Annotated in this window: 106 protein-coding genes, 8 tRNA genes and 2 riboswitches (2 of these 116 cut by a window edge); of the genes, 36 read left to right on the forward strand and 78 right to left on the reverse strand. The window is 31.9% G+C overall.

The window, feature by feature from the left end; genetic code table 11:
• Positions 1–75, reverse strand: the beginning of a protein-coding gene (locus KA830_RS11165) for a metal-dependent hydrolase (RefSeq protein WP_046206863.1). The gene continues 615 nt to the left of window position 1, outside the view; the window shows 75 of its 690 coding nt (coding positions 1–75); its start codon is at positions 73–75; the stop codon falls past the left edge of the window.
• 205 nt (positions 76–280) lie between these two features.
• On the opposite strand from KA830_RS11165, the gene KA830_RS11170 reads away from it, so the two are divergent.
• Positions 281–1333: a M24 family metallopeptidase gene (locus tag KA830_RS11170; RefSeq protein WP_210122864.1), complete on the forward strand. Its 1053-nt coding sequence runs from the start codon at positions 281–283 to the stop codon at positions 1331–1333.
• The gene (locus tag KA830_RS11175) at positions 1330–1959 is read left to right on the forward strand and encodes a copper homeostasis protein CutC (protein ID WP_103161636.1); all 630 of its coding nucleotides are present in this window, start codon (positions 1330–1332) and stop codon (positions 1957–1959) included. The genes KA830_RS11170 and KA830_RS11175 overlap by 4 nt, the downstream gene beginning before the upstream one ends.
• Positions 1960–2211: 252 nt before the next feature.
• Here the strand turns inward: KA830_RS11175 and ald are convergent, their stop codons facing one another.
• Positions 2212–3327, reverse strand: a complete 1116-nt coding sequence (gene ald, locus KA830_RS11180) for an alanine dehydrogenase (RefSeq protein WP_046206860.1) — start codon at positions 3325–3327, stop codon at positions 2212–2214.
• A 150-nt stretch (positions 3328–3477) separates the two neighbouring features.
• Between ald and KA830_RS11185 the strand changes: the two genes are divergently transcribed.
• Complete coding sequence (locus tag KA830_RS11185) at positions 3478–3981, forward strand: universal stress protein (RefSeq protein ID WP_046206859.1); 504 nt, start codon at positions 3478–3480, stop codon at positions 3979–3981.
• 208 nt (positions 3982–4189) lie between these two features.
• Positions 4190–5359 (forward strand): esterase-like activity of phytase family protein, encoded by a 1170-nt coding sequence (locus KA830_RS11190; RefSeq protein WP_046206858.1) that lies wholly within the window; start codon positions 4190–4192, stop codon positions 5357–5359.
• A gap of 244 nt (positions 5360–5603) precedes the next feature.
• Here the strand turns inward: KA830_RS11190 and KA830_RS11195 are convergent, their stop codons facing one another.
• The 9 genes from KA830_RS11195 to ezrA form a co-directional block, all read right to left on the reverse strand.
• Positions 5604–6803 carry an acetate kinase gene (locus KA830_RS11195; RefSeq protein ID WP_046206857.1) on the reverse strand — a complete coding sequence of 400 codons (1200 nt, stop codon included), beginning with the start codon at positions 6801–6803 and terminating at the stop codon, positions 5604–5606.
• 87 nt (positions 6804–6890) lie between these two features.
• A complete protein-coding gene (locus tag KA830_RS11200; RefSeq protein ID WP_204180441.1) occupies positions 6891–7838 on the reverse strand; it encodes a class I SAM-dependent methyltransferase in 948 nt (315 codons plus the stop codon).
• 158 nt (positions 7839–7996) lie between these two features.
• Entirely contained in the window at positions 7997–8491 is a 495-nt protein-coding gene (tpx, locus tag KA830_RS11205; protein WP_046206855.1) for a thiol peroxidase, read from the reverse strand.
• 89 nt (positions 8492–8580) lie between these two features.
• Positions 8581–9120, reverse strand: a complete 540-nt coding sequence (locus KA830_RS11210; protein WP_204180440.1) for an RDD family protein — start codon at positions 9118–9120, stop codon at positions 8581–8583.
• Between the two features lie 9 nt (positions 9121–9129).
• Positions 9130–10122 (reverse strand): signal peptide peptidase SppA, encoded by a 993-nt coding sequence (gene sppA / locus KA830_RS11215; protein WP_046206853.1) that lies wholly within the window; start codon positions 10120–10122, stop codon positions 9130–9132.
• A 224-nt stretch (positions 10123–10346) separates the two neighbouring features.
• Entirely contained in the window at positions 10347–11123 is a 777-nt protein-coding gene (locus KA830_RS11220; RefSeq protein ID WP_046206852.1) for a sulfite exporter TauE/SafE family protein, read from the reverse strand.
• A gap of 80 nt (positions 11124–11203) precedes the next feature.
• Entirely contained in the window at positions 11204–12427 is a 1224-nt protein-coding gene (gene thiI / locus KA830_RS11225; protein WP_204180439.1) for a tRNA uracil 4-sulfurtransferase ThiI, read from the reverse strand.
• Positions 12424–13560 carry a cysteine desulfurase family protein gene (locus tag KA830_RS11230; RefSeq protein WP_204180438.1) on the reverse strand — a complete coding sequence of 379 codons (1137 nt, stop codon included), beginning with the start codon at positions 13558–13560 and terminating at the stop codon, positions 12424–12426. Before KA830_RS11230 ends, thiI begins: the two co-directional genes overlap by 4 nt.
• A gap of 298 nt (positions 13561–13858) precedes the next feature.
• Positions 13859–15550 carry a septation ring formation regulator EzrA gene (gene ezrA / locus KA830_RS11235; protein WP_046206848.1) on the reverse strand — a complete coding sequence of 564 codons (1692 nt, stop codon included), beginning with the start codon at positions 15548–15550 and terminating at the stop codon, positions 13859–13861.
• Positions 15551–15774: 224 nt separating this feature from the next.
• Here ezrA and KA830_RS11240 point away from each other — a divergent pair, with 224 nt between their 5' ends.
• From KA830_RS11240 to KA830_RS11250, 3 genes are all read left to right on the forward strand, one after another.
• Positions 15775–16239 (forward strand): GAF domain-containing protein, encoded by a 465-nt coding sequence (locus tag KA830_RS11240; RefSeq protein ID WP_204180437.1) that lies wholly within the window; start codon positions 15775–15777, stop codon positions 16237–16239.
• 254 nt (positions 16240–16493) lie between these two features.
• Positions 16494–17096 (forward strand): 30S ribosomal protein S4, encoded by a 603-nt coding sequence (gene rpsD, locus KA830_RS11245; protein WP_019468598.1) that lies wholly within the window; start codon positions 16494–16496, stop codon positions 17094–17096.
• Positions 17097–17348: 252 nt separating this feature from the next.
• Positions 17349–17855 (forward strand): GNAT family N-acetyltransferase, encoded by a 507-nt coding sequence (locus tag KA830_RS11250; RefSeq protein ID WP_210134256.1) that lies wholly within the window; start codon positions 17349–17351, stop codon positions 17853–17855.
• A 73-nt stretch (positions 17856–17928) separates the two neighbouring features.
• On the opposite strand, the gene KA830_RS11255 is transcribed toward KA830_RS11250, so the two are convergent.
• Positions 17929–18672, reverse strand: a complete 744-nt coding sequence (locus KA830_RS11255) for a glycerophosphodiester phosphodiesterase (RefSeq protein WP_107526086.1) — start codon at positions 18670–18672, stop codon at positions 17929–17931.
• A gap of 78 nt (positions 18673–18750) precedes the next feature.
• Between KA830_RS11255 and KA830_RS11260 the strand changes: the two genes are divergently transcribed.
• From KA830_RS11260 to serA, 3 genes are all read left to right on the forward strand, one after another.
• A complete protein-coding gene (locus KA830_RS11260) occupies positions 18751–19191 on the forward strand; it encodes an SACOL1771 family peroxiredoxin (RefSeq protein WP_046206844.1) in 441 nt (146 codons plus the stop codon).
• A gap of 164 nt (positions 19192–19355) precedes the next feature.
• Positions 19356–20516 (forward strand): pyridoxal-phosphate-dependent aminotransferase family protein, encoded by a 1161-nt coding sequence (locus tag KA830_RS11265; RefSeq protein ID WP_046206843.1) that lies wholly within the window; start codon positions 19356–19358, stop codon positions 20514–20516.
• On the forward strand, positions 20509–22125 hold the full coding sequence (gene serA, locus KA830_RS11270) for a phosphoglycerate dehydrogenase (RefSeq protein ID WP_204180435.1): 1617 nt from the start codon (positions 20509–20511) through the stop codon (positions 22123–22125). Before KA830_RS11265 ends, serA begins: the two co-directional genes overlap by 8 nt.
• 536 nt (positions 22126–22661) lie before the next feature.
• On the opposite strand, the gene KA830_RS11275 is transcribed toward serA, so the two are convergent.
• The 3 genes from KA830_RS11275 to KA830_RS11285 all read right to left on the reverse strand — a co-directional run bounded on the left by KA830_RS11275 (position 22662) and on the right by KA830_RS11285 (position 26304).
• Positions 22662–23783, reverse strand: coding sequence for an HAD family hydrolase (locus KA830_RS11275; RefSeq protein ID WP_210122868.1), 1122 nt, complete (start codon positions 23781–23783; stop codon positions 22662–22664).
• A 239-nt stretch (positions 23784–24022) separates the two neighbouring features.
• Positions 24023–25519, reverse strand: a complete 1497-nt coding sequence (gene nagE, locus KA830_RS11280) for an N-acetylglucosamine-specific PTS transporter subunit IIBC (RefSeq protein WP_204180433.1) — start codon at positions 25517–25519, stop codon at positions 24023–24025.
• Between the two features lie 164 nt (positions 25520–25683).
• Positions 25684–26304 carry a lysophospholipid acyltransferase family protein gene (locus KA830_RS11285; protein ID WP_046206839.1) on the reverse strand — a complete coding sequence of 207 codons (621 nt, stop codon included), beginning with the start codon at positions 26302–26304 and terminating at the stop codon, positions 25684–25686.
• 166 nt (positions 26305–26470) lie between these two features.
• Between KA830_RS11285 and KA830_RS11290 the strand changes: the two genes are divergently transcribed.
• A complete protein-coding gene (locus KA830_RS11290) occupies positions 26471–27757 on the forward strand; it encodes a S1C family serine protease (RefSeq protein WP_204180432.1) in 1287 nt (428 codons plus the stop codon).
• A gap of 280 nt (positions 27758–28037) precedes the next feature.
• Here the strand turns inward: KA830_RS11290 and tyrS are convergent, their stop codons facing one another.
• Positions 28038–29300: a tyrosine--tRNA ligase gene (gene tyrS / locus KA830_RS11295; RefSeq protein ID WP_064208832.1), complete on the reverse strand. Its 1263-nt coding sequence runs from the start codon at positions 29298–29300 to the stop codon at positions 28038–28040.
• Positions 29301–29697: 397 nt separating this feature from the next.
• Here tyrS and KA830_RS11300 point away from each other — a divergent pair, with 397 nt between their 5' ends.
• Entirely contained in the window at positions 29698–30609 is a 912-nt protein-coding gene (locus KA830_RS11300) for a biosynthetic peptidoglycan transglycosylase (RefSeq protein WP_064208831.1), read from the forward strand.
• Positions 30610–30853: 244 nt separating this feature from the next.
• Here KA830_RS11300 and KA830_RS11305 read toward each other — a convergent pair whose 3' ends face one another.
• Positions 30854–32521: a formate--tetrahydrofolate ligase gene (locus tag KA830_RS11305; protein WP_046206835.1), complete on the reverse strand. Its 1668-nt coding sequence runs from the start codon at positions 32519–32521 to the stop codon at positions 30854–30856.
• A 303-nt stretch (positions 32522–32824) separates the two neighbouring features.
• The gene (gene acsA / locus KA830_RS11310) at positions 32825–34534 is read right to left on the reverse strand and encodes an acetate--CoA ligase (protein ID WP_204180431.1); all 1710 of its coding nucleotides are present in this window, start codon (positions 34532–34534) and stop codon (positions 32825–32827) included.
• Positions 34535–34715: 181 nt separating this feature from the next.
• On the opposite strand from acsA, the gene KA830_RS11315 reads away from it, so the two are divergent.
• Positions 34716–35348 carry a hypothetical protein gene (locus KA830_RS11315; RefSeq protein ID WP_046206833.1) on the forward strand — a complete coding sequence of 211 codons (633 nt, stop codon included), beginning with the start codon at positions 34716–34718 and terminating at the stop codon, positions 35346–35348.
• A gap of 17 nt (positions 35349–35365) precedes the next feature.
• Positions 35366–36520, forward strand: coding sequence for an acetoin utilization protein AcuC (locus tag KA830_RS11320; RefSeq protein ID WP_064208830.1), 1155 nt, complete (start codon positions 35366–35368; stop codon positions 36518–36520).
• A gap of 193 nt (positions 36521–36713) precedes the next feature.
• On the opposite strand, the gene ccpA is transcribed toward KA830_RS11320, so the two are convergent.
• From ccpA to KA830_RS11370, 10 genes are all read right to left on the reverse strand, one after another.
• Positions 36714–37703 carry a catabolite control protein A gene (gene ccpA, locus KA830_RS11325; RefSeq protein ID WP_192945927.1) on the reverse strand — a complete coding sequence of 330 codons (990 nt, stop codon included), beginning with the start codon at positions 37701–37703 and terminating at the stop codon, positions 36714–36716.
• 311 nt (positions 37704–38014) lie between these two features.
• On the reverse strand, positions 38015–39106 hold the full coding sequence (locus KA830_RS11330; RefSeq protein WP_046206831.1) for a bifunctional 3-deoxy-7-phosphoheptulonate synthase/chorismate mutase: 1092 nt from the start codon (positions 39104–39106) through the stop codon (positions 38015–38017).
• Positions 39107–39799: 693 nt separating this feature from the next.
• Entirely contained in the window at positions 39800–41017 is a 1218-nt protein-coding gene (locus KA830_RS11335; protein WP_204180430.1) for a hypothetical protein, read from the reverse strand.
• Positions 41018–41099: 82 nt separating this feature from the next.
• The gene (locus KA830_RS11340) at positions 41100–41591 is read right to left on the reverse strand and encodes a DUF948 domain-containing protein (protein WP_046206829.1); all 492 of its coding nucleotides are present in this window, start codon (positions 41589–41591) and stop codon (positions 41100–41102) included.
• Between the two features lie 71 nt (positions 41592–41662).
• Entirely contained in the window at positions 41663–42976 is a 1314-nt protein-coding gene (gene murC, locus KA830_RS11345) for a UDP-N-acetylmuramate--L-alanine ligase (RefSeq protein WP_046206828.1), read from the reverse strand.
• Positions 42977–42999: 23 nt separating this feature from the next.
• Complete coding sequence (locus tag KA830_RS11350; RefSeq protein WP_210122870.1) at positions 43000–46668, reverse strand: DNA translocase FtsK; 3669 nt, start codon at positions 46666–46668, stop codon at positions 43000–43002.
• Between the two features lie 17 nt (positions 46669–46685).
• A complete protein-coding gene (ytpR, locus tag KA830_RS11355; RefSeq protein WP_046206826.1) occupies positions 46686–47285 on the reverse strand; it encodes a YtpR family tRNA-binding protein in 600 nt (199 codons plus the stop codon).
• A gap of 12 nt (positions 47286–47297) precedes the next feature.
• Positions 47298–48161, reverse strand: a complete 864-nt coding sequence (locus tag KA830_RS11360; protein ID WP_204180428.1) for a DUF1444 domain-containing protein — start codon at positions 48159–48161, stop codon at positions 47298–47300.
• Positions 48162–48286: 125 nt separating this feature from the next.
• Positions 48287–48595, reverse strand: coding sequence for a thioredoxin family protein (locus tag KA830_RS11365; protein WP_046206824.1), 309 nt, complete (start codon positions 48593–48595; stop codon positions 48287–48289).
• Positions 48596–48612: 17 nt separating this feature from the next.
• The gene (locus KA830_RS11370) at positions 48613–49689 is read right to left on the reverse strand and encodes a M42 family metallopeptidase (RefSeq protein WP_204180427.1); all 1077 of its coding nucleotides are present in this window, start codon (positions 49687–49689) and stop codon (positions 48613–48615) included.
• Positions 49690–49771: 82 nt separating this feature from the next.
• Here KA830_RS11370 and KA830_RS11375 point away from each other — a divergent pair, with 82 nt between their 5' ends.
• Positions 49772–50089 carry a hypothetical protein gene (locus KA830_RS11375; RefSeq protein WP_046206822.1) on the forward strand — a complete coding sequence of 106 codons (318 nt, stop codon included), beginning with the start codon at positions 49772–49774 and terminating at the stop codon, positions 50087–50089.
• Positions 50090–50265: 176 nt separating this feature from the next.
• Here the strand turns inward: KA830_RS11375 and KA830_RS11380 are convergent, their stop codons facing one another.
• From KA830_RS11380 to KA830_RS11415, 8 genes are all read right to left on the reverse strand, one after another.
• Positions 50266–51093 (reverse strand): YtnP family quorum-quenching lactonase, encoded by an 828-nt coding sequence (locus KA830_RS11380; RefSeq protein WP_046206821.1) that lies wholly within the window; start codon positions 51091–51093, stop codon positions 50266–50268.
• A gap of 571 nt (positions 51094–51664) precedes the next feature.
• Positions 51665–52306, reverse strand: a complete 642-nt coding sequence (gene trmB / locus KA830_RS11385; protein ID WP_204179897.1) for a tRNA (guanosine(46)-N7)-methyltransferase TrmB — start codon at positions 52304–52306, stop codon at positions 51665–51667.
• 15 nt (positions 52307–52321) lie between these two features.
• A complete protein-coding gene (locus KA830_RS11390) occupies positions 52322–53113 on the reverse strand; it encodes a phosphotransferase family protein (protein ID WP_046208347.1) in 792 nt (263 codons plus the stop codon).
• Between the two features lie 459 nt (positions 53114–53572).
• Positions 53573–54418 (reverse strand): D-amino-acid transaminase, encoded by an 846-nt coding sequence (dat, locus tag KA830_RS11395; protein WP_204179896.1) that lies wholly within the window; start codon positions 54416–54418, stop codon positions 53573–53575.
• 2 nt (positions 54419–54420) lie between these two features.
• Positions 54421–55830, reverse strand: a complete 1410-nt coding sequence (gene pepV, locus KA830_RS11400; protein ID WP_073341659.1) for a dipeptidase PepV — start codon at positions 55828–55830, stop codon at positions 54421–54423.
• Between the two features lie 222 nt (positions 55831–56052).
• Positions 56053–56451 (reverse strand): YtxH domain-containing protein, encoded by a 399-nt coding sequence (locus KA830_RS11405; protein ID WP_073341656.1) that lies wholly within the window; start codon positions 56449–56451, stop codon positions 56053–56055.
• A gap of 15 nt (positions 56452–56466) precedes the next feature.
• Entirely contained in the window at positions 56467–57165 is a 699-nt protein-coding gene (locus KA830_RS11410; RefSeq protein WP_204179894.1) for a pseudouridine synthase, read from the reverse strand.
• The gene (locus KA830_RS11415) at positions 57162–58799 is read right to left on the reverse strand and encodes a putative polysaccharide biosynthesis protein (RefSeq protein ID WP_046208342.1); all 1638 of its coding nucleotides are present in this window, start codon (positions 58797–58799) and stop codon (positions 57162–57164) included. The genes KA830_RS11410 and KA830_RS11415 overlap by 4 nt, the downstream gene beginning before the upstream one ends.
• 129 nt (positions 58800–58928) lie before the next feature.
• Here KA830_RS11415 and KA830_RS11420 point away from each other — a divergent pair, with 129 nt between their 5' ends.
• Positions 58929–60188 carry a BaiN/RdsA family NAD(P)/FAD-dependent oxidoreductase gene (locus tag KA830_RS11420; protein ID WP_204179893.1) on the forward strand — a complete coding sequence of 420 codons (1260 nt, stop codon included), beginning with the start codon at positions 58929–58931 and terminating at the stop codon, positions 60186–60188.
• A gap of 156 nt (positions 60189–60344) precedes the next feature.
• Positions 60345–60440, forward strand: a complete 96-nt coding sequence (locus KA830_RS11425) for a type I toxin-antitoxin system Fst family toxin (RefSeq protein ID WP_107360307.1) — start codon at positions 60345–60347, stop codon at positions 60438–60440.
• A 155-nt stretch (positions 60441–60595) separates the two neighbouring features.
• On the opposite strand, the gene KA830_RS11430 is transcribed toward KA830_RS11425, so the two are convergent.
• The 3 genes from KA830_RS11430 to KA830_RS11440 form a co-directional block, all read right to left on the reverse strand.
• Positions 60596–60907, reverse strand: a complete 312-nt coding sequence (locus KA830_RS11430) for a rhodanese-like domain-containing protein (protein WP_046208340.1) — start codon at positions 60905–60907, stop codon at positions 60596–60598.
• 21 nt (positions 60908–60928) lie between these two features.
• On the reverse strand, positions 60929–63343 hold the full coding sequence (gene leuS / locus KA830_RS11435) for a leucine--tRNA ligase (protein WP_192945921.1): 2415 nt from the start codon (positions 63341–63343) through the stop codon (positions 60929–60931).
• A gap of 449 nt (positions 63344–63792) precedes the next feature.
• The gene (locus tag KA830_RS11440; RefSeq protein WP_046208338.1) at positions 63793–64962 is read right to left on the reverse strand and encodes an MDR family MFS transporter; all 1170 of its coding nucleotides are present in this window, start codon (positions 64960–64962) and stop codon (positions 63793–63795) included.
• 109 nt (positions 64963–65071) lie between these two features.
• On the opposite strand from KA830_RS11440, the gene mnmL reads away from it, so the two are divergent.
• Both mnmL and mnmM read left to right on the forward strand, forming a co-directional pair.
• Complete coding sequence (gene mnmL, locus KA830_RS11445) at positions 65072–66025, forward strand: tRNA modification radical SAM protein MnmL/YtqA (protein ID WP_204179892.1); 954 nt, start codon at positions 65072–65074, stop codon at positions 66023–66025.
• The gene (mnmM, locus tag KA830_RS11450; RefSeq protein ID WP_204179891.1) at positions 66022–66582 is read left to right on the forward strand and encodes a tRNA 5-(aminomethyl)-2-thiouridylate-methyltransferase MnmM; all 561 of its coding nucleotides are present in this window, start codon (positions 66022–66024) and stop codon (positions 66580–66582) included. The genes mnmL and mnmM overlap by 4 nt, the downstream gene beginning before the upstream one ends.
• A 122-nt stretch (positions 66583–66704) precedes the next feature.
• Here mnmM and KA830_RS11455 read toward each other — a convergent pair whose 3' ends face one another.
• The 3 genes from KA830_RS11455 to KA830_RS11465 all read right to left on the reverse strand — a co-directional run bounded on the left by KA830_RS11455 (position 66705) and on the right by KA830_RS11465 (position 69327).
• Complete coding sequence (locus KA830_RS11455) at positions 66705–67106, reverse strand: transcriptional regulator, SarA/Rot family (RefSeq protein ID WP_046208335.1); 402 nt, start codon at positions 67104–67106, stop codon at positions 66705–66707.
• Between the two features lie 148 nt (positions 67107–67254).
• Complete coding sequence (locus KA830_RS11460; RefSeq protein ID WP_064208814.1) at positions 67255–68211, reverse strand: L-lactate dehydrogenase; 957 nt, start codon at positions 68209–68211, stop codon at positions 67255–67257.
• Positions 68212–68502: 291 nt separating this feature from the next.
• Positions 68503–69327 carry an alpha/beta fold hydrolase gene (locus tag KA830_RS11465; RefSeq protein WP_046208333.1) on the reverse strand — a complete coding sequence of 275 codons (825 nt, stop codon included), beginning with the start codon at positions 69325–69327 and terminating at the stop codon, positions 68503–68505.
• Between the two features lie 267 nt (positions 69328–69594).
• Here KA830_RS11465 and KA830_RS11470 point away from each other — a divergent pair, with 267 nt between their 5' ends.
• Complete coding sequence (locus tag KA830_RS11470; protein ID WP_210134257.1) at positions 69595–70596, forward strand: proline dehydrogenase family protein; 1002 nt, start codon at positions 69595–69597, stop codon at positions 70594–70596.
• 477 nt (positions 70597–71073) lie between these two features.
• Here KA830_RS11470 and ribH read toward each other — a convergent pair whose 3' ends face one another.
• The 5 genes from ribH to KA830_RS11495 all read right to left on the reverse strand — a co-directional run bounded on the left by ribH (position 71074) and on the right by KA830_RS11495 (position 76577).
• Positions 71074–71532 (reverse strand): 6,7-dimethyl-8-ribityllumazine synthase, encoded by a 459-nt coding sequence (gene ribH, locus KA830_RS11475; protein WP_070658736.1) that lies wholly within the window; start codon positions 71530–71532, stop codon positions 71074–71076.
• Between the two features lie 11 nt (positions 71533–71543).
• The gene (ribB, locus tag KA830_RS11480) at positions 71544–72722 is read right to left on the reverse strand and encodes a 3,4-dihydroxy-2-butanone-4-phosphate synthase (protein ID WP_204179889.1); all 1179 of its coding nucleotides are present in this window, start codon (positions 72720–72722) and stop codon (positions 71544–71546) included.
• Positions 72723–72732: 10 nt separating this feature from the next.
• Complete coding sequence (gene ribE, locus KA830_RS11485; protein WP_046208329.1) at positions 72733–73365, reverse strand: riboflavin synthase; 633 nt, start codon at positions 73363–73365, stop codon at positions 72733–72735.
• Positions 73366–73371: 6 nt separating this feature from the next.
• Positions 73372–74415, reverse strand: coding sequence for a bifunctional diaminohydroxyphosphoribosylaminopyrimidine deaminase/5-amino-6-(5-phosphoribosylamino)uracil reductase RibD (gene ribD, locus KA830_RS11490; RefSeq protein WP_046208328.1), 1044 nt, complete (start codon positions 74413–74415; stop codon positions 73372–73374).
• A gap of 158 nt (positions 74416–74573) precedes the next feature.
• A riboswitch (FMN riboswitch) is annotated at positions 74574–74707 on the reverse strand.
• A gap of 394 nt (positions 74708–75101) precedes the next feature.
• The gene (locus KA830_RS11495; protein WP_204179888.1) at positions 75102–76577 is read right to left on the reverse strand and encodes an FAD/NAD(P)-binding protein; all 1476 of its coding nucleotides are present in this window, start codon (positions 76575–76577) and stop codon (positions 75102–75104) included.
• A 161-nt stretch (positions 76578–76738) separates the two neighbouring features.
• Between KA830_RS11495 and KA830_RS11500 the strand changes: the two genes are divergently transcribed.
• Positions 76739–77668 (forward strand): osmoprotectant ABC transporter substrate-binding protein, encoded by a 930-nt coding sequence (locus tag KA830_RS11500; RefSeq protein ID WP_046208326.1) that lies wholly within the window; start codon positions 76739–76741, stop codon positions 77666–77668.
• A gap of 395 nt (positions 77669–78063) precedes the next feature.
• Here KA830_RS11500 and sagB read toward each other — a convergent pair whose 3' ends face one another.
• Positions 78064–78918 (reverse strand): peptidoglycan release complex glucosaminidase SagB, encoded by an 855-nt coding sequence (sagB, locus tag KA830_RS11505; protein ID WP_046207596.1) that lies wholly within the window; start codon positions 78916–78918, stop codon positions 78064–78066.
• 164 nt (positions 78919–79082) lie between these two features.
• Positions 79083–79307, reverse strand: a complete 225-nt coding sequence (locus tag KA830_RS11510; protein ID WP_204179887.1) for a hypothetical protein — start codon at positions 79305–79307, stop codon at positions 79083–79085.
• 221 nt (positions 79308–79528) lie between these two features.
• Between KA830_RS11510 and KA830_RS11515 the strand changes: the two genes are divergently transcribed.
• Both KA830_RS11515 and KA830_RS11520 read left to right on the forward strand, forming a co-directional pair.
• Positions 79529–80008: a sigma-70 RNA polymerase sigma factor region 4 domain-containing protein gene (locus KA830_RS11515; protein ID WP_204179886.1), complete on the forward strand. Its 480-nt coding sequence runs from the start codon at positions 79529–79531 to the stop codon at positions 80006–80008.
• A 10-nt stretch (positions 80009–80018) separates the two neighbouring features.
• The gene (locus KA830_RS11520) at positions 80019–80441 is read left to right on the forward strand and encodes a competence protein ComK (RefSeq protein WP_070039579.1); all 423 of its coding nucleotides are present in this window, start codon (positions 80019–80021) and stop codon (positions 80439–80441) included.
• Positions 80442–80445: 4 nt separating this feature from the next.
• Here KA830_RS11520 and KA830_RS11525 read toward each other — a convergent pair whose 3' ends face one another.
• Together KA830_RS11525 and KA830_RS11530 are read right to left on the reverse strand one after the other, a co-directional pair.
• A complete protein-coding gene (locus KA830_RS11525) occupies positions 80446–80895 on the reverse strand; it encodes a hypothetical protein (protein ID WP_046207599.1) in 450 nt (149 codons plus the stop codon).
• Between the two features lie 500 nt (positions 80896–81395).
• A complete protein-coding gene (locus tag KA830_RS11530; protein WP_046207600.1) occupies positions 81396–82109 on the reverse strand; it encodes a transaldolase in 714 nt (237 codons plus the stop codon).
• A gap of 286 nt (positions 82110–82395) precedes the next feature.
• On the opposite strand from KA830_RS11530, the gene KA830_RS11535 reads away from it, so the two are divergent.
• Genes KA830_RS11535 through KA830_RS11545 form a run of 3 tightly spaced genes read left to right on the forward strand, consistent with a single transcriptional unit; the run spans position 82396 to position 83480 of the window.
• Positions 82396–82701 carry a hypothetical protein gene (locus KA830_RS11535; RefSeq protein WP_046207601.1) on the forward strand — a complete coding sequence of 102 codons (306 nt, stop codon included), beginning with the start codon at positions 82396–82398 and terminating at the stop codon, positions 82699–82701.
• Between the two features lie 60 nt (positions 82702–82761).
• Positions 82762–83127, forward strand: coding sequence for a fluoride efflux transporter CrcB (gene crcB / locus KA830_RS11540; RefSeq protein WP_046207602.1), 366 nt, complete (start codon positions 82762–82764; stop codon positions 83125–83127).
• A complete protein-coding gene (locus KA830_RS11545) occupies positions 83124–83480 on the forward strand; it encodes a fluoride efflux transporter FluC (RefSeq protein ID WP_046207603.1) in 357 nt (118 codons plus the stop codon). Before crcB ends, KA830_RS11545 begins: the two co-directional genes overlap by 4 nt.
• Before the next feature lie 78 nt (positions 83481–83558).
• Here KA830_RS11545 and KA830_RS11550 read toward each other — a convergent pair whose 3' ends face one another.
• The 3 genes from KA830_RS11550 to metK all read right to left on the reverse strand — a co-directional run bounded on the left by KA830_RS11550 (position 83559) and on the right by metK (position 87046).
• Positions 83559–84395 carry an aldo/keto reductase gene (locus KA830_RS11550; protein ID WP_204179885.1) on the reverse strand — a complete coding sequence of 279 codons (837 nt, stop codon included), beginning with the start codon at positions 84393–84395 and terminating at the stop codon, positions 83559–83561.
• 450 nt (positions 84396–84845) lie between these two features.
• On the reverse strand, positions 84846–85754 hold the full coding sequence (locus KA830_RS11555; protein WP_046207605.1) for a nuclease-related domain-containing protein: 909 nt from the start codon (positions 85752–85754) through the stop codon (positions 84846–84848).
• A gap of 95 nt (positions 85755–85849) precedes the next feature.
• Positions 85850–87046, reverse strand: a complete 1197-nt coding sequence (gene metK, locus KA830_RS11560) for a methionine adenosyltransferase (RefSeq protein ID WP_064208803.1) — start codon at positions 87044–87046, stop codon at positions 85850–85852.
• Positions 87047–87157: 111 nt separating this feature from the next.
• Positions 87158–87270: riboswitch (SAM riboswitch) on the reverse strand.
• A gap of 156 nt (positions 87271–87426) precedes the next feature.
• On the opposite strand from metK, the gene pckA reads away from it, so the two are divergent.
• Positions 87427–89016, forward strand: coding sequence for a phosphoenolpyruvate carboxykinase (ATP) (gene pckA / locus KA830_RS11565; protein ID WP_204179884.1), 1590 nt, complete (start codon positions 87427–87429; stop codon positions 89014–89016).
• 26 nt (positions 89017–89042) lie between these two features.
• On the opposite strand, the gene KA830_RS11570 is transcribed toward pckA, so the two are convergent.
• Together KA830_RS11570 and ytkD are read right to left on the reverse strand one after the other, a co-directional pair.
• Complete coding sequence (locus KA830_RS11570) at positions 89043–89846, reverse strand: alpha/beta hydrolase family protein (RefSeq protein WP_192945917.1); 804 nt, start codon at positions 89844–89846, stop codon at positions 89043–89045.
• Entirely contained in the window at positions 89803–90312 is a 510-nt protein-coding gene (gene ytkD, locus KA830_RS11575) for an RNA deprotection pyrophosphohydrolase (RefSeq protein ID WP_064208801.1), read from the reverse strand. Before ytkD ends, KA830_RS11570 begins: the two co-directional genes overlap by 44 nt.
• 61 nt (positions 90313–90373) lie before the next feature.
• Here ytkD and yidD point away from each other — a divergent pair, with 61 nt between their 5' ends.
• A complete protein-coding gene (gene yidD / locus KA830_RS11580; protein ID WP_064208800.1) occupies positions 90374–90610 on the forward strand; it encodes a membrane protein insertion efficiency factor YidD in 237 nt (78 codons plus the stop codon).
• Here yidD and menC read toward each other — a convergent pair.
• Both menC and menE read right to left on the reverse strand, forming a co-directional pair.
• Positions 90607–91611 carry an o-succinylbenzoate synthase gene (gene menC, locus KA830_RS11585; RefSeq protein WP_046207610.1) on the reverse strand — a complete coding sequence of 335 codons (1005 nt, stop codon included), beginning with the start codon at positions 91609–91611 and terminating at the stop codon, positions 90607–90609. The genes yidD and menC overlap by 4 nt on opposite strands.
• Before the next feature lie 12 nt (positions 91612–91623).
• Positions 91624–93012: an o-succinylbenzoate--CoA ligase gene (gene menE / locus KA830_RS11590; RefSeq protein WP_210134258.1), complete on the reverse strand. Its 1389-nt coding sequence runs from the start codon at positions 93010–93012 to the stop codon at positions 91624–91626.
• Positions 93013–93377: 365 nt separating this feature from the next.
• Here menE and KA830_RS11595 point away from each other — a divergent pair, with 365 nt between their 5' ends.
• Positions 93378–93548: a hypothetical protein gene (locus KA830_RS11595; protein WP_164987238.1), complete on the forward strand. Its 171-nt coding sequence runs from the start codon at positions 93378–93380 to the stop codon at positions 93546–93548.
• A gap of 263 nt (positions 93549–93811) precedes the next feature.
• Here the strand turns inward: KA830_RS11595 and KA830_RS11600 are convergent.
• The 12 genes from KA830_RS11600 to hemE form a co-directional block, all read right to left on the reverse strand.
• A tRNA-Ser gene (locus tag KA830_RS11600) sits at positions 93812–93900 on the reverse strand.
• Positions 93901–93946: 46 nt separating this feature from the next.
• A tRNA-Glu gene (locus KA830_RS11605) sits at positions 93947–94018 on the reverse strand.
• Position 94019: 1 nt separating this feature from the next.
• Positions 94020–94094, reverse strand: a tRNA-Asn gene (locus tag KA830_RS11610).
• Between the two features lie 10 nt (positions 94095–94104).
• Positions 94105–94178 (reverse strand) — tRNA-Gly (locus KA830_RS11615).
• A 13-nt stretch (positions 94179–94191) separates the two neighbouring features.
• A tRNA-His gene (locus tag KA830_RS11620) sits at positions 94192–94267 on the reverse strand.
• Between the two features lie 11 nt (positions 94268–94278).
• Positions 94279–94351 (reverse strand) — tRNA-Phe (locus KA830_RS11625).
• An 18-nt stretch (positions 94352–94369) separates the two neighbouring features.
• Positions 94370–94445: transfer RNA gene (locus KA830_RS11630), tRNA-Asp, on the reverse strand.
• Positions 94446–94456: 11 nt separating this feature from the next.
• Positions 94457–94530 (reverse strand) — tRNA-Met (locus KA830_RS11635).
• Positions 94531–94933: 403 nt separating this feature from the next.
• The gene (locus KA830_RS11640; protein ID WP_046207612.1) at positions 94934–95491 is read right to left on the reverse strand and encodes an alpha/beta hydrolase; all 558 of its coding nucleotides are present in this window, start codon (positions 95489–95491) and stop codon (positions 94934–94936) included.
• Positions 95492–95634: 143 nt separating this feature from the next.
• Positions 95635–97029, reverse strand: coding sequence for a protoporphyrinogen oxidase (gene hemY, locus KA830_RS11645; protein ID WP_204180385.1), 1395 nt, complete (start codon positions 97027–97029; stop codon positions 95635–95637).
• 17 nt (positions 97030–97046) lie between these two features.
• The gene (gene hemH / locus KA830_RS11650) at positions 97047–97970 is read right to left on the reverse strand and encodes a ferrochelatase (RefSeq protein WP_046207614.1); all 924 of its coding nucleotides are present in this window, start codon (positions 97968–97970) and stop codon (positions 97047–97049) included.
• 83 nt (positions 97971–98053) lie between these two features.
• On the reverse strand, positions 98054–99088 hold the full coding sequence (hemE, locus tag KA830_RS11655; protein ID WP_210134259.1) for a uroporphyrinogen decarboxylase: 1035 nt from the start codon (positions 99086–99088) through the stop codon (positions 98054–98056).
• Between the two features lie 260 nt (positions 99089–99348).
• Here hemE and KA830_RS11660 point away from each other — a divergent pair, with 260 nt between their 5' ends.
• Positions 99349–99852, forward strand: coding sequence for a hypothetical protein (locus KA830_RS11660; RefSeq protein WP_046207616.1), 504 nt, complete (start codon positions 99349–99351; stop codon positions 99850–99852).
• A gap of 53 nt (positions 99853–99905) precedes the next feature.
• Here KA830_RS11660 and ecsB read toward each other — a convergent pair whose 3' ends face one another.
• Positions 99906–101129, reverse strand: a complete 1224-nt coding sequence (gene ecsB / locus KA830_RS11665) for an ABC transporter permease EcsB (RefSeq protein WP_204180387.1) — start codon at positions 101127–101129, stop codon at positions 99906–99908.
• A complete protein-coding gene (gene ecsA, locus KA830_RS11670; protein ID WP_070039595.1) occupies positions 101126–101863 on the reverse strand; it encodes an ABC transporter ATP-binding protein EcsA in 738 nt (245 codons plus the stop codon). Before ecsA ends, ecsB begins: the two co-directional genes overlap by 4 nt.
• A 127-nt stretch (positions 101864–101990) precedes the next feature.
• On the opposite strand from ecsA, the gene KA830_RS11675 reads away from it, so the two are divergent.
• The 4 genes from KA830_RS11675 to prsA all read left to right on the forward strand — a co-directional run bounded on the left by KA830_RS11675 (position 101991) and on the right by prsA (position 104855).
• The gene (locus tag KA830_RS11675; RefSeq protein WP_046207619.1) at positions 101991–102416 is read left to right on the forward strand and encodes an HIT family protein; all 426 of its coding nucleotides are present in this window, start codon (positions 101991–101993) and stop codon (positions 102414–102416) included.
• A 77-nt stretch (positions 102417–102493) separates the two neighbouring features.
• On the forward strand, positions 102494–102865 hold the full coding sequence (locus tag KA830_RS11680) for a YtxH domain-containing protein (RefSeq protein WP_204180388.1): 372 nt from the start codon (positions 102494–102496) through the stop codon (positions 102863–102865).
• Positions 102866–103148: 283 nt separating this feature from the next.
• Entirely contained in the window at positions 103149–103715 is a 567-nt protein-coding gene (locus KA830_RS11685; protein WP_204180389.1) for a DUF3267 domain-containing protein, read from the forward strand.
• Between the two features lie 147 nt (positions 103716–103862).
• Positions 103863–104855, forward strand: coding sequence for a peptidylprolyl isomerase PrsA (prsA, locus tag KA830_RS11690; protein ID WP_046207622.1), 993 nt, complete (start codon positions 103863–103865; stop codon positions 104853–104855).
• Positions 104856–105308: 453 nt separating this feature from the next.
• Here prsA and yhaM read toward each other — a convergent pair whose 3' ends face one another.
• The 6 genes from yhaM to xdrA all read right to left on the reverse strand — a co-directional run bounded on the left by yhaM (position 105309) and on the right by xdrA (position 113225).
• Positions 105309–106250 (reverse strand): 3'-5' exoribonuclease YhaM, encoded by a 942-nt coding sequence (yhaM, locus tag KA830_RS11695; RefSeq protein ID WP_046207623.1) that lies wholly within the window; start codon positions 106248–106250, stop codon positions 105309–105311.
• A complete protein-coding gene (locus tag KA830_RS11700) occupies positions 106250–109183 on the reverse strand; it encodes an ATP-binding protein (protein WP_204180391.1) in 2934 nt (977 codons plus the stop codon). The genes yhaM and KA830_RS11700 overlap by 1 nt, the downstream gene beginning before the upstream one ends.
• Position 109184: 1 nt before the next feature.
• Positions 109185–110369, reverse strand: a complete 1185-nt coding sequence (locus KA830_RS11705) for a metallophosphoesterase family protein (RefSeq protein ID WP_046207625.1) — start codon at positions 110367–110369, stop codon at positions 109185–109187.
• 463 nt (positions 110370–110832) lie between these two features.
• On the reverse strand, positions 110833–111177 hold the full coding sequence (locus tag KA830_RS11710) for a YlbF/YmcA family competence regulator (RefSeq protein WP_210122892.1): 345 nt from the start codon (positions 111175–111177) through the stop codon (positions 110833–110835).
• Between the two features lie 69 nt (positions 111178–111246).
• A complete protein-coding gene (locus tag KA830_RS11715) occupies positions 111247–112377 on the reverse strand; it encodes a DUF445 domain-containing protein (protein WP_210122897.1) in 1131 nt (376 codons plus the stop codon).
• 383 nt (positions 112378–112760) lie between these two features.
• Complete coding sequence (xdrA, locus tag KA830_RS11720) at positions 112761–113225, reverse strand: XRE family transcriptional regulator XdrA (protein WP_019468125.1); 465 nt, start codon at positions 113223–113225, stop codon at positions 112761–112763.
• A 414-nt stretch (positions 113226–113639) separates the two neighbouring features.
• Here xdrA and purU point away from each other — a divergent pair, with 414 nt between their 5' ends.
• Positions 113640–114491 carry a formyltetrahydrofolate deformylase gene (gene purU, locus KA830_RS11725; RefSeq protein WP_204180394.1) on the forward strand — a complete coding sequence of 284 codons (852 nt, stop codon included), beginning with the start codon at positions 113640–113642 and terminating at the stop codon, positions 114489–114491.
• A 498-nt stretch (positions 114492–114989) separates the two neighbouring features.
• Positions 114990–115343: the start of a formate C-acetyltransferase gene (gene pflB / locus KA830_RS11730; RefSeq protein ID WP_204180395.1), read on the forward strand. It continues 1896 nt past the right edge of the window; 354 of the gene's 2250 nt are visible here — the first part of the coding sequence; its start codon is at positions 114990–114992; its stop codon lies off the right edge, out of view.

A 115343-nucleotide genomic window follows, 5' to 3' on the forward strand; every position in this document is an offset into this window, starting at 1 on the left:
AAATGGATCAACAATTACTTTTTTGCCATTTGCTTCAAAATAAATCGTTGATTGTCCATGAAAAGATAATTTCATATCGATAATTCCTCCCATAAAACTATTTATTTTATATATACCACAATGATTAATAGTTATAACACACTTTTACCAAAATACGTGTTTATGAACGATAAATTTTTTTATAATTTTAGCAATATACTTTATTTCAACATATTATTTTTGAATTCCTTACACAACTAACATAAAATTAATATAATCATATATATAGGAGGCAGTAAAAATGAAGTTACAACAAGTTATAAAATCATTAAAGTCACAACAAGCTGATGCAGCATGGATTACTACCCCATTGAACATCTTTTATTTCACCGGCTATTTAAGTGATCCTCATGAACGTTTACTAGCTTTATTAATCAAAGAAAATGGTGATCAAGTCCTATTTTGTCCACAATTAGAAGTCGAAGAAGTAAAGGCTTCACCATTTGATGGTGAAATCATTGGTTACCTTGATACAGAAAATGCATTAGATAAATATCCTTTTACTTTCAATAAAATGTTAGTTGAAGCGGCTCATTTAACTGTACAGCGTCAACGTGAATTAATCGAAGCTTTCAAAGTACAATCGTTCGGTGACATAGATCAAACGATAAAGTCGCTACGTAATGTTAAAAGTGAATCTGAAATCGCTAAAATTCGGAAAGCTTGTGAACTAGCAGATAAATGTATAGAAATTGGGGCAAGTTTCTTAAAAGAAGGTGTGACAGAACGACAAGTTGTTAATCACATTGAATATGAAATCAAAGCTTATGGAGTTAATGAAATGAGCTTTGATACAATGGTCCTTTTCGGTGATCACGCAGCATCACCACACGGTATACCTGGCGACCGTCAATTACAAAATAATGAATTTGTGTTATTTGATTTAGGCGTCATTTACGAAAATTATTGTAGTGATATGACCAGAACAATTAAATTTGGAAAGCCTAGTTCAGAAGCTCAAAACATTTACGATACCGTATTAAAAGCTGAACAAGCGGCGATTGCTGCAATTAAACCTGGTGTACAAATCAAAGATGTAGACGCTATTGCTCGAGATATTATCACAGATGCTGGTTATGGAGACTATTTCCCTCATCGATTAGGACATGGCCTAGGATTAGAAGAGCATGAATACCAAGATGTTTCTAGTACAAATACAAATGAATTCGTACCGGGTATGGTTGTAACAGTCGAACCTGGCATCTATGTTCCAGGAGTAGCTGGTGTGCGTATAGAAGATGATATTCTTGTTACTGAAAATGGAAACGAAAGCTTAACAGGTTACGAAAAATGATCAAAGAGGCCGTAGTCGAAACAATCCAACAAGTTGAATACGCAATTGAAAATGGTGCAGATCGTATTGAATTATGTGATAACTTACATGTCGGAGGTACCACACCTAGTATTGGAATGATTGAAATTGCTACTGAAATTTGTAAAGCAAATCACGTAGAAATTGCTGTCATGATACGCCCCCGTGGAGGCAACTTTGTATATAGCTTATACGACTTTGAAATTATGCAACGAGATATTAAAGCTATTAAATCATATGATATTGACTACTTTGTTTTCGGTTGTTTAACAGATGATAATACACTGAACGAATGGCAAATGAAAACTTTAAAACAACTCGCATCACCAATACCTGTTGTTTGTCATATGGCTTTCGACGAAATTCATTTAGAAGGACAGGTAAAAGCATTACACAAATTAATTGAACTAGGTTTTACCAGGTTACTGACTCATGGTGGTCCAGCAGAAACTGATATTTTTGATAATTTAAATCAACTTGGTAAATTGGTCGTGAATTCTGGTGGAAATATTGAAATCATGCCTGGTGGTGGTTTAACAAAATCTAATGTTCAAGAACTCATTAGTGCATTTCCTTTTCAAGAAGTACACGGTACAAAAATTGTATAGCAGTATCAAATGATCTTATATAACATTCAAATGCTTAACTGCAACACAAATTTCATCATATTGTTGACCATTAAGTTTATAATGCTATGAAATTAAACGATTGTTGTGTTCGTGTCTCAATATTTAGATTATATTTTACAATTATCATTATTTAAACACATTAAATTTCATAAATTATTTTAAAATCCAAATTAAAAACTGGTAACCTCTACTTTATAGAAGAGATTACCAGTTTTTGTTTGTTATTTTTTATTATTTAAGAGAACTTTCAACATTAGAATAAGGTAAATTCAAAGCTTCACCTACACCTTTATTTGTTAATACACCATTAATTGTATTTAAACCAAATGATAGAGGTTCGTTATCTTGTAATGCTTTTAAGTAACCTTTTCCCGCAATTTGTAATGCATATGGTAACGTTGCATTATTCAATGCAATGGTAGAAGTACGTGGTACTGCACCAGGCATATTAGCCACAGCATAATGTACAACACCATGTTTTTTATACGTTGGATCATCATGCGTTGAAATACGATCAGTTGTCTCGAAAATACCACCTTGGTCTATAGCAATATCCACGATTACCGAACCGTCTTTCATGGATTTTACCATGTCTTCAGTAACTAGATTTGGCGCTTTGGCACCTGGAATTAATACCGCACCGATAACTAAGTCGCTGTTTTTAACACATTGTTCAATATTTAATGGGTTAGACATAATTGTGTGCACACGACCATCAAATAAATCTTCAAGCTCTTGTAAACGCTTAGGATTAACATCCAAAATTGTTACATCGGCACCTAATCCTAATGCTATTTTAGCAGCATTTGTGCCAGCTTGACCTCCACCGATAATCGTTACGCGGCCTTTAGAGACGCCAGGCACACCGCCAAGTAAAATGCCCATGCCACCTTTATATTTTTGTAAAAATTCTGCCCCAATTTGAGCAGACATACGCCCTGCTACTTCACTCATTGGTGTTAATAGTGGTAATGATTTATCTGGCAATTGAACCGTTTCATAAGCAATACCTATTACTTTATTATCTAATAAAGCTTGTGTGAGTTTCTTTTCATTTGCTAAATGTAAATAAGTAAATAGTATGAGTCCTTCCTTAAAGTATTGGAACTCTTCTTCTAATGGCTCTTTGACTTTCATAACCATATCCACGTTCCATACTTCAGCTGGTCCATCACCAATTTTCGCCCCAGCCGTAACATAATCATCATCTTCAAAATATGAACCTAAACCAGCAGATTTTTCAACAATGACTGAGTGACCTTGTTCTACTAATGCATGTACACCACTTGGTGATAAACTCACCCTATTTTCATTGTTTTTAATCTCCTTCGGAATACCTATTCTCATTTTATCCACCTCCAAATTTATAGTAACGCGTATTATATGAAAGCGCAATCATAGTTTAGGGTATTTTTACAACATGTATTAAGGGGAATTATGTTAATATTCTGTAAATAGTGGTATAATATAAGCAAGAAGATGAAGGAGGTAATTGTGATGCTAACGTATAAAAATATTTTAATCGCTGTCGATGGATCACATGAAGCTGAATGGGCATTTAATAAAGCTGTAGAAGTAGCAAAACGTAATGACTCTAAACTAACAATCGTCAATGTTATTGATTCAAGAACTTACTCTTCTTATGAAGTTTATGATGCTCAATTTACTGAAAAATCAAAAAATTTCTCAGAAGATTTGTTAAAAGGTTATAAAGAAGTAGCAACAAATGCTGGTGTAACCGCGGTTGAAACAAGACTAGAATTTGGTTCACCTAAAGCAATCATACCTAAAAAGTTAGCAGCTGATGTAGAAGCAGATTTAATTATGTGTGGTACGTCAGGATTAAATGCAGTTGAAAGATTTATCGTAGGTTCTGTGTCTGAGGCAATTGTACGACACTCTCCGTGTGACGTGTTGGTGGTACGCACAGAAGAACTTCCAGAAGACTTCCAACCACAAGTAGCTACAGATGAATTTAGATCTAAGTATCAAGCACACTAACTTTAATATTCGACCTATTTAATAAAAGCATACAGATTTAAAAGAAGAGAGATAGTTTGCACGATATATAGTGTTAAACTATCTCTTTTTATTAATTTTCTTAACATCTATAATTTACTTGTTATCCAATTGTTATATTAAATTCAAATGCGCTTCATATCAGGTAAGTAAAATAAAATTAAGACATACCCCTAAAGGAGTCAATGATATGAAACAATTTAAGAGACTGATGATACTTAGTTTTGCCATTAATGCTTTTTTGATTTCTGCACCAACACATACATACGCATCTTCAACTGATGATATAAAAAGTGAAAAAACAGCTACTCGATTAAATTATATAGATACGGAAACAATTCCTTATAATAAATCATTTAATGATACAAAAGTAGGCGGTCTTTCTGGCATTTCCTATGATGCCAAATCCAAAAAATGGCTTATGATTAGCGATGACCGTTCAGAAGAAAATCCAGCCAGATTTTATGAAGCTCAAATTCATTATAATAAACACAAATTTAATAAAGTAAAATTCACTCGAATGCACTATTTAACACAAGCTAATGGAACAAAATACCCAAATAAAGCATCGTATAATCCCCATTCACAAGATGTTGTAGTTGACCCAGAATCAATTAGAATTGACCCTCTCAATCGTAACCATATACTTTATACAAGTGAAGGTGATCGAAATCTCGGTTTCAATCCCTTCATAAGAATAACTAGTAGAACTGGAACATTGATCAATGATTTGCAAATCAATAACCCTATCAAAAAGGATGATCAAAATAAATATGGATTTAGAAATAATCAGGCGCTAGAAGGGAGTACGTTTTCTGAAAATGGTAAGTATATCTGGACTTCTATGGAAGCACCTTTACTTCAAGATGATCAATTACCAACCACAGAATCAGGCGCCCTAACACGCTTAACAAAATATAATCGTCAAGGAGATGTTATAACAGAAAAAGCTTATTCTCTAGATCCAATTCCTAAAAAACCTGGAAAAAATAAAGATGCTGAAAATGGAATTGCTGAAATTTTAACCTTGAATCAAAAACAATTACTTGTACTTGAGCGTGCCACTGTTCAAGATAAAAATAGTAATTTCAAAAATTATATTCGCGTCTATAAAGTCGATATAGCCAGTGGAACAGATATTAAAAATATTAAATCTCTCCAAAAATCTCACGTCGCACCGGTAAAAAAACAACTGATCGCAAATCTTAATGAGCAAGACATTGGGCATATCGACAATATAGAAGGAATGTCATTTGGCCCGAAATTACCTAATGGTAACGATAGCTTGGTCTTTATTTCAGATAATAACTTCAATCAAAAACAACAAACGAACCTAACTGCATTCGAAATAAAACCTTAAAAATACAACAATCAGCTTATGTTTTTCAATTCAAGTATATTTTTTTAAAACTTAATAAGTAGTTAAAACATTAATAATAAAACAAAAGAAAACGTCAATTTCTATAAGCTTGCAATAGAAATTGACGTTTATTTATAAATCAAAATGCTTATATTCAAGATTTTGTTTTGAAACTTTTTAAGATTTTGAACTGAATCAAGTCTCTATACTTTGAAATTAAACAATCTCTAGTTTTGTTTCAAACTTATTCTAGATTACCAAATTTAACTACATCGCGTGCAATCATGACTTCTTCGTTTGTAGGAATAACAATGACTTTTACTGGTGAATGAGGATAGTTAATGAAACCTTCTTCTCCATGAATCGCTTCATTTTTCTTAGCATCCCAATAAACTCCCATAAATTCTAAACCTTCTAAAACTTTTGCTCTAACAGGATCAGAGTTCTCGCCTACACCTGCAGTAAAGATGATTACATCTACGCCGTGCATACGTGTCGCATAAGAACCAATATATTTGTGAATTCTTGATGCAAAGACATCTAATGCTAATTGAGCACGTTCTTTACCTGCTTTAGCTTCATCAATAATGTCTCTTAAATCACTTGAAGTACCAGAAATACCTAATAAACCTGATTCTTTATTTAATGTATTCAAAACTTCTTCTGCATTTTTTCCTGTTTTTTCCATAATAAATGGAATTAATGCAGGGTCAATATTTCCTGAACGCGTACCCATAGTAACACCAGCAAGTGGTGTGAATCCCATTGAAGTATCAACAGATTCTCCGCCATCTATTGCAGCAATTGATGCACCATTACCGATGTGACATGAAATCATGCGTAATTCTTCAATCGGTTTGCCCAAAATCTCAGCTGCGCGTTGAGATACATATTTATGACTTGTTCCGTGGAATCCATATTTACGAATACCATAATCTTCGTAATATTGGTATGGTAAGCTGTATAAATAAGATTTTTCTGGCATAGTTTGATGGAACGAAGTATCAAAAATAGCTACATGTGGAATTTCTGGTAACAATTTACGGAAAGCACGAATACCCATTAAGTTTGCAGGGTTGTGTAAAGGTGCTAATTCACTTAATGACTCAATTTGTTCTTCAACTTCATCCGTAACATATACTGAATTTGGGAATAACTCACCACCATGAACGACACGATGACCTGTTCCGTCAATGTCATAAATGCTATCAATCACACCATGTTTTTTGAAACTTTCTAACATGATATTAACCGCTTGTTCATGGTCTGCAATATCTAAAGTTTCCTTGTGTTTTTCTCCACCCACTTCAATGGTAAATACAGAATCTTTTAATCCAATACGTTCAATTAGTCCTTTAGTAACAATTTTTTCTTCCGGCATTTCAATAAGTTGAAATTTCAATGATGAACTACCAGCGTTAATAGCCAAAATTAATTTTGACATAGCATAATGCCTCCAATTTAAATTAAATTATTTTATATCCATATCTATTTAATCATTAATACAGTAAGAATTCAAGAATATTACAGTTTAATTTTCAGGATGATTTTCCATCATCCAAGCGTTTAAATCTTGTAAAAAGGCTTGAAATTGTTGAGGGCTTTTGAAATCAGGTATATTCGCTAACAGAACCTCTACTGGCTTTGTTACATTCGTTTCTTTCTTCTGCAGTATAAGTATGGATTTACGCGCTTTTTCATTTTTAAATAGTGTAGATGGCAAGTTTAAAAAAGCTTGCATTTCTGTTTCTGTTGCAATGAAATTTTGTAACTGTTTCACATTTGTACTTTCAAATAAATTACTAGGTACTACTAAAAATGCATATCCTGATGTTTTTAAGGTTGTTACTGCTTGTTCAATTAATAAATAGTGAGAGAAGCTATGCCCTTCTTCAAACCCTAATTGCATTTCTTTACTTCTTTCATCAACTGGATAATACCCTATCGGTAGATCACCGATAACAACATCTGCATCTTCAAAAGGAAGTGGCATGATAGCGTCTTGAGGATAAACATCAAATGGAATTTCTAAAAAGTTTGCCAAATGTACACTCACGCGTGATAATACAGGATCCACTTCAACCAGGTGATGCATAATCGTATGTTCAGTGAGTACTTCATGTACAGAAGCGCTCAAATGTCCAGCACCACTCGCAATATCCGCTACATGGAATTCATCTTTGTTTTTTAAAAAACGTTCGGCAAGGAATCCTAGAATCATTCCAATTGAATCAGGTGTAATTTGATGATTTGCTTGAACATCCTCTTTTTGCATTAAATTTAAATAAGCAAATTGAAATGCTTTACGTCTATCTTGTAGCGTGGCTTGTTCCAACAATGACCTTTGATTAGTATAAATATTTTCCATTGCAAGTCCTAAATTTTCTATGAAACTTTGACCATTCTCTTCATTTAAAGATTTGGTTTTTTCATCAAGTGCCTTAAATAATTGTTCCATTACTGTTTCTTCTTGTGCCATTTAAAAGTCCTTTCTAAAAAAACTGTCCATAATTTAATTGAAATTAAGTCAGTACCCTAACTTATATTACCAAATAATTATGGACAGTTTAATTTATAATGTCAACGATACTGTTTTGTGAGTTTTACTAGTTTAATCATATGACAATATTATATTATTTATAGATTACGATAAGCTTCTAAAGCAGCATCAAAGTCTGGGAAATTTGTACCTTCAGAAACAATTTCAGTATAAACTACTTTATTGTTTTTATCTAAGACAAAAACAGAACGTGCTAATAAACGCAATTCTTCCATAACAACGCCGTACGTTTTACCGAAAGATAAGTTTCTATGATCACTTAAAGTGATTACATTATCTAAACCATTTGAAGCACACCATCTTTTTTGTGCAAATGGCAAGTCTACAGAAATAGTTAAAACCACACCATCTTCCTTAGCAGCTTCTTCATTAAATTTACGTGTTTGTTGATCACAAACACCTGTATCTATAGACGGAATAACACTAATTAATTTCTTATGTCCGTCATAACTTTCTAAAGTTACTTCATTTAAATCATTGTCTAAGACAGTAAAATTTGGAGCATATTCTCCTTTTTTTACTTGTGAACCATATAGTGTTACTGGTTCTTGTTTAAATGTAATTTGTGCCATATTGCACGCCTCCTATTAAATAGTTCTTACAACCATAGTATACCTATCTATCGTATCAAAATAAACTCATAGCTCAGTAAAATTCACATTTATTTTTTTAAATAAAACAACTTTTCAAATTTATTTCTGATTACGACTGTATCAGCGAAGATATCATGGATACCCTTGTGTTTATTTGTAAACAAAACAACCAAGTAAGGTAAGTTAAATAAAACGCCACTTATAATACGACCAATCCATTCTCTAAACAACACATCTGCCCATGTAAGAGATTGACGATCTATCCGTTCTACTCGAATGTTACAAATCATTTTACCTATCGTTTGTTTGAAAAATTTAGTTAATAATACAAAATATAAATAAAATACAAGCGCATCTAAAACGTGACCTAAGCTAAAATAATCAATCCATAACTTAAGTTCATCAATTTGCGTAAAATGGTATATCGGTTTTAATAATAGTCCTTGAATGCCAAATATAATGAGTAAATCAATAATAAAACTCCAAAACCTTATACCAAAACTAGCATATACAGACTTTGTTAATTGTTCATGATACATTGCTTCTATATCAGATTTATCATTTTCTGAGGTTGACTGTAATGTTTGTTGATTTGTATACTGCTCCATTATATACACCTAACCTTTATATAGATACATAGGTTCAGCTTCTGTATCATTGCTTATAATTGATTTCAATTCACTTAATTCATTTTTGAATTGATGTAATGTTGTTTTAGTTGAATAAATAGAACTAAACCAACCTTCGTCTTCACTATATTTAAACACTTCAGCATCTTTTGCTTTTATGTCTTTCTTAAGTGCTTTTAACGCATTATCGTTATAACCAATTTCATCAATCAAACCATTCTTTTCGGCTTGTTGCGCACTATATATACGTCCATCAGCTAACTTTTTAACCTTTTTCTCTGGCATATCTCTACCTTTAGCAACAATACCAACAAATCTTTCATAACTATCATTTAATACTGATTGCATGATATCTTTCTCTTCATTAGTCATTTTTCGAGAACTACTCATAATATCTTTATGTTCACCAGATTTAATGACATTTTCCTTAACGCCTAATTTTTCTTGTAAACCAGAATAATCAACGTTTGACATAATAACGCCAATAGATCCAGTAGTCGTTTGTGGACCAGCATATATTTTATCAGCAGGGGCAGATATATAATATCCACCAGATGCAGCCATCGCATCCATATGTACATAAACCTTTTTATCTTTTTTCTTTATTTCTTTAATTTTTTTATAAATTTCATCACTTGGATATGTACCTCCGCCTGGTGTGTTAACGGTTAATAAAACACCTTTAATCGAGCTATCTTTTTTAACTTTATCCAACTGTTTAAGGAATGCTTCATGATTATAACCAGAGCTTCCAAACATTCCTTCACCAGTACCCTCACTAATTTCACCATTTAAAGTTAAGTGTACAATGCGTTTTGAAGTATCACCTTCTGATTCTACCGTTTCAGTAAATGGATCTATTTCTGACATACTATCTTCACTAAAAAGCGAAGAAATCACAGTAGATATCGAACTCATAACAATACCACCAAGCACGATAATTACGGCAAGTACTATTGCTATTATTCTCTTTTTCGACATAACGTATTCACTCCCAGAATATTTTTTCAATCGTTTCAAATACAATTTAAACATAATCAATTCAATAATGTATACCATTATACGAAAATAAAAAAGGATTAAGATAGCAATAGGCTAGTATGAGTGTCTATTTAAAATGAAAAGAAGCTGAGACAATTAATTGTCTCAGCCATGTTCACGTATCTGAATACCTTTGAAATATAGCAAATTCTTTTTCCAAATGATCAATTTATTAATTGCATTATGTAATCGTAAGCATTTTTAATAATCAATATGGCAGTTACAACAATAAATAAAGTTTTTACATAACTGACACCTTTTTTAATTGCAAAAGCTGCCCCAACATACGATCCACAAATCATACTTGCTGCCATAATTAAACCATAAAAATAGTCAACCTGATCTAATATCATAAACAAAATTAAAGCGCCTAAATTGGAAGCAAAATTTAATACTTTCGCGTTTCCGGCAGCACTTAAAAAATCAAAACCGAACATAAGTAAAATAAAAAGCATAAATGAGCCGGTACCACCACCTAAAAAACCATCATAAAATCCTATGAGTGACATAAGACTCATAAATAAGATTGCTTTACCAAGCGACAATTTTGTAAATGTACGCACATTTCCCCAATCTTTTTTAACTAACGTATAAATCATCACTAACGTCAAAATAATGATAACCAATGGTTTTAACAGTTCAGCGGGTAGAAATGTAGCAACGCTAGCACCACATATTGCTAAAATAAATACAAATGGAAATAACTTTCCTACTATCTTCAAATCGACATTACCCGACCTCAAGAAACGAAATGCACTTGTAAGTGAGCCAAATGAACTTGCTAATTTATTAGTACCCAATGCAATAGCGGGGGGCATACCAACAGCTAATAATGCCGGGATAGAAATTAAGCCGCCCCCACCTACAACTGCATCAATAAACGCCGCTAAAAATCCTAGAAGTATAATTATCAGTACGATTGAAATATCCCAATCTAGCATGATTCCATCCCCTATCTGTTTTATCCTTATGTCTAATTAACTCATGTTGTTCGTATGGAATTGAATACTCAAAGTAAATATTAAAATAAATGATCTGCCAATGCTTGCGTTTCAGTATCTTTTTCACTTTGATAGTCTGGCGTAATTGTTAAAGTTTCTATTTGTTCAAATGCTTCTTGTACAAGAGGTTCAAAATCATATACCGCTTCAAATTTTTCGACTTTTTCAATGTCTGGCTCCGTCGCAGGATTTTTAGGTGTAAAGATGGTACAACAATCTTCATATGGCTGAATAGACGTCTCAAATGTACCAATTTCTTTGGCTCTCTTCACGATGTCTTCCTTATCTAATGTTAAAAGTGGTCGTAAGATTGGTGTAGATGTCACATGATTGATAGCATACATACTTTTAAGGGTTTGACTAGCAACCTGTCCTAAATTTTCACCATTTACGATGGCATGTCCATCAATATCATGCACAAGCTTATCCGCTACCCTCATCATCATTCTACGTGTTGAAGTCATCGTATAGCGCTCATGTACGACTTTATTAATTTGTTTTTGTAAAGCAGTGAAGGGTACAATATGCAATTTAATAGGACCAACATGCGCAGCCATAATTCTTGTCAGTTCAATTACTTTATCTTTAGCCTTTTCACTCGTGAATGGTGGACTATGAAAATGAATGGCTTCTACAGTGACACCTCTTCTCATAACTTCAATACCAGCTACTGGAGAATCTATACCTCCGGATAACATAAGTAATGTCTTACCACCCGTACCAACTGGTAATCCACCAGATCCTGCAATGACTTGATCATAAACATAAATAGCGTCTAATCGAACCTCAACTTTAATCGTATGGTTCGGGTTGTGTACATCTACTGTTAGATCATCAGTTGCGTTTAATACGGTTCCACCGAGTTCTTTTTGCAATTGATATGTATCAAACGAAAAGTTTTTATCTGAGCGTTTGACATCAATCTTAAATGTATCTCCATGTGCATAACCTTGAGCAAATTTTACAGCTATATCACGTACTGCTTCTATTGTTTTATCAATTTTCAATACGGGACTGATAGAATAAATACCAAATACTTTTTCTAAGCGGCGACACATTTCTTCAATATCTGCACCTTCATCTAATTCAATGTACATTCTATCTCTATTGGCTTTGACTTTATATCCTTGCAGTGGCATTAATGCGCGTTTAACATTTGAACGTAATTTATTAACAAACATCTTACGGTTAGCACCTTTTAAGGTTAACTCTCCATATCTCACTAAAATGTGATCATAAATCATTTTAACAACTCCTTCACTTCTTCATATACAAGATTAAATTTCTCCTTAAAATTACGTATATCATCAGTAGTAGTATTGGCACCCATTGATATTCTGATACTGCCTTCTATTTGCGTTTTAGGGATATCCATTGCTAAAAGTACTTCGTTCAAGGATGCCTTTTTGGATGAACAAGCACTTGTAGTAGATAGCATAATATCATATTTTGAAAATGCATTTACTAATACTTCACCTTTCACGCCGGGAAAACCAACATTCAAAATATGTGGTGATGCGCCGCTAGGAGAATTAACCTTTACACCACTATATTCATTTAAAAATTGTATGATTTCCTGATTGAACTCACTTAATTTTTCATATAGTTGCGCGCTTTCTTTTACAGCGACTTTTAAAGCTTTCACGATGGCTATATCAATAGGAAGATTGACTGTGCCACTTCTAAGTCCGTATTCTTGACCACCGCCATGAACAATTGGCTCAATTTGATGTAAATTACGAACAAATAAAAGACCTTGGCCTTTTAAGCCATGAAATTTATGGCCACTTAAACTCATTGTGTCAGCAGATTTAAAATCTAACGCAATTTTACCTATTGCTTGTACTGCATCAACATGTAAGTGTGCTTTAGGGTATTGGTGAACAATTTTTGCCACCGCTTCGATAGGTTGAATTTGTCCCATGATATTATTGACTTGCATACACGTTACAAGAGCTACCTTATCTGACATCAACGATTTCAAATGTTCTAAATCAATTAGTCCATCTTTAGTCACGTTTACATATTTTATATCGAAACCTTCATTTTCTAATGAACGAACAACCTCTAAAACAGAGGGATGTTCTAAAACTGAAGTGATTATGACATTTGCAAATGCTCTTTTCTTGTAAGCAATCCCTTTGATAGCAATATTATTGGATTCAGTTGCGCCACTTGTAAAAACAATATCAAAATCCTTTTCTAATTTAAATAGTTCTTTAATTTGATCTTTTGATTGTTGTAATAACTGCTCTGCTTGTATACCTGCTTTATGTGGGCTGTTTGGATTAAAATATAGCGATTCATTTACTTTTAAAAAGGTATCTAATACGTCTTGTCGCGGTTTCGTTGTCGCTGCATTATCAAGATAAATCAATGTTTTCACTCCAATTCTATATCATTTTATATTTAAGGATTTTTCATATTTATTTTTTATATCAACATATCATTTCTTATTTTAAAGTTTCCCTTTTAGCATTATACTCGGTTTTATTAAAAAGAAAAGAGAGTAAGACAGAAAATGGTTTTTTAAATATAATTTCTTCATCAATGTCTATATGAATTTTTAAATAATCATTAAATATTAATAATTTGTTCATACAAACATCTAGCGCCAAAAAATTATTTGAGGCTGGAACAATTTTATGTTCCAGCCTCAAAAACATTACTATTATTTAGTTAATAACTTGTGATTCAATTTGTTTTGTAACACCTGGTTCTACACTCTCTAGCGCTTGTTCAGATATTTCAATTGAGCGTTTGTAACGATTATTTTTAAATAAACGCTCTGCTTCATTAAGACTTTTATCAATATTTGAACTTTCTTTACGATAGCGGTTCCCATATTCAATCAATTTTTCAGCATAGACTGCATTGACGAGAACATCTGTTGCTTCATCTTCAAATTTATTCATTTGTAGAACTACTTTAGAGACTTTATCTTTAAGTTGTTTTACATGGATGGGTCTCACACTAAATTTTTTGTTTACTTCACGCACTTCATAATCTATTTCATTTTTCATAATGATGAATCTTTCAGGTACACTCGGTAAATTTGAGGCCAAGAGTTTTCTATAAACTTCCTCTTTTTTACTTTGAACACGCAAGATATTTTCTTCTGCTTCTGCTTCATCTTCTCGAAGTTGAATTAAATGATTTTGTAGTTTTTCTTGTTTTTCATTGATGACATCAACATGTTCTTCGATATATTTCAAGTTATCTTGGACTTCGCTATATCTTACTGCTGATTTCGCCATTTCTTGTAATATTTCATCATATACTGAAATCATGCTCTGAATTTCATTTTCAAACTGTCTTACATTTTGAACATCACTTTCGTTTATATAATAATTTTCGCGCACATATTCAATTTCAGTTTGTAACGTATAATTCATTTCTTTAGCTCTAAATAGATTATCAGTGATAACTTCTTTTGTTTCTTCTACTTCATTTTTTGCTTTTACTTCATGTTCGATTAATTCATACATTTCATCAAGACGATCATTAATACTATTTAATTTATCATTTGCTTCGTCTAATTCTAATCTACTGATCATTGGTTCAACGAAACTCAATTCTGTTTTAAGCGTCTGTAATGAACTATCAATTTTGACATGATCTAAATCATAACCCTCGACTTTCAAGTCGCGACATCCATATTTTAAATCTTGGAATTGTCCTGGTAATTCTTTTTGTGCTTCTCTAATCAACTCAGGAATTTCATCCATATCTTTTTTAAGATAATTCATATCTTCATTAAGCGTTTTGATATGATTGTACGCTTGGTTATAATTACCGTCCTCTTTTAATGTTTCATATGTTTCCATTTCTGGAACAAATGATTCAATTTCTTGTTCCAATGGAGCAGCCGCTTCACCGAATTGATGTCTATTAGCTAACACATCACGTTTCATTTCACGATAATCCACCTTACACGCTTCATATAGGTGGTCACTTTCTTTATGTAGATTTAAAATATTTTCAACTTTTGAAGTAAGTTCATTGTAGTTTTCTTCATATTTATCCATCAATTCATGTGCTTCATCAATTTCAGTTTGAGCTTGTGAAAATTTAAATTTATCAAGCAATCCTTCTGCATCATGAATTTTTTCTTCTACTGGTAATAAATATTGATTTTTACTATCTAGTGCATTTTGTTTTAAACTGTTATAAGTTGTTTTTGTCTCCCCTGTTAAAGTTAGCTCAGACAATTGAGATAGACTTTCATCATAGGGTAATTGTTCTACTTTTACTTTACGCGTTTCAGCCTTTTCAATTATTTGGCTTTTGTTGGAACGCATATAGAATAATATACCGACAATAATCAGTATAATGACAATAATTGCTAAAATGACATACAATACCATATGTTTTCTCCTCCTATTTTATCACTATTCATTATAACGTAAGATACCTACCCATTAAAGAGAAAATGAGTGAATCATCTCAATTATTTAAAATTAGTCATTAAGTTCTTTCTTTCCTAATCATATGTATAACGATAATTTTATAATATCTTCTAAAATCAATTGATTGATTACTATTAAAACAGTCTTTATACTAAATGAAAAGTAAAAAGTGAGGTTTTTTTATGCTAGAGGTTAGTGAAACAAATTATGATTTATTACAAAAGCAAGTTTCAAGTTTAATTGAAGATGAGTCCAATATGATTGCCATCCTTAGTAACATATCTGCACTGTTAAATGATTCATTAGATCAAATTAACTGGGTAGGATTTTATTTAGTAGAAGATAACGAATTAATTCTTGGTCCATTTCAAGGACACCCTGCTTGTGTACATATCGCTATTGGTAAAGGCGTGTGTGGGACTGCTGTTGCCAAAGATGAATCACAATTAGTAGGAGACGTAAATGCATTTCCTGGACATATTGCTTGCGATGCTAACAGTAAATCTGAAATTGTAATACCTATTCATAAAGATAGCAATGTCATAGGTGTTTTAGATATAGATGCACCTATCACAAACCGTTTCAATAATGAAGATAAGCAAGGCTTAGAAAACATTGTAGCTATCATTGAAAATCAATTATCATAAACTAATCCTGTTCTATTACAAACAAACGCAAGGTAAACTATTGACAGATTAATATATCATGGTACAATGTTCTTTGTGTGAATAAACGAAATTAGCAGTTGTATATTAATTGGCGCTATGTTGTTCCCAAAGTGGGCGTGCCGTGTAACCGTAGCTATGAGGCGAGGACACATAAAACAATATATCCAATTAAGCATGCAACACTCTTTTTTGTTTTTTCATAACAACAAAAAAGAAAAAGGAGGAGTCTATTTATGGCTCGATTCAGAGGTTCAAACTGGAAAAAATCTCGTCGCTTAGGTATTTCTTTAAGTGGCACAGGTAAAGAATTAGAAAAACGTCCTTACGCACCAGGACAACATGGTCCTAACCAACGTAAAAAAATGTCAGAGTATGGTTTACAATTACGTGAGAAACAAAAATTACGTTATTTATATGGCATGACTGAAAGACAATTCCGTAACACATTCGAAATTGCTGGTAACCAACATGGTGTACATGGTGAAAACTTCATGCAATTACTTGCTGCACGTTTAGATGCAGTTGTATATTCATTAGGTTTAGCTCGTACACGTCGTCAAGCACGTCAAATCGTTAACCATGGTCATATCGAAGTTGACGGTAAACGTGTTGATATCCCATCATACACACTTAAACCAGGACAAGAAGTTTCAGTACGTGAAAAATCTGCTAAATTAGATATCATTGCTGAATCTGTTGAAATCAACAACTTTGTACCTGATTACTTAGAGTTTGATGCAGACAACTTAAAAGGTAAATTCATTCGCATTCCTGAACGTAGTGAATTACCAGCTGAAATCAATGAACAACTTATCGTTGAGTACTACTCAAGATAATAAGTTTTCTATTAAAACATCGACAAATTTTTTTGTCGGTGTTTTTTTGTATCCAAATTTGTAGATATTGACTCATTACGCAATCATTTCTAACCTAAAATAATAATAAACGTTAACATATTGAAAGGTTTCAAGATACCCCCATTGTATCCACTTAATGCTAAAGGAAATTAAAAGACCTTCCGCTGTACTTCTTTTCAATTTTACATTTTTCTTCACTTTGTTTATATTTAGTAAAAAGGAGTGTTAACATTGAAAATTAGAGCTTTAGAAGAAACAGATTTGGACTTTGTACATCATTTAAATAATGAATATTCCATTATGTCTTATTGGTTTGAAGAACCATATCAATCTTTAAGTGAGTTACAATCACTCTATAAAAAGCATCTATTAGATGAATCTGAAAGAAGATTTATTATCGAAAATGATTCTGAGCGTATCGGCGTGGTTGAATTGGTAGAAATTGATTTTATACATAGTAATTGCGAAATACAAATTATCGTAGATGAACAATATGATGGTAAAGGATATGCCTCACAAGCCTTTAAAATGGCCATAGATTATGCCTTTTTAGTGTTAAACCTTCATAAAATATATTTATTTGTAGATGTTACAAACGAGAAGGCTGTACATATCTACCAAAAACAAAACTTTAAAATTGAAGGTACCTTACAAGAACATTTCTATACGCGAGGTAAATATAATGATTGCCATGTAATGGGTCTTTTAAAAGATGATTGGATTAATCAACAAAAATAAATGTAACCCCCACTTCTCAACTTGTTGAGTTAGTGGGGGTTATGCATGAGCTTTTGCTCAGGTAGTTATTGAATTAACAAAATAAGCGATGTGGTTTGTCAGAAATAAGACCATCGACACCAATACGGATCAGTTTTATCGCTTGGCTTTTTTCATTAACAGTATAAGGCATTACTTTTAATCCATGATAATGTGCTTTTTTCATAAAGGTTTTCGTTACTAAGGAAAAGTGTGGATTCACGTAGTCAGCATATTCAGCTATTTTTTTAAAAGATGGCATTTTATACCAATATCGTTTTTTGCTAATTAAAACACCTAATCGATAACCATAATGCTTCAGATATAGTTGTTTTATAAAATTTTGATCAAAAGATTGAATGATCACTTGATTTTTATCTAGCTCATATTGCTTTAGTTTATCTATTAAATCATTTTCAATTCCGGGATAATTTTTAGGTTGTTTCATTTCTATTAATAATGCCTGAGACGATGCTTTGATTAATGTTAATACTTCATCAAATGTCAGCAATGTTTGTTTGGTATATCTTGGATTACTATTTATACCATAATCATATTGTCTTAAATCATTAAGTGTTTGTTCTCCAACCTTCCCCCTACCATTTGATGTTCTGTCAATAGTGTCATCATGTATCACAACTAACTGACCATCCCGCGTTTTATGTAGATCTATCTCTAAAATATCTGCATTGCTTTGAAGGGCAGCTTGAATAGCAATACTGGTGTTTTCTGGATAATCCATTGCCAAGCCACGATGCGCAACTAACATTATATGATGTTTTTCGTATTCAAATGACATAAAAAGTGCCCTCCCCTTTCATTATAAACTAGAATCCACTAAACTTAAGTTATCATAAAAACAATGGAGGTCAAAGCAATGGTCCAACATCAATTTAAAGTAACTACAAAATGGGAAGATGGACGAGAATCAGTCGGTAAACTTTCTGGTGATATTTTGAATGAACAAATATCTATCCCAGCAGGTCTAGGCGGAAATGGAACTGGTACGAATCCTGATGAGTTATTAGTATCCGCAGCATCATCTTGTTATATCATTTCCCTTGCGGCTGTATTAGAACGCTCAGGTTTTACCAATATTGATATACAACAATCAACTATTGGATTAGCTATATTTGAAAATGCCAAATTTAAAATGGATACCATTACACATTATCCTGAAATAAATGTAGATACAACACAGAAAGAACAATTAAAAAAGAAACTACCAAAGTTACTAAAGATTGCAGACAATAATTGCATGATTTCAAATTCTATAAGAGGCAATGTTGACGTCAAAATAGAACCTATATTAAAATAATTTTGCAATCATTTTATGTATGACGGAATATGATTATAATAACAATGTATGCCCTTACATATTATTAGAATTTTGAATATATTTAATTATTTTAAATTTTTACACTTTTATATTTTCTGAAAATTTGCTAAACTTGACAATCATAAGCATTGGGGGAATTACACATGAAATATTATCATCCTTTGTTACTTACACCAGGACCAACACCTGTACCAGAACATATATTACACGCTACACAATTACCAATGGTCGGACATCGATCAAGTGATTTTGAAGCAATCGCAGAACAAGCTTTTAAATCACTTAAACCTATCTTTGGTTCTAAAAATGAGGTTATGATACTTACTTCAAGTGGTACCAGCGTACTTGAAGCGAGTATGCTAAATATAGCAAATCCAGATGATGACATCGTTGTAATTGTTTCTGGTGCATTTGGCAATAGATTTAAACAAATTGCAGAAACTTATTACGATAATGTACATATATTTGAAGTTGAATGGGGACAAGCAGTCAATGTTCCTGACTTTATCGACTTTTTAAAATCTTTAAACACTGAAATCACAGCAGTCTTTAGTCAATATTGCGAGACTTCTACGGCTGTATTACATCCTGTTCATGAACTTGGCAAAGCATTAAACGACTTTGATTCATCGATATATTTTGTGGTTGATGGTGTTAGTTGTATTGGAGCTGTTGATGTAGATTTAGACCGGGATTATATCGATGTACTTGTTTCAGGTAGTCAAAAAGCAATTATGCTTCCACCCGGTCTCGGATTTGTAGCTTATAATAATCGTGCAAAAGAACGATTTAACGCAGTAGAAACCCCTAGATTTTATTTAGATTTAAATAAATATTTAAAATCATTGGCTGAACATTCAACACCTTTCACACCCAATGTATCTTTATTTAGAGGTGTAAACGCATACGCCGAACTAATCAATGCAGAAGGTTTAGATCAAGTTGTTGCTAGGCATTATGCGATAAGGGATGGATTAAGACAAGCATTGAAAGCATTAGATTTGGAATTATTGGTTCAAGATGTTTATGCGTCTCCTACTGTCACTGCGTTCACTCCAAAATCTAAAGATGAACTCAACTATATTAAGAGTGAATTAAAAAATAGATTTGCCATTACAATTGCTGGTGGCCAAGGTCATTTAAAAGGCCAAATATTACGTATTGGCCATATGGGGCAAATATCGCCTTTTGATATTTTACAAGTTGTATCAGCGTTAGAAATACTATTGTCAGAATTTAGAAATGAATCTTATGTTGGTAAAGCTATCACACAATATATGGAGGTCGTAAAAGCATATGTATAAAATTTTAGTTTCAGATCCAATTTCACCAGATGGTTTAAAAAATTTAACAGATCATAGCGATTTTAATGTCGACATTCAAACTGATTTGAATGAAACAGAATTAGCTGAAATCATTCCTAACTATGAGGGACTGATTGTACGTAGCCAAACCCAAGTCACATCTAATATCATTGCTGCTGCACCAAACTTAAAAGTCATCGCACGTGCAGGTGTTGGTGTGGATAATATTGATGTAGAAGCTGCTACTAAACATGGTGTTATCGTTATTAATGCACCTGATGGGAATACAATTTCAGCTACTGAACATTCGATGGCAATGATTTTATCCATGGCACGTAACGTCCCTCAAGCCCACCAATCATTAAAAAATGGTAAATGGGATCGTAAAGCTTATAGAGGCACTGAACTTTATAATAAAACATTAGGTGTTATTGGTGCTGGGAGAATTGGAATTGGTGTAGCAAAACGTGCACAAAGCTTTGGTATGAACATACTTGCTTTTGATCCTTATCTGTCAGAAGACAAAGCTAAAGAACTTAATGTGACACGTGCTACAGTTGATGAAATTGCTGAACAAGCAGATTTTGTAACAGTGCATACACCGCTGACTCCAAAAACAAAAGGTATTGTAGATAAAGTATTTTTTGAAAAAGCAAAACCGACCCTTCAAATTATCAATGTTGCGCGCGGAGGTATCATTGATGAAGATGCGCTTGTCGAAGCATTAGATACTAATCAAATTCAAGGTGCTGCAATTGATGTATTTGAAAGTGAACCAGCAACAGAATCACCTCTTGTTGCACATGATAAAATCATCGTCACACCACACCTTGGTGCATCTACTGTTGAAGCACAAGAAAAAGTTGCAGTCTCCGTTGCCAATGAAATCATAGACATATTTGAACACGGTAACGTCATTAATGCGATTAACGCACCAAAAATGTCCTTCAATGAAATTAATGATGAATTAAAGCCATATATTGAATTAAGTAAATTAACTGGTGAAGTAGGTATTCAATTATTGGAAAAAGCCCCTCGTGAGTTACAAATTAAATATAAAGGGGATATCGCACTGGATGATACAAGTTTACTTACTAGAACCCTTGTATCAGGTGTATTACGCCAAGATTTAGCAGAACGTGTCAACTTAATAAATGCCTTAGTATTACTAAATGAGCAAGGTGTATCATATAATATAGAAAAAGATACCAAACATCGTGGATTTAGCAATTATATTGAATTAACTTTAATTAATAAAGACACACAAATTAAAATTGGTGCAACTGTACTAAATGGCTATGGCCCAAGAATCGTACGTATTAATGAATACCCTGTTGATTTCAAACCTGAAAAACATCAATTGGTTATCAATCATAACGATAGACCAGGTATTGTAGGACGTACAGGTCAAATATTAGGTGAATACAATATCAATATCGCTTCTATGCATTTAGGGCGCACAAACCAAGGTGGTAATGCGTTGATGATTTTATCGATTGATCATCCTGTAACACAAGATGTAATCGATGCTTTATATGAAATTGAAGGATTTAATCTAATAAGAAGTGTAGAATTAGATGTTGCAGCAAATGAAAATTACAATATTTAACAATAATAAACTGACAGGACAACAAAATGATTGTCCTGTCAACTTTTTATCAAGATACATTTAATTTGAACTATTATTAACTGTCTTATTCATATGAAATACTATTTAAGCGTCTGGACATAAATAGCAGAAAAATAAAGGCTAGGACTTAAATCCCCATTCTCAAAATAAGAGGGGCAATCCTTAATATGGATTGCCCCTCTTTATATTTAAAATACTACGATTTTAATCGTACATGCTTGCCTGAGGATATGGCTCGAGCCTGTAGTCTCTCACTCATATCATTCCCCCTGGCGTCAACACATTACAAAATCTCTATAAGTAATGTATCACGACATGTAAATAAAATCGTTGAAACAATTCCTAAAAAGTATGCGATGCATTCAACATCATCGTGGAGCTACTCATATCATTCGAAATGTTTATATATGCGTTTTAGTTTAAGTAAACCCTGTAAGTCATTAATCGTAATCAGCTTTAACAAGGTGTAAATATATATTAATATCCCTTATATTCTTCAATCTTCAATATTTGTATTATAATAAGATATCTCGAATTTCACCTACATGATTGACAATATATTCAGCATCATAGCTTTCTAATTCCTCACGTGCATTTTGTCCTTTCAAACCGGTTAAAGGACCGATAAAAGTTGCACCTATCTTTTTCGCACTTAATAAATCAGCTAATGAATCACCCACAATAAATACTTCATTTGGGTTTACACGATTTTCTTGATTTGTTGCATATTTTTTATAATGTTGCAAATCATTACCATCTAGCGTTGCTAAATAGCTAAATGGATTGGGTTTCCCTAGCGGCTTTAAATCAGGAAAATGTTCTTCTGCAATCAATACATCACTAGCAGTCACAATATGTAAATCGTCAAACAATGATTTAATCCCTAATGTTTCAAATGGAACGATTGTCTCAGTACGTGGTCGGCCTGTAGCAATGGCAATTTGGTAACCAGCCTCTTTTAAATCTTCTAACAATTGCTTGATTTCACTAACAGGTCTAAGCACTACCTCTTGATATATATAGCCTTTTTTAAAGTCAGTGCGCTGTTGTTTCAGTTCTACTTCATGATATAATTCGCAACCTAAATACCATTCCTGATATATTTCTTGTGCTAGCATCCAGAAAGGACTTTTCAACTCAAATAATTCAGCATCTTTTGTATTTAACTGTACTTTTGCATGTTCAATTAATGCTTGATATATATTTGCTTTACCAGAACTTAAACCATCTAAAAATGAAAGTGGTAATTCAAAATTAAGCTCAATATCAGAAATATGATCACCGAGAAATTGTAGCGTTTTTTCACTAAAGCTTTTTGAATTCAATGCAATAGACAATTCCTCTTGAGTAAGTGATTTGCATAAGTCAATGTAATGTAATGCAATAACAATAAATAACATATCCCAGTTTGAATTCAACCCTAAAGATTTTAACTTTGTTAAGATCTCATCATGGTAAAAGACAATATCTCTTATTTCAGAAATTTGCTCGTCATCCAGTTCATGAAAATCTATAGATGGGTCAATAGCAATATAATCTTTACTCATTAACATTTCATAAACCGTTAATGCAGATACATCAAAGCACCTTTCTTCACTTAAAAACACACCATCAACATCAAATAATACCGACTTCATCTTAGTTCCTCTCCTTTAATCAGAAAATTCTGATACTAGTATATCGTACTATTTACATGTGAAAAGAGCAATGTATTTCCAAAAGATATATATAGAAATATATTATTAATTTCATGAAATTAATTTGAAAATAAAATCACGTTTGAAAATGAAACGATAACATGTACTTATCGCTAATTTCCAAACGTGATTGTATGAATTGCTACAACTTTATAATAAAACTTTCAAACGACGTCTATCTAACTATGATCTTCTAGTTGCGCTTCCATTTCGTCTGCTACTTGTTGTACTTGCGTCCCAATGATAACTTGGGTGTTGTGTTTACCGCTTGTAGTAACACCTACTGCACCAGCGCTTTTAATCTTAGTTTCATCAATAATACTATTATCATTGAGTTCCATACGTAAACGAGTAGCACAATTTGTTAAAGAAGTAATGTTTTCTTTGCCACCAAGACCTTCTACGATTTGACTTGCCGTTTTTGAATACTTATTTTTCTGTAACTCCCCTTCAGACTCAGCTGAATCTGCAGTGTCACCTGTTGTAGCTTCTTCTGATGTCGGGTCAGGTAGTAAGTTATCACCACGACCAGGTGTATTAAGTTTCAACCATTTTATTGCTAATCTAAATACAACATAATAAATCATAAAGAACACTACACCTTGAACCATTAACATCAGTGGATGATTTGCTACTGGATTAATCAAAGATAGTAAAAAGTCAATTAACCCCGCACTAAATGAGAACCCTGCCGTCCAGTGGAATAGCGCTGCAATAAACAGAGATAAACCAGTTAATAGTGCATGAATAACAAATAGTATTGGTGCTACAAACATAAATGAAAATTCGATTGGCTCAGTCACGCCAACGAAAAATGCTGAAATCGCTCCACCAAACATTAAGCCATAAACTCTTTTTTTCTGTTTTGTCTCAGCAGTATGATACATCGCTAATGCTGCTGCTGGAATCCCAAACATCATTACTGGGAAGAAACCAGCCATATAGCGTCCTGTAATACCTTTAACGGCACCATCACCTGTTTGGAATTTAGCGATATCATTAATACCTGCTAAATCAAACCAAAATACTGCATTCAATGCATGGTGTAATCCTGTCGGTATTAACAAACGGTTGAAAAAGCCATATAAAAATGCACCACCAGGACCTAAATCTAATATCCATGTTCCAAATGCAACAATTGCTGAGTACACAACTGGCCAAACAAACAACATAATAACCGCGATAAATATACTAAAGAATGCAGTTAAAATAGGTACCAAACGTTTACCACTAAAGAACGATAACGCTGTTGGCAGTTCTGTTTTACTAAATCTGTTATACGTATATGCAGCAACTAAACCGATAATCAAACCGATTAAGACGTTTTGATTATCCATTTGTTCGAACGCTTCATTTACTCCTGTTTCTTTTACACCCAATAATGGTGCTAGTTTTTCAGGACTAAGCACGACGGTTGTTAAGAAGAAACCAACAGCTGCAGCAAGCGCCACTGCTCCGTCATTTTTTTTCGCCATACCTAAAGCGACCCCAATTGCAAATAATATTCCCAGTTGCCCTAGTATCGTTGAGCCTGCTGTTGAAAAGAACGCAGCTATGGTTGGCAATATACCAAGTGCTGTTAATGCATTACCAATACCAACGATAATAGCAGCTGCTGGTAACACTGCAACTGGCAACATGAGCGATCTTCCCAAACGTTGAAAGAAACTATACATAATCATTCCCCATTTCCCAATAAATTACCTAAAAAATCACCACATGTACAAAATGTCCACGTGGTGAATGAAAGCGTTATACTTGTTGTCATTGTACAGTTCCATAATAACACAAGTCTTATAAATTTCGTATATAAAATAAGATTCAAAATGAGTAAAATGAATTATTTATGTGCTACAGACGCATTTAATTCATTTTGTAATTGAATTGTTCTTTTTTCCAATTCTTTTGTTAAATATTCTAATTTTTCATTTCGTTTCATATCTTTTGGTAAATTTTTAGTGTCGATAGGTTCACCAAATTTAATAATTGATTTGCCTGTGATTAAGCCCTGAATTTTTTTGGGACCAATATATGCCGCTGGTAAGATGGGTGCTTGCGCCATCATAGCAATTGTAACTGCACCTCGTTTCATCGGTGAACCTTCGTCATATTTCATACGATGGCCAGTTGGAAAAATACCAACTGTTTTATTTTCTTTTAATAATTTAATTGGCTTTTTCAACGTGCTTGGACCAGGATTTTCTCTGTCGACTGGAAAAGCATTAAGTGAACTTAAAAATCCACCGAACCACTTATTATTAAACAACTCTTTTTTGGCCATATAATGAATTTGATTTGGATAAATAGCCATACCTAACATAATGACTTCATTGTAACTTTCGTGAGTACAAGTGACGACATACCTATGTAATTGAGGAATATTTTCTTCTCCTTGCACTTCTAATGATTTACATATTTTACGTATAATTAAATTTAATATACTGCTAATAAATCTATACATTTTTCCACCTACTTTTTTCACCTTATATTACCTTATTGATTCTATCATTTAGTGCATTAATGAACAAGATAATTTATATTTCAGTCTAAAGTTGTATAGTGATATACTAGAAAAAGTTGGACAAAGCTTTCATAATAGGAGTTAAAGAATAAATCGGAGGTATAATATGTCAGATTTGAACAATGATCAAAATACAAACAATAAACAACCTGATGCGCAAACATCAAATTACAGCCGACCAACATTTAGTAAACGAACAAAACCAAAATTTCCATGGTTCAAAACTGTACTTGTTGCACTCATAGCTGGTATCATAGGTGCACTTATCGTCTTAGGTATTGGTAAAGTAATGGAAAATACAGTTTTGGAAGATAACGGTTCAACTGTTAAAGAAGCGAATAATAACAATAATGCTGGTAATTCATTAGATGGTAAAAGTGATAAGTATGATTCTGTGAATCAAATGATTACAGATGTGTCACCTGCAATTGTTGGTGTCATCAATATGCAAAAAGCTCAAAATTTAGATGACTTACTTAAAGGAAAATCTGCTAAATCAGAAGAAGCTGGCGTGGGTTCTGGTGTGATTTATCAAAAAAACAATGGGTCCGCATATATTGTTACAAATAATCACGTAATCGATGGTGCTAGTGAAATTAAAGTACAATTACATAACTCTAATCAAGTAGATGCCAAATTAATAGGTAAAGATGCACTTACTGATATTGCTGTATTAAAAATTGATGATACCAAAGGTACAAAAGCGATAGACTTTGCAAATTCTTCTAAAGTAAAAACTGGTGACAGCGTATTTGCAATGGGTAACCCACTAGGTTTAGAATTCGCAAATTCTGTAACATCAGGTATTATTTCAGCTAGCGAACGTACAATTGATACGCAAACATCAGCAGGTGCGAACAAAGTAAATGTACTACAAACAGATGCAGCCATTAACCCTGGTAATTCTGGTGGTGCATTAGTAGATTTAAATGGGAATTTAGTAGGTATAAATTCTATGAAAATAGCAAATGAACAAGTTGAAGGTATTGGTTTCGCAATACCTAGTAACGAAGTGAAAGTTACAATTAAAGAACTCGTTAAAAATGGAAAAATCGATCGCCCTTCTATTGGTATTGGTTTACTAAATTTAAGCGAAATTCCAGATGAATATAAAAAACAATTAAACACAGATAAAAAACATGGTATATATGTAGCCAAAGTATATGCTGATAGTGGATTAAAAGAAGGCGATATTATTACAAAAATTGATGATGAAAAAGTCAAAGAAGATACAGAACTTCGCTCTTATTTATATGAACATAAAAAACCGGGGGATAATGTTAATTTAACAATTGAAAGAAAAGGTAAAACACAAAGTGTTGATGTAAAATTAACAGAACAAAAGTCTAATACCACAGACTCATCTAAAGAGGAAGCCGTCCCTTTTAATTAATAAAATGTGGTAATATGTTAAGAAAACAAGACACAAAACTTAATCTTTAAAAAAAGGAGTTTGGGACATCAATAATGTCCAGACTCCTTTATATTGTCAGTAGATGATAAAGTCCCACTACTCAATAAATTGAGTAGTGGGACTTATGCATGAGCTTAAGTTCTAATTTTTTCAAATGTAGTCTTCACTATTAGTGGTGGAACGACAAAATCATTTTAATAAAATTAGATTTCAGTTTCACTCACCTTTTATCTTTCAACTCTTACGATTAAAAATGTCCTTATTTATAATTAATCATAAAGTATTTTTTCTTACCTCTACGCACAATTGTAAATGCATTATCGATCTTATCTTCATCTGACAATTCATAATTTACATCTTGTTGTCTTTCACCGTTTATATAAATCGCACCATTATTTATGTCTTCACGTGCTTGTCTTTTAGATGAAGATATGCCCGTTTCAACAATGGCTTCAACAATGTTCGAAGTCGTGTGGTTTAAGTCAACTTGTGGTACATCTTTAAATCCTTCTTTTAATTCTTTAGCTGAAAGTGATTTCAAATCACCTGAAAATAACGCTTGTGAAATTCTAATTGCATCATCTAATGCATCTTGGCCATGAATAAATCTAGTTACATTTTCAGCTAATGCTTTTTGTGCTTCTCGTAAATGCGGTGCTTCTTGCAATGATTTTTCTAAATCATTTATTTCTGCTTTACTTAAAAATGTGAAGTATTTTAAAAATTTAATAACATCTTCATCTGTTGAATTAATCCAAAATTGGTAGAATTCATAAGGACTTGTTTTGTCAGCATCTAACCATACTGCTCCACCTTCTGTTTTACCAAATTTTTTACCATCAGATTTAACTACTAGAGGAATCGTTAGACCAAATGCTTCATTTTCTCCATACATACGACGCATGAGTTCAATACCACTAGTGATATTGCCCCATTGGTCTGAACCACCCACTTGAATTTTACAATTGTATGTTTGATTAAGATGTCCGAAATCAATTGCTTGTAAAATTGTGTAAGTAAATTCTGTAAATGAAATACCGTGTTCTAAACGCGTTTGAATAGAATCTTTGCCTAGCATGTAATTTACACCGACATGTTTACCATAATCACGTAAAAATTCAATTAATGATATTTGTCCAAGCCAATCTTTATTATTAACTAGTTTTGCACCTTTATTTGTGTCAAATTCAAAAATTTTATGCATTTGTTTACTAATACCTTGTACATTGGTTTCAACTTGTTCCTCAGTTTGTAACTTTCTTTCTTCTGATTTACCAGATGGGTCACCTATCATTCCAGTACCGCCACCAATTAACACAAGTGGTCGATGACCATGCTCTTGAAAACGACGTAAAGTTAAGAACGGCAATAAATGACCAATGTGTAAACTATCTGCAGTTGGATCGGCACCACAGTATAACGTAACTTGTTCTTTATTTAATAAATTTTCAATACCTGTTTCATCCGTTTGTTGATAAATTAAGCCTCTCCATTTTAATTCTTCAATTAATGCATTTGTCATGATATCAACCTCCTAATTAAATATTGATAAAGTTTTGAATAGGCTTTATTTGCATCACTTCTATGATTCAAGAAAATAATCTCAGAAAATGCAAAAAAGCGCCCTTACATAATTATGTAAGGGCGCATATGCACGGTACCACCATACTTTAAGTCAAACAACTTTATTAATGATACGTTCATTAACTAAAACGTTTGGATAATTACGCTATAAAGGTGTATTCATATAAAGACCAACGTTAGTTCGCAGCAATCACTAACTCTCTGAAGATGATACAATATATTACTTCTCCTCTATCCAAAAACGATATCGAATTGATATTAATTATATTTAATTCTATTTTAAAAGTCAACACTCTGTATTATGTTATAATACTGTTTAGCTAAGGAGGACCACTATGGAAAAACAGACGTTTGATATAGACAATCATAAAAATAAACAACTTACTAGACTGGAACAGTTTGAATTTATTTATAAAAAAATCAAACACTTTTTCGTAGGTTTGTTTTTCATATTTAGCTGTTCTTTGGTTATCTTACTCGCAATATCTGTACTTTATTTTCAAAATTTAACAAAAGAAGCAACGCATATGTCAGATAATGAATTAAAACATAAATTATTAAATGTGTCTGGTAATGAAGATATTGATTATAAAAGTGATAACATTTTATCAGAATATAACAATTCTATTAATACACTTATCGTTGGTCCAAAACATGTTAATAGTAATGTGATCAAAGCATTAACCGCTTCAGAAGACAGCTTGTTCTTTCAACATAATGGTATTTTACCTAAAGCCGTTTTAAGGGCGATTGGTCAAGATATATTTAATTCGATGGATGCTACGGGCGGTAGTACAATTACACAACAACTTGTTAAAAATCAAGTTTTAACCAATAAAAAAACATATAACCGAAAAGCAAATGAACTAGTACTCTCAATGCGTGCTGAAAAAATACTGACTAAAGATGAAATTTTATATACATATTTAAATATTGTTCCTTTTGGTCGTGATTATAATGGCACAAATATTTCTGGGATAGGTTCAGCTGCTTATAGTATTTTTGGCAAACCTGCTGAGGATTTGAATATTGCTGAATCTGCTTATTTAGTTGGGTTATTACAAAGTCCCTACTATTACACACCCTATAATGAAGATGGCTCACTTAAACCTAGTGATCAAATCCAAGTCAGTTTAAATAGACAGCATTATGTATTAAAACGTATGTTAGTAGAAGATGAAATTACCCTTTATGATTATAGACGTGCAGAAAATTATGATATTAAATCTCATTTAATGACTAAATAAAATTATTCATTAATATATTTTACCAAAGTAAAGACTAATCCATACGTAAATGAGTTAGTTTTTATATCTCTAAGATAAACAACATTGCACATAGAAAAACACTTTCGAATGATTCATTTAAAACGAATCCAACGAAAGTGTTTTTATTTAGTCTCACTGATTGAGGTCAGTTTCGTTATAAATTGACCCCTATTTTAAAGTCAGAAATCGTTAGGCCTTTTTCTAAACTTTTTTAAACAAATATTTAGAATAAACCAACTGCATGTCCATCATCTGTAACATCCATTTTTAATGCGGCAGGTTGTTTAGGTAAACCAGGCATTGTCATTATTGCACCAGTCAGTGCGACAATAAACCCTGCACCTGTTTTCGCTTCTAATTCACGGATTGTAATTTCAAAACCTTCAGGTGCACCTAATAACGTTGCATCATCTGAAAATGAATATTGTGTTTTGGCCATACATACAGGATAATGATCCCAACCATTTTCTTTAAATTGTTTTAATTGTTTTTGAGCTTTACTACTAAATGTTACTTTGCTACCGCCGTAAATTTCTTTTACGATTGTTTCAATTTTATCTTCTAATGGTTGCTCTAGTTCATATAAATGTTTGAAATCTTGTGGTTGTTCGATCACTTCTAACACTTCGTTAGCTAAATCGATACCACCTTTACCACCTTTTTCCCAAACTTCTGTTAAAGCTAGTCGTACACCATTTTCTTTTGCCCATTCTTGAACAAATTTAGTTTCTGCATCTGTATCGTGAATAAATGCATTTAATGCAATCACTGGTTCTAACCCATATTTTTTCACGTTATTTACATGGCGTTCTAAGTTTACAATTCCTGCTTTTAATGCATCAACGTTTTCTTCTTTAAGGTTGTCTTTTGCAACGCCGCCATGCATTTTAATCGCGCGAATCGTAGCTACTACTACGACTGCTGATGGTTCAAATCCTGCTTCACGTGCCTTGATATTAATAAATTTCTCAGCACCTAAATCTGAGCCAAAGCCTGCTTCTGTTACGACAATATCAGCTAATTCTCTTGCTGTTTGAGTAGCAAGAATTGAGTTACAACCATGTGCAATATTTGCAAATGGGCCACCGTGTACTAATGCAGGTGTACCTTCAATCGTTTGGACTAAATTTGGTTTGATTGCGTCTTTAAGTATCATTGCTAATGCACCTTCAACTTTTAAATCCGCAACAGTGACAGGTTTACGATCTCTTGTATAACCTACTGTAATTTTGCTGATTTTAGATTTTAAATCTTGAATATCATTAGCTAAACATAAAATTGCCATAATTTCTGAAGCCACTGTAATATTGAAACCATCTTCACGTGGTACACCTTGCGTTGGCCCACCTAATCCTACGATCACATTTCTTAGTGCACGATCATTCATGTCTAAAACGCGTTTCCACTCAATTCTTCTTTGGTCAATGCCTAAGTCATTGCCTTGATGAATATGGTTATCAATAAATGCTGATAAAGCATTGTTCGCTGTAGTAATCGCATGGAAATCACCATTAAAATGCAAGTTAATATCTTCCATCGGTAACACTTGAGCGTATCCGCCACCTGTCGCTCCACCTTTAATACCAAACGTTGGTCCTAAAGCTGGTTCACGTAATGCAACCATTACATTTTTCTTTAATTGGTTAAATGCATCAGACAAACCAACAGTAACTGTTGATTTCCCCTCACCAGCTGGTGTTGGGCTCATAGCTGTTACTAATACGACTTTCCCTTTGTTATCTTTTTGTTTAACTTGGTTAATATCTATCTTAGCCTTATAGTGTCCATATGGTTCTAAAGCATCTGCTGGAATACCTACTTTTTCAGCTATGTCCCCTATAGGTTGTAATGTTGATTGATTAGCAATATCTAAGTCTGATAAATGTGCCAAATTCATTCGCCCCTTCTTTTATAAATTTTAATCACTTTTAAAAATCAAATTTCAATCAGTGAGTCAAAATTCCTTACATATTCATAATAACCAAATAATGTTGTGTTGTCGATTAATAGAGATAACGCTTTCAAAATAATAAGCTACTTTTGTAAAATTATGATATACATTTATACTCATATTGTTTTATTACACTAAAAACTCCTTTATTTCAAAATTTTAAGCAAAGTTAAAACCTATCAATAAAGGAGTGTTTTTAGCAAGTTTTGCATGTGAAATAAAACTTTAACACTTTGTATTTAATTAATCTTCCATCGTACTTAAGTCGCCTTCTGGCAAGTCAAGTTCCCATGCTTTTAGTACGCGACGCATAATTTTACCTGAACGTGTTTTCGGTAATTTTTCTTTAAATTCTATTTCACGTGGTGCAGCATGTGCAGCTAAACCTTCTTTAACAAACTTACGAATTTCTTCTTTCAACTCTTCACTTTCCTCAAATTCAGGGCGTAACGCAACAAATGCTTTAATAATTTCACCGCGTACAGGATCTGGTTTACCAATGACGCCTGCTTCTGCAACTGCTTCGTGCTCCACTAATTTCGATTCTACTTCAAATGGACCTACGCGTTCACCTGCAGTCATGATTACATCATCTACACGACCTTGGAACCAGAAATATCCATCTTCGTCTTTATAAGCTGAGTCTCCAGATACATACCAGTCACCAATGAAATACGATTCATATTTTTCGGGATTATTCCAAATAGAAATCATCATGGATGGCCAACCTTTTTTAATTGCCAAATTACCCATGCGATTAGGAGGTAATTCATTACCTTGATCATCTACAATTGATGCCTCAATACCTGGTAATGGTTTACCCATTGAACCTAATTTCACATCCATCGAAGGATAGTTTACAATCATATGGCCACCTGTTTCAGTCATCCACCAAGTATCTAGCACACGCAGTCCAAATACATCTTTTGCCCATTTAATGACTTCAGGGTTTAATGGTTCACCGACAGATAAAATACTCTTTAATGATGACAAGTCATATTTTTCAACAATATCATCACCAGCACTCATTAACATTCTTAATGCTGTTGGAGCCGTATACCATATAGTCACTTTAAATTCTTCTATCATACCATACCATGCTTCAGGAGAAAATCTACCTCCCGCAATACAATTCGTAACGCCGTTTAACCAAGGGCTAAATATACCATAAGATGTTCCAGTGACCCATCCTGGATCTGCTGTACACCAATACACATCATCATCTTTAAAATCAAGTACATATTTACCTGAAATATAATGTACTAACATCGCTTTTTGCGCATGTAATACACCTTTAGGTTGACCAGTTGAGCCTGATGTATAATGTAAAATCAAACCATCATCTAAATCTAACCATTCCGTTTCAAATTGATCACTCGCTTGTTCAAATTCACTATTGAAATCTACATATGCACCATCTACATCATTATCAACTACAATGATTGTTTCTAAATTTGGTAACTTATCTATAGGTATTCTTGGCAATAAACTGTTAGTAGTAACTATTACTTTTGCCTCACTATTTTCTAGTCTATCCCCAACAGCTTTTTCCATAAATGCTTCAAATAATGGGCCTACAATTGCACCTATTTTCAAAATACCAAATAACGCAAAATAAAGTTCAGGTGTTCTTGGCATAAAAATAAATACACGATCACCTTTTTCAACGTTGGCTTTATCTTTTAAAACATTTGCAGCTTTATTTGATTTTGATTTCATTTCACTGAAAGTATAACTTTCTTGTCGCTGATCATCTTTATAATGAAGTGCAACTTTTTCTCCTTTACCTTCATCCACATGGCGATCGATACATTCATGCGCCATATTCACTTTACCTGTGTCATACCATGAAAATGCTTTTTCGACCTCTTTCCAATCAAAGTTGTTGTATTGTTTCTCATAGTTTTGAAGGTTAAAATTTCCTTCTTCCCCTTTATATACTTCTACTTTCATTCTAAATCCCCCTCTTAATGAAATCGAATGCTTAATGCATATTATAACTAACAAATTCACAATTTTCAAAATAATTAGTGTAAACGGATACATTTTCGTGTTAATTTCCTCCGAAATCACTTATACTAAAAGTATTAAAGGGTGAATATGACATTCATCTACAGTCGTTTGGAGTGAAAAAATGGAACATATAAAAACGTATCAATTTCAAACATTTCATTTGGACGAAGGTACATTTATAATAGAAGGCCCTGTCTCTAGAGAAAATCTTGAACTTATGACTTTTGATGATGGACTTTCTGCTTTTCGACAACCTAACGATCAATTTATAGCTATAAAAGAAATTAGTGAATTAAAAGAAGGTAGAATTTTTGTGATTAGAAAGCATGACCATATTGTAGGTTATGTCACTTATCACTATCCTGATCCATTAGAACGTTGGTCTGATGGTAACCTTGAGTATTTAATTGAACTGGGTGCGATAGAAATCAGTTTACCTTATCGACATTTACATTTAGGCAGTAAACTCATTCGTTTAAGTTTGGCGGCTGATGAATATGAAGATTATATCGTTTTAACTACTGAGTATTATTGGCATTGGGATTTAAAAAATTCAGGTCTAGATGTTTTTGCTTATAAAAAATTAATGCAAAAATTAATGGGTTATGGGGGCCTAGAAATTTTTGCTACAGATGATCCTGAAATCACTAGTCATCCAGCAAATTGTTTAATGGCAAGAATAGGTGCACGCATTTCCATTGATCAATTACAAGCATTCGATGATTTAAGATACAAGAATCGCTTTTTCTTTTAAAGGGGAGTTAAATCAATATGAGCAATACCCAAAAAACTGGTTTTGTTTATTCAAACGAAATCTTACAATACCGTTTTAGTAATCAACATCCTTTCAATCAAATGAGATTGAAACTGACAACTGAACTATTAAGTGATTTAGGTTATTTAAAACCTGAACACATTGTTAAACCGCGAATCGCTACAGATGACGAATTAAATTTGATTCATAGCTATGATTATATACAATCTATTAGACGTGCATCACATGGCATTTTAAATGACAATGAAGCCAAGAAATATGGCTTAGATGGAAGCGATACACTACAGTTTAGAATGATGCATAAACACAGTGCACGCATTGTGGGTGGTGCCCTTAATTTAGCTGATAAAATTATGGACGGTACATTCACCAATGGTTGCCATTTAGGTGGTGGGTTACATCATAGTTTGCCAGGTCGTGCCAATGGTTTCTGCATATACAATGATGTGGCAATTACGATTGCTTATCTCATCAAGCATTATGATTTACGAGTAATGTGTATAGATACAGATGCACATCATGGGGATGGAACACAATGGAGCTTTTACACTAACAACGATGCATTAATTTATTCTATACATGAAACAGGCAAATTTTTATTCCCTGGTTCGGGAAACTATACAGAACGCGGCAATGAACAAGGCTTCGGTTATACCGTCAATATACCACTTGAACCCTACACAGAAGATGATTCTTATCTAGAAGTCTTAAATGAAACATTAGAACCTGTGGTTGCCTCTTTCAAACCTGATATCATTGTGAGTGTGCACGGTGTAGATATTCATTATTTAGACCCACTCACACATATGAGTTGTACATTAAATGCACTATATGAAATCCCCTATAAAATTAAAGCATTAGCAGATAAATATACTGATGGAAAAGTAATTATGTTTGGTGGCGGTGGTTACAATATTTGGAAAGTTGTACCTAGGGCATGGACGCATGTTTTTTTAGCATTAATTGGTGAACAACAACAGCAAGGCGAATTACCTGAAAAGTGGATCGCTAAGTGGACACCCTATGCTACTTGTGAATTACCTACAACTTGGAAAGACCAAAAACTAGATTATCAATTAATACCTAGACGTAAAGAAATTACAGAAATCAATATGAAACATGCAACTCAAGTATTAAGTTGGTTTAAATAACATTGGTATTCATTATTTTATTACATAAAAATACAGACATGATAAAGCCCCACTACTCAGTTCGTTGAGTTAGTGGGGCTATTGCACGAGTTGCAGCTCAAGTGACACTTAAATCCTGTTCATTCTTACTTAACTCTGACAACGAAATCATGTTACATAAAATTTATGTCCAAATTCTGCTGTTTTATTAACTTTATTTTGTAGTACCTCTGTATTCAATTCTATGTGGTAAAATCACATTAGGTTCATCAATTTCTTCTTCGTTCATATATTTGGTTAATAATCTCATTCCCACTGCACCAATGTCATACAACGGCTGAATCACACTTGATAATTGTGGTCTAACCATTTCAACTAAACGTGTGTTATTAAAACTAACAATTTGTAAATCATCTGGAACAGTTACACCTTCATCTTGTGCTGCATGAACTAAACCAATTGCTTGTTCATCACTAATTGATAAAATAGCATCTGGTTTAGTAGATTTTAATGCACCAAATGCACGTAAACCATCTTTATAGGTCTCATTGCCATTGAAAACTAATTGTTCATCTAATGTTAATTGATTTTCTGATAAAACCTCTTTTAATCCTTCTAACACATCTTCTTGTGCCTTTTTGGAATAGTCTCCGCCTACAAAAGCAAATCGTTTTGCTCCTTTTTCTATTAAGTGCGCTGTGATTTCTTTTGCAGCTGTTTGGAAATCGATATTGACAGATGAAATTCCTTCATCTTTACCGTTCGTACCTGACACGACTACTGGTACAGATGATTTATTAATCAATTCTTTAATTTCTTCTGATATCGTTCCACCTAAAAAGATAATACCATCTACTTGTTTACTTAATAAATTATTAAAAATTTCTTTCTCTTTGCCAGGGTCATTATCAGAATTCGATATGATTGAGTGATATTTGTACATTGTAGCAATATCTTCTAAACCACGTGCGAGTTGTGAATAATACACATTTGAAATATCTGGGATGATTACCCCAACAGTCGTCGTACGTTTACTTGCTAATCCTCTTGCTACTGCGTTGGGACGATAACTCAACTTTTTAATAACTTCGTTCACTTTGTCTCGTGTTTCCGGTTTTACATTTTGGTTACCATTTACGACACGCGAAACAGTAGCCATAGATACCCTTGCTTCTCTAGCTACATCATAAATTGTTACAGTCATAAACTTCCTCCTTGAAAGCGATTTCTTTATTATTATACTCTGTTTTCATAACATTTTCAAAGTTTACCATATTTTTCGCAAATGTAAAATCATTTTGATTTGAATGTCATAATAATGTCAATTTCATAATAATTTATTAAATCTTATTTAAGTATATGTTTTTATTTCTATTACAATCATTTTCAAAAATAGTAATTAATATTAGTATAAATTCGTATAAATTGCTATTAAAAAGAAATATAAAAACCTCTATATGCACCTAAATAATTAGTATGCAAAATAGAGGTTATAAAGTCATCGTATGATATAAATTATTTTAATTGTTTATTGTTATACATATCAGCTAATGGTTTTAATTCATTGTAGAATTTTTCAAATTCATTTAAATCCATTTGTTGACCGCTATCACTTAATGCAACAGAAGGATCTGGGTGAACTTCTGCCATAATACCATCAGCACCAACAGCTAAACCTGCTTTTGCAGTTGGTAACATGATATCTTTACGTCCAGTACTATGTGTAACATCTACTAAAACTGGTAAATGTGTCCCCTGTTTTAAAATCGGTACTGCTGAAATATCTAATGTATTTCTTGTAGCTTTTTCATATGTACGTATACCACGTTCACATAAAATTATATTTTCATTACCTTGCGATGCAATATATTCAGCTGCAAAGATAAATTCTTCGATTGTAGCGGCTAATCCACGTTTTAATAATACTGGCTTATTAGAACGTCCTGCTTCTTTTAATAATTCAAAATTTTGCATATTACGCGCACCAATTTGGAAAACGTCTAAATATTGATCAGCGATTTCAAAATCTGCTGGATTTACAATTTCACTTACAACATTTAAACCATATTTATCTTTTGTATTTTTAAGTATTTTTAGTCCTTCTTCACCTAAACCTTGGAAATCATAAGGTGATGTACGAGGTTTAAACGCTCCACCTCTAATGAACTTTTCACCTTTGGCTTGTAAATCTGCTGCAACTGTATCTACTTGTTCTTGTGATTCAACTGAGCATGGACCAAAAACAAAAGATTTATTACCGTCACCGATAATACCTTTATTATCAAACTGAACAATCGTATCTTCTGGTTTCAATTTTCTAGATACATATAAATGTTTTTCATTCTCTGATTTTTGCAAGTCAGTAGAGGCTTTAAATATTTCTTTAAATAGTTGTTTAATCACATTATCATTAAACGGACCTTCGTTTTTATCTAATAGTTGGTTAATCATTTCTTTTTCACGTTGAGGGTCATAAACCATTGTACCCTGCTTGCGCTTTTCTTCACCTATTTTTTGTGCAATCTTCCCTCTTTTAGATAAAAGGTCTAGTATTTGTTCATTAATTCCAACAATTTCATCTCTGTATTCTTGTAATTTGTCTGTCATTTTAGTCACCTCTATGAAAATTTTACAGCGATATTTTATTCTGCTTTAAAGCGATAAAATATTTGTTAAACGTAATTCTAACAATAACTGCATATAAGTTCAAGTCTCAAACGTAAAAAATCACTTTTAAAGTGAATACGTTTAATGATAACTGAATTTTCTGTTATTTTCTAGCCGTATTTTTACACTATTCCATAAATAATCAATTTATACCAACGCTCATCACAGCGTATGCAAGGATATTAAACCCCACTTAACATAAGTAACTATACTTATGTTATCTAATGCGGGTAGTTGATTCGTTAATTTTTAGTTTACTGATAATTGTAGGAATAAGTACTGAAGTGTCCATTGACAGTGTATGTTGAGTAAAGATATACATTTCACATATTAGGCATTTCGTTAATTTAGTTGAGTAATGTTTATTAAATTATACGTAAGTGCCTTATTTTTTGAATAACAAAATATCAATTATACTGATTTTGTAATGTGCTGACACCCAGGGGAATCTTATGAGTGAGAGACTACAGGCTCGAACCATATCCTAGCCAAGCATGGACAGTCAAAAACGTAAGATTTTAACTATAAAGAGGACCAATCCATATTATGCATTGGCCCTCTTATTTTGAGTATAGAATTTATGTCCGAGACTGCTTTTGATTATAGAATTTATTCTAAAATCACATAACAGTTTTAATCATTAAATGTTCTTTTATCTATTTTACTTTTTGCTTTTTCAGTCTTTTTGCTTTGCAATCTATTTTTTGAATATGTTGGCACCTCATTGTCAGAATTAGAGCCATCAGTACTATTATTAGAAGATTGCTTACTAATACCTTGTTCAGCATTATCATGTACAATTATACCGTCTTTAAACGACACACTTTTATGTGTTTGTTTAACACGTTGCTCTGCAGCCTGAGGTGTATTTTTAGTTGAAGATTGATCATGTTTATCAGCAGAATTTTCTACTTTATTATTATTTTCAACTGCATTATCTAATTTCTTTGTAACTAAATTAGGTACTTCTTGATTACCTTTGGCTGTTAAAGATTCAGGTTTTAATAAATTAACGGTTTTTTCAGCTACTTTTGAGTCTTTAGACATTGCATCACGTTTTTGACTCGCTGCTAATGCTAATCCCGAAGCAGTAATACCACCTGCAATTGTTGCTGAATTTATGCTATCTTTAGCTTCAGTCTTGTCATTTTTTGTAACTAAATTAGGTACTTCTTTTTTAGAATTAGATTTTACACTTTCTTCAGTTACAAGTTCAGTTGTATTTTTCTTAATTGTCGGGTCATTTGTTAAAGCTTTATTTTTTTCTTCAGCAGCATTGGCTAATTTCGTAGCCGATACTGTATCATTTTTTTGTGATTCGTTAGACGTTGAAGCAACTGTAGAATCAGCTAAATGATGTGTTTCTGACTCTTTCTTGATTGCATTTTTTTGAGCATTCTTTTCACTATCAGTTGGTTGTGCTTGTTCATCAATATTATTCAAGCCTTCTGATGTTTCATCCGATTGTTGTTCAGTTAATGTATCTTGTGCTTGTGGTGACGTATCAGATAAGTTGTGAGTAGCCGTCTCTTGTTGAATTGCAACTTTTTGCGCACCTAATTCATTGTTTGTAATTGCTTTTTCTTTAATATGCGCAACTTGACGTTCTGCTTCTAGTTTGTCATTTTCAGCTTCTTTAACTACATTTGATTTGAATGTTTTATTACTTTTAGGAACGGATTTCTCACTTTGACGTGATTTACTAATAGACACTAATCCTACAGCCGAACCTATCACAGCACCTACTATAAATCCATAAACAAACACATTTCTAGCACCGGATGTAAAATATTCTGGTACTTCATAACTTTCTAAATTTCTTTCGTAATCATCTCGATTATAGTACTTCATATTTGAATGCCTCCTATAACAAATGCACTTAAATAAGTTTATACCTCATTTAAGTGCATTTGTTTTTTAAGTATATAAATGATTAATGGTCAACACGTGTAGTATAGCTGTGATTTGCATCATTTGCTACGCTACTTGTTTTATAATTTGCACTTTCTCTACGATTTCTTCTGTTTTGCCATTTGTCAGCAACTTCCATTGCAACATTTGACCATTGTACAACTTGAGAAATTTTATCTTCATTTTGAGAAATATTGTGCGTGATTGAGTTTGTTACTCGATCAACAGAACCATTTAATGTTTGAACTGAATCACCGATACCTTTAACAGCATCAACGACAGAGTTTAAACGTTCTGATTTATCTTGAATATCTTCAGTTAAGCGATTCGCTTTATGAAGTAAGTCAGTAGACTCACGTGTAATCCCTTGAATTTGTCCTTCAACTCCATCAAGTGTTTTAGCAACGTGATCTAAATTTTTCTTAACTGAAAGTAATACAACAACGATTCCTATACATAACACTAAAAAAGCAATCGCTGCAATTATTCCAGCTATAGGTAAAATCCATTCCATTAAAAACGCCTCCTAAAAAAACATATGTTGTTATTTAATATAAATACCCACATCATTTTAACATAAACATATTAAAATGAGGTAGTTACACCGATATTTTCCATATATGCGCGCTGGATTTTTTGTATATCGCCTGCACCCATAAATAAGATAACCGCATCTTCATATTGTTCTAAAGTATTTACACTTTGCTCATCAATAAGTGTAGAACCATCTACCCTTTCAACCAAGTCTTGAATAGTTAGTTCGCCATTGTTTTCTCTTATTGAGCCGAAAATTTCGCATAAAAATGTTTTATCCGCAAGACTTAAACATTCAGCAAATTCTTCTAAAAAAGCTTGTGTTCTACTGAAAGTATGTGGTTGGAAAACAGCTATAACTTCTTTATTAGGATATTTTTTTCGTGCTGTCTCAATTGTAGCACTAATTTCTCTTGGATGGTGAGCATAATCATCTACTAATACTTGTTTACCTGCCTTAGTTTCATTAAATCTACGTTTTACACCACCAAATGTTTCTAACGCTTCTTTAATATTATCAACGTTCAATCCTTCTAAATAACTGATTGCTATTACAGCAAGTCCATTTAAGATATTATGGTCTCCAAATTGTGGAGATAAGAAGGTATCATAAAAATTATTATTAATATAAACATCAAATTGTGTACCCTTCTCACTAATTTGAATATTATCCGCATAAATATCGTCATTTTCAGAAAATCCATAATAATAAATAGGTACATCTGCTTTTAAATCACGAAGATATGGATCATCTCCCCATGCGATAATTGCTTTTTTTACATTTTGCGCCATTTCTTGAAAGGCATTAAAAACATCATGCACATCTTTAAAATAATCTGGATGATCAAAATCAATATTTGTCATAATTGTATAATCCGGATGATAACTTAAAAAATGTCTACGGTATTCGCATGCTTCAAAAGCAAAGTAATCACTAGCTGGAATACCTAATCCAGTACCGTCACCAATTAAAAAGGATGTTTTTTTATCTCCATTCATAACATGTGATAGTAAACCAGTTGTTGATGTTTTACCATGCGCACCTGTTACAGCAACTGAAGTATATTGGTTAATAACATGACCTAAGAAATCGTGATAACGAATCACTTCTAAATTTAAATCATGCGCGCGTACAACTTCTTCATGCGTATCAGGAAATGCATTACCTTGAACAATGACCATATCTTCCTTAATATTATCTGCATCAAAAGGGAGAATTTTTATACCTTTATTTTTTAATGCGACTTCTGTAAAAACATAATTCTTAATATCTGACCCTTGTACTTCATTTCCAAGATCATGCATGATTTGTGCTAATGAACTCATTCCGGCACCTTTAATGCCGACAAAATGGTAATGTGTCATTGTAACACTCCTTTATCTCTATATTAATTATCATTTAAATCAGATTCAGTGATATACACATCTCTGGGTTTAGAACCATTTGCTTCCGAAATATAACCTAACTGTTCTAATTGGTCTACAATTCTAGCAGCTCGATTATAACCGATTTGGAAATGTCTTTGTATCAGTGAAGTAGAAATATGTCCTTCTTGTACCATAAATCGACATACATCGTCGAATAAATCATCTTGCGGATGACTTTCTACTTTTTTCAACAATTCTTTTTCTTCAAAAAGATAATCAGGTTCACGTTGCTGTTTTATAAAATCAACGACATCATCAATTTCTTCATCAGAAACGAAAGTTCCTTGTACACGTATTGGTTTGTTCATTCCACTTCCTAGGTAGAGCATATCTCCATAACCTAATAAGCGTTCTGCTCCACCACTATCTAAAATTGTACGTGAATCTACGCTTGAAGATACCATAAAAGCAATACGTGTCGGTATGTTCGCTTTGATTAGCCCTGTAATTACATTTACAGATGGTCTTTGTGTTGCAACTAACATATGAATTCCACATGCGCGTGCTTTTTGTGCAATTCGTGCAATTGATTGTTCAACCTCTTGTGGCGCCATCATCATTAAATCAGCTAATTCATCTATTACTATAACAATTTTTGGCATTCTATCTTCATAATTTGCCTTTTTATTAAATGCAGTAATATTTCTAACATGATATTTAGCAAATACTTTATAACGACGTTCCATTTCTTCCACTGCCCATTTTAAACTTTGTGTAGCAGCTTTAACATCTGTAATAACAGGAGATACCAAATGTGGCAAACCATTATATGGTGCCAACTCAACCATCTTAGGATCGATAAGTAATAATCTTAGCTCCTCAGGATGATTTTTATACAATAATGACATTAAAATGCTGTTAATAGATACTGATTTACCTGAACCTGTAGCACCAGCAATTAATGCATGAGGCGTTTTTGCTATATCCATAACTAACGGCTCATTATTAATTCTAAGTCCCATAGCAACTGTTAATTTAGATTCAGCATTTTTAAAAGTATTATCTTCTATGATAGAACGTAAATTAACAGGTGTTGAAGACTGATTTGGCACCTCAATACCTACTAAACTTGTACCTGGAATAGGCGCTTCAATACGTATGTCTTTTGCTGCTAACGCCATTTTAATATCATCTTGTAAGTTAGTGATTCTTGATACTTTTACACCTTTTTCTACAGATAATTCAAAACGAGTCACACTTGGCCCTTCTGTAACAGTTTGAACTTCCGCAGGTACATTGAAATAGTAAAATGCTTCATTTAATTCTTGTTTCTTTTCTTCAATCCACTGATTATCTACTTCATGGACCTTAGGTTCATCCAGTAAATCAATACTCGGAAGTTTAATATTTGGACCTTTTCGTATAGTTGTTTTGCTTTCTTGGGATGCTTGCATGCTTTGGTTCTGCTGATTCACAGAATTTGATTTATGAGAAACGGTAGCATCTACAGAATGTTTATCCACATGATTGGTTTCTGCATTTTGTGGTTGTCCATTATACCTGTGACTTATAACTTCATTTTTGTCATCTATGCTGGATGCTACTTCTTCATCCTCAGTCAACGTTTCAGATTCCGTATTTATAAACGTATCTTTTGACTCATTAGCATTAGAATTATGTTCTTCCAGGTTAGTTTCAGTTTGCATTTGTTGATTAAATGCAGCAGTTGATTCATCTTTTTCACTTTGTGCCGTTTTATCTATTTTTTCATCTGATTGTTGTAATTCAGTATCATTTGAGTTCACAAAAGCATGTGTGTCGTTAAGATTTTTCTTGGCATCAAGCATTCTTTTTTTGTCAGATGGTGTCATTACTACATTGAAAGGTTTTGGTTTGCTTCCTTTCGAGTTGATTGTATTTTTATGTTGTTGTTTGTTTTGTTCATCGCTATTCGCTTTAGCGTTTGTTTTAACATGATCTTGTTGTGCTTCATTTTCGTTATTCTCTGACATTTGTACGTCATTAGCAACTGTTTCTTCACCATTTTCATCCGCTTCAGTTGAAGTTGATAAATCTTCTTCATTCCGTGATTCATTCTGGTTAATATCATTAGACTCATCTACATATTGCTCATCTTCTTTTTCAAAATGATGATTGGTATGCAATGATGTATTATCTAATACATCATCATTTTCACATTGTGACGTTTTTCGTTCATTGTTATTAGTTTGTTGAGTCAAATCAACTGTATTTTGTGTCGTATCTTTTTGATTATCTGAAATTTCTCTATAGGTAGCTTCCGAAATACCAGTATTATCAATAGTTCCATTTGAATTTTCGTCATGATGGTGCAAATGATTGTCTATATCTGCATAATCAATATCTTGAGAAAGATTTGTTTCATCGTTAGCATGATTCGTTGATGATTCTGTAAGATTTGATGCTGTTTCTACATTTTCTGTTTGATTTTCATTTGTATTTGAAACATCGTCAGAGTCATTAATGTTATGTACATTACTTATATTGTCTAAATTAATTTCTTGATAATTGTATTGTGACGTATCAATTTGGTCAGTTGTATCATGTTCATCCGTTGCATCTTCACCAGACGATTTTGTTGAATAGTCTGTATCACTAATTTTATTTTGTGCACCATCTAATGAACTTTCTCCAATATATTGTTTTGCTTGCTGTGCATACATTTCATCAATTGCTTTTTGAATTGTATCTTCATCATTTTGTTGATTTTCTTGACGCTTCTGTTGCAATGCTTTTTTAAATTGACGTTTTTGAAGCACTTTACGTTCACGTTCGCGACGAATTTCTTCAACAATTTGAGAAGCATAGATATTTTCTATATTGATGGTATTATTCTTTTTTGGAGTAGTAGTAGCTTGTGATACATTTTCTTGTTGTATCGACTTATCTTGTAGTTGTTCATTGCTCTTTTCAGCTGATGGTTGTTCGCTATCAACTTGAGAAGGTTGAGCAAACGTTGTTTCAGCAGTGTCATTATGGTCATTATTAGAATTTGATTTGCGTTCTTCTTGCACTTTATTTTCATTATCATCTTTAAAACGATGATTAGGTTTTATCACACCATTTTCTAAAGGGTGTGGTTTTTTAGTGCCAAAAATAGCTGACGGAACCTCGCTAGCTTTAAATTCACTTTTATGATATTGAGGGGTAATGGGCTCATGTCTTTTTGTACTATGACCATTTTCACGTCCAGTACCACCTAAAACGTCTGTTTGAATTCTTGTTCTTTTGCCTTTGTGTTGTCTCTTTTCTTTTTGAACTTCATTATCTAATGACGCATTTGTTTTACTACGAGATGTTGCATATGATTCTTTAGATGATTGAGTAAATTTATCTGTAGCATTTTCATTAGCCATTTGTCTTCTTCTTCTATGACTGTGATTCTCAGTATGGTGACTAGTTGATTTATGGTCAGAATTTTTAAATTCATTTTCTGATTTTCCATTAATAGCGTCCTCAGTTTCACTATTTTCTTCTAAAACACGCATTGGAAATCTAAATTTCCCTTTAGGTCTCTCATAAACATCGTTATTTTGAGGAAGTAATGTGTCTTGATGTTCTTGACTCTTTTGACGTCGTTGGTTTCTTTTATTTAGATAGTCTTTATTAGGATCATTTTCTTCTCCAAATAATTTGTCGAACCAGCTCATTCGGACATTACCCCCTTCTATTCTTCAAAAAATGCCTGTCCAACTTTGTATTCATCAGACAATACCATAATACCTTTTTCCTGTGGTGCATTTGGTAAATTTAATTCTTTCATAGAACAAATCATTCCACTTGAATCTACACCGCGTAAGGCTGCATCTTTAATAACCATTCCACTAGGCATTACTGCACCTACTTTTGCAACAACGACCTTTTGCCCTGCTTCAACATTCGGCGCACCACAAACAATTTGTAGCTTTTCTGTTGCTACATCTACATTCAATACACTTAATTTATCAGCATCTGGGTGTTTTTCTTTAGTTTCAACATAACCAACAACAAATTTTGGTGATAAATCTGCATTTAGTTCAAACGTGAAGCCAGCATTTTTAATTGCTTGTTGTAAGTCCTGAATTAACTTCTCATCCAACTTTATATGTCCATTTCCATCAATATCTGACACTTTTGATGCATTGAATATATTAAAACCTACAATCTTGTTATCTTGACGAATTGCTACTACATCATTCTTTGTCTCATACGTAAATTCGCCTGTTGCGGGCTCAATTTGTAAAAAAGCTACATCTCCTACAGCTTCTTTATTGTAAAATAAATTCATTTTTTTAACTCCTTATTCCTTATCTTTATTTTCATATTGTTTTCGAGTTGCTTCTAATCTTTGGATGACATTTGGGTTTCTTTTTTGTTTATTATTTTTGCCCAAAATAAATATTGGCTCAAAATGTCCATTATCATAAGCTAATGAAAGTGACGTAATTGGAACTAATCCTTTCGTGAAGAATTCCATCGTTAAGTGTGCCATAACATCGTAACCTGTTTTATTTCTAATATCAGCAATAATCAACACGTCTTGATGCGGTACTGCCACCAACATCTCACCTTCACATTGCGCTTGTATTTCATTTAAAAAGGTAGAATTTAAAATTCTACTGGCATCGTAACCATCATTTGAATTTACAAAATAGAAGATATTACCCTTAACTTCATCGGTTTTATATTTGTTTTCAAGTTTTCGAACATTAAATAAAGCCATTTCTTTCACTTGTTGTTTAGTAAGATTTAATTTTTCTAACATTTGCTCATCTATCAAGCGATAAGATTTTCCTAAATCTACTGCATAATAAATATTAGTTTCTGCAGTATGTTTATCTATAACAAATGAATTACCTTCTTTGTCTTTTTTATCAAAACTAGGCGATCTTAATACAGGCATTATCTCAATATTCTCTGTTTCTGATAACGCCTCCCCTTTCATTTGTTCAATCGCTTCTTCGACATAATATACAATTTCATCTACAATATTTTCTTTTTGTTCTTTATATTTCGCTACAATTGTTGAAAGTTTGACAGTGACACCTTTGCCATTATCATTTCTAGATACGCGCAGCGTTTCTTCATCACGATTAAAACTAAATTTGACATCTAAATGTTTTAATCTATCTTTTAATTTATCTCTCATTTGAAAGACATTCATCGTTAACACTCCTATTTACGTGTCTTTATACAGTTTACAATAAATATACCCTTAGGAACAGAAAAAAAGTAAGTTCTAAGGGTATATTTTTATCGTGCACTTAATAAGATTCATTCACTTTATGTTTATAAAGAAGCTAAAAAATTATCTATCTGTTCAATGGATTTACGTTCTTTTCCAATATAACTTCCAATTTGTTGTCCATTACTAAATACTAAAAAGCTAGGAATGCCCATAATACCATGTTCAATGCAAATATCTATAAATTTATCTCTATCCACTGATACAAATTTATAATTTGTATACTTCGCTTCAAGTTGTGGTAAGTCTGGTTCAATCACTTTACAATCTGGACACCAATCAGCAGTAAATAAAAATACAGTGTCCCCTCTTTTAAATTCTAAAAATTGTTGTTCATTTTCTAATTGTTCCATCTAATCACTCCAAAACATTATTTATACTGTAAAGTATTTATTATTTCGTCATCTAAATTTTTAACTGATTGTAATATTAAGTTTCTTGCAGCGTCATAATCACGAAAATCAAATACTGCATTTGTACTGTGAATATAGCGTGCACAAACACCAATAACTGCAGTTGGAATACCAATGTTTGCTTTGTGAATTTCTCCTCCATCTGTACCGCCTGGAGACATATAATATTGATATGGAATTTGAAATTTGTTTGCTAAATCTAATAGAAAATCTCTAAACGTTGGCTTTAGTATCATCGTACCATCTTTTATACGAATCAATGTCCCTTGACCCAATTCACCGGAAAGATTTTGCTTTCCATTCATATCATTTGCTGGCGAACAATCTACTACAAAAGCTACATCCGGATCGATTAATTCAGCAGAGGCTTTTGCACCTCTTAACCCTACCTCTTCCTGAACATTTGCACCAACATATAAATCAAAATCTAGCTCTACGTCTTTTAATAATTCTAATAATTCTATACCTAATAAACAACCATAACGATTGTCCCACGCTTTACTAGCAAACCTATGCTCTGATAACTGTGTGAACGGTGTGTCTGGAACAATAGTATCACCAATTTGAATGCCTCGATTGATAACATCTTGTTCACTTTCACAACCAATATCTAATAATAGGTCCTCAATTTTTGGTGCACCTTCGTTACCTGTCCTAAAATGTTTCGGTATATTCGCTACAACTCCTATGATTTCTTCATTGTTTCTTGTTTTAACTTTTAGTCTTTGACCTTGCCATATATCAGTCGCTACTCCACCTAAATTCGTGAATTGTAAGAGCCCATTATCTGTGATGTGCGTTATTAAAAAGCCCACTTCGTCCATATGAGCAGCAACCATTATTTTCTTTGAATTTTTAGATTTAGCTCTCTTAACTCCATAAAAGCCGCCCATTCGATTGTATACAAAGTCATCTACATACGGTGACATTTCAGATTTCAAATATGATTTAACATCATCTTCAAATCCTGGCGCTCCATGTAATTCTGTTAATATTTTCATTCTTGATAATGTTTTACTTTTGTCTATACTCAATGTCATTCACTCCTTAATATTTATTATATCATCTTCATTATGGTAAACTATATATATGAATTTATTGGGGGTAGATTGTAATATGTTGAATAAAAAAAGTTGGTTCTTCATCGGCTTAATTTCAATAACAACTATTGTTGGATCAATTTATTTTTATACGCGTCAAAAGCAACTACAAAATCGTAATCCAGAAGCTATTATTACAGATGTAAAAACTTATTTTATGAATGTTGTAGGTTCTTACATACTAAATGAAACGATAATGTATCAAAATGCTGGCGATCAATTAGAAGTCTTTCAAGGTGGTATCACTACCCTTCATAACGGCAAACGCACTTATTATGATTTTTATGCCGACGCTAAAACTGGTGAAGTGATAAACATCATTGAATGTAAATGATAAACGGTTAAAGTTATGAACACACTTGTATCATGTAGAAAATATTTGTCGACTACACTGAGATGATTACAATGAAAGAAATAAACTATATTACTGCTCAAACTATGAAGACATTGATTGTATTTTTAGTTAAGATATAGTGCTATTTCAAATGTTCAAAACTTTAACCTTTTATTTTATTCTCTTGTAATGTAATGCTCGATTTCAGATGGTTCCTTTTGATTAAATTTTACAGCAAAGTAATTTACATCATGATAATATAAAAACCAGTAATTTTCTAAAATGAATCTAGGTATCATGCGTTCTTTTTCTCTTATAGACTGCATTGGATAATCATCGTAAGCAGTTACCCACAGTGGATTTTTATGTGCGACTGTAGGAAAAATATCTCCCATATGTACTGCTTTTTCTCCTGCATTTTCTACTGTAATAATAGAATGACCGTAACTATGGCCACCAGTATGATACATATTAATCCCTTTGACGATTTCAATTTCTTTTTCAAACAGCAATAATTTATCGGTGAAATCACCATTATTTTTCTGCCAATAAGTTGATTTACTTCGTATATTTGGGCTAACAAACTCATGCCATTCATCTTGTTGAATAACATGAATCGCATTTTTAAAAACTGCACGCCCTTCACTATCAGTTAATCCTGACGCATGGTCAAAGTGTAAATGTGACATTAAAACATAATCAATATCATTCGTTGTCAAATTAAATAATTTTAAATCTTCTTCTATATTACTTTCATAATGCACACCAAATATTTTACGCTCTTTTTCGGTAAGCTTATGATTACCAATACCAGTATCAATAATAAAGTTAAATTCTTCCGTTTGTATTAAAATTGGATGTGTAGGTAATGGAATCCGATTTTCCTCACTTTGCTCATATTTTTTAGCCCATAAAACTTTCGGAACCACACCAAACATCGCTCCACCATCAATATTTGTAATGCCACCGTTCAAGTAATGTATCTTGAAATTTCCTAATTTCATAATCAGTCCCCATTTCTTGATTTAATTACTAATTAATTAATATAGTAATATAATACACAGTACACGTAAAATAACGAAATTTGTTAGTCTTCTGCTACAACAAAATTTCATGGTGATTTTGTTATGTACTGACGCCTAGTGAAATGATATGAACGAGAGACTACAAGCTCGAGTCATATCCCCAGGCAAGCATGTACGAGCAAAATCGTAGCACGCTTATATATAGAACTAACATATCATGTGACTTGATATGCTTTAGCATAATTAGAAATGTAGAGATAAATCATATTATAAATTTTATAAAATAAGACTTTTTAATTTATTAATATATCTACAAATGTAAATGAACTTTTCATTTCTTACAAGACCATTTCACTTAAAGTGATTTTGCATCGTGCTGACGCCTAGGGAAATGATATGAACGAGAGACTACAGGCTCGAGTCATATCCCCAGGCAAGCATGTACGAGCAAAATCGTAGCACAGTTATAATAAAAAGGACTAATCCGTCATTTTTGCGGATTAGTCCTTTGTTTTGAACGTGAGATTTTGGGCTGCGTCATTACAAATATTTAATTATTATGGAATTTTGCTTCCATTCTATAAATTCTTGAACCTCTGTCTGAAAACTTGCGCTCATATTCTGTTTCAATATTATTTTCTTTTTCTTCTTGATGCAAGTTCAAATTTATTTTTGTAAAATACATACCAAATTGGGACATACTTTCTAAGCTATAGGCAAATAATCCTCTATTATCTGTTTTAAAATGAATCTCACCATCTGTTTTTAACACTTGTTTATACAAAGATAAAAACGTGTGATACGTCAATCTACGCTTAGTATGTCTTCTTTTCGGCCAAGGATCAGAAAAATTTAAATAAATACGTGAAATTTCACCATCTTTAAAGTATTCATTTAGTTCTATCGCATCGTTACATATCAATTTAATATTCGTTAGATTTTGCTCTCTCACTTTATCTAACACTTTGACCATTACATTTTTTTCACGTTCCATAGATATAAAATTAATTTCAGGTCTTTGTGCAGCAAGTGTTGTTATAAATTGTCCCATGCCGGAACCAATTTCAATATAAATTGGTTGTTCTTTGTCAAACCACTCACTTATATGTCCTGAATGGCTGCCATCTGTGTCTACAATATCAGGATGCGATTTTAAATAATCTTCTGCCCATGGCTTGTAACGCATTCTCATTTTCTTGATAACTCCTTATATAAATGCATTGTTATTCATTACTTGGTTTAAGAACTTCAGCCACATATTCATATCTTTATAGCGTTTTTGTTCTTCATACCACTGAACCATACCAATAGATTGTACAGCAGTATACCATTTCATTCTTTTTTGCAAGTCTATAGAATCTTTCGTACCGTAATCATTTAACCACTGAGGCCATTTATTTTCAGGAACGTAATTGTATAGCAGCATGCCTAAATCAATTGCTGGATCTGCAATCATTGCACCTTCCCAATCCACTAAAAATAGTTCATCGTGGTCAGACAACAACCAATTATTATGATTGACATCTCCATGGACAACTGTAAAAAATCTAGGGTCAAGACTTGGCATATGATCTTCTAAATAAGTTAATGCCTTTCGCACCACATGGTGTGTTAACACTTCTCTAGATAATGAGGCGTTTATTTTATTCAACAAAATATCAGGCGTAATAGGATACATTTCCATACGCTTCAACATATTCAAAAGTGTTTTTGAACTATGTATTTTTTTCAATAAATTAGCTACTCGTTGTTCATACATCTCATCAAAAGTTAACTCTCTGCCATTTTTCCAATGCTGCGCCGTCACGACTTCCCCAGTCTCTATTCGTTTCGTCCATACGAGCTTAGGTACAATACCTTCAGCAGACAAGGCTGCAATAAATGGGTTTGAATTTCGTTTTAAAAACAATTTCTGCCCATCTTGTTCAGCCATATATGCTTCTCCAGATGCACCACCTGCTGAATCAAGTGTCCACCCTAATTGATAAAACTGCTCCAACACGTTCACCTCACTTTCAATTAGAAAATGGCTCCAGAAAACAGATTTCGAGAGCCAAATATAATCATTTTCTAATACACACACTTTTAAACTTAAAACTCTATATTACTGTCATTATATGATAACGACCATTTTGTCCCATAGAATCAAGTTTTTATATTTAAATATGAAATACTGTATCGAGATTGATAATAACTTTAACATCATATCATATATCCTCTCGTAACAGTATTTTTTTCGAAAAATTCCTTTAGTTTTTTTAAATGAAATTTCATGTCTCAATTTCAAGTCTCATAGAAGATTTTATAATGTTTAAGGATTTATTTCAACCAATAATGAGAAACAAAAAGTCACATTTTACTACAGTATTTTTCTATAATTTTTAAATCGGCTCAGTTAGCATTATAACATAATTTAGCTTTGGTAAAAGTTACATTTTATTTCCTTTTATGGAAAATATTAACTATCTGTGTCAATGTATCTATTAAATCCTTCTTGTAACGATTTCGTTATTGGTCCAACTTCTCCGTCTCCTACTTTTTCACCATCTAATTTTACGACTGGCATTACTTCAATAGATGTACTAGACACAATAATTTCATCTGCATTTCTTAAAAAATCTACAGTAAATGTACCTTCATTAAACGGTATACCTTTTTCTTGAGCAATATCTTTTATGACCATACGTGTAATACCATTCAATATATAATTATTTACTGGATGTGTATAGATTTCTCCAGCTTTAATAGCATAAACATTGCTTGATGATCCTTCAGTAACAATATCACCTCTATGTTGAATAGCCTCTTGAGCGTTATATTTAACTGCACGCTCTTTAGCCAACACATTGCCAAGTAAATTCAAGCTTTTAATATCACATCTTAACCAACGAATATCTTCAGTTGTAATCGCATTAATACCTTCTTCTAATAATTTATATGGACGATCGTAAGTTTTAGTAAATGCCATCACATTTGCTTCTACTGATGGCGTAGGAAATGCATGGTCACGAGGGGCTGCTCCACGTGTAACTTGTATATATACGCCACCATTAACGACACCATTCGCTGCTAATAATTCTTGGATTAATTCTGTAAGCTCTTCTACATTATATTTCAATTCTAAACCTATTTCTTTAGCACTTCTCAAAAGTCTTTCAAAATGTGGTTTGGCAGTAAAAATATTATTGTTGTATGTTCTAATATATTCATATATACCGTCACCAAATACATAACCACGATCATTGTATGGTACGCTTGCGTCTTTTTCGTCTACTAAATGTTCATTAATAAGTACTTTTGTCATCATCATTCCTCCACACATAGAGCATATAAAGCTTCTAAATAAATACTAGTTGCATTGAATAATTGTTTTTTCGTAATATACTCATTTTTTTGATGCATTAAATCTTCTGAATCATTAAACATAGCACCAAATGCGACACCTTTATCTAAATTTCGAGCGTAAGTTCCACCACCAATTGTGTATGGTTCAGTTTGGTCACCTGTTTGATTACGATATGTTTTCACTAAAGTTTGTACGAAAGGATCATTTTTATCCACATAGTGAGGTGTTTGATTTTTACCTAATGCTATAGAAAAACCAAGTTCCTGAATCTCACCTTTAAAACGAGTCATGGCTTCTTCAAATTCAAAACCTTGCGGATATCTTAAATTAATACCGAATTGACCACCATTTTGATTATCATATGAAATGATACCTATATTTGTAGTTACATCTCCCATAACATCTGTGTGGAATTTCATTCCCATTTTTTCACCGAAATGAGAGTTGAATAAATACTGTTCACTAAATTGAGTGAAATTTTCAGCAGTTTTGTCTAAACCTAATTGGGCTAAGAAATGTAATAAGTACAATCCAGCATTCACACCAATAGATGGATCCATACCATGTACAGCTTTACCGTATGCTTTAAGTACTAATACGCCACTATCAACGATACTTTCACCATTTAAATTATGCTCAGATAAAAATTGTTCGAATTTTTGAATGACGTCAGTCATATTTTCTTTAACCGCAAGTTTACCAATTGCTTCGTCAGGTACCATGTTATAACGTTGACCTGATGTAAAAGAAATAAGTTCGTATTCTGGTTCATCTTTATCTTCAGCTTTTTCATTTTGAACCACATCAAAAGTACTAATACCCTTTTCACCGTGTATTGCTGGGAATTCAGCATCAGGTGCAAACCCTAAAGTTGGCATTTCTTCAGTTTTAAAATAACGCTCTGTACATTTCCAATCTGACTCTTCATCAGTACCTATAATGATATGTATACGCTTTTTCCAATTAACTTTCATATCGTTCAATATTTTCACGGCATAATATGCGGCAATTGTTGGCCCTTTGTCATCTAGTGTGCCCCTTGCAATAATCTTATCTTCAGTTACAACCGGATCAAAAGGATTAGTATCCCAACCATCACCAGCTGGCACTACATCAACATGACATAAAATCCCCATAACATCTTCGCCTTCACCAGCTTCAATACGCCCTGCAATATGTTCAACATCGTGAGTATCAAATCCATCACGTTCAGCAATTTCGTACATATAATCTAATGCTTTACGTGGTCCAGGTCCGACTGGATTATCTGAAGAAATTTCATTATCATCTCTCACACTTTCAATAGATAATAAGCCTTTTAAATCATTTATAATATCTGTTTCGTATTCTTTCACTTTTTCTTTCCACATTTAGCATCAACTTCCTTTTTAATACTTATATATTTAATATTTTACATGAAGTAGTACAGAAACTACAGCGAGATGTGATTATTATTTTAAAAAATTCACTGTATAATTAAATGAAAAACAGTTTAAAACCTTTCATATACCTAACTTTCAATTTCTGTATTAATATATAAAAAAACCTAGTTCAAAACAATGAACTAGGTAAAAAATCAAATGTATAATTGCTTATTTATTTTTATTGTTTTTGAGCTCGTCTTCAGTAACGACGCGGAGATTATTTGAAGGGTCAGCAGCACCTTCATCTGTAAATCTTGCTTCCTCAACATGTTCTTCTTCTTCAGACTCACCCTTAAAACGTTCTTTTTGTTCGTTAATAAAACCTTTAGGATCTTGTTTTACTTTTGAAGCATAACCTTTAGGGTCTTGTTTTACTTCATTATAAGTTTCATTTGCTTTTGAGCTGATCTGACTAGCGATGTCTTTTGCATTTTGCTTATAAGATTCAGGATTTGATTTATATTTACTATATTCATCCTTTAATTTATCTCTATTCTCTTTTTTAGAAAGAACAACTGCAGCAGCTGCGCCTCCAACACCTAAAATTGCTTTTAATAATTTTGACATAATAACACCTCTTTATTATTTTAATCCTAATTGTTTAAAATCTATTTGAGTTAAATGGCGATACTCACCTGGCGCTAAAGATTCATCCAGTTTTAATTCACCAATGCTAATGCGTTTCAATTCTAAAACTTCATTATCTATAGCATGAAACATGCGTTTAACTTGATGATATCTTCCTTCATAAATTGTGACAAATGATTTAAATGCTTCATCACTTTTTACTAAAGTCGCAGGCTTTGCCAAACCCTCATTCAATTCAATACCCATTTTAAACGATTTTATATCATTATTTGTAATATTTTTTTGGGAAATCACCTCATAGGTTTTAGATACGTGTTTCGTTGGGCTCATTAGTTCATGGTTAAAAGTGCCATCATTCGTAATTAATAACAAACCCGAAGTATCTTTATCTAAGCGACCAACTGGAAACACATCTAAAAAACGGTACGGTTCAACTAAGTCCACAACTGTTTGCTGTTGCTCATCCTCTGTTGCAGATACGTAACCTTTAGGCTTATTTAACATTAGATAGACTTTATCAATATAGTGAATTGTTTCATTGTTTTTCTGTACTTCATCAGTTTCTGGATTTATTTGTTTTTTAGGAGATTTTTCTATTTTATTATTAACTGTAATAATACCTTTTTTCAATAATTGTTTAACTTCTGTACGTGTTCCTACACCCATATTAGCTAAAAATTTATCTAATCTCATTTTATAATCCCTAATTTACGTCTGAGTTTATTTGGAATATCTCCTAAAAATTGGTCAGCAAGTTTCGTCTTCATCGTAATACCACCGTAAACAATCATACCTACTATGACACTGATAATTAAAATTGCTAAAGCACCAAATTTAGTTTGCGGAGAAATAACCATTTGTAATAAAAACGATGATAATTCAACTACGACCATCATTAACAAGCCATATAAGAAAATTTTACCAAAATGTAACCACGTTTCTGAGAAGTCAAAACTCGCATATTTTTTAAGTATATAAAAATTACAGATAACAGCAAATAGTAACGCTATCGCCGTACTTAAAATTGCTCCAGCAGTATGGAATGCCATAATCAATGGCGTATTTAGTATTACTTTTAATACTACTGCCGCTAAAATTACAAAGACTGTCAACTTTTGTTTATCAATACCTTGCAGCATAGAAGCTGTTACACTTAACAATCCAATTAAAATAGCAACAGGTGCATAATAAAATAACAATTGACTTCCATCGACATTATAACTATAAAAGACAGTATACAATGGTAGCGCTAAAGCCATAATTCCCAGACTTGCAGGGACTGTAATATACATTAACACCCCTAATGATGTTCGAATCTGTCTGTGCATTTCTTTTAATTCACCAGATTCATACGTCTTAGTAATAAATGGAATTAAACTCACTGCAAAACCAGCAGATAATGACGTTGGAATCATTACTATTTTATTTGTAGTCATGTTTAAAATAGTAAAGAAATAGTCATGTAAACGACTTGGTACTCCAGCCAAATCTAAGGCACCATTATGTGTAAACTGATCTACTAAATTAAACAGTGGAAAATTTAAACTAACAATTACAAATGGAATACTATAAGAAATAATTTCTTTATACATTTTTCCATAAGATACAGAAATATCAGAAGTATCCGTTGCCACCATTTTTTCAATATTAGGCTTTCTCTTTCTCCAGTAATACCATAAGGTGAATATCCCTGCAATCGCACCTACTGCAGCAGCAAATGTTGCTATACCATTGGCCTGTAACACACTTCCACCAAAAACATTCAGAACTAGATAACTTCCTACTAAAATAAATAAAATACGTGCGATTTGTTCAATAACTTCTGATACAGCAGTTGGACCCATTGATTTATAACCTTGGAACACACCACGCCATGTAGCCAGTAATGGGATAAATATGACTACCATACTGATAATTCTAATAATCCATGTGATGTCAGCGACGGACCAGCCACCCTTAGCACCAGATTCATGGGCTAAAGTAATTGTGGCAATGCTCGGTGCTAATAAATATAAAATGAAAAATCCAATAAATCCTGTTATAGTCATAACTATAAAGCTAGATTTATATAATTTTTCACTGACTTTATACGCCCCTAAAGCATTATATTTAGACACATATTTAGACGCCGCTAATGGCACCCCAGCAGTTGCAACTGCAATGGCAATATTATACGGCGTATATGCATAGTTAAAAGGCGCCAATTTTTCTTCTCCACCAATTATGGAATAAAAAGGAATAATATATAAAACACCCAAGACTTTAGTAATCAATATACTAAGGGTGATTAAAAAGGTACCCCTAACTAATTCTTTACTTTCACTCATTCAGATCTTCCTATCTCAAATTTAATTTTTACAATCATAACTTTAATCATAACGTTATAAACACTTTTTTTCAAAACTATATTACTATAAACTATAAAATAACACTATTTAGTAAAGTGAGGCAATCAAATGTACCAAACAATTATAATTGGCGGTGGTCCTAGTGGTTTAATGGCTGCTGCCGCAGCAAGTCAACATAGTGATAAAGTCCTTCTCATTGAAAAGAAAAAAGGGCTCGGACGCAAATTAAAAATCTCAGGAGGTGGACGTTGTAACGTCACAAATCGTTTACCGTATGAAGAGATAATTAAAAATATACCAGGAAATGGAAAATTTTTATATAGTCCTTTTTCCGTATTTGACAATGAATCTATTATTCACTTTTTCGAATCACGTGGAGTTGCACTCAAAGAAGAAGATCATGGACGTATGTTTCCTGTTTCTAATAAAGCACAGGATGTTGTAGATGCGTTAATTCGTACGATTGAAAAAAATAATGTAACTGTAAAAGAGGAAACGTCAGTACACGCTATTGAACATACACCTCAACAGACATTCAAAGTCTTTTTAGGTAATCAACAAGCAATTGAAACGAATAGTTTGATTATCGCTACAGGTGGCACGAGTGTACCAAAGACCGGTTCGACTGGTGATGGTTATAAATTCGCTGAACACTTTGGACATACAATTACAGAACTTTTCCCAACTGAAGTACCAATTACGTCATCCGAGCAATTTATTAAAAACAAAAGATTAAAAGGATTAAGTTTAAAAAATGTTGCGTTATCTGTATTAAAGAAAAATGGTAAAAAGCGCGTCACACATCAAATGGACATGATATTTACTCATTTCGGAATCAGTGGCCCTGCCGCATTAAGATGCAGCCAATTTGTATATAAAGAACAAAAAAACCAAAAACGCGAAGATATCGAAATGCAATTAGATGCTTTTCCAGAACTCAGTTTTGCACAATTAGAAGACAAAGTACGTAAATTATTAAAAGATACGCCAGATAAATATGTAAAAAATAGCTTACACGGTTTAATTGAAGAACGTTATCTATTATATATGTTAGAGTTAGCAGATATTTCAGAAACATTAACAGCACATCATATCTCTAATGAACAATTTAATACATTGATTACTTTATTGAAAGGTTTTATTTTTAAAGTTAATGGAACACTATCAATTGAAAAAGCTTTCGTAACTGGCGGAGGGGTCTCACTTAAAGAAATCGAACCCAAAACGATGATGTCAAAATTAACGCCAGGATTATTTATGTGTGGTGAACTGCTCGATATCCATGGTTATACAGGTGGCTATAATATTACTAGCGCTTTAGTTACAGGTCATATATCAGGAACAAATGCAAGTAAATTTCAACATTAAACCTATCAATTTGTGATCTACTAGACCAACTACGCACTGTTAAAACAAATTCATTTTTAATGTTTTGTATTTTCTATGCGCTTGAGTCACCGAATATTATAATACTTAAGTCGCCTACTCTCAGGCGTCAATAGACGTAGAGAGGAGGTGTATTTTGTGATTGATATCTTTGTTCATTTCATGACTGCTGTTATCAGTGGTTGTATCGTTACGTTATTTGCGTACTGGCTGCGCAATCGTAATGACAAATAATACAGGCGACATTTAGCCAACACCAAAAAACCCCCTCACTACTCGCAATAGTGAGGGGGTTTGGTGTATCTGTATTGATATCTTTGTTAAATATATTATAACACTAAACTTGCATAAAATGCAAAATCATCGTTTGATTTTGCTCGATCAAAAGATTAAATACTTTTAATTTCTAAACCTTCATCGCCCCACGCATCCATGCCACCTTCAACATTGACTGCGTGAATGCCATTGCGTTCTAAATATTGGACGACTTGTGCACTTCTGCCACCAGCTTTACAAATAATATAATACGTTTCTTCTGAATTAAAGTGACTTAAATTATCAGGAATTTTATCCATAGGTATCGTTTCTGCATCTGGTATGACACCCATTGCTGTTTCTTCATCAGTTCTTACATCTACGACATGAACAGGATTAGAATTTAAAATTTTTGATTTCAATTCATCTATAGTAATTGTTTCCATAATATATACGCCCCTTTTGTGTTATTTGGCAACAATATTAACAAGTTTTTGAGGCACCGCAATCACTTTTTTAATATCCTTGCCTTCTATTTCAGCTTTGATATTTTCGTTACCTAATGCTACTGTTTCCATTTCTTCTTTTGAAAGATCTTTAGAAACTTTAATTTTGGCACGAACTTTACCATTTACTTGAACGACAATTTCCACTTCATCATCGACTAATAATGTTTCATCATAAGAAGGCCATGGTTGATAAGTAATCGTTTCTTCATGTCCTAAACGCGCCCATAATTCTTCACCTATATGAGGTGCGATTGGCGCTAACATTTTAATAAATCCTTCAATATATGGTTTATAAATCTCATCAACTTTATAGCAATCATTTATAAATACCATTAGCTGACTAATTGCCGTATTGAAATTTAATGTTTCAAAGTCTTCCGAAACTTTTTTCACTGTTTGGTGGTAACTTTTATCTAAAGCTTTATTATTAGTATTGACTACTTTATCTGTGATTAAACCGTCTTCTGTAATTAAAAGTCTCCAAATTCTGTCTAAGAAACGTCTTGAACCGTCTAATCCTTTATCACTCCATGCAATTGCAGCATCTAGTGGACCCATGAACATTTCATATAGACGTAACGTATCAGCACCATGTGATTTGATTATATCATCTGGATTAATAACATTACCCTTAGATTTGCTCATTTTTTCATTACCTTCACCTAAAATCATGCCTTGGTTAAATAATTTTTGGAATGGTTCTTTGGTAGGCACTACACCTAAATCATACAAGACCTTATGCCAAAATCTAGCGTACAATAAGTGTAACACTGCATGTTCAACACCACCAATATATAAATCCACAGGCAACCAATGTTTTAACTTTTCAGGATCAGCTAACATCTGTTCATTATCTGGGTCAATAAAGCGTAAATAATACCAACAACTACCTGCCCATTGTGGCATTGTATTTGTTTCACGACGTCCTTTCATCCCAGTTTCTTCATCAATAACATTAACAAATTCATCTATATTAGCTAATGGCGATTCACCTGTACCAGAAGGTTTAATTTCGTCTGTCTCAGGTAAAAGTAAAGGTAATTCATCTTCAGGAACCGTTGTCATCGTACCATCTTCCCAATGTATAACAGGAATAGGTTCGCCCCAATAACGTTGACGACTAAATAACCAATCTCTCAGTTTATAATTGACTTTTCTTGTACCAGCATTGTTTTGTTCTAAAAGTGTAATAGCTTTTTCAATCGCTTCATGATTATATAAACCATTTAATTCTTGTGAATTAATATGAGGCCCATCGCCATCATAAGCTGCTTCAGATAGGTCTCCACCTTCAATTATTGCTTTAATTGGTAAATCAAAAGCTTTTGCAAATTCATAGTCTCTTTGGTCTCCGCTAGGAACTGCCATAACAGCGCCTGTACCATATGAAGATAAAACATAATCAGCAATCCAAATCGGCGTTTTTTCTCCTGATAAAGGATTAAATGCATACGCTCCAGTAAACACACCAGATTTTTCTTTAGCTAATCCAGTACGTTCTAAGTCTGATTTCATTGCCGCTTCTTGTTGATATTTCTCAACACTGTCTTGATGTTCTGATGTAGTAATTTTATTTACGAGTTCATGTTCAGGACTTAACACTAAGAATGTTGCACCATAAATAGTGTCTGGGCGTGTTGTAAACACTTCAATTTGATCATTGAAATTTTCTACATTAAATCTTACAGATGCGCCTTCTGATCGTCCAATCCAATTACGTTGCATGTCTTTTAAAGATTCAGGCCAATCTAAATCATCTAAATCTTCAAGTAATCTGTCTGCATATTCAGTAATTCTAAGTACCCATTGTTTCATTGGTCTTCTATAAACAGGATGTCCGCCACGTTCAGAAACACCATCGATTACTTCTTCATTTGACAATACAGTACCTAACGCAGGACACCAGTTCACTGCTACTTCATCAACATAAGCAAGTCCCTTATTATATAATTGAATGAATATCCATTGTGTCCATTTATAATATTCTGGGTCTGTTGTATTAACTTCACGATCCCAATCATAACTAAATCCTAATTCCTTAATTTGTCGTTTGAAAGTTTGGATATTTTGTTTTGTGAATTCACGAGGATCATTACCTGTATCAAGTGCATATTGTTCAGCTGGTAAACCAAAAGCATCCCAACCCATTGGATGTAATACATTATATCCTTGCATTCGTTTGTATCTTGAAATAATATCAGTAGCTGTATAGCCTTCAGGATGGCCTACATGTAGCCCTGCACCTGATGGATAAGGGAACATATCAAGTGCATAAAATTTTTTCTGGCCTAAATTATCTTCAGTTTTGAACGTTTTATAGTTTTCCCAATAATTCTGCCATTTTCTTTCAATTTCATTATGATTGTAATTCACTTCATTTCCTCCTGTTCAATAATAAAAAGACACCTCAAACTATTATATAATAGGGACGATGATTTTCACCGCGGTACCACCCTGTTTCACTAAATGTGCGCTCATTTTAATTAATAGTTAGAGATGTCATTCATTCACTTTAAGTCCTGGTAAGTTCACTTGAGGCTTTACGCTAGGTTCCACCCACCCTAGCTCTCTGTCGAAAAGCTTTCAAATTACTACTCCTATACTCTTCTTATGATATTTGAAAAAGCCCTTTATTTCAAGTATAAAGTTGATTTACAAAACTCGCCTTTATGTTTATATAAAATTATTTAAACTATACATAAAATATTATTAATTCAATAACCATTTCTCGCTGAATCATTAATGCTTATTTTTAATCTCATGTACCATGATTGCTCTGTAACAAAAATAAATGAAATCTACATTTTGGGTTCAATATTATATTAAATATCCTTTGGTAATTTGCGATCATAAAATGTTAAAAATATAAGTGATAAAACTAACAATGAAATCATGCTTAAAAACATGATTTGCATGTTAAACATATCAACAACAACACCACCAATAAGAGGACCAAATGCTTTACCAACTGTAGCTGCAGAATTAACGTAACCTTGGAATGAACCTTCTTTCCCATTTGGTGCAAGTTGATTTGCAATTGTCGGAACTGCTGGCCAAACAAACATTTCACCCAATGTTAATATAACCATACCTACCATAAATACAGAAAATTGTTCAGCAAAACTTGTGACAAAGAAAGAGATAATAAAAATACCTATACCAACATACATTTGATGCTTTAAATTTCCTTTTAATAATCTGATTATTGGAATGATTAATGGTTGTGCAACTAATATCATAATACCGTTGACAGTCCACAATAAACTGTATTGGCCCATAGAGATATTTAGCTCTTGAGTAAATGAAGCAATCGTACTTTCCCATTGAATATAAGCAATCCAACAAATGCTAAACATGACACACAGCAAAGTTAATGCAATGAATTGTGGTCTGTACGCTTTATCTAATAAACTCATGGCATCATTTGATTTAACTTTAATGTCCAATTTAATATTAAATTGGCTAATTGCGACTATGGCAAATGCAATATACATTAATAAATTAGCTATAAATATATAATTAAAACTTAATTCTGCCACAAAGCCACCAGATGCTGCACCAATCGCCACTCCTAAATTTTGAGCTAAATATATCGCATTAAAAGTTTGTCTACCACCTTGCGGCCAAACTGCACCTGCTAACGCATAAATTGCTGGGACAATCATGCCACCGCCAAAGCCTAGACAGACTAACCATACTGCATACCATGGCCATCCGTGGAAAAAATTCAACAATGTTGTACTACTTAAACAGATCACAGTTCCAATCATAATTGTCCGATAACCACCCAATTTATCAAATAGATTACCACCTAATAAATTGCCAATGACCATACCAAATGAATTAATCATTAATACTAACCCAGCCATTGTTAAACTTTTGTCTAATTCTTCATTCATATATATTGTATTTAATGGCCATAAAAAACTTGAGCCTGTGATATTTAATGCCATACCAATCACCAACCACCACACTGATTTTGGCATATTCATAACCATAAGCTCCTTTCTAATTTTAAATTTCTGTTTTTACTCTAAACACTATATCATTAAAATATGTTAAAATCTTTAACTAGAATGAATTTAGAAAGGAAAATGTTATATGGGACAATTCTTCCCTTACGCATTCGAGAATAAACGATATCATACTTGGAATTACCATTTGAAAAATAAATTTGGCCAAAAAATCTTTAAAGTTGCAATTGACGGAAGATTTGATTGCCCAAATAGAGATGGCACAGTTGCACATGGTGGCTGTACGTTTTGTTCTGCAGCAGGAAGTGGGGATTTTGCAGGAGATCGTGTAGACTCGATAGATGTGCAATTCCAACAAATCAAAGATAGAATGCATGAAAAATGGCATGAAGGTCAGTATATTGCTTATTTCCAAGCATTTACTAACACACATGCGCCAGTTGAAGTATTAAGAGAAAAGTACGAAACTGCATTAAAAGAACCTGGAGTTGTAGGATTATCTATTGGAACACGCCCTGACTGCTTACCGGATGATGTTGTCGAATACTTAGCTGAATTGAACGAACGTACCTATTTATGGGTTGAATTAGGTCTACAGACAGTACATCAAAAAACATCAGATTTGATTAATCGTGCACATGATATGAAAACGTATTACGAAGGTGTAGCTAAGCTACGTAAACATAACATAAACGTGTGTACACACATCATTAACGGTCTTCCTGAAGAAGACTATGACATGATGATGGAAACAGCTAAAGAAGTAGCACAAATGGATGTCCAAGGCATTAAAATACACTTGTTACACCTACTTAAAGGTACACCAATGGTAAAACAATACGAAAAAGGCATGCTCGAATTCATGTCTCAAGACGATTATACAAATTTAGTTTGTGATCAACTAGAAATTTTACCAAAAGAAATGATTGTCCATCGAATTACTGGTGATGGTCCGATTGACTTAATGGTTGGCCCTATGTGGAGTGTCAACAAATGGGAAGTATTAAACGAAATTGATGATGAATTAGCACGCAGAAATTCTTATCAAGGAAAATACTATGAATCGACGATTAAATCATGAAACTAGAAAGGATTTTACCATTTTCTAAAACGCTATTACGACAACATATCAACGCAGACAGCATTGTGATTGATGCCACTTGTGGTAATGGTCATGACACTGAATTTTTAGCACAACAAGTCCCAAATGGTAAAGTGTATGCTTTTGATATTCAAGAAGTTGCAATTCAAAATACGAGCAACAAGACAAACGCATTTAAAAATGTACACTTAATTCAAGATAGTCATGCTAAAGTAAAGCAATATATACAAAGTAATGAAATTGGACAAATTGATGCAGCCATTTTTAATTTAGGCTATTTACCTAAAGGCGACAAATCAATTGTGACAATCCCCAGCAGTACTTTAACAGCTATAGATGAAATATTTGATATATTGGCAACAGAAGGTATAATTGTACTAGTAATATATCACGGACATGATGAGGGCAAAATTGAACGTGATGCATTATTAAATTATCTTCAACATTTTGATCAAAACAAAGCACACATATTACAATATCAATTTATTAATCAAAAAAATAATGCACCATTTCTATGTGCAATTGAAAAAAGATAAAGTATATTAAAAATAAAAATGCATCTCCATTTATATGGAGATGCATTTTTACTTTAGTATAGATATTGATTACCTAATACTATATTGGGTCTAACTTCTCATTTTGTAACTATAATTATTCCCTATAATTTTAAGATAGATTTAAGACTAGATTGTATAGTAGATGATTTTTCACTTATTTCTGCTTTAAAACAATTTAAAAGTTCTTCCCTTTGATCTTTTAAATCCTCATTGAAATGTATAATTACCGTACGTTCATCGTTCACAGGTCTTTCTTTAATAATCCACGCTTTCTCAACTAAATCATTATACGTTCTTGTACGTTTATAAGATTTTATTTTAACATAATTATCCATTTCTTTAAGCGTCATTGATCCTTCTTCCCAAAGTGTTAAAAGAATTAAAATTTCTTCTTTTGACATTTTATATTGTTTCTGTACTTTTTCAAAGATTTCTTCAATATCTTTAAGTACATATTCCAATCTAAGGACACTATCTACCATATCAGCAATTGTCTTCCCCATAGAAATATCCCCCAATCATAATATAAAGTTAAACATGTAAAATTAATTTACCAAAAATTCATTCAATGCAAAATTTATTCATATCGGAATAAATTTTGATATTTTCAATAAAATTAATCTTATATACAGTTTAAAATTAAATTATGAATTATGCAATTAGTTGTTTGATTTTATTTTGCATATCTTTCAAAATTATGGCAGAATTTTCAAACTTTTCACTTTCTTCACTATTTAATTGCGTCTCATATACTTTAACTGCACCATTTCTATTAATTAATGTAGGCACTCCAATATAAACATCATCTTGTTTATATTCACCTTCTAAATAACTAGAAACTGGCAAGACTACATTTTGATTTTTTAAAATTGCTTGTGTAATACGTACCAATCCCATTGCTATGCCATAATAAGTTGCCCCTTTTGATTGGATAATCTCATAAGCAGCATCTCTTGTGTTGGTAAATATTTCATCTATTCTATGTTGTTTATCAGGGTTATCATTTAATAAATTGTATAATGGTTGACCAGCAATATTAGCTTGTGACCATATCGCTAATTCAGAATCACCATGTTCACCAATAATTTGTGCATCCACACTCCAAGGGGACACACCAAATTCTTGTGCTAGTTCAAATTTAAATCGTGCGGTATCTAGTATTGTACCTGATCCAATCACTTGAGCTTTCGGTAATCCTGAAACTTTTTGTGTTACATAGGATAATACATCCACTGGATTTGTTGCTATAAGGAAAATGCCATTAAAGCCTGTGCTCATAATTTTAGTGACAATATCTTTAAATATTTTTGTATTTTTTTCTACTAAATCTAATCTCGTTTCGCCTGGCTTTTGTGCAGCTCCTGCAGTAATGACAATTAAGTCAGCATTACTACAATCTTCATAACTACCAGCTTTTACTTTTACTGGTGAATCACCGTATGGAGCACTATGATTTAAATCTGCAACATCGCCTTTAACTTTTGCTTCATCTAAATCAATTATTACTAATTCATCAGCTAAACCTTGTGCAACTACTGCAAAAGCATAACTTGATCCAACTGCTCCATCACCTATTAAAACTACTTTATTCCCTTTTTCAATTTTCATGCTAAGTCGCTCCTTTTAATTCAAAGTAAATATTACTAAAGATTAATGTGATTTTTTTCACAATATAAATATAACAATTATTATTTTAAAAATCAATGTTTATTGTGATTTTTTTCACATTATTTTTTATAAATAAAAGAGTGTCAATAAAATCAACGACAGATTAAATTTATTCACTCTTTTTATCAATGATTGTTAAGTCATAATTGTATCAATTAGATGGTTGTTAACACTTATTAAGCATTTCATAAAATGATACTCAAGATCCGATACCATTATTTATTATATAAATTATGAAAGTTCATTTTCATCATGTACAATAAAACCAATATTACTAGCGCTATTATTAAGAAATGCTAGAACATAGCGCATTACGTCATCTCTTTCAGGTTCATTATGTATTTCATGATTCAACCCAGGCCAAGCTTTAAAATATAACTCTTCTGTAGTAATTTTTTCTTTAATCAAACTCATAGTAGAAATATCAGACACTTTATCTTCTAGTCCATACATTAATAATAAAGGAAGTGGTTTAATATCTTTTAAATGTGTAACAGTTTCTTTCATGATTTCAATGATTTGTTTATACCAATGATACGTAACTTTCTGAAGCATGAGTTGGTCCGCTTTTGCCTCTTCAATAACCTCCTCATTACGTGTTAAATCTTCAATTGTAATACCTATTTTAAATCTTGTATCTTTAGTTAATTTTCCTACATTCGACACAATTTTATCTTTTCTAGTTTTTTTATTTTTCTTGAATTCTAATAATGGAGAAATCAACATTAGCCCCTCAATAGGCACTTCCACTTTTTCAAGTAAATTTAAAATGATAAGCCCACCAAGGCCAACACCTAAAAAATAAGTCGGAAGTTTATACTCATTAGCTATTCTAATCCATTCAAGCACATGTTCATGGTATACTTCGAAGTTTGCTATTTGTCCTTTATTAGCACGTGTAGTTTGACCTTGTCCAGGCAAATCACCCATGATTACATGGTAGCCATTTCTACGAAGCATTGTTATAACATATGCATATCTACCTGTATGTTCGAGCATGTTATGGGCGATTACAATGACACCCTTTGCCTCGTTTTCTGTTTCCCATTTCCACATATTCCATACTTCCCCTTCTACAATAATTTCAATAACTACATTGTATCAAAATATGATGTACTTTTTCCATTTTTAACGCATAAATCATACTGTTATGTGTGCCTATAACTTTATGATTATAACTCATAGCTAAAGCGTGAGACAATGTTATCGTGTAGTATATAATATTTAGTGTAATAAATTTTATTGTAAACGATTTCATTACTATTAGATTCATGCTACACTATTATTGAAAGAACAGCCATAAGCAGAATGGGAGGAATTAATATGCCAATTGTGAAAAATTTTTTTATAGGATTATCTAACAATCCATTTTTAAATAAAGCAGCTAAGGAAATTGGTCCTATGTTCGGTGCCAAGAAAGTAGTTGCAGGGAACACTATTCCAGAATTAGTGGACACAATTGAACGTTTAAATAACAAAGGGATTACTGTCACAGTAGATTGTCTTGGTGAATTTGTTTTAAATGAAGGTGAGGCAATACAAGCAAAAGACCAAATATTAGAAGTGATGTATGCTATCAACAATCATAATTTAGATGGTCATATGTCTATCAAAATCAGCCAATTAGGTTCTGAGTTTGACATTGATCTTGCTTATCGTAATTTACGTGAAATATTACTTAAAGCTAACGATTTTGGTAATATGCATATTAATATAGACACTGAAAAATATGATAGCTTATTTGATATTACACAAGTTTTAGACCGATTAAAAGGCGAATTTAAAAATGTAGGAACTGTTATACAAGGATATTTATATAAAGCAGATGCACTCGTCGATAAATACCCAGAATTACGATTACGTATGGTCAAAGGTGCATATAAAGAAAATGAAAACATCGCCTATCAAACTAAAGAAGAAATTGACGATAATTACATACGCTTAATTAAAAAGCGACTGTTAAATGCGAAAAATGTCACTTCTATTGCTACACATGATGATGCTATCATCACACATATTAAACAGTTTATTAAAGACAATAATATTGAAAAAGATAACTATGAATTTCAGATGTTGTATGGTTTCCGCTCAGAATTGGCAGAATCACTAGCGCGCGAAGGCAATCATTTCTGTATCTATGTTCCATACGGTGATGATTGGTTTAGTTACTTTATGAGAAGATTAGCAGAACGACCTCAAAATTTAAATCTAATGTTTTTAGAAATTATGAAACCCGAAGTGTTGAAAAAAATGGGAGTAGTCGCTGGAGCTCTGTCAACTATTGGAGCTTTAAGTGCATTGCTATACAAAAAATTTAAAAAATAAAAATTTTATGATTAAAGTGTATGTAATTTAAACCTTTTCAAAACATTGTTAGAATAATCAAATGTAATATCATATTTATGAATAAGTGAATGATTACGGATTATGCAAACGATATTTATAGTCCAAGTATGACGAGCAAAAACAAAAATTTAAAACAAAAGAGGCTGGGACATAAATCCCCTTTCTCAAAATTATTTTGTTTGAATCATATAGTTCTTTGACAAATATGACGTATTTTAGCAAGTCTCTCGAAGTATAGGACAAGCTGCTACAGGCTAAAGCTGTCCCCAAAGAAAGCGAGCCAACAATATGAAGTATTGAATAAAAAGACGCACTCAGATGAATTGAATTAAATCATCTGAGTGCTATTTTTTTGGATTTATATGCCTGACTCTTATTTTGAGCAGAGGCAATGATATCTAGAGTTCTGACCTAATTTTTATTTTTAAATGACATTACTCATTATTACTTGAATCATTAAATTTTTTTCAATAAATTTGCCATTTCTATAGCACTTACTGCCGCTTCAGACCCTTTGTTTCCTGCTTTTGTACCTGCACGTTCTACAGCTTGTTCAATATTTTCAGTTGTTAAAATTCCAAAGATAACTGGTGTATCTGAAATATCATTCGCTTTTGAAACACCTTTCGCTACTTCATTACATACATAATCATAATGTGACGTTGAACCTCTAATCACACAACCTAAAGTAATTACTGCATCGTAATCACTTTTTTGAGCTAATTTTTTAGCTACTAATGGGATTTCAAAAGCCCCAGGCACATATGCAACATCAATATTTTCTGCAGGAACTTCGTGTCTAACTAAAGTGTCTTTAGCACCATCTAGCAAACGATTCGTAATGAAATCGTTGAATCTACTTACGACAATCGCTACCTTTAAATCTGATCCTATTAAATTACCTTCAAAATTCATGTTTATTCCTCCTATATTAAATGACCCATTTTCTCTTTTTTTGTTTTCATATAAGCTTGGTTATATTGGTTCGATGGTATTACCAATTCAATTCTTTTGGCAATATCAATGCCGTAATTCTCCAAACTTCCAAATTTTTTAGGATTATTACTTAATAAATTCACACGTTTGATACCTAGATATTTTAAAATTTCAGCAGCATATTGGTATTCTCTTAAATCTTCATCAAAACCGAGTGCAATATTTGCTGTAACCGTATCATATCCTTGTTCTATCAATTCATATGCTCTTAATTTATTAATTAAACCGATTCCTCTACCTTCTTGAGGTAAATAAAGGATAACGCCTCCATTTTTATCAATGTATTTCATAGATGCAGCAAGCTGTTCACCACAATCACATCTTTGACTATGAAAAATATCTCCAGTCAAACAAGCAGAATGTATACGTACATTCTCTGTTTCGTTAATATTACCACTTGTGATTGCTACAATTTCTTCACCATCATTTGTTGTAAAACCATACATATCGAAATTACCATATTCAGTAGGCAACTTTATTTTAGCTTTTGCTGCAACAGACGAAACAGATTGCTTTTTATATTTTTCCAAATCTTCGATAGATATCATTACCAAATTGTGCTTATTTTTAAATGCTTCTAAATCATCACCTTTTGCCATTGAACCATCGTCATTCATAATTTCACAAATCAGCGCTGCCGGTTTTGCGCCAGTTAATTTAGCTAAATCTACAGAGGCTTCAGTATGACCACGTCTAGCCAATACACCATTCTCTTGAGCAACTAATGGAAATAAATGGCCTGGTTTATTAAAATCTTCTGCTGTTGTACTATTATCGATTAATGCTTTTGCAGTGAGCATTCTTTCATCAGCACTGATACCAGTTGTAGTGTTAATATGATCAATACTAACTGTAAATTGAGTGCCATATACATCTGAATTATGATTGACCATTGAATGAAGTTCTAAATCTTCAGCTATTTTTTTACTAATCGGTGCACAAATTAATCCTCTTCCATATTTAGCCATAAAATTAACAGTATTATCATACATCCATTCAGTAACCGCTACTAAATCTCCTTCATTTTCTCTATTTTCATCGTCTACTACAATGATACTTTTACCTTTTTTTAGTGATTCAAGTGCTAAATCTATACTGTCCAATTGCATTTTACCCCTCCTAGAATCCAAAAGCGCTTAGTTTTTCTAAACTTAAACCTTTTTCACTTTTACCAACTATTTTTTCTACATATTTAAACAACATGTCTGTTTCAATATGTACTAAGTCACCAACACGTTTTTGATTTAAAATAGTTGATCTTCTTGTTTCTGGTATAAGATGAATATCAAATTCTGTATCTCGTAATTGAAATACTGTCAAACTAACGCCGTCTACGGTGATTGAACCTTGTTGTACCATTTGATCGATCACAGAAGTAGATGGTTTAATAGTTACAATTTTAGAATTATCTGAGTTTTGTATTCTAGTAATTCTAGCTACTTCATCAGTGTGGCCAAGTACAAAATGACCTCCAAATCTTCCTGAACCACTCATTGCTCGCTCTAAATTCACCTCAGCGGATTGATTTAATTGATTCAAATAGGTTTTATTCTCAGTACCTTTGATTACTTGGACTGAAAATGACCGTTCATCAAATTGTATAACAGTTAAACATACACCGTTTACACTAATAGAATCACCAATATGCATGTCAGATAAAATTGTTCTACAATCAATTGTTAAATTAACAACCGCTTGTTGTGTTGTAACTTTTTTTATAGTTCCTATTTCTTCGACAATACCAGTAAACATAATTATTCACTTCTTTCGCAATTCTAATTTAATATTTTGCTCAAGCATTTTGGAATTTACAATTTCAAATTGAGGAACGTCTGATAAATTAAAGACATTTTCTGTTTTGAAAAATTGATTGTCACCAGAACCACCTATTATTTTCGGGGCGTAATATAAGATGAGTTCATTTGTAAAGTTAGATTGGAGAAATTCTGAAGTAATCGTGGGACCTGCTTCAACCAAAACACGTCCAATCCCGTTTTGATATAACTGCTTTAAAATATTTTCAATCGTACAATTTGAACAATACATTATTTCTATATTTTTATTTTGATTTTTTAAATTTTTATTTTCTGTGAAAATCCATATTGGCGTCGTCGGTTGTTGAAAAATGTCTAAAGTAAAATCGACTTGTCCAGATTTTGAAAGTATCACACGTATAGGTTGTTTACCTTGTTCAATCCTAGTAGTATATTGTGGATTATCTGCGTTTAACGTACCAGTCCCGGTGATTACTGCATCATGTTTATGTCTGAGCATAAATACATCTTGTTTAACAGTTTTGTTGGTAATCCATTTACTTTCACCACTATCAGTAGCTTGTTTACCATCTAAACTGCAAGATACTTTTACAGTAACTTCAGGAACGCCTTGTCGCTTAGTAATAAAAAAGTCTTTGTATAATGCTTCAGCATCTGGCTTATGATGAAACTCGACTTTCACTCCAGCATTTTGTAAAATTTCATCACCTTTAGATGATAAGGTTGTGTCTTTAACAGCATAAACAACTTTTGAAATACCAAATTCAATAATTTTGTTTACGCATGGTGGCGTTGAACCATAATGTGAACAAGGTTCTAAAGATATATAAATTGTCGCTCCATTTGCTGCTGCTTTTGCCATATCTAAAGCTTGTACTTCGGCATGTTTGTCACCTTTTCGTAAATGTGCACCAATACCGACGATTCTACCTTGATTTACCACAACTGCACCCACAGGAGGATTTACACCAGTTTGGCCATCTACCATCTGCGCCAATTGAATTGCATAATTTAAATATTGACTCATATAATCACCTCTTAATAATAAAAAAACACCTGAAACTCATTTCAGGTGTGGGATGTATTTAGATATAACATAATTTACTTAAATTTGGATACACTTCTCCAATTTTTAGAAAAATGTACGTTAAATAAACACTTGTATAAGTGCCTTTTTGTTATACTTCATTCTTTCTCCCATCCAGACTTTACTGTCGGCTCTAGAATTTCACTAGATCAGCCACATTTGCCAAAACAAATGCAGGTCGCAGGCTTAATTTACTGCCGGTTGGGAATTTCACCCTGCCCCGAAAGAATATTTATGAAATTGTAATTGATGATTGAGTCAAAGTAACTTTTGAAAGCTACATCGTTATCGTACTATATATTTCGATAAAAAACAATTCATATTATCTAAGTCGGCTTTATATCAGTAACAACTTGCTTATATTATTGACTTTACAATGCTTATAAGTTGGTTTACAAATCCATTCATCAAAAATTTACATCTTAAAATATTTTCATAAATGATTAAATGCTATACTTATTTAATATTTTTATAATTCAAACCAAAAACGAACGAACATCTAGCAAAAATTACTCTTTTGCTTTCCTCAAAATGAAACCGGATTTAAATTCATTCGGAAACATAATTCATATTTAACTGATTCATCTAAATTGGATAAACATTCGTTTGTATACTACACTACAAAATCAATCATGCTTAGCATTCAACAAATTCTCTACCACACTTACAGCTTGTTTTACTATCATCATAACGCCGTTACGTGATTGATTAATTCCATTTGTAACTTGACCTAAAGCAAACATGTTTTTTAAGGTACCATAACGTGGACTTATAATTTGATTTGTTTCTGGAATGATTTGAATACCACCTAGTGGGTGTGCTTGGACTACTTGCCTATTTTCCAGATTGAGAATCAGTTGATCATCTTGGTCTAATTCTGATAAATGTGATTTTGAACCAGTAGCATTAATGACAATATCAAATTTATCAATTGCTTTAAAATCATCCTCATATTTAAAACAAAATTGATGCCCGTCATATTTAACGTCTTCCAACCCTTTTTTGATTTCAATTTGCCCTTTTTCGATATGATCGATAATTAATTTTGCGGTACGAGGAGGCATTGGGTTCGAATTTTCTTTTAATATAGATTGGTATTTTTCTAAGAATATCTTCTGATCCTCTCTACTGAAACTGTTCCAAATCCAATTTAAATTTTCTTTTGTTAATTCTAAGATACTTTGAAATTTCCCTAGCGCTTCGGCATGTTGTAAATCATAGGTTAAATCCAAAATCGGGTCGCCTTGCCTTCTGTGTACTAATGCTTCTATTGGAATATCATAATATTCACAGTCCTTTTTAAATAATGCCAATGCCTCGTCCAAAGGTACGTTTCCAAAATATTCTTTTTTGATTTCATTAAATTTTTCTGGAGTAAGATATTTAAATTGAATTTCTGGCATATTTCCCCTAACACTGGGTAAATGACCTTTACGACTCGTCACTGTAATAGGTAAATTAGGATGATGTGCCGTTACAAATCGAATGACATCTAAACTTGCTAAGCCAGTACCAATAATGGCAATTCTATCAGTACTATCAACTTCATTTAATGTGTCATAAGTAGGATAAGGTGTTTTTATGTAACCTGGCGTTCCTTTTAATTGATATGGGTCATGATAGGACATCGTACCGATTGTTAAAAATACAATATCATAACGTCGGCGTTTCTCTAAATTTTCAGATGTGCAGACAACATATTCAACCTGCGTATCCCCAATATTAGATTCTATATACACTTCTAATACTGCTTCTTTAATCATATGAATATTACTATATTGATTATGATAAGTTTCCAAATAATCTTTCATATAGTGTCCAAAAATAAATCTGGGTAGATACTCTGGATTAGAAAATTTAAATATAGATTGATGTTGATACCATTCGTAAAATTCTCGCTCATTATTCAAATTTAAAGACATTTGTTTTGCAGGTAAATTGATTAATAATTGGTCGCTGTCATTTTGAAAAGGCACACCTTGACCCATGTTTTTAGGGTTATCATAAACGTCTACTTCCATTTGTTCGAATTCATTATATTTAACTAATTCTTTTAACAAACTAACACCTGCGGTACCCATACCAATGATAGCTATACGCATTTCACTCATCCTTACTTTAATTAATTTATACTTAGTATATCAAGTATTTAATTGATATTACATATTAATGGACTATGCCACCATTATACAAAATTAATATATATGTTAATATAAAAATGTTGTATCAAAAAAGATTTCTAAAACATATAAGGAGTTAAAACATGAAATTTTTTAAAAGAATAATTTATTTATTGATTGTTAGTTCAATTTTATTAGCAAGTTGTGACTTACCTGGTTTAGGCGGCGGTCAATCTAAAAACTCAGTTAAAATTTCTGCTTTAGCTACGAGTGAATCTCAAATCATGGCTTATATGCTTAAAGATTTAATAGAACATGATACAAAAGGAAAGATTACTGGATCGATTATTAACAACTTAGGTTCAGCTACAATACAGCATAATGCATTACTTCGCGGAGATGCCGACATATCAAGTACACGCTACACTGGTACTGATTTGGTTGGAGCTTTAGAACAACAACCTATTACAAATACTCAAAAAGCAATGTCAGTAACTCAAAAATTATTCAATCAAAAATTTGATCAAACGTTTTTCGACTCTTATGGATTTGAAAATACGTTTGCTTTTATGGTTACTAAAGAAACCGCAAAAAAATATGATTTACATACCGTTTCAGATTTAAAAAAAGTAAAAGATAAAGTAAGAGTTGGTACAGATACGACATGGATCAAGAGAGGTGGCGATGGTTATGCACCATTCCGTGCACATTATGGTTTTGGTTTCAATGATTTAAAACCTATGCAAATTGGACTAGTTTACGACGCGTTAAAAAATAATAAACTCGATGTTGCACTTGGTTATACAACAGATGGAAGAATTGCAGCGTATGATTTAGTTGTACTTAAGGATGATAAAAATTTTTTCCCGCCATATGATGCTAGCGCGGTCGCTCCAAATGAATTATTACAAAAGCATCCACAAATTAAAAAATCTATTAATAAATTAGATGATAAAATTAGTACTGAACAAATGCAAAAGTTAAACTATGAAGCAGATGGTGAAGGTAAAGAACCAGCAATTGTAGCCAAAAGATTTTTAGAAAAACACAATTATTTCGAAGATGAAAATTAAATTTCAAGTGTAATTCTATATTTAATGTTATGTGATATTAATCGATTAGTGTTACTATAGCTACATAGTAAGGAAGTGATTTAATGAAATTCATTATAAAAGTGATAATATCAACGATTATGCTTTTTATATTATTTGGACAGAAAAATAAAGCTAAATAATATTTACTACTTTAACATCTCTCGTTCATCTTGATAATTAATTCACAGTTTACGGAATTCGATTACCTATGTCTATAAAATATAAATTACTAACTAATGTAAATATCAAAAATCAATCATTTATGTATTCAAAAAGGACTAATCCATTTTTCCTACGGATTAGTCCTTCATTAGTTCGTATAACAAACTCAATCATTTTCATTTGTTATAATTAATTATATTTAAAATCATAGATCATTCTTTTTTATGTTTATTATCATCTTTATATACAAAATATTTATAATATTTACCTTCTGTTTTCATATCTTTATAAAAATTTGACATTAGGCTTGCGTTACTTTCAGCCCATTTAATATCTGTAGCATATTGATGTTCACCAGGGTTTTTAGGATTCCAGCGCATGCTATACAATGTGTTTTGATCTTTATTTGATAAAAAGTGTTCATGTATAAAATTAGCACCACCAGTAATTGCTTTTTCTGGTGTATCCCAACCGTGTTTTTTAGCATATTCAGCACCAGTTTTCACTGGATCTTCATCAAGTGCACCGACCCCAAAAAAGTTATAATATTTCTTGCCATCAATTTCAACACCACTCGATAATTCACTTTTAGCTGATCCTGTTTCAAGCAATGCATGTGATATTAAGTATACTTCATTTACATGTTTTTCTTTTGCTGCTTTTATGAAATCGTCTGAATGTTCTAATAGTACTGGATTATCGATTAACATTCTTTTTATTCTATTTTCATCAATTCCTTGATATTTATCTAATTCTAAAAATTGATATTTTTGAGTTTCACTTTCAATAAATTTATTACTATCCATTGCTGCTTTAATCTCAGTTGAAGACGCATCTCTCCATGAATCATTATTTTTATTTGAAATTTGTTGGCTAGTATAATTATCGATTTGTTTTTTTGATGCTTTATCTAAAGTAATATTGAGCTGTTCTACTTTTTCTTGTTGGTTAACCTTTTTAAAAAAGATTTGATCTGAAATCATTGAAAATACAACGACAACAGCTATCACTAACACTACCAATAAGCCAATAATTGATAGTATTGAGCCTTTCTTATGCTTCGTCATGTCCACACCTCATAGGTAATAATAAGAATATTAAGTCCTCTCTTTATTAAAATATACTTTAAGAGACTATCTAAATTTAAATTCTAACACTAAATAGTTGAACGTACAATTTAATATGTTTGTTGTTACATATTCATAAAAAAAGTAATGAAATTTTAATTTCATTACTCTTGACTTTTATTATATTCCATCATAACAAAGCTTATTGCTTGGGATCTGTTTTTATAATAATAACGATTTAAATCAATTGTTCCTTCAATTTCACCATCGCGGTACATCATTTCTTTTGTTAGATTATTTATCATAACAAAGTCTGATTTATCTTTAATCATATCTAAATCATCATGTCTCGCAAAAAAATGTTCTAAATTTAAATGTGCGTAATCCATATAAACCTCCTGATTTGTTGTCCGAAGATAATACTAAAACTCTAAAGTGTTATATCTTTAAGTTGAATACGCGTTGATGTTATAAAACTTAAATTTTATCTATCTTATTAACTCTATTTAACACCTATTATCATTATTTAGCAAATGAAAATTACTAAATTTTAAAATAAAATGATTGCATCCGGAAATAAAAGTTATATATATAACAATGGAGTTACAGCATGTCCTTCGAACAAACATATTTTCAATTCAAATTTATAATTTTTGTGTTATTAAAAAAATACCATATTAAGTATAATCGAGAAGAATATACTCAATTACTCACTATCAAAATGTGGGAACTAACACAGAAGTATTCTCCCCATCATTCTGTCTCATTACAACAATTTTTATATTTTCGTTTGAATTGCTATTTGATTGATTTGTTTCGCAGTCAGAAACAATTAGAAATTACAATAAATTCTCCAGATTTAAAAGAACGAGAAAATATCCTGTTTGATCAAATGAATCATCAAATTATATACCAACAGTTTTTGCAACTATTAACTACTAATGAAAAAAATTGGCTTAACTTAAAATTGCTAGGCTATAAACAATTTGAGATTGCATCAATGTTGAACTGCTCTGTTTCTACAATAAAAAATTATCGGAAAAAGGTGCAAATAAAATACATTAAATATTACGGAATAAATCAAAAATAGGAGTTGGCAAATGACAAAGTTTACAAAATTATTATACCTCAAATCCGTTGTTGGAAATGAAATCATAACAGTCGGGCAATATACCACGCATCAATTTCACTATCCTACTTCAATCATGCCTACACTTACTTACCTTCTAGAAACCTATGGTTTATCACTATCTTATCAAACAAAACAAGCTAAACTAGTTTTAAAAATCAGAAAAATGGTCCCTATATTTATTAATCCAGATATTACTTTATTTCCGCTTAAAGCGAGACGCGCACCCTTGCAATATTATATCAATGCAAATGCGATTGTTGGGATTAAATCAAATAATGAACAAACAACAATTTATTTTGAAAATGCTACATTCATCATTGTAGATGCACCCTACACTTTTGTATATAAAAAATGGCAAGAAAGCATCACACTTTCTCACCTTTTAATTTAACGCATCATAGCGCTCTATTATGCTTATATTCTAATAGCTTCTTCGTAAAATAACCTGTTGCGACCTTAATTAAGTATAGACTAATCACCAATAATAGTAGCGCACCTATGAGTGTCAATACAACGATAATACTAGATAAATCAACTTCTGGTTTAATAAAAAATTGGACTGACGACAAACTTGTCAATAAAGCAAATAAGAATAATCCTAATAAAATAATATATGTAATTAAAATACCAATTAATAACATGAAGAAATAAGCTGATGAAACTACCTTTTCTTCAAAGATATAATTTTTCAAAAATTGATTGGAAAACGCAATTGGTCGATTGAGTTCTTCCTCATGGTTTTTATCCAAGACTTTTGATAACACTTGATCTAGTTGTTGTTTTTCTTTTTTATTTAAAAACCATAAATGCTTTTTAACTTTCTGTTTAAAAATATTTGCTTTCATTAAAGTTTCTCCTTAAAAAGTATCACACTTATACTATCAATATACAGGATAAGTTATTTATCTTATGGTTTCAATAATATTATAAAAAATTTTGCAATCAAATTATATTTCCTTTGCTTATCCATGCTATTCTATAGTTTTTTATTTCAATCAAGTAACCACATAAATTCAATTTATTCAATCCTACTTTAATCAACGCCAACAATGAATTGAAATACAACTTACCATCGCTTACCCAATAGTAAATGATTTCGCTTCTATAATCGCTCATTATTTACTCGTTTCATTCATTACTAATTCATAATATTATAACTTTAGTTAATTGCTTAATAATAAAATAACTTTTACTTCAGTAACTATACTTTAACTTTGAGTGTGTATAAGCAAGGTAGATGATAATAAAAACACTTTCATATGAATTCATTTTATGATGAATTCAATGAAAGTGTTTTTTCCATCATTTGGGAGTAGCTACAGAAATGAACTAACTGCGTTTACGACTATAAAATAGACAGACCAGAACTTTGGATATCTTTTGCAAAGCCTTTAACTGTATCAACAGATAATTCGTTTATATCGCGTCCTAAATTATTATTCACTTTTTTAACTACATCTGCCGGACATGTAATAATATCCGCGCCAACTTCATCAGCTTGGATGACATTGATGACTTCGCGACAGCTTGCCCATAATAATTTCACACCTTTTTTACTGTGTGTAACGTCAGCTGCTTCTTTCATCAATGGAATTGGATCTACTCCTGTATCTGCAATACGTCCAGCAAATACAGACACATATGTTGGAACACCTTCTGTTACAGCATTGGTAATTTCTTTAACTTGATCTAAAGTATAAACAGCAGTAATGTTTAAACGAACATTGTTTGCTGATAATTTTTTAATTAGAGAAATAGTTGATTCACCTTTTGTGTTTACAATTGGAATCTTAACAAAAACATTATCGCCATATTGTTTTAAAATTTCCGCTTCTTTTTCCATAGTTTCTAAATCATCTGCGAATACTTCAAATGAAATAGAAGCGTCAGGAATTTCGCGCACAGCTTCTTCGGCAAATGCTTTATAATCTGTTACACCTGCTTTTGCCATTAAACTTGGATTTGTGGTAAAACCATCTACTTGTTTATTTTTATAAGCTGCTTTCATTTCTTCAATATCTGCACCATCTGCAAACACTTCAACATTTAAATTTGCCATTACTAATTCCTCCTGACTAAAATAAATAATTCTATAAAGAATTATTTTTATAACGGTTTAAACCATACACTTTATTTATACCACCTTTATTTCATAAATTCTATTTTTCTGCTTATAAATGATTAATTTCTGAAAATAATAGTATCAGTAACAGATCTAATATCACTAAAAATCAAGCTTTATAATCTATATTGTTATTAACTAAAAACTTTTCTTATTGTAAATTTAGTTAACTTTAAGTTAATTTATGGTATTATAACTTAATAAATTGCATTAGGAGGTTATTATGGCACGTTCAAAACTTTATTTTTATTTATCATGCATTTTAATTATAATTAGCTTTTATTTTAATACTAGAAACCCTCTACTAAATATGCACTTTAATTCAATGATTAAACTCATTTTTGTTTGTAGTATTATCAATGCTATTATTTTAATACTTGCTATTATCTTTTCTGATAAATCTATTAAAAATTTACATGAAGATTCAGATTGGATTCGTCCAGTTAGCAAAGTTTTACCTTATATAATATTAATTGTGATAGCAATTCATATCTTAGCTTCTCTCTCAACATTTGGTATTATTTTCTAAATCCTACTACAAAAGTTATACTACTTTTGTAGTTTATTTTTTTGAAAGGAAGATATCATAGTGCAATATTTGTATATTTTTGTTGGCGGTGCCATTGGCGCATTCATTCGCTATTTATTATCTGTTTTTAATAGTACTGAAGGATTTCCAACTGGCACATTTTTCGCGAATATCATAGGTGCATTTTTAATGGGCTTATTAGGGTCTTTAGCGATACAGTATTTTAGAAACAATCCACTACTCAAAAAAGGTATAACTACTGGATTACTTGGTGCACTGACTACTTTTTCAACGTTTCAATTCGAACTTGTTGGATTATTACAACAACAAGCATATGTAATGTTAGTAACCTATGCTTTACTCAGCTATATCATAGGTATATTGGTTTGTTATATTGGAGTTAGAATGGGGGCGCGTTTATCATGACTCAGTTTTTTTTAGTTATGTTAGGTGGCGGAATAGGCGCAGTTATTCGTGCATTTGTTACTAATTTCTTTAACAATAGAATTAATAGTACTTACCCGATTGCAACACTTGTCGTAAATATTTTAGGTAGTTTTTTGATTGGTCTATGCATGGGACTGACTTTAAACGTTACTTGGATTAACACATTTTTAATTGTTGGAATTCTTGGTGGACTAACTACTTTTTCAACTTTATCATCTGAATTAGTTCAAATGTTAACACCAAACAAACAGATATTTCATTTTATTATTTATTCAATTTTACAATATGTAGTAGCGTTCATTTCATGTTTATTAGGATATTTTATGATTTAACTTACATAAAAAGAAAAGACCGTAAATATAGTTTTAATCTACTATATTTACGGTCTTATTCAAAATGCAATTACTCTATTAGTGTCCACTATACTCTGATGGATTAGGACCAATTCTTTTATCTTCGTTTAAACTGTCTAAACGTTCAATGTGTTCTTTAGTTAATTCAAAATCAAATACATTTAAATTTTCTTCAATTCTAGATGGTGTGACAGATTTAGGTATCACTACAACTCCATGTTCAATATTCCATCTGATTATAACTTGTGCTGGTGTTTTATTTATTTCTGATGCTACTGACTTAACTATATCATCTTCCAAAATTTGTGCATTCATTAATGGTGACCAGGATTCTACGTGTATATTTTGAACTTCAAGATATCTTCTCAATTCTGACTGTGTGAGATAAGGATGAAATTCAACTTGGTTAATTACAGGTTTAATTGAAACTTGAGCAAGTAATGCTTCTAAATGTTCTGCATTAAAGTTACTAACCCCAATATTCTTAACTTTATCATTTTTATACAAATCTTCCATACCTTGCCAAGTATCTATCATCAATGCTTCATCTAAGCCTGGCCAATGCATTAAATATAAATCTAAATAGTCTAATCCTAGCTTACTTAAACTAGTCTCATAAGCTTCCGCTACATTGCTGCGACCATAATCATCAAGCCATAATTTGGATGTAACAAAAAGATCACTTCTATCTAATCCTGTGGATGATAATCCTTCTGCAATGCCTTGTCCAACCATTTCCTCATTATCATATATCATTGCAGTATCAATATGTCTATACCCATTTTCAATTGCATGTTTTACTGCATCCTTACATTGATCGTTATTTTCAACTCGGAAAGTACCTAAGCCTATGATTGGCATTTCATTACCATTATAAAATGTTACAAATTCCAAATTTAAACTCCCCTTTACTATTAAACTATCTATAATAATAATCAAATTTATCAAACAATTAAATTAAAATGCCTAAATTTTAAATAATTTGTCTAAATAAATTACTTATATACTTGGATATAGACTTTTAACAAATAGCTATAGTCATAACCTTCTAAAAAAATTCGATTCTTTTCCTAAACCAAAAACACATTTGTTAAGTTATTTTAATCCTATTGTTTAATGACCTATACATATATTGGTATTATATAGAATTAGAATAACATTAATAAATAGCAATTTAGATACATATATTTTGATAGGCAAATCAAACCAGATAATTTATATTAAAGTTTGCTCGTAGAAAGTAAGTTCACACTTATAAAATACAAGTAAAAAAGCCCATAAATAAATTTTCGAAAAAATTCATTTATGAGCTATTATAACAAGATTTATATTCTTGATACATAATTAGTTAAATGTTTCAATTTCATCCATCACACGTTGTAAATCTTCAACATTGTACTGGATACGACCATGAAAAACAAACTTATTAAAGTATTCATCAAGTTGTTCTGGTCCAACTAGCACTTTAGAATTAGTACTTTGTGCATAATTTGAAATTGTCACAGCACCTTCATCTTTAGGATTAAAATAAAGAATTGATGTCGGTGTGAATTTCAAGTTTAATTCTGTTTGTAATTCACCAGCTAGTTTTTCAATTTCATTTAAATAATTCGTATAATTTACAAATGATAAAGAATCTTTGTCATCATTTTGGTCCATAACTAAGGTTTGTGCCGTTTGTTTGTCAAGGTTTAACGTTTCAAACACTTGCTCCATCATCGGTTGTTCTTTGAATTGGTTAGCATTAATGCCATTAAATACATGACCTTTTAACAACTGTGAATCTATGAGATAGAGTCCAGTACGTGTGAGTACTAAATGACTTATACGGCGTATATCACTAAAGTTATTTTTCGGTAAGAAAATATTTGCCATGATATGCATATCTTCTGGACGAATACGTTTTTCATTAACTAAGCGTTCACGAATACCAATTAATCTCATATCCGTTACATACTCACTTTTATTTTTAGAGAAAAGTTTTAATGCATCTATTTCTTGCTCTTTTGCATTTACTGTAGCTTCATAGTCCTCTTTTTGTTTAGTAACTTGTTTTTTATTTTCAATTCTTTCTTTTTCTAACTCTTCATCATGTTCATCGCTAAGTTTTTGTTCTCTTGTTTTGTATTGCTCCTCAATGGTTTGCTGTGCTTTTTTCTTACTTTTCAAAGCAACTAAAAATAAAATCAAACAAATAACTGCTACGACAATTGCCACGATTAGTCCAATTTCCATCGGGCCAAATGAATTCATAACAACAACGCTCCTTTATGTGTTCAGTAACTTAATTATAATAGATATGAGTTCATCATTCGATAGTAAAGTTTAAAAAATTAATTACGTCACGCTTATATTTCTACGCTATCTTTTAATAAATTTACTTTATCTAATTTTTCCCAAGGTAACAGTATATCTGTTCTTCCAAAGTGACCATACGCTGCCGTTTGTTTATATATTGGATGTTTTAAATCTAACATTTTAATAATGCCTGCTGGTCTTAAATCAAAGTGAGTTCTAACTGCTTCTACTAGTTCTGTTTCACTTACTTTTCCTGTTCCAAAAGTATCGATTGCAATCGATACTGGTTCAGCCACTCCAATGGCATATGCGAGTTGAACTTCACATTTATCCGCTAAATCAGCTGCTACAATATTTTTGGCTACATAACGCGCAGCATAAGTAGCTGAACGATCTACTTTTGTAGGATCTTTACCGCTAAAGCAACCTCCTCCATGACGTGCATAACCACCGTATGTATCTACGATAATTTTACGACCAGTTAAACCAACATCACCCTGAGGCCCGCCAATTACAAATCGTCCAGTTGGATTAATATAAAATCTTGTATTATCGTCAATTAATCCTTCCGGTACTGTTGGGTATATGACATGTTCTTTGATGTCAGCTTGAATTTGTTCTAAAGTAATGTCTTCCGCATGTTGAGCTGAAACGACAATTGTATCTATACGATGTGGTTTATCTTGTTCATCATATTCCACCGTTACTTGAACTTTTCCATCTGGACGCAAGTATTTTAAAATACTATCTTTTCGCACATCTGATAATCGTTTAGCTAATTGATGCGATAAAAATATTGGTAACGGCATATAAGTATCCGTTTCGTTTGTCGCATAACCAAACATTAAACCTTGGTCACCTGCACCAGTTGCTTCAATTTCTTCTTCTGATAAATTATCACGATATTCTAATGCATTATCGACGCCTTGTGCAATATCAGGCGATTGCTCGTCAATAGCTGTTAATATTGCCATCGTTTGACTATCGTAACCATATTTAGCACGTGTATAGCCGATGTTTTTAATTGTTTCTCTTACAACTTTAGGGATATCTACATATGTAGCTGTAGAAATTTCTCCTGAAATTAATGCCATACCCGTAGTCACGGTAGTTTCACAAGCAACCCGCGCATGAGGATCATCTTTCAATATTTCGTCTAAAATTGCATCAGACACTTGGTCAGCGATTTTATCTGGGTGCCCTTCTGTAACCGATTCTGAAGTAAATAATCTTCTATTATAAGTCATAAATTAACTTGCTCCTTTGTCTTTGATTACGAAAATTCTCTTTTATTGAGCTCATTAAAAAAAGCCTTCTTCACTATATGAATAGAGAGAAGGCCCTTATACGTCCATTCGCTCTTATCGTTCAGACGCTATTTGTCCGCAAACGGTTTGGCACCTTTCTTCGTTGTAAGAAGAGGTTGCTGGGCTTCATTGGGTCCATGTCCCTCCGCCACTCAGGATAAGAGAATCCGTTAATCACTATAGTACCGAAACTAAGTACTAATGTCAATTTGATATTTATTTAAATTCCTTTAAAAATGGTGTGGACTAATCAATCATATGTGTTATACTCTGTAATTGTAAAGGCTTACATTAATTTAATAGCGTTGGAGGGATATAGTATGGCGGTAGATACATACACTTACACAAAAAAAGTTCAAAACATTTTGGACAAGAAGTCTTCATTATTTCAACAATCTACAACACAGTTGTATAAGAAAATTCTTAATAATAATGAAGGAGAACTAACCGAACTAGGTGCAATTAACGCTAAAACGGGTAAATACACTGGTCGTTCACCGAAAGATAAGTTTATTGTTAATGAACCATCATACAGAGATGATATTGATTGGGGAAATATCAATCAACCTATTGAAGAAGACACATTTTTAAAATTATATGATAAAGTATTAAATTATTTAAATGAAAAAGATGAATTATATGTATTTAAAGGCTATGCAGGTAGCGATAAAGATTCACAACTCAAACTAACGGTTGTCAACGAATTGGCTTGGCATAATCTCTTCGCACAAAATATGTTTATTCGTCCTGAAACAAAAGAAGAAGCAGAAGAAATTAAATCTGACTTTACGATTGTATCAGCACCCTATTTTAAAGCCGATCCAAATATAGATGGTACAAATTCAGAAACATTTATTATTACTTCATTTAAACATAAGGTCATTTTAATCGGCGGTACTGAATACGCTGGTGAGATGAAAAAAGGTATTTTCTCCGTAATGAACTACTTACTGCCTAAAGATAATATAATGAGTATGCACTGCTCCGCAAACGTTGGTGAAAAAGGTGATGTAGCTCTATTCTTTGGACTTTCTGGTACAGGAAAAACAACACTTTCAGCAGATTCAACTCGAAAATTAATCGGTGATGATGAACACGGTTGGAATGAAAATGGTATCTTTAATATCGAAGGTGGATGTTACGCAAAAGCAATCAACCTTTCTTACAAAAAAGAACCTCAAATATATGAAGCAATTAAATACGGTACAATTTTAGAAAATGTTGTAGTAGATGAAGAAGGCGATGTCGACTTTGATGACAACTATTACACTGAAAATACAAGAGCCGCTTATCCAATCAACCATATAGAAAATATCGTTACACCTTCCAAAGCAGCACATCCAAATACAATTATTTTCCTTACTGCTGATGCTTTTGGCGTTTTACCTCCTATCTCAAAACTTAGCAAAGATCAAGCGATGTATCACTTTTTAAGTGGATTCACAGCTAAACTTGCAGGAACAGAAAGAGGTATCACTGAACCAGAACCATCTTTCTCAACATGTTTCGGCTCACCTTTCTTACCTTTACATGCTAAAGTTTATGCAGATTTACTAGGCGACTTAATTGATAAACATGATGTGGATGTTTATTTAGTGAATACCGGTTGGACTGGTGGTAAATATGGTACAGGACGCCGTATTAGTTTAAGTTATACGAGACAAATGGTTAATCAAGCAATCACTGGACAACTAAGAGATACAGAATATATTCAAGATGATATGTTTGGATTAAATATACCAGTGGAAGTTGAAGACGTACCTCAAACACTACTAAATCCAATAAATGCTTGGAGTAAGCCAGAGGCATATAGAGAACAAGCTCAAGATTTAATCGACAGATTTAAACATAATTTCGAAAAATTTGGTGATGAAGTTTCAGATTTAGCACAAAGTGGTGGCTTTAAATAAATACTTAATAAAGCACATGGACTACATTATAATTGTGGCCCATGTGCTTTATTAGTAATTCTTTTATTTTTTTCTACTTTATCCATCCATTGCTTAACTGTATATAACGCTGTTTTCATTGCAAATGGCCTTGGTACATGATCTTCATCCATTTGATAAAATGTTTGATAAGTCGAGCCAATATGTTTCAATTGTGTTTCCAAATAATAGGCTTGGTGGATCCCAACTTGTTTATCTTTACCACCATGTACAATAAGTATAGGTGGACTGTCGGCGTGTATATTAGCAATCGCATCCCTTTGCTTATATGCTGTTGCTTGTTTCTTTGGATGTCCGATCATCCTTCTCAACATACCTCTTAAATCTATTCTTTCTTCATACATGAGGTGAATATCAGACACACCACCCCAAATAATAAAACTTGTAACTGGTAAATCTTGAAATGTAAGCAGACCTTGTAATCCACCTCTGGAAAATCCTATCATATGAATATATGCATCAGGGTACATTGCATTTAATATTCGAACAGCCACGGTTACATCATTTAAATCCCTACCATAAAATTCATCTTTACCTTCACTACCATTGTTACCTCTATAATAAGGTCCAAATACAAGTGTTTGAGCATCTGAAAATTGCATTAAACGTCCTGCTCTTACTTTACCAACTTGTCCTTTACCACCTCTCAAATATATAACTATTCTTTTTACACTTTTATGTGGTTGCATTAATAAACCTCTAACATTAATCTCATCCACTTCATAAGTGACTTCATCAAAAATATGGTCAGGTACTTCTATCGGCATTCTTTTTCTGTGAATAAAATCCAAGCTCGATCACTCTCTCTAAACATTTTAAAATTGCAGCATCTTTCAATAAATAACTTTTATATGCTTCTGAAATATCTGAGATACTATTGAAAATTAATGGCCCATCAGTTTCTAAATAATCATTTTTCGTTTGTAATCGATCTACTTTAACCATGAAAACATCTTTTGTAAAAGGTGTGCCATTTTGACGATTAACACAATATTGAGCAATATAATGTCTATCTTTAAAATTAATAAGCGCTCCTGTTTCTTCAAACAATTCCCTATCACACGCTTGTACACTTGATTCCCCTGCTTCTCTTTTGCCACCAGGAAATTCTATACCTCTTATTTTATGTTTGGTAAAAAGCAATTGTCCTTGATATATTGGAATAACTAAGACATGGTCTGCATCTGGTATATCATTTTCATCTTTAAACGATAAAAAAACATCATCATTTTCTTTATCTTTAAACTTCACAAACATCAATCTCCCTTTATATATGTTAAACTATCAATGCGATGTAAATTGTTGGAGGCAAAATTTTATGAAAAAAATCTTTCTAGGACTTATCTATATATATCAACATTTCATTTCTCCTATGACACCAGCTACATGTCGCTTTTACCCAACTTGTTCTGAATATACTAGAGAAGCAATAGAAGTTTTTGGCCCCTTTAAAGGTACTTGGTTAGGTGTTAAACGTATTTCAAAATGTCATCCACTCCACAAAGGTGGATTTGATCCAGTACCTTTAAAAAAAGATAAAAAGCATAAACATTAATCAATCTGCATTAAATTATCTTTGTTTACTAAAGGAGGTTCAAAATAAATTGAACCTCTTTTTAATATGCCTGAATGTGCTACAATATCATTTTCAAAATAATAACCTTGTGGTGTAATATCACTTGGATAAGTTGTATATCTTGCTAATAAAGCAGTAAAATAACGACTTAAACCATATTCATACATACCGCCAATGACAAATTTCACATCTTTTTGTTCTAATATTTCAATGATTTCCATGACTTTATCAATACCACCGAGTCTAAATGGTTTTAATATGACAACATCGATTTTATAATTTTCAATATAATATAAAATTGTTTTCAAAGATACTGCTTTCTCATCAATAGCTATAGGTGGTAATTCCGTATCTTTAAAATGATTTACTTTTTCTATATCTTTAAAAGGCTCTTCTAAATAAAGAATTTCACTGCTTGAAAGTAACATGATTTTCTCAACTTCGTTATCTCTAACAGATTCATTGGCATCAATGACAATTTGAGGTTTAAATAGCAATCTCTGCAATCGCTTAACATCTTCTAAAATCGTTTCCGACCATTTTATTTTTATGCGTTGTGGTTGTGTGACTTTTAAGTCCTTAATTTGTTTATCCGTTAGGCCGCTAACCGTGGCACCATAAGGCACATTAAACGTCTCTAATTGGAAAAAAATTTGATAACAGGCCATCACAATCATACTTCGTGTAGCTGGATATTTTTCCAAACATTGAAGCGCGTTTTGAACTTCCGAAAAGGATTCAAACTCAATATTCTTAAAAGATTCAAACCACTTTATTGTTTGGTCATAAACTACTTCTATCGTTTCATCATCATACCAGTCTGTTTCAAAAGCGTTACACTCTCCAAAATAATGTTTCTGCTTATCCGTAATAAATTCAATAATAAGTGCTTTACGCTTGTCCAATTTTACCTTAGGAGTAATAATTGAATGTTTAAAATCATTATTACAAATATAAAGTTTCATTTCGCTCAATTTCATAAATTTTCACGCCTAATTTTTTAAATGTTTTCGTTGTAGTTTACCAGTTGATGTATAAGGTAATTCTGTTACTTGTTTAAAATATTTTGGGATTTTATATTTCGCTATATGTGATTTAAAATGTTCGATTAATGTTTCATTGGATAATTTTGTTTTTGAAACATAATATAAATAAGGTACTTCCCCCCACGTGCTGTCATGCTCTCCGATACACATTGCATCAGTAATTGATTCGTGTAGTTTTGCTACAGATTCTAATTGATATGGATATATGTTTTCGCCACCGCTAATGATCAAATCTTTACGTCTGTCATAAATCATTACATATCCATCGTCATCTATTTCAGCAATGTCTCCCGTTTTAAAATAACCATTTTCAAACGTATCTATTAAATCTTCAGGATATAGGTATCCATTCATAACATTGTCACCTTTGATAAGTAGTTCTCCATGTCCTTGGTTATTCGGTTCTTTTATTTTCACAAAAACATTTTCACTTGGTTTTCCGACGGTATCATAGCGCTCAGCTAACATACTTGGCGATGCTGTTAAAAATTGGGAACATGTTTCAGTCATTCCGAATGAATTGTAAATCGGCAATCCTAATTTCAAAGCATTTTCAATCAATGTACTAGAAAGCTTAGCCCCGCCTAATAATATCTTCTGAATATTATACGGATGAGTCAACCCTTCATCCATTAACCATTTTAAAGTTTGAGGAACCAATGATACATGCGTTGGTAATTCTTTTTCTATTATTTCAAGCATCCTATGTGAATTAAACTTCGCTGCAATACGTACTGTAAAACCTTGAATCAGCGCTCTTAATATGACACTTAATCCAGAAATATGATAAATAGGTAATACAGATAACCATTTTGTGTCTTGATTAAACCCTAGACTTTGTTTACAACCCAGTGCACTTGCATAATGGTTGCCAAATGTTTGAGGAACAGCTTTTTGTGGTCCTGTTGTTCCAGAAGTAAACATAATAGAAGCAATTTGATCCATATTGAATATAGCTTCATAAGTATTATTAGAAACTTCACGTTTCAATACATCAAAATCAATTATGACTATATCTTGTAACGTTAAATTGGTAGTAGTAATTACTGTATCAGTTTCAATAGAATGTAGCTGGTTTTGTATTTCTTCTTTGGTTAAACGCGTGTTTAACATCACGATTTCAACACCTGCTAGCCACAACGCATTAATCAAAGTAATAGATTCAATATGATTTTCTATATATATTCCTATACGCTTTTTCTTCAACTGTTTTATTTGATAAGCTAAACGGCTTGCTTCGTAATACATTGAAGCAAACGTGATTTTATTAAGACCATCATCAATAAATACTTTATTTCCATTTTGTTTTGCTTGCGTTTTCAACCATAATTCCAATCTGTCATTCCTCCATCTCAAAGACTATTATAACGTTTTTACTTTGATTTAACAGTGTTGGTGCATTTTATTAGTTACTATTACCATAAATTCATATTTATACTATTTGTTTACATTTCTTTTGTAAAATAGTCAAAATTTAAGTTGTATGCGATGAATTTTGGTGATATGATAATAAAAATGACTTCGTTTCAACTAATTATAAACACATAAAAAAACATGATCTGTAGAAGGACTCTTCATTATCATAATAGATTATTAAGGCATCAGAGGTTCGAATCCCTCACTCTCCGTTTACTTACACCATATTAGATAAGAAGAAAGATAAACGTTTATATATATATGATGAAGGAGATCACAATAAAATGAAATTTATTAAATACGAAATTGAGCAAGGCTTGTACTACGACCTCATAACGATATATGCAAAAACTAACAAAAATACTCCGTTCCATTTCACTTTTTCAGAAAGCCATACTCTAAAAGAAATAAGAGATAAATTAGAAGATATTGCAATTAAAATTGACAAACAATAATATTTGTTTAACGCAATCATCAAATAACGAAAGATCGTTACACTTATAATAAATAGAACGATGTCCTAAGATGGCTCATAATCCCTTAATCACAATACCAAATATTAGAAATTAAGACGCAGTTTGTTCCCTAAGTTATTGTATTACAATAACTTAGAAAACATCAAAATTCATCTATAGTATCCAACAAAGTTATCGATAAATATAAAACCCGTTATATCAACGTTTTAAATAACGATGTATAACGGGTTTTATAGAATTAACGGAGAGTGAGGGATTCGAACCCTCGAGACGCTTGTGGCGCCTACACACTTTCCAGGCGTGCTCCTTCGGCCAACTCGGACAACTCTCCAATATAGAATTAAAAAAACAGAAGCGATATTTCACTTCTGTTTGTATGACCCCGACGGGACTCGAACCCGTGTTACCGCCGTGAAAGGGCGGTGTCTTAACCGCTTGACCACGGGGCCATGGCTCCACAGGTAGGACTCGAACCTACGACCGATCGGTTAACAGCCGATAGCTCTACCACTGAGCTACTGTGGATTAATTTGAATGGAGCGGGTGATGGGAATCGAACCCACAACATCAGCTTGGAAGGCTGAGGTTTTGCCATTAAACTACACCCGCTTGATAACGATTATGGGGCGGTTGATGGGAATCGAACCCACGAATGTCGGAACCACAATCCGATGCGTTAACCACTTCGCCACAACCGCCAAAAATAAAATGGTTCAGGACAGAGTCGAACTGCCGACACATGGAGCTTCAATCCATTGCTCTACCAACTGAGCTACTGAACCTTAATGGTAAATCAATAATGGCGGTCTCGACGGGAATCGAACCCGCGATCTCCTGCGTGACAGGCAGGCGTGTTAACCGCTACACTACGAGACCAAACTATGTAATTGCGGGAGGCGGATTCGAACCACCGACCTTCGGGTTATGAGCCCGACGAGCTACCGAACTGCTCCATCCCGCGTTAATATTATTAATGACGCCTACCTATTAAATATACCATAATGTCATTACAAAATCAACATTATTTTAAAATTAATTTACAAATAATTAATTTATAATTAAAAATTAAATGTCATAATGAGTGGTTAAGCTCCCCTCATTTCTGAATACTTATTTAGTATATTAACTTTTGTAGCTTTCGTCAATGCTTTCATTAAAGTATTTTGTGTAAAAAAGGAATATAACTATAATATTATAATTTTAGTTAAGAAATGACACATATTTGTTTATTTTTATAGCTTGCTTATATTTATTTACTTAAAATATAAGCAAGCTATAAAGACTATTCATTTTATAATTGAAATATAAAACTTATTTCCCCGTATTGTGCTGTATAATTATAGACCGTCGTAGGTTTATTCAATCTATTTACTCATGATACCCATCATTTTACTTTGTAAATTTGTAAATGTCGTGAAACCATCATCTTCCATGAAGTGTCCTCCAAAATCAGTAATTTTACATTTGCCATTCAATTCATCCATTAAACGCTTTGTTTCTTTGTAAGAAACATGTTTATCGTCTTTTGCACACAAACCATAAAATTCATTCACTTTTTCTTTAACTTTATCATAGTTAATGATTTTATCATCTAATTTCAACGACTCATCAATCTCTTGTGCATCCTCTTTGAAACCTGAGATACTGAATAAACCTTCAATATTGTTTATATTTTTATTTTGAATAAATTCAAGTGAAGCAATTGTACCAAAACCATGAGTTACAAAATAGGTATCCTGTTTACGTATATGGATCTGTTCATTCATAACATTGAGCCATTTACGTATATCACTATTTTGTTCTTTCGGAATGTTAAAAAGTGTAACTACGTAACCTTCTAATGTAAGATTATTTGCTAACCATTCATACCAATGATTCGTTGAATCACCTAATTTTGAATGTACTATTACTATATCTGTCATAAATCAATCCCCCATTTACAAATATTACTTTTAAAGTATCTCATATATTTCACCAGTATTGTAAGTTTCAACTTAGTAAAAAAAAGCCAATTCTACAATAATTAAAAATTAACAAAGTAGAAAATGACTTTTTTATTATTTATTTAGATTTCATCTAAAATCTCTTCAACCGCTTCTTTTCCTTGCTTTATGCAATCAGGTAACCCAACAGCCTCAAATGACGCACCAGTAATACGTAATCTAGGATAATTATGTCTTATATGCGATTGTATCAATTTAATTTGTTCAATATGTCCTACTTGATATTGAGGCATACTTTTAGGTAAACGATTTACAATACTAAAATCAGGCGAACCTTTAAAGGTCATCATTTTACTCAAATCATTTTTCACAATTTTCACGAGTTCTTCATCTGTATGATCGTCAACTACCGTATCACCTGGTTTACCAACATAAGCTCTAATTAACACTTTACCTTCAGGTGTTGTAAATGGCCATTTCTTACTTGTCCAAGTACAAGCCGTGATATTCGTATCGCTTGTACGAGCAATAACGAATCCTGTGCCATCATAATTGTTGATGATATTTGCCTCGTCAAATGCAAGTACGACTGTTGCTACTGTTGTAGAATCCATGTTTTTAAAATAATCAAAAGCAGGATCATTACCAAACCATTGTAAGAAATTTTGATGTGGCGTTGTAACTAAGACACTATCATAGATGCGCTTCTCATTGACTGTTTTAATTTCATATTTTTTCTGTGACGCTGTAATATCTTTAACAGCCGTTTGATATTTAATATTAACACCTTTTGCTACCAAATCGTCTCTTAAACATTCTATAAACGAACTCAATCCATGTCTAAACTGTTTAAATTGTCCCTTAGGTGCACCTGGATAAAGTTCACGTTGTTTTATTCTTTGCGCCTTCTCATATCGCATTCCTTTAATAAGGCTACCAAATTGTTCTTCTCTTTCTTTAAACTCAGGGAAAGTACTCATTAAACTAAGCTCGTCAATATTTGTGCCATAAATACCACCCATTAATGGTTCTATTAGATTTTCTAGCACTTCGTCACCTAACCGCGTTCTAAAAAATTCACCAACCGACATATCGTTATCCATATCTATAGTTTTTTTAAACAAATCCATTCCAGCTCTTAACTTACCCAATGGAGAAATTAATTTTGTTTTGAGAAATGGTTTGATGTCGGTCGGTATTCCTAAAATAGAACCGCCTGGAATCGGATAGAGTTTATTTTTAGCATATATATACGATTGCCCAGTTTTATTAGTAATGAGTTGATCTTCAAGCCCTATATCTTTGGCTATATCTGTCATAATTTGTTTTCGTCCTAAATAAGATTCTGGACCTAATTCAATGGTATAGCCCTCATTACGATATGTTTGTATTTTCCCGCCTACTCTATTAGAAGATTCATAAATTGTGACATCGATGTCAGGTCTTTTTGATTTGATAAAATATGCACTGGATAAGCCTGTGATGCCTGCCCCAATAATTGCGATACTCTTAGTCAATGTGATTCACGCTTCCTTTAATAAACATTTTTAATTTCATCTACGATTGCACCAATAAATAGTGAATCTGTATTAGGCATTGCTGGACGGAAGTAATTAACGCCTAACTCATCACAAATTATTTTGCATTCATAATCATTATCATATAATACTTCCAAATGTTCACATACAAAGCCTACAGGCGTATAAATAAAGTTTTTATAATTATATTTTTCGAATAAGTTTCTAGTTAAATCTTGAACGTCAGGGCCTAACCAAGGTGTCCCAGTATTACCTTCTGATTGCCACCCTTCAGCAACGTGAGTAATGTTTGATTTAGCTTTTAATAATTCAGCAGTATCATGCAATTCATTCGGATATGGGTCATTATTTTTTTCTATAAGTCCTTTAGGTAAACTGTGTGCTGATACTACTAAGACTGTTTCATCATGTTCTTCTTTTGGTATTTGCTCTAAAGTTTCATTTACCTTTTCAGTCCAGTATTGGATGAATTTTGGTTGTTGGTAATAATGTTCAACATGGTTTAACGTAATACCATATTTATCCGCTTCTTCTTGTGCACGCTTATTATAGGAACCCACTGAAAAGCTTGAATAATGTGGTGCTAGTACCACAGTAACAGCTTCATCTATACCTTCTTTATTCATTGCCTTTACAGCATCTTCAATAAACGGATGGATGTGTTTCAAACCAATGTACAACTTGAACTCAACATCAGTATATTGATTATTCAACTCTGAACATAATGCCTCAGCTTGTCGATTCGTAGTTCCCGCAAGTGGTGATAAACCGCCAATAAATTTATATCTATCTTTTAAGTCTTGCAATTCTGCTTCTGTAGGTTTTTTCCCATGTCTAATATCTGTGTAATAAGCTTCTATGTCACTTTCTTTATAAGGTGTACCATAAGCCATTACTAGTAAGCCTACTGTTTTTGCCATTTTAAAATCATCCTTTTATTTAAATTTTTAAGATGTAGATGACATAATTAAATGTAAATCTTGTTCACCTTTTGTATGTCTAACTATCTTTGAGTATATTCGTGAACAAACGTAGTAATTCTTTTTAAAGTTTCGGGTTTAACTTGTGGAAAAACACCATGTCCTAAATTAAATATATGTTTACCATGTGCTAAGCCCTCATCTAAAATCGGTTTTAATCGCGCTTCTATAACTTCCCAAGGTGCTAATAGTAAAGATGGATCTAAATTCCCTTGTAATGTTTTAGTAATATTTAAATCATTAGCTTCTTTAATAGACAGTCTCCAATCTAGACCTAATACATCTATTGGTAAATCATTCCATTCATGTACTAAATGACTTGCACCCACACCAAATAAAATCACGGGTACATCGTATTTCACCTTAATTCCATTAATTAACTTTTTCATTGCTGGTTTTATATAATATCTGTAATCTTGAACGTTTAATGCACCAACCCAAGAATCAAATACTTGTATGATTTCTGCACCAGCTTCTATTTGAGCTGTCGTATAAGTAATAGACATATCGACTAAATGATCCATAAGCGCAAACCAAGTTGCTTCGTCACTATACATCATTGCCTTTGTAAAATTATAATTCTTAGAAGGCCCACCTTCAATCATATAGCTTGCTAAGGTAAAAGGAGCGCCAGTAAAACCAATCAATGGCACCTTCAATTTTTCTTCAGTTAATAATTTAATCGTGTCTAATACATATGGAACATCTCGTTTCGGATCAATATTCCCTAATTTTTCAACATCTTGTATATTTTTAATCTTATTATGAATTACTGGTCCTATCCCGGACTTAATTTCTACGTCCACCCCTATCGGTTGCAATGGGGTCATGATATCTTTATATAAAACCGCAGCGTCCGTATTATAATTATCTACTGGTAAATGTGTTACGTATGCACATAATTCTGGCTGGTGTGTTATTTCAAATAAAGAGTATTGCTCTTTCAGTTTTCTATATTCAGGCTGTGATCTACCAGCTTGACGCATAAACCACACAGGTGTGTGCTTAACTTCTTTGCCCTTAATCATATCTAGGATTGTATTATTTTTATTATGCACCTTGTAATCCTCCTACATTATAATCATTCTTATTAATATTACCATATCCACTAATTTCCCGTATTCAATCAATAGAAATGTCATAAAAAAGACAAAGTGTGTCACTTTGTTATTCTTAATTATTTGACTATTGTTTTCTAACAGAAATCAATTATAATACTGTTAAAGTCTATTTTACATTTATTTGAAATATTAGAAGTATATATAGTAAATTATAATAGTTATGCAATGTTTCTTAAACAATTCAAGGGGGAAAACTTATGAAAATTTACGCATCTTACGGTACATTTGGTTATTTAAATCAAATTAGACTGAATAATCCGACACATCATCTACTACAATTTTCAGCTTCCGATTCTTCAGTTATTATAGAAGAAACAGAAGGTGAAACGGTTTTAAAACACCCGCTGGCTTATGACATCATTAAGTCTGAAGGGAATTTAGATGAAAATTACTTCTATTCTGTTATTTTTATACCAACATCAGAGGATCATGCATATCAATTAGAAAAGAAATTAGAAAATGTCACAACTGATTTCAAACAATTTGCAGGTTATAGAAGTTATCGCTTTTTAAAACCAAATCAAGGGTTAACATATAAAATTTATTTTGGCTTTAATAGTCGTACAGATTACGAAGATTTCAAAGCGTCTGCCGTTTTCCAAGAAAACTTTGATAAACTAGCACTAAGTCAATTCTTTGGTTCTAGTGGTCAACATTCAAGTTACTTCGAAAGATATTTATTCCCAATTGACGATTACTAATTAAAAATCGCTACTCAAATTTAGCTCTAAGCTAAAACCTGAGTAGCGATTTTTTAATCTGTTAGCAAACTTTCTTGATATTTCAATTTTTTAGTTATATTTCTAATCGTCAACCATCCTACAAGAAAGAATATCAATCCAAAGAAACTATATTGTGGAAAAACAATAGCAAAAGTAACGATAAAAATCACGCCTATAATACACATTAATCTATTTAAAAATTGTTCATATCCTTTAATGACCATACTATCAGATACAGGCCAAACTTGAGGCCATAGACCATATGCTTGTTGTGTATAAAATTGAGCCATTTGTAACAATATAATATACATAAATAGACTACCAATTAATAAAACTACGATGACTTGATGTAACCATATCATCATAACTAAAGCTATAATAATCAAGCGTAATATAATATTAAATGCGTCTTTACCTCTAGCAAAACTTCTAATAAATAAATAAAGATACATATAGTTTTCATTAAATTTTTTAGGTTTCGGTTTCCACAATAACGGATCTAAATAACTTCTCCTTACTGCTTTCTCTTCTAATTGTTTTACATCCGTAAACATATTTACAAATTTATAATAATTCATATGATGTTGTTGTTCTGTATTAATCATATGCTCCCATGGGAACAAATAGTCTTTGTTTAAATATCTTATTAACAGAGTCAGAGCAACAAGTATAATAACTGAAAAAATACTTGAGATATTTTTAGGATCTAAGGCTACATAATAACCAGATGTAAATATCACAAACAAAATGCTAAATAAAGACCAACGTTCAAGACGAAATTTATACCACTGCCATTTTAATAATAAACCTAAGAGCGGAAATATAATTGCTAGTCCAGCAAAGATAATATAAAATCCAAACGTTTTGTTATTAAGCACATAAAATAATGGAAATAATATAATAATCAATAATATTTGTATAGGTAATCTAGTAACATAACTATACATCAAACTTTTTTTCATATATTCAAACATATGTTTTTCAAATGGCAAGAGAAATAATTTATCTGCATCTTTCAATAAAGTCCTAATTGGGAACATGGAAGTAATGGCTGTGATTATACTAGCAATTAACGCATAATTAATATGTTTAGGCATTGATTTCAACCAATCTCCATAACCTAAAATAAATGCACCTAATAAAATCACAAGAAATACAGAAAAATGACCATTAAATATAAATTTATTATAATAACTTTTCTCTTTTTTGATTGCTTGTTTCCTTAAATCAAATAATTGTTTAGCTTGCTGTCTCATGAGTTCTGGCCACCTTGAGTAACATGTATATAGATTTCATCTAAAGTTTTACCACTTAGCCCTGTTTGTTCTCTTAATTCATCTATATTACCGAATGCTACGATTTGACCTTTGTCCATTATTAAAAATCTGTCACAGTATTTTTCGGCCGTTGCCAAAATATGTGTACTCATCAATACAGTTCTGTTCTCTTCTTTTTTCTCGACCATTAAATCAAGCATAGATTGTATACCTAAAGGATCTAATCCTAAAAATGGCTCGTCAATGATATATAATTCTGGATCTACAATGAATGCACAAATAATCATCACTTTTTGTTTCATACCTTTAGAAAAATGACTCGGAAATATATCTAATTCATTTTCTAACCTAAATGTTTTTAATAATGGATTTGCCCTTTTCATCGCTTCCATTTTATCTATATTATACGCCATTGCTGTCATATTAATATGTTCTTGCAACGTTAATTCATCATATATGACTGGTGCTTCCGGAATATATGACAACTTACGTCTATAAGCTTCTACATCTTGTTTGATATCAATATCTGAAATTGTTAACTGCCCTTCCATCGGCGTTAATAAGCCTAACATATGTTTAATAGTGGTACTCTTCCCAGCACCATTCAAACCTATCAGTCCAACAATTTCTCCTTTTTTTAATTCAAAATTTATATCTTTTATCACAGGTCTTTTGCCATAACCGCCTGTTAAATGCTCTACTTTTACTGTCATAAGGCACCTCCACAAATAGTATTGTATCAAAAATCAAACATTGTTCATAAAGTTACTTCAAAAAATGACGGAATTTAATCAGTAATGCTATAATAGTTACTAAACATCTGACAAGGAGTGAAAATTTATGTCTGAAACAATCTTTAGTAAAATAATTAATGGTGAAATTCCTAGTTATAAAGTATATGAAGATGAATATGTTTATGCATTTTTAGACATCTCTCAAGTGACCAAAGGTCATACTTTATTAGTTCCTAAAAAAGTTTCTGCAAATATCTTTGAAACGGATAGTGAAACAATGAAACATATAGGCGTTGCTTTACCTAAAGTAGCAAACGCAATCAAAAAAGCATTTAACCCTGATGGTCTAAATATTATACAAAATAATGGTGAATTTGCCGATCAATCTGTCTTCCATTTACATTTTCATCTGTTACCAAGATATGAAAATGAAGTAGATGGTTTTGGTTATAAATGGGAAACACATGAAGAAAGCATAGGCGATGAACAAAAGAAAAAAATTGCACAAGAAATTGCAGCACAATTTAATTAATTATGCTTACCTGATATGATAAAGGGTATATTAAAAATATTAATGACTCAGAAATTTTAGAAATGAGGAGAATTTTTATGAAAACAGCTCAATTATTACTAGGTCTTGGTGCTGGTGTTGCAACTGGAATTGGTGTTGCATTAATGAATCGTGATAAGAAAAATTTAAACCAATTTGAGACAGAAGCGCGCAGACCTACGGGTGCTGAATCTGAATTTGATAAAGAAATCAACACTATAAAGCAAAACGTCAATGATATTGTAAATTACATTTCACAAATCAAATCAGAAAGTACTGAAATTGGCAGTACTATTGGTGATGAAGTGAAAACGATGATTGGTGATTTTAAATCTGATATCGATCCTAATATTGAAAATTTGCAATCCCATATTGAAAATTTACAAAATCGTGGCGAAGAAATTTCAAAAGCATTTGAAAAAGACAAATAATTAACTCAATTAACTAAGAGTTATAACTCACTTGAAAACCTGAGTTATAACTCTTTTCTTTATTACAATAAAAACATCTATGTCTTTAAAATGATGCTGAATTAAAAAATATATAGTACACTCATCTTTCTTTGATTAAAAACTATAATATCCTTACATTATAGTGTTTTGAGAACTTTTCAAACTCTAAAATTAACTTAAAGTTAAACTTGACGACTGTAAGAATACGTTAGATAATACGAAAGTATATTCAATAAATTTTAAAAAGGAGTATGATTGCGTAATGTATTTATGTACACGTCAAATAGATATTAACGCTCGTTTTGGCATACCTAGAATTGCTTTCCTTAGTTTTGTTACTACAATTATCACATTTTTAATTGCATACGAACTTTTATACTTCTTTTCAAATACCAAATTAACAGACGACCACTTTTTAATATTTTTAATTTTAGTAGTGCTTTTGTACCCTTTACATAAATTAATCCACTTATTGTTTTTCTATCCCTATCGTAAGTCATTTAAAAAATATAAATTAGTAAAACATAAGTCTGTGCCTTTTTATAATGTGTATGTAAATACACCTGTTAATAAATATTATTTTTGTTTTGATTTAATCACACCAGCTTTATTTATAACGATTGTTTGCACATTTATAAGTACTATCATCCCTCAATATGGTCATTATTTAATGTTTTTAATTGCTTTGAATTTAGGTTATTCGGTTATGGATTTTCTTTATTTAAAGATCATATTATTTTCAAATGAAGGTACTTATGTTGAAGAACATCAAACTGGTATTAATATTTTAAACAAAGTATCACCTTATACGAATCATGAATTTGATTAAGCAAACAGCAATGTTTGCTTTTTTTTATTCGCTCTTTTTTATATAAAATGGTTACAACTATAGTCGTATATATTAGGTTTCTAATTGGTGAAAACGACTTTATATGTTATATTTACGTTGTTATTCTTACAAAAGGAGTTCCCAATCATGAAAACATTTAAAAAAGTTATAATTCCTGTTACTGCTAGTGCATTATTATTAGGTGCTTGTGGTAATAGCGCTACAGATTCTAAAGAAGATACAATTATTTCATCAAAAGCTGGCGATGTTAAAGTTGAAGATGTAATGGATAAAATGGGTGATGAGCAAGTTGCAAACACATCTTTTTCTATATTATTAAATAAATTGTTAGCAGATAAGTATAAAGATAAAATAGACACGAAAGATATTGATAAAGAAGTTGAAAAAGAACAAAAACAATACGGTGGCAAAGATCAATTTGAAAGTATGTTAAAACAACAAAAAATGTCACTTAGTGACTATAAAGAGCAAAAAAAATTACAATCATATCAAAAGGCACTACTGAACGATAAAGTGAATATTTCTGATAAAGAAATTAAAGAATCTACTAAAAAAGGTTCGCATATTTTAATTAAAGTTAAAGAGAATAAAGATGACAAAGAAGGTTTATCAGATAAAGATGCAAAAGCAAAAGCAGAAAAAATCCAAAAACAAGTATCAGAAAATCCTGACAAATTTGGAGAAATTGCCAAAAAAGAATCAATGGATAAATCTTCGGCTAAAAAAGATGGTAGCTTAGGATATGTTATCAAAGGACAAATGGAAAAAGATTTTGAAAAGGCGCTCTTCAAACTTAAAGAAGGCGACGTTTCAAAAGTAGTTAAAACAGATTATGGTTACCATATTATTAAAGCAGATAAAGAAAATGACTTTGATAAAGAAAAAGGTAAGCTAAAATCGCAATTAATCCAACAAAAAGTACAAAAAAGTCCTAAATTACTAACAGACGCTTATAAAGAACTGTTAGATGAATACAAAGTAGATTATAAAGATAGAGATATTAAAAAAGCTATTGAAGATTCTATTCTAGACCCAGATAAAATTAAACAGCAACAACAACAACAGCAACAACAGCAAGCGATGCAACAAGGTGGAGCTGGTATGACCTCTGGACAATAGAATCATAATTCATAAATAAACAAGGCAAATGCTAATTTCTAGGGCATTTGCCTTGTTTTTTTATTAATGAAACTAACTTATATTTACTTATTAATTATGCTTGTACACATATTTTTCGAGACGATTGTATTTTATCTCTTGCGCTGATATATAACACAGGATAAACACATATTCAATCTACTTATATCAAATCATACGATGCTCATGAATAGAAAACGATTATCTCACCCCCTACTTCTTACCTTCTAATACGACATATTAATTGTAAATAATCACGGTCAGAAACGAATGATTTTACATATAAAAAAGACTAATCCACGCTAATGAACTGCTCCCTTCAAAGTAGACACTTAAAAATGTAAACTTTGAAGGGAGCATATCAAAATTTGGATTAGTCCTTTACTTTCCAAATGTTTCAATTTTATTTTTTTAAGCGTATATTTTCCGTATCGCTTAATCTAAAGATGTTGGATTGTAAAATTGTCTACCCTCAAGCCCAAAAATACGTTCAGTAAATTGACCTTTTGGCGTTTTCTTATATGCTTTTTCAAACATATTCATTTTTGCATCAATGTTATCGATGAAAAACAAAATTTCTGCCTCTTTCATATGTGGTAGTTTCGGAGAGCCAAATTCCATTTTTCCATGATGTGCTAAAATCATGTGACGCAGTAATAATACCTCTTCACCTTCTATATTTAATTCTCGTGCAGCATCTGCTACTTCATCACTGGCAATAGAGATGTGGCCCAGCAAATTACCTTCAACCGTATATGTTGTTGCAACAGGACCACTTAATTCTTTAACTTTACCTAGGTCATGTAAAATAATAGAACTATATAATAAACTGCGGTTTAAAAGTGGATATATATCACAAATAGATTTTGCGACCCGTAACATTGTTAATACATGATAACTTAACCCACTTGAAAAATTATGATGATGTGTACTTGCTGCAGGAAATGTAAAAAATTCTGTTTGATATTTACGCAATAAATGTCTTGTAATGCGTTGTAAATTTGCATTTTCAATCTCTAACATATAATGAGAGACTTCTTCTTTGATTTCTTCTGGTGTGAGTGGCGCGCCGTCTACGAAATCATGTATGTTTAAATCTGCTTCATCTGAAGCTAATTTAATTTTATTAATTTTCATCTGTTTACGACCACGATAATTAATAACATCACCAATAACGTGTACGATTTTTTCTGGTTCTAAAACACGCATATCTTCCTTTGTAGCAGTCCATAATTTGGCTTCGATGTCCCCACTTTTATCTTGAAGATATATCGTCATATAGTCTTTTCCTTGAGCAGTTACGCCTTGTGTCGCTTTATGAATCAAGAAATAGTGATCAACTGAATCTCCAGGATTTAATTTTTCTACATTTCTCATTATTTACCGCCTTCCTCAGGTTTATTCAAAGTAATAATTTGTTTTGAAGGCACACTTGTATCTTTGACACATGTAAAGTATAAAATTTGATAATCATTAGGCATTTGTCTTAGATAATTCATCATCGTTTCTTTTCTATGTTTATCAAAATGTACAAATGCATCATCAATAATTACAGGGAATGGATAGTAAGGTTTTAATGTTTTAATTAAACTTAAACGCAATGCGATATATAGTATTTCTTTAGTAGACTGGCTTAATTCAATTGGTTCGTACATTTGACCATTCACTTGTTTTACCATTAAATCTTCATTCGCATAAGTTACTTGTACATAATTTCCATTTGTTAAATGTGCAAAGATTTCTGTTGCTTCATTTATCACTTGTGGTAAACGCTTATCTTTAATTTGTTTAATATGTCCTTCCACTAAAGATTGTAAGTAACTAAGACTTGCCCAATCTTTTGCTTCATCATTCACTCTATTTTTCAAAATATGGAACTTATGACGTAAATCCGCTAACGTTTTGTCTGTTTCCATATCCGTGATTTTAGCTTTTAAATCACTGACTTCTGACTGCATTTCTAAATATTGATCATTATAATGATCAACTTGTCTTTCTAACACTTCATCTTCTTCAGATAGTTGAGCATATGTTTTTTGACTCAGCATAGAACTAGCTTCGTAATTATAATTTTGGTTTTCTAGATATTTCGTTAAATCATTAAAGCGGTTTAATTGTTGATGATAAGCCTGATATTGAGCATGCTGATGATAATACGATTCTTCATCATTTGCACTTACAAAGTTAAATAACTGTGATATCACATTATTATTCTCATGTAAGCGATGTTTAAGCTGTGATAATTCACTTTCTATTAATGTGATTTGTTCTTGATTCCTATTCCATTTATCTAAATTAGTTGTTTCTTCTTTTAACCATTGATTTACGTCATGAAATAAAGATAATGTGTTGAAAGAAGTAAATTGATTTTGGGTTACTGTTTTTGCATGTTCATAAAATGTATCTAATGCCTGTTGTAACTCAATTTTTTGCTCGTTCAATTCAACAGTATGATTGTCATAATCCTTAATTTTATTCATCGTCGCAATACTATCAATAATGAGTTCGTCTGAAATTTTATCAGATAAATGTAATTCATCTTTAATTTGGTTGATCTCATTCTCTGACTTTGAGTATTGTTGTTGTGCAGATTCTAAATTGGAAGATAAATAATTTGCTTTTTTATCTAATGCCTCTTTCGTTTTAATAGCATTATGGAATTGCTCGCGAATTCTATTTTGATCATCCAAATCAAAGTCCAAATTATAATTGGCTTCTAAATCATTAATTTGGTGTTGCAAATCTTCAATTTCATTAGAAAATGTTTCACTATGTCCTATCTCTTTCGATTTAACTAAGAAGATACCCACGATAAATACAAGAGATAGTAATGCAAATACAATACCGAAGACCAAATTAGCTGAAATAAATGAAAAGATAGTTAATCCAACACCAACAACTGCTAATATAACGAATGCAAATCGAAAAATATTTTGTTTACGTTCATTTTCTTGTTGTTCTTTATCAAAAGCTTCTTTCATTTTTTGATATAAATTATTTTTCTCTTGTAGTTCGAATACACGATTGTTATATTGTTTTTTCTTTTCATAGTTTTCATCAGACACAATATCTTTTTCTAATGCATCCATCTCAGTTTGATTTGTTTCTTTATCAATTTTATTTTCTTCAATATTGCGTTCTAATTGTTGAATAAAAGCAGTCTGTTCTTGCTTATTTTTAATTTGATCGCTTACATGACTCTTCATTGCCTCTGAACTGTCGACTTCATGGTAAACATCTTGCCATCCGATATTAGACTTCAAGCCTGATTTTTCACGTTCTTTATCTTGAATTTCTTTTTTAACTGATTTTAATTCGTATTCTTTTTGTTTAATTTCATTTTCTTGTTGTTGTATATGGTTAAAAGCATCAATATCAGATTGCTTAGGTACATTGATTTTTTCATTTTCACTTTTTAAATGCGTTAATCGTTCTTCTCTTAAGCCAATATCTCTTTTTAAATTTTGTGTTTGAATTTTTGCAGATTCATAGCGATCGATGCCTTGTTCAGGAAATGTGACAGGTTCTATATTTAATTGGGTTTCCAATGTTTTCCATTCTTGCGTTTGCTCATGTAAAGCTAATTCCTTTTGTTTACGATCATGCATTTTAGACAATTGGTTTAAATTCTGTTTCAAATTTTCTAAGCGTCGATCTGCTTTATCTTTATCGTCTACTAAACGTTTGTAAGATGACAATTTTTCTTCTTCTTCTCGAATTTGTCGCTCTAATGACTTCAACTCTTCAAGCTGTTGGTTAATAATTGGATTTCTGCCATTTTTCTTATATAGCGCTTCTTTTTTATCATTCAAAATCTCACGCATGCTAGTAAATTCTGTTGATCCTAATGCACCAGCCTGGAGTAAATAGTTTTGTAATTGTTTTTCATCCATATTTTTATGAATATTTTGTAGTCCTAAGACATCAAATGAAAATATACCTTGATATGTACGTTTTGAGATAAAATTAAGTTCTTTCTTTAACCAGCTTTCATCTTTAATGGCACCATTCGGTAGATAAACTTTAACGTCTCCAGTTGCTGCACCTTTGATACGTTCAATTTCTATCAAAGAACCATCATCTTGAATCAATGTAAGTTTTCCGCCGTATTGATTGCCTAAACGTGGCTCTAGTCGTGGTTCATTTTCTTTCTTAGTTGGAAACCCAAAAAGAATGGAATGTATAAATGCCTGTATCGTAGACTTACCTGACTCATTTTCCCCATAAATTTCTGTAAAATTTTCATCAAACTGAATGGATCTTTGAATGAATCTACCATAACCATATATATCTAATGATTTAATCTTCATTTTACTCCCCCCTCATATCTGACTTTAATAATAATTCAGCGCGTTTAATTAATTCTCGACGATCAAAATCATCATAATTTTCTAGGTATTTGGAAGCTTTTGGATTAAGATATAAATCATTCATAGCTAACTCATAAACTGAATTATCTTCTATCAAATCTGCTGAAAATTCTTTGACAAGGGTCGTTTTTTCATCATCTTTATTCTTTATATTCAAATCTTCTATAAACACAAAATTATGCTCATTTTCTTCATATTCACTAATCATTTCATGCACTTGCATTAAATCTTGATCAGAAATAATTTCATCTGAATTGACATTTACTACTAATTGATAAATTGCTTTTCCTTCAGCTCTAACTTGTGATTTAAAATCTTGTATTGCGTCAAACAAACCTTGTTTTGAAGTCATGTTTGTATCTATTTCAGCCTTTTCAAAACGGATAAACTGTGTTGGCACAAATTTAGCATTTAGATGTAAATCATCGCCCTCTATTAATAGGCAACCTTTTTCTCCAGTTTCTTTGAAATGACGACCTTGAATATTACCTGGATAATGAATTTGAGGCATATCGCTTAGTTGTTGTCGCTCGTGTATATGACCAAGTGCCCAATAATGATAAAGTTTATTGTTTAAATCTTCTAATCTAAATTCAGTATATCGGTCTTTTGTGTTCGTTTTGCTATATGTACCATGCAAAATACCTATGTGAATACCTTTTTGACCTTGACTTGACGGATAGGCATCAAGTTTATTTTCATAGCTCGCTTCATTTTGATAACTGAAACCATGTAAATATATTTCTTCACCGTTTTTAGTAATTGTTTGATATGTTTCTACATTTTCAGAAAAAACCGAAACGTTATCTGGCCACTCAGTTCCTATAGATGAAGATAATGGATCATGATTACCATGACAAAGATAAACAAATATTTGTTCTTTTGCCAGTCTTTCAAATTGCTCTTTTAAGAACACTTCAGCACGGAGGGTTCTGTTATGACTATCAAATAAATCCCCTGCTATAATCATAAAATCTACTTCTTCATTTAACGCTAAATCCACGATTTTTTTGAAACTTTCATATGCGCTTTTTTGCATATCTTCAAATATCGATTGACTTAAGTAGCTTCTAGACTTAAATGGACTATCTAAATGTAAATCTGCACAATGAATAAATTTAACCATATATTTATAGTTCTCCTTTATTTAAAGGTTTTTATAAAAAGCATGAAAAACAGGCATTGATATTGAGACTTAAAAAATGGACTAACACCTATGTACACGCTAATACCTCGTATCTCTTTATTTTACCACACCGACTATTGTACAGTCGATAAAACAAAAAAGCTGAAACATAAATAAATGTCTCAGCTTTAAATTCAATATTAACCATGATTCATTGAATAAAACATGAACGATTATCCAGCAATTAAAGAATTCATTTATTGGCATCAATTCTTTTGTATTTCATTTCTCAATATATTGAGTTTATCATACTTATGCTTGAATAAAAGTACATATATTCCTTCAAACTATGGTTGTTGGCATATATTAATTTTGAAAATCATTATATGGCAACATATTAAATATTTTTAAATTTTTATAAGAACTTTAGATTACTTTTAAAATAATCATTCTGATTAATTAATTAGTCAGCGTAAATTTCATCTAAAGGTTTAACAATGATTTGATTAATTTCTTGGAATACTTGGCTCATGTTTTGCTCAGCAGCCATTAATTCTGAAATGTTAGAATCATTTTCGATTTTTTGTGCTTGTTCTTGAGCTTTTTGTAATTCCTCTTCACCAATTTCTTCACCTTGCATTTGTTTTTGTTGGAAGTTTAATTGTGTTTCGCGGAATTCATCAAAAAGTGTTTTTGATTCATCATTTTCTTTTACTTTAGCATAAGCTTTTTGTATTGCTTGATATTCATCACTTTCTCTTAAAGCTTGTTCTAATTGATTTGCATGATCGTATAAATTTACTGCCACTGTGCTTCACTCCTTTATTTGTATATGTGTTATAACCACATCGATATTACAATAACATAATTTAATATGTTATACAAAAATTGCAATTATGCCTTGTAATAAACCTATGATGCCACCTAATAGAAAGCCTAAAAGCATAATTAATTTCAACTCTTTATTTGCGATATCTATGATTAAACGTTCAATATATGCTAAATCAAATGAATTTATTTGTTCTTCAACCATTTGTCTTAGGTTAACTTTTTTCATGATTGGAGAAATATGCTTAGATCCTTTATCAATAATTAATTCCGTAAGTTGTTTTGAAATTTTTGTTTCTAAGAATGTTATAAATTCTGGCATTAATTCTTTCAATGGTCGATTCGATATACTATCTATGTTTGCATAGTTTATTAGTAAATCGGTAACCGTTACCTTAAGCGAGTCGAATTGATCTTCATTGATGACATCTACTAACGCTTTTGATTTAAATGTAGCGTATTCATTTTCAATAATCTGTTTTGCAATTGCTTTAGCTTTGGGGTGATTTGTTAATCTAATCAATTCATGTTGTATTCGATCTGCAATACTTTCTCTTGTCATAAACATCTGTAGCAAACCTACGATTTTACCTTTCTCATTAAAGAAAGTATCTAACATAGATGCTATATCAGCAGCACCTTTTTCCGATTTAAGATAAACACGTGCGCGTTCAAATAATAACTCAGGCACCCCATCTACCTTTGCATCAATATTTTCTTCAATATCTGAAGGAATCAGTTGATTTATAGGGGTTTCTTTATGTTCAGCATAATATTGTTCTAATTTATTATTGATAACGGAATACATTTTATCATTAGTAACCTGTACAACATCAACATCGAAACTTTTCGTCAACGATTGAATCGTCACATGCTCTGTTTTTAATTTTTGAATCTGTTTTACGATTAATGATTCGATTGCTTCTCTTGATTTAGGTGCATTTAATTTTGACTTAATTAACGTTTCAGTTAATAAGTGTTCTTCAATAACTTGTCCAATTTTATCTGCAATTTCTGTTCTTCTTTTTGGTATTAACCCGGGCGTAAAAGGAATTCGTCTATTAAAAATATAATAAGTTTTAAACGGATGAAATAACATTCTTACAGCAATTACATTTGTGACGCCACCTATTATTGCTCCAATAATCATCATCGCTATAATTATTAAAAAAGCGTGCATAGTTAATTCTCCTTCAAATAAAATTTGTTATAAACTGAAGGTACAATCATATCAGTCATTTTTACATTGTATAACATATAACATAAAAATGTGTATACTATTTGTTATTTCCTAAACAAAATTGTTTGCAAGCATGGACTGCTAGTATGTTTATTTTGTTAGTATAAATTCAGAAATAAAAAAAGAGCGATTTAGAAACCAATCAACATTTGATTTCCAATGTTCGCTCTTACAATGATGTATCTTTTTAATAAGGTTCAAAAACTGTATTAGTTTAAGACCAATTTCAATTAACTATAGTGACTAAACCATTCAATATATACGCTATAACTTTATTAGTTAATGTTATAAATAATGATTCTTCTATCACACAGTACATTTATTTATACGTGCATTAATTCTTCTTTAGAAACTCTACCAAAATATGTTTCAGCTTCTCTTAATTTAGAAGTACCAAAAATAGGTTGTGTTTCCTGATTTAGTACACGGTAGATATCACTTACTTTGTTGCTTTGTAAAATATAGCCGTTACGGGTATCAACTGTGTTCCAATATATATCACTTGTTGTAGAATGATTTGGATACGCACAATGGTTACGTGAAATTGTTTGTACCATTTCTAATGGGTCGCATCCGAAAGTACTATTTAGAACATCAGAATCTCTAAATAATGCACAAATTGACACACATGTTGTCCAGTTTGGCAATACTCTCTCTTTTTCAATTTGTACTAGTGTCTTTTTTGAAAGACCAATTGTTTGTGCCATCGTATCTTGAGTATAACCCGCTTCAATGCGCACCATTTTAAATTTTGTTTGAATTAAATCTGTAAAACTCTGTCTATCCATTACTTTAATCTACCTTTCATAAAAGAATATTTTATCCGGACACAAGAAATTGCAATAATACACGTTTCTTGAAACACAAATTACATCTTAATACAATTTGCGATAAAATAAAAGAGCGAAATGATATTTTCGTTGTTTTTTATTATTTGCGAAATTATCTAAATAATCAATCTTATATCTTATAATTAACTTAAACATTTTTAGTACTTTTATTGTAAGCGCATAACAAGTATGAAATGTGATTATATTTTTCACTTATTACTCTTTTGATATAAAAACACCATTTATTATTATATCTTAAATTTAACTTTTTGGCATACCATTTGCCTTAAATAATCGAAATTAATCATTTGTTTACATTTTTCAGAATTTTCATTATAATCAGGGTTACTTTGATAATTGAGGTGTAAAAAAATGACAGAGAAATATATATTACTTGCAACTTGTACAGATAAAGTCGGTATTACTTCACTAATTACTAATAAAATTGCTCAATATGATTCTAATATTCTACATTTAGATCATTTTACAGAATATGACCATTCACCAAATGCTACAGGTCAATTATATTTGAGATTGGAATTTGAAAATGTACCATCATTGAAAGAAGATTTAGAAACAACGTTGCAAACACATCAAATAGATTTTAAACTCTTTGACAATCAACAACATACAAAAATAGCACTTTTTGTTTCTAAGGAAGATCATGCTTTCAACGAAATTTTATTACGTGTTAACAGAAATGAATTGCCTGCCGAAATTGTGTGTATCGTTAGTAATCATGAAAACAATAGGCAATTCGCAGAAACGCTTCATATCCCTTTTTATTACATACCTAGCAACGAAGATAAAGCGATTGTGGAAAGAAAAATACTAGATGTTTGTTCTGAACATCAAGTTGAACTCATCGTGTTAGCAAAATACATGCAAATACTATCCGACCATTTTGTCAGTCACTATCCAAACCAAATCATCAATATTCATCACTCATTCCTACCATCATTTATAGGTGCTAACCCTTATAAACAAGCATGGGAACGCGGTGTCAAATTGGTCGGAGCAACAAGTCATTATGTTACTTCTGACTTGGATGAGGGCCCTATTATAGATCAAGACGTTATACGAATTAATCATCGGTATAATGTACAAGATTTACGTAAAATTGGTCGGCATGTTGAATCAAGTGTGTTAGCTCAAGCTGTCGAATATCATGTGCTGCATAAGATAATTGTGACTGCAAATAGTAAGACAATTGTTTTTAATTAAAAACTTTAAAAGACCTGAGACCGATATCTGCCTCAGGTCTTTTTATTCGAAGCGCAACGCAATCTCAACAACTTTAAAAAGAAACTTTGACATTTTTAAGCATCTTACTTACTTTCTTTAATTTTAACTTTTACAATATCCCTTCTTAAAAAATTAATAGTATATCAACGCGTCTTCGTTAAGCTGTGCAATTAAATAATTATAATTCCTCAACCAATCAACACTACTTAACTTTAATTTATGGTTGTTTTCACTTTTTACTAAACACCTTTGCCAATCTACTTTATATATTGTTTTGTGTATGACATATCATTATATACACATTAAAAACTGTTCTATAACAGAACTACAATTGATATTAAGTGTATTACTTTTTAATACAGATTCCAAAAGCTTTCACATTTTAGATTAAAATTATTCAAAAACTTTGTGATTTTTTTAACAAAACAAATGATATAATTATTGTGAAAAAAATAACATACTTTTGGAGGTAATGATATGTTAAAAGAAAATAATATGCAATCCACAGCATGGAATGATTTTAAAAAAGGTCGCTGGCAACATCATGTAGATGTAAGAGAATTTATTCAACTCAATTACACATTGTACGAAGGTGATGATCAATTTTTAGCAAGTCCTACAGAGGCAACAACTCAGCTTTGGGATCAAGTCATGCAATTGTCTAAAGAAGAGCGTGATCGCGGTGGAATGTGGGACATGGACACAAAAGTTCCTTCTACCATCACTTCTCACGAGGCAGGTTATCTAAATAAAGAATTAGAAAGCATTGTTGGGGTCCAAACCGATAAACCATTCAAACGTTCGATGCAACCTTTTGGTGGCATTCGTATG

The organism is Staphylococcus sp. GDY8P119P, from assembly GCF_017892075.1.
Classification (GTDB): Bacteria; Bacillota; Bacilli; order Staphylococcales; family Staphylococcaceae; genus Staphylococcus; species Staphylococcus ureilyticus.

Bases quoted from the DNA above. Each gene is read 5' to 3' on its own strand.
- KA830_RS11375 (WP_046206822.1), top strand. From the start codon at position 49,772: ATGTTGAATAAAAAAAGTTGGTTCTTCATCGGCTTAATTTCAATAACA.
- KA830_RS11175 (WP_103161636.1), top strand. From the start codon at position 1,330: ATGATCAAAGAGGCCGTAGTCGAAACAATCCAACAAGTTGAATACGCA.
- sagB (WP_046207596.1), bottom strand. From the start codon at position 78,918: ATGACGAAGCATAAGAAAGGCTCAATACTATCAATTATTGGCTTATTG.
- KA830_RS11685 (WP_204180389.1), top strand. From the start codon at position 103,149: ATGTATTTATGTACACGTCAAATAGATATTAACGCTCGTTTTGGCATA.
- KA830_RS11545 (WP_046207603.1), top strand. From the start codon at position 83,124: ATGACTCAGTTTTTTTTAGTTATGTTAGGTGGCGGAATAGGCGCAGTT.
- purU (WP_204180394.1), top strand. From the start codon at position 113,640: ATGACAGAGAAATATATATTACTTGCAACTTGTACAGATAAAGTCGGT.
- KA830_RS11440 (WP_046208338.1), bottom strand. From the start codon at position 64,962: ATGAATATGCCAAAATCAGTGTGGTGGTTGGTGATTGGTATGGCATTA.
- ribD (WP_046208328.1), bottom strand. From the start codon at position 74,415: ATGAGTCAATATTTAAATTATGCAATTCAATTGGCGCAGATGGTAGAT.
- KA830_RS11500 (WP_046208326.1), top strand. From the start codon at position 76,739: ATGAAATTTTTTAAAAGAATAATTTATTTATTGATTGTTAGTTCAATT.
- KA830_RS11265 (WP_046206843.1), top strand. From the start codon at position 19,356: ATGAAATATTATCATCCTTTGTTACTTACACCAGGACCAACACCTGTA.
- KA830_RS11535 (WP_046207601.1), top strand. From the start codon at position 82,396: ATGGCACGTTCAAAACTTTATTTTTATTTATCATGCATTTTAATTATA.
- KA830_RS11255 (WP_107526086.1), bottom strand. From the start codon at position 18,672: ATGTCATTTGAATACGAAAAACATCATATAATGTTAGTTGCGCATCGT.
- KA830_RS11195 (WP_046206857.1), bottom strand. From the start codon at position 6,803: ATGTCAAAATTAATTTTGGCTATTAACGCTGGTAGTTCATCATTGAAA.
- serA (WP_204180435.1), top strand. From the start codon at position 20,509: ATGTATAAAATTTTAGTTTCAGATCCAATTTCACCAGATGGTTTAAAA.
- KA830_RS11330 (WP_046206831.1), bottom strand. From the start codon at position 39,106: ATGACAGACAAATTACAAGAATACAGAGATGAAATTGTTGGAATTAAT.
- ytpR (WP_046206826.1), bottom strand. From the start codon at position 47,285: ATGAATTTATTTTACAATAAAGAAGCTGTAGGAGATGTAGCTTTTTTA.
- mnmL (WP_204179892.1), top strand. From the start codon at position 65,072: ATGGGACAATTCTTCCCTTACGCATTCGAGAATAAACGATATCATACT.
- murC (WP_046206828.1), bottom strand. From the start codon at position 42,976: ATGACACATTACCATTTTGTCGGCATTAAAGGTGCCGGAATGAGTTCA.
- KA830_RS11520 (WP_070039579.1), top strand. From the start codon at position 80,019: ATGACAAAGTTTACAAAATTATTATACCTCAAATCCGTTGTTGGAAAT.
- KA830_RS11380 (WP_046206821.1), bottom strand. From the start codon at position 51,093: ATGAAATTAGGAAATTTCAAGATACATTACTTGAACGGTGGCATTACA.
- nagE (WP_204180433.1), bottom strand. From the start codon at position 25,519: ATGTATAGTTTCTTTCAACGTTTGGGAAGATCGCTCATGTTGCCAGTT.
- KA830_RS11185 (WP_046206859.1), top strand. From the start codon at position 3,478: ATGCTAACGTATAAAAATATTTTAATCGCTGTCGATGGATCACATGAA.
- mnmM (WP_204179891.1), top strand. From the start codon at position 66,022: ATGAAACTAGAAAGGATTTTACCATTTTCTAAAACGCTATTACGACAA.
- KA830_RS11315 (WP_046206833.1), top strand. From the start codon at position 34,716: ATGGAACATATAAAAACGTATCAATTTCAAACATTTCATTTGGACGAA.
- acsA (WP_204180431.1), bottom strand. From the start codon at position 34,534: ATGAAAGTAGAAGTATATAAAGGGGAAGAAGGAAATTTTAACCTTCAA.
- trmB (WP_204179897.1), bottom strand. From the start codon at position 52,306: ATGAGAATGCGTTACAAGCCATGGGCAGAAGATTATTTAAAATCGCAT.
- KA830_RS11595 (WP_164987238.1), top strand. From the start codon at position 93,378: ATGAAATTTATTAAATACGAAATTGAGCAAGGCTTGTACTACGACCTC.
- ecsB (WP_204180387.1), bottom strand. From the start codon at position 101,129: ATGAGACAGCAAGCTAAACAATTATTTGATTTAAGGAAACAAGCAATC.
- KA830_RS11300 (WP_064208831.1), top strand. From the start codon at position 29,698: ATGGAAAAACAGACGTTTGATATAGACAATCATAAAAATAAACAACTT.
- rpsD (WP_019468598.1), top strand. From the start codon at position 16,494: ATGGCTCGATTCAGAGGTTCAAACTGGAAAAAATCTCGTCGCTTAGGT.
- ribE (WP_046208329.1), bottom strand. From the start codon at position 73,365: ATGTTTACTGGTATTGTCGAAGAAATAGGAACTATAAAAAAAGTTACA.
- menC (WP_046207610.1), bottom strand. From the start codon at position 91,611: ATGAAATTGAGCGAAATGAAACTTTATATTTGTAATAATGATTTTAAA.
- KA830_RS11210 (WP_204180440.1), bottom strand. From the start codon at position 9,120: ATGGAGCAGTATACAAATCAACAAACATTACAGTCAACCTCAGAAAAT.
- tpx (WP_046206855.1), bottom strand. From the start codon at position 8,491: ATGGCACAAATTACATTTAAACAAGAACCAGTAACACTATATGGTTCA.
- KA830_RS11365 (WP_046206824.1), bottom strand. From the start codon at position 48,595: ATGGAACAATTAGAAAATGAACAACAATTTTTAGAATTTAAAAGAGGG.
- KA830_RS11415 (WP_046208342.1), bottom strand. From the start codon at position 58,799: ATGAGTGAAAGTAAAGAATTAGTTAGGGGTACCTTTTTAATCACCCTT.
- KA830_RS11290 (WP_204180432.1), top strand. From the start codon at position 26,471: ATGTCAGATTTGAACAATGATCAAAATACAAACAATAAACAACCTGAT.
- KA830_RS11320 (WP_064208830.1), top strand. From the start codon at position 35,366: ATGAGCAATACCCAAAAAACTGGTTTTGTTTATTCAAACGAAATCTTA.
- ecsA (WP_070039595.1), bottom strand. From the start codon at position 101,863: ATGACAGTAAAAGTAGAGCATTTAACAGGCGGTTATGGCAAAAGACCT.
- ribB (WP_204179889.1), bottom strand. From the start codon at position 72,722: ATGCAATTGGACAGTATAGATTTAGCACTTGAATCACTAAAAAAAGGT.
- KA830_RS11705 (WP_046207625.1), bottom strand. From the start codon at position 110,369: ATGGTTAAATTTATTCATTGTGCAGATTTACATTTAGATAGTCCATTT.
- KA830_RS11470 (WP_210134257.1), top strand. From the start codon at position 69,595: ATGCCAATTGTGAAAAATTTTTTTATAGGATTATCTAACAATCCATTT.
- yhaM (WP_046207623.1), bottom strand. From the start codon at position 106,250: ATGAGAAATGTAGAAAAATTAAATCCTGGAGATTCAGTTGATCACTAT.
- KA830_RS11495 (WP_204179888.1), bottom strand. From the start codon at position 76,577: ATGCGTATAGCTATCATTGGTATGGGTACCGCAGGTGTTAGTTTGTTA.
- KA830_RS11360 (WP_204180428.1), bottom strand. From the start codon at position 48,161: ATGAATGTCTTTCAAATGAGAGATAAATTAAAAGATAGATTAAAACAT.
- KA830_RS11410 (WP_204179894.1), bottom strand. From the start codon at position 57,165: ATGAGATTAGATAAATTTTTAGCTAATATGGGTGTAGGAACACGTACA.
- ytkD (WP_064208801.1), bottom strand. From the start codon at position 90,312: ATGTTTGTGAAGTTTAAAGATAAAGAAAATGATGATGTTTTTTTATCG.
- KA830_RS11555 (WP_046207605.1), bottom strand. From the start codon at position 85,754: ATGAATTCATTTGGCCCGATGGAAATTGGACTAATCGTGGCAATTGTC.
- KA830_RS11335 (WP_204180430.1), bottom strand. From the start codon at position 41,017: ATGAAGTACTATAATCGAGATGATTACGAAAGAAATTTAGAAAGTTAT.
- ezrA (WP_046206848.1), bottom strand. From the start codon at position 15,550: ATGGTATTGTATGTCATTTTAGCAATTATTGTCATTATACTGATTATT.
- KA830_RS11240 (WP_204180437.1), top strand. From the start codon at position 15,775: ATGCTAGAGGTTAGTGAAACAAATTATGATTTATTACAAAAGCAAGTT.
- prsA (WP_046207622.1), top strand. From the start codon at position 103,863: ATGAAAACATTTAAAAAAGTTATAATTCCTGTTACTGCTAGTGCATTA.
- KA830_RS11350 (WP_210122870.1), bottom strand. From the start codon at position 46,668: ATGAGCTGGTTCGACAAATTATTTGGAGAAGAAAATGATCCTAATAAA.
- KA830_RS11680 (WP_204180388.1), top strand. From the start codon at position 102,494: ATGAAAACAGCTCAATTATTACTAGGTCTTGGTGCTGGTGTTGCAACT.
- KA830_RS11190 (WP_046206858.1), top strand. From the start codon at position 4,190: ATGAAACAATTTAAGAGACTGATGATACTTAGTTTTGCCATTAATGCT.
- KA830_RS11455 (WP_046208335.1), bottom strand. From the start codon at position 67,106: ATGGGGAAGACAATTGCTGATATGGTAGATAGTGTCCTTAGATTGGAA.
- KA830_RS11405 (WP_073341656.1), bottom strand. From the start codon at position 56,451: ATGTCAAAATTATTAAAAGCAATTTTAGGTGTTGGAGGCGCAGCTGCT.
- KA830_RS11530 (WP_046207600.1), bottom strand. From the start codon at position 82,109: ATGGCAAATTTAAATGTTGAAGTGTTTGCAGATGGTGCAGATATTGAA.
- KA830_RS11260 (WP_046206844.1), top strand. From the start codon at position 18,751: ATGGTCCAACATCAATTTAAAGTAACTACAAAATGGGAAGATGGACGA.
- KA830_RS11430 (WP_046208340.1), bottom strand. From the start codon at position 60,907: ATGGAAACAATTACTATAGATGAATTGAAATCAAAAATTTTAAATTCT.
- tyrS (WP_064208832.1), bottom strand. From the start codon at position 29,300: ATGACAAATGCATTAATTGAAGAATTAAAATGGAGAGGCTTAATTTAT.
- yidD (WP_064208800.1), top strand. From the start codon at position 90,374: ATGAAAAAAATCTTTCTAGGACTTATCTATATATATCAACATTTCATT.
- KA830_RS11340 (WP_046206829.1), bottom strand. From the start codon at position 41,591: ATGGAATGGATTTTACCTATAGCTGGAATAATTGCAGCGATTGCTTTT.
- KA830_RS11200 (WP_204180441.1), bottom strand. From the start codon at position 7,838: ATGGCACAAGAAGAAACAGTAATGGAACAATTATTTAAGGCACTTGAT.
- KA830_RS11700 (WP_204180391.1), bottom strand. From the start codon at position 109,183: ATGAAGATTAAATCATTAGATATATATGGTTATGGTAGATTCATTCAA.
- dat (WP_204179896.1), bottom strand. From the start codon at position 54,418: ATGACAAAAGTACTTATTAATGAACATTTAGTAGACGAAAAAGACGCA.
- KA830_RS11715 (WP_210122897.1), bottom strand. From the start codon at position 112,377: ATGCACGCTTTTTTAATAATTATAGCGATGATGATTATTGGAGCAATA.
- ribH (WP_070658736.1), bottom strand. From the start codon at position 71,532: ATGAATTTTGAAGGTAATTTAATAGGATCAGATTTAAAGGTAGCGATT.
- pckA (WP_204179884.1), top strand. From the start codon at position 87,427: ATGGCGGTAGATACATACACTTACACAAAAAAAGTTCAAAACATTTTG.
- sppA (WP_046206853.1), bottom strand. From the start codon at position 10,122: ATGTCGAAAAAGAGAATAATAGCAATAGTACTTGCCGTAATTATCGTG.
- KA830_RS11275 (WP_210122868.1), bottom strand. From the start codon at position 23,783: ATGAAGTCGGTATTATTTGATGTTGATGGTGTGTTTTTAAGTGAAGAA.
- KA830_RS11660 (WP_046207616.1), top strand. From the start codon at position 99,349: ATGAAAATTTACGCATCTTACGGTACATTTGGTTATTTAAATCAAATT.
- KA830_RS11675 (WP_046207619.1), top strand. From the start codon at position 101,991: ATGTCTGAAACAATCTTTAGTAAAATAATTAATGGTGAAATTCCTAGT.
- hemH (WP_046207614.1), bottom strand. From the start codon at position 97,970: ATGGCAAAAACAGTAGGCTTACTAGTAATGGCTTATGGTACACCTTAT.
- KA830_RS11465 (WP_046208333.1), bottom strand. From the start codon at position 69,327: ATGTGGAAATGGGAAACAGAAAACGAGGCAAAGGGTGTCATTGTAATC.
- xdrA (WP_019468125.1), bottom strand. From the start codon at position 113,225: ATGGATAGACAGAGTTTTACAGATTTAATTCAAACAAAATTTAAAATG.
- KA830_RS11420 (WP_204179893.1), top strand. From the start codon at position 58,929: ATGTACCAAACAATTATAATTGGCGGTGGTCCTAGTGGTTTAATGGCT.
- KA830_RS11640 (WP_046207612.1), bottom strand. From the start codon at position 95,491: ATGACAGATATAGTAATAGTACATTCAAAATTAGGTGATTCAACGAAT.
- KA830_RS11170 (WP_210122864.1), top strand. From the start codon at position 281: ATGAAGTTACAACAAGTTATAAAATCATTAAAGTCACAACAAGCTGAT.
- metK (WP_064208803.1), bottom strand. From the start codon at position 87,046: ATGACTTATAATAGAAGATTATTTACTTCAGAATCGGTTACAGAAGGG.
- pepV (WP_073341659.1), bottom strand. From the start codon at position 55,830: ATGTGGAAAGAAAAAGTGAAAGAATACGAAACAGATATTATAAATGAT.
- thiI (WP_204180439.1), bottom strand. From the start codon at position 12,427: ATGATTTATGATCACATTTTAGTGAGATATGGAGAGTTAACCTTAAAA.
- KA830_RS11220 (WP_046206852.1), bottom strand. From the start codon at position 11,123: ATGCTAGATTGGGATATTTCAATCGTACTGATAATTATACTTCTAGGA.
- KA830_RS11525 (WP_046207599.1), bottom strand. From the start codon at position 80,895: ATGAAAGCAAATATTTTTAAACAGAAAGTTAAAAAGCATTTATGGTTT.
- KA830_RS11285 (WP_046206839.1), bottom strand. From the start codon at position 26,304: ATGTATAGATTTATTAGCAGTATATTAAATTTAATTATACGTAAAATA.
- KA830_RS11460 (WP_064208814.1), bottom strand. From the start codon at position 68,211: ATGAAAATTGAAAAAGGGAATAAAGTAGTTTTAATAGGTGATGGAGCA.
- ald (WP_046206860.1), bottom strand. From the start codon at position 3,327: ATGAGAATAGGTATTCCGAAGGAGATTAAAAACAATGAAAATAGGGTG.
- ccpA (WP_192945927.1), bottom strand. From the start codon at position 37,703: ATGACTGTAACAATTTATGATGTAGCTAGAGAAGCAAGGGTATCTATG.
- KA830_RS11510 (WP_204179887.1), bottom strand. From the start codon at position 79,307: ATGGATTACGCACATTTAAATTTAGAACATTTTTTTGCGAGACATGAT.
- KA830_RS11515 (WP_204179886.1), top strand. From the start codon at position 79,529: ATGTCCTTCGAACAAACATATTTTCAATTCAAATTTATAATTTTTGTG.